The following is an 86598-nucleotide window of genomic DNA, read 5'->3' on the forward strand; positions in this document are numbered from 1 at the left end:
ACTTTTCTTCCCGATATTTTTTCAACTTATCTCGCAATGTCCTCTCCCCGATGCCAATTGTTTGCGCCGTCCTCCTTTGATGACCGTTAAAAGCGGCAAGGTTATGAAGAATCACTCTTTTTTCGATTTCTTCAAGCGGTTCGCCAACATAGACAGGGATTAAGGTGTTGCCGAAAAATGCGTGCGAACTTTTTTGGATATCGGAAGGTAAATCAGCTTTCTGTATATAAGATTCATTCGTAAGCGCAATGGCCCTTTCAATCACGTTCTGGAGTTCCCGAATATTTCCTGGGAAGTCATATTGCTGTAAAAGCTGCAGCGCTTCATGGGAAATTCCTTCTACAGGTTTTCCCATTCTATCACCGATTTTGGCAATGAAGAATTCCAATAACAATGGAATGTCTTCTTTTCGTTCACGTAAAGCAGGAAGGTGAATCGGAATCACCTTTAATCTGTAATATAAATCTTCACGAAATCGATTTTCTTTTACTTCTTTGTCCAAGTCTCTGTTTGTCGCAGCAATGATACGGACATCGATGCTGACTTCTTCCATCCCTCCAACGGGCATTACCTTTCTCTCTTGTAGAACGCGCAAAATTTTCCCTTGCAGCGCCAAATCCATCTCACCGATTTCGTCAAGAAAGATTGTTCCTCCTTCCGCCAACACAAAAAGTCCATATTTCCGCTGTGTCGCCCCTGTAAATGCTCCCTTTTCATATCCAAATAATTCTGATTCCAACAGGTGAGTCGGAATGGCGGCACAATTAATGGCCTGAAACTTTTTATTTCTGCGCTTGCTTTGATTATGGATCGTTCTGGCGACAACTTCTTTGCCGGTTCCACTTTCGCCTTCTATGAGAATGTTAGAATCGATATCCTTCACTTTTTCGATTAGGGAGAAAATTTTGCGCATTGACAAACTTTCACCGATAAGGCCGTTCACTCCTGCCACCTTATCCAATTCTTCACTCAGCCATTTCACTTTGGACTGAAGCATATACACTTCTTCAGCTTTTTGCATCAGCACTTCCAATTCATCAATATGAAGAGGCTTTGTTGCATATGAAAACGCCCCCTTACGCATTGCTTCCACGGAAGATGGAATGGTACCATAGGCCGTCATCATGATGACGACTGTCGAGGGGGAGAGGCGCTTGATTTCTTCTAACACTTCCATCCCATTGTATTCCCCGATTTTCAAATCCAGCAAAACGATGGCGATTTCCGCTCTTTCAAGAAGTGGAAGCGCTTCACGTGGGTCTGTAAACGAATAAACATGATACTGGTCTTCCAATGCAAATGTTAGTGACTGACAAATGGTTGGCTCATCATCAATAATCATGATATCGTACATCGTCTTCACCCTTTCTGTATTAATGCCGTAAACAAATGGTCACTACTGTACCCTTTCCTACTTCACTTCTTGTCTCAATAGTACCATCGTTTTCTTTGACAAGCTTATATGAAATAGAAAGACCAAGCCCGACCCCGTTCGGTTTCCTGGTGTAAAACGGTTCAAAGATCTTATCAATGTCTTCTTCCGAAATGCCGATGCCTTCATCCTCGATTTCAACGACAGTGAACATATCCCGATAATATGCCCGAAAAATAAGGGTTCCCCCTATATTGGACGCCTGAACGGCATTGAGAATGACGTTCACCAGCACTTGTTTGATCTGCTGTGTATCTGCAGTTGCCTGAATGTCCCTAGCGAACTCACGAACAATACGCAGGTTTTTTTCTTTGATTTTTGGCTTAAGCAATAGCTCAATCCCTTTCATGGTCTCATTCAGCGAAAACGTGACAGGTTCTGATTTTTTAGGGCGGGAATAATCGAGCAAATCGTTAATTAATGTATTAAGTCTGGTAATTTCACTAGTGACCTGTTCGGAAAAGAATGTACGGAAATCTGCGCTTGCAAATTTTTTCGGCAGTAATTGTGTATAGGTAAGGATCGATGTTAACGGGTTTCTTATCTCATGTGCGATACCCGCCACAAGTTGTCCCAATGAACGTAAGCGATCATCCTGAGCCACTTTTCTCTCCAGCTGTTTTTGTTCCGTAATATCGAAAAAATTCAACACCGCACCTACATTTTCTCCCCCAATAGTCTGAATTGGGTACACGCTGTAAGTAATATACCTTTTTTTGCCCGCATTCGGATACCACAGCGTTTCCTTTTGTAAGAAAACTCTCTTTCTCTCTAACGCAGCCTTAATCTCCTTTTCCGGGATGAAACTGGTAATGGGCAGATCCTGAAAAGGTTTTCTAACAACATTACCGTCCAACTCTAAATAATCCATAGCCCTGACATTGATCATTGATACAAGACCTTGCTGATTCAGTGTAATAAGCGAACTGTAGGCACTGTTTAATACTTGCTGCTGAAAATGAATGTTTTCCTCAAGTAGCAGCATCTTCTCTTCCAAGTCTTTATTCACGTGCTCAATTTGCTCGGTTCGCTTAGCTACTACTCGTTTAAGGCTGAGATTCCACCATAAGATGAGAGAAATTACAATGAAGGTAATAAAAAGACCAATTTCCAAATACAACAGCGTTTTGCGTAGTCGTTGAGTATTCGGCAGGATATATTCCCCGAACCACTTTTTCTCTATCTTTTCATACGTCCCATCTTTCTTGATTTGGGAAATTGCCTGATTGAATAGTGTCAGCAACTCTTTATTTTTTGGCATCACAGCTACAGCATAATTTGTGGTGTCAAGTGATTCACCGACAATCTTAATGAGTGATTGCTGCTCATTTTTCTGTAGAAAATATTGACCCGTAATCCGATTTCCAATGAAAGCATCCACTTTTCCGTCGATCAACGACTGAACGGCTTCTTGTTGATTGTTAGTTTCCACCAATTGCAATCGATCTACTTTACTTAATAGACCGCTTGCAACATCACCTTTTTGTACAGCCACCTTCCGGCCTTTGAGATCTTCTATTTTTCGGATATACATGTTATCTTTCAACACAAAAATCCCTTGTGAACTTGTGAAATACGGAGCTGAAAAATCATAAATCTCTTCACGTTCCTGATTGTACTTCATGCCTTGAATTGCATCCACTCTACCAGAGCGCATAGCTTGTACTGCCTCGTTCCACGGCATAGGATAGTATTCGAACCTAATTCCAGTCTCGATGGAAATGGCGTTCATTATATCTACATTAAAACCGGTATAAACGCCCGAATCGCTCAAGTATTCGAAAGGTGGAAAGTTATTATCCCCTGCAACCCGTATCACTTTTTGGGCTTCCGAATGCACCGCAAAAGGAAAGAAACAGCCAAAGAAGAAAAGGAAGACGGTTATAACGGCACAGATAATATGTAACTTTCTCATCGCCTCACCCCTTTTTCCATATATACAGTTTTGTATCATTATTGTGTATATTTACAATGTACAAAGACTCTATCATGATAACTTTTTAAAGTATATAAGAAAAGCTAAAGTGCATTTCATAACACCATACATGGCAGAAAGTCGAATTACAATATATTTTTTTGAATACAAATGGATTGTAGATAATGTTCACTTATTCGGAAAAAAGAGGGAATCCTATTAACTTTTTTGATTTCAAGAATTTTTTTCCGTTCAGAACTTGCGTAAAAGCAATTGTGTTTTCGCCGTTCGCAAACTGTTTTCTCGCTAAAACAAACGTGAAACTGACTTTTTTACAAAGAAATCGCACCGTTTGTTTAAGCGTACTTTTACGAACGGTGCGAGTATTTCCCCTATGCCCTTCGATTTAAAGGGAAATCCCCAAAATATCCATTGGGGTGTAAAGGGCATTTAAACTTCAATGAATATTCTTACTTTATTGAAGCTCTCCTGGGACGGGTAATAACACCCTTTTAGCAAACATGGCTTCGGGAAAAAACCACGCGCCCCCCCCTAAAAAGGATATTTTTAAAGTGTAACCCTTGATATTAATCCTATTTGAATTTTATTAAATTTAACATGATCTTTTATCCAAATTAAAGAGCCAATCGATAACCGATTGACTCTTTATATATTTGGAATATATTTATTGATTACCTTTTTTGACCCATTCCGCAACTGTAACTGTACGTTTAGCTTGATGTTTTACAGCATCTTTTACATCCTCAATCATCTTACCATCTTGTCCGACTGTTACACTTGTTCCATATGGATTTCCGCCTGCACCAAATAGTACCGGATCCGAATAACCAGGAGTAGCAATGATAGCACTCCAGTGCATCATAGAAGTGTATAAGGATAACAATGTAGCTTCTTGACCACCATGTGGGTTTTGTGCAGAAGTCATCGCACTTACTACTTTATTCACTGTCTTACCGCTTGCCCAAAGCCCACCTTGGATATCGAGGAATTGTTTCATTTGTGATGGCATATTCCCAAAACGTGTTGGGACACTGAAGATAATAGCATCTGCCCATTCAAGGTCAGCTGATGTTGCGACTGGAACGTCTTTTGTTGCTTCGACAGTTGCTTTCCATACTTCATTTCCTTGTATAACAGATTCAGGAGCTAATTCTTGTACTTTTAATACTTTCACTTCAGCACCTGCTTCTTTTGCTCCCTCTTCAGCCCATTTTGCTAATTGATAATTCGTTCCACCCATACTGTAAAATACCACTGCTAATTTAACGTTTGACATATTTTCCAACTCCTTTGATTTACCAAATAATTTGTTTAAAAACCCCATAAATTACACCTTCTTTTTTAATGCAGATATCTTCTATAGTATCCCTCAGCATAGGCATAAATATTATTTGCTAGATAAAATCCATTTTGATTAATCTTTTTTCAAAATGGATTCTTACCTCAAATAGTTTTCCACTTTTCTTCGTAAATATCTGTTTCGTTTAATATTTTTCCTTTTATTCTTTGATGAATTCCTTTGTACTTCTCACTGTTTCAATTGGACGAACTAATTTTTCTATTTCTGAACGTTTAGGCTCTAAGAATGGAGGTAAAGATAATTTTTCACCAAGGGTTTCATAAGGTTCATCTCCCATGAAACCAGGACCATCTGTAGCAAACTCAAATAAAATTTGCGGTGCAACTCTTGCGTATAATGACTCAAAAAAGTGACGGTTTACATAACCGGATGTATGGAACCCAAAACTATTCATCCGTTCAATCCATTCTTCTAATACAGAGCGATCCTCTACACGTAATGCCGCATGGTGAACCGTACCAAAACCTTGCCGTGCTTCAGGAAGAATGGCATTATATTCCACGATGACCGAGGCACCATTCCCGCCTTCCCCCACTTCAAATAAATGAAATGCCCCTTCTTTATCTGTCTCTTTAAATAATAGGACTTTTTCCATCATTTCTTTAAAGTAATCAAAGTCCGCAATACGGACAAAAATCTGGCCTAAACCAGTAATTGCATATTCCAGTGGAATTGGACCTTTTTGCCATGGTGTTCCAGATTCCACCCCTTTGTTGAATTCATCTGAAATCAATTGATATTGCTGATCATCAAAATCAATGAAAGAGAGGGTTTTCTTGCCAAATTGCTCTTTGATGCCAGTATGTTTGACTTCTAAACGATCAAAACGTTTTACCCAATAGTTTAATGATTCATCACTCGGTACACGGAAAGATGTCTTTGAAATCTCGTTTGTACCATGTACGCCTTTAGGAATGCCGGGGAAATCAAAGAAAGTCATGTCTGTGCCTGCGCTGCCTTTATCATCTGCAAAGAATAAATGATAGGTTTGAATATCATCTTGATTTACCGTTTTTTTAACTAAACGCATACCTAAAACAAAAGTGAAAAATTCATAGTTCTTTTCTGCACTACTTGTAATAGCTGTTACATGGTGTATTCCTTTTAGACCGTTCATTATATATTCCTCCAAGATTTTAATTTAAGATTAAAGGTCGCAATTTTTCTTCGATTTCTTTGCGATTTGGCTCCAAAAATGGTGGAAGTGATAGTTTTTCCCCCATTGTTTCCATTGGTTCATCTGTCGCAAATCCTGGTGTATCCGTTGATAATTCAAATAATATACCATTGGGTTCCCTGAAATATAATGCCTTGAAGTAATACCGTTCCACTTTCCCTGAATTCGATAGGCTGTATTCTTTCAAACGCTCTGCCCATTGATCATATTCTTCCTCATTCGGAACACGGAAGGCAACATGGTGAACACCTCCACGACCTAAGCGGACTCTTGGCAAATCTGGTCTTGTTTCAATATGAACCTCCGTACCGCTGCCGCCTTCACCCGTTGCATAAATCAATATATCTGGATAATCCCCTTCAAGTGAAGGATAAGAACCGGTAAATCGAAAACCCATAACTTCTGTTAAAACACCAATCGTTGGTTCTGCAATTGCGACTGTAAGGGTAACAGGTCCTAAACCAATAATGGCGTGTTCCATTGGAATGTCATCCTTTTTCCAAGGAATACCCGCTCTCACACCTTTTTCAGCGTTATCGGCTACCAGTATTAAGCGGGTCCCCTCGAAATCTCTGAAAGCCAATGTTTCACGATTTGCTCTTTTTTGAATATCATCATGTTCAACCCCAAATTGTTTAAAACGTTCTTTCCAAAATAACAATGAATCTGACTTTCTAACCCTTAGTGATACGGTAGAAATATCTGAAGTTCCCCTGTATGTTTGCCCAAGATGAGGAATGTCAAAGAACGTAACTTCAGTTCCTGGGGTTCCTTCCGCGTCAGCATAGAATAGGTGATAGGATTCTGTATTATCTTGGTTAACCGTTTTCTTTACCAATCTCATTCCTAAAACTTTTGTATAAAATTCATAATTTTTTTCCGCTTTTCCTGTTAATATCGATACATGATGTAGTCCTAAGAGTTCCATCTCATTTCACTCCTGTCACAATATTTGTATACCACTCAGCTGCGGTTTCAACCTCTTCAATGGTGAATTGATGTTCCCTATTCCCCCAAGGAATCTAATAAAGATTGCATTTCAACTGATTTCAATGGTGATATTATTGGATCGTTTGTTCCAGTTAACCTAGCTACCTTATTTTGCCCATTTAAAATGGCTAACACATGTCGAATATTTTATTTTAAATTTAAACAATCTTTAATTTGAGGTATTTTAGAATAAAAATGAATCCAAAGCATATTGACCCGGGCCGATCAAGGCTATACCGATAGCAACTGCAAGCAACGTTAAGTTGTATTCATATCCATTAGCTGTTGCCCATAATCCATTTGGAGCATGCACTTTTACGATAGCCATTATCATAGTTCCCGCAATCATAATCCCTGCAAGTGGCGTTAATAGACCTAAAGCAAACAAAAGTCCCCCAATAAGTTCTGCTAACCCTGCGAAAAGAGCCATGGTTACTCCTGGTTTCATGCCAATGGATTCAAACCATCCACCTGTTCCTTTCAATCCATAGCCACCGAACCAACCAAACAACTTTTGAGCACCATGCCCAATGAACAATAAACCAATTACCAAACGAATAATTAATAAACCTATATTTATCATAGTAAAATCCCCCTAATATTTTTATCTCGAATTCGAGATATTATTTTAAAAAAAACACTTTAAACTTTATTCCTTACTTTTTTCAAAAGATTCACCAATGTCTCTACTTCACCAGAATTTAATGAAACATATCATCAACTAACTCATGATATTTCGGCATGATCTCATTCATCAGTTCATTTCCATCATCAGTTAATCTTACATGTATCATACGGCGGTCATCTGGACAGGCATTTCTGCTTAATACACCTCTTTGTTCTAGCTTATCTATAACATAGGTCATCGAACCACTTGAAATCAGTATGCAATTTCCAATTTGTTGAATTGTTTGTTTCCCTTTTTGATAAAGTACCTCTAAAACAGAAAATTCCGTAATACCAAGCTTGTTTTTTGCCACTTCTTCCTTTATTCGATCATGAATTGCTTTAGATGTTTGCATTAAGATCAGAAAGGGCAAATTGTTGCATTTCCTCTCCATTTACTCCACCCCCTTTAAAAATCTCGAATTAAATTATCTTGAATATGAGATAATAATAATGCTTATATTTTTTTTTGTCAATAACCTTTTTACTTTATTGAATTAAACTTCCTGGTTCCGGGACTTCCCAAGGTAATTCCTTCAGAAAACTGTTTAAACGCGGCAACAATCCATGCCAACTAAATCGGCCAATTCCAATGGACCCATTAGATGATTTTTTCCCAAAGGAAAAAAAGGAAGGTGAAAATCCTTCCTTTTTCTATATTTATAAGAGAGTTTGGTGCGACGATATTTATGAATACGTCAACATTTCTTAGTTTAAAACTTCAACTAGACTGGCGGACATAATGATTTGCCTGCCTATGGCCAAAGCAGTGTTAGATATTATTCGCTACATACGAAACTTGAACACCATGTATTTGACCTTGATGATTTGCCGCTGAAGTTGCGGGGGCATCACCCATTCTGCATGTGCTGGATTCGTGATGTCAGCACATTTTTCTAACTTAAATGATATGTTTGACTGTGTATAGTATACTTTTTGATTTTTTCCAAGCTTGGTTCATAGCCGATTCCTGGCAATTCCGGAACTTTGATTATTCCGTTTTCCACTGTAACTTCAGGGTCAATGATATCTTCTGCCCAGTAAAGGGAGGAAGCTGCGGTATCTCCCGGAAGAGTATAGTTTGGCAGTGAAGTGATGGCAATATTATGCGCTCTTCCAATGCCTGATTCCAGCATACCCCCACACCATAGCGGAATTTCATGTTCAAGACATAAATTATGGATTTTCTTGGATTCAGTCAAACCTCCGACACGGCCAATCTTAATATTAATGATTTTACAGCTGCCCAATTTAATAGCTTTCCTTGCATCCTCTAAGGAATGAATGCTTTCGTCCAGGCAAATAGGTGTTTTTAACCTTGACTGTAAATCTGCATGGTCAATGATATCGTTATAGGCAAGCGGCTGTTCAATCATCATTAATTTATAGTCATCCAAGGCGGATAGCCGGTCTATATCTTGTAAGGTATAAGCTGAATTTGCATCCGCCATTAGCGGGATTTCCGGATATACTTTTCGGACCTTGTCTATTAATTCAACATCCCAGCCCGGTTTGATTTTTAGTTTAAAGCGTTTATAGCCTTCACCGAGACGTGCTTCAATCATATCCAGGGTCGAATCGATCGAGTCCTTTATTCCGATGCTTACCCCCACTTCAATTTTCTTTTTTGTTCCACCTAACACACGTGAGAGGGAAGCACCTTGCTTTTTCGCATACAGATCCCAAACAGCACCCTCTATAGCTGCTTTTGCCATATAATTGCCACGTATATGGGAGAAATATTTTTCAGAGAGTTCATCCGGATGCTTGATTTCATTTTTAAGGATAATTGGAATTAGATAATCCTCGAGTATATGCCAGTTTGTTTTTAGGGTTTCTTCATTATACAGAGGGTCGAGCATCGCAACCGATTCTGCCCAACCGGAAATGCCATCATCGCTTTTTGCTTCTACAAGGATGAAATCCCTATTGTATTCCGTCCCAAAGCTAGTTGTAAAAGGTTCAAGCAAGTCTAGTTTCAGATGCCTTAGAATAACTTGTTTAATTTTCACTTGGAAATTCTCCTTTTGTGATAAAACTGTTAAAAGACACAGTCTTACCAATTTTTTATTAAATAGGCTGACAGCAGCCTGAAGTTACGTTATTAAAATCCTCCTGCTTATTTCCTTGTCAGCACATAAAACTGAACGGGAATTTCCGTCATGGAATTCTTTATAAAATCTGTTACCTCCCATCCTTGCTGAAATAAATCGGTAAATGTGTCCCTAGTTTTCATCCGCCATTCAGTGGCTGCTTGACTATTTGTGACCCTTATTGTTCTGAAGTCCTTTGGAATGGCCACAAAAGCAGTATCCCCATTTTGTTCAGGCAGCGGAAGAGTGAAGGATGGAACAGGCAATCCCTTTTCATTGGTCTCCCATTGAATAAGCGAGTTTTCTATCGCAAAGTCCAGCGGAATTCCCCGTCCACTAGAATCCGTTGTCTCCTTTTTACCAATATGCCATTCGACAAGAAAGCGGTCAGATGGAATTCCGCTGTTTAAAAGATCTTCCATTTCACCATAGCAGTTTGCGATATATGTGGAACAGACCCCACCAAGCTTGGCTATATTCAAATACCCATTAATACTTTCCAAAGGATCGTATGTCCAGGTAATAAGGGAAAAGCCGAGCTTTAACGCTTCCTCACGTTGGGCTAACTTTAACTTCTCCCCTATTCCTTTGTTGCGAAATTGCTCATCTATTCCTAGAATATGTGAACAAAGATAGGCTGTTTGCCCATTGAATCCCGGAAAGCTATACTGAAATCCAATAAGCTTCTCCTCGCAATATGCTCCTAGAACCAAACCACCGTTTTTTACAGCTGTGATGGTTTGGTGTGTGGGGATTGAGTCGTTTTCTCCCCAAATGGCGGATTCTAGCTTTCTTGCGTCCTCTAGCTCTTCAATTCGATCAAGAGAGCGAATTGCAATTTCCTGTGTTTTCTTCATGTCCAACCTCCTAGGAAAAGCTCAAGCGCCTTGATCACCGCAACATAAGATGAACAAATAATTTCCACTGCCGACGGCTTGTCGTTACTAGGCACTGGAGCTATCATTTATGTTTTAACAATATATTTCTACTTTTTTGACAACAGAAATTATTCCACTTTGCTGAAATCAGCCTCTTGCATTGAAATCATTTTTGTTCGCTTTACGATTTTATAACCTAGAAAAGCCAGGAAAAATAAAGGAAGCCCGATATAAGAAATTAAAATTCCATACCAGTCGATCTCAGGGCCGAAAAAAGCAGAGTAATTTTGTCCCAGGATAGCCGTAACACATAAAAATGTCGCTAATATTGGACCGAATGGGTACCATTTTGATACATAAGGCAAATCTTTCAAATCTCTTCCTTGTGCAATGTATGCCTTCCGGAATCGATAATGTGTAATCGAAATTCCTAACCAGGATAAAAAGCCGGATAATCCTGCAGCATTCAATAACCAAGTATAAATCGAGCCTTCTCCGAAAAAAGAGGTCAGGAAAGCTGCCATCCCAACGATGGTAGAAAAGTACACAGCGTTAACTGGAATGCCGCCTGAATTCACTTTTTTTAGAAACGAAGGGGCTTTGCCTTCTTTCGCCAGCACCCAAAGGACGCGAGAAGCCCCATACATGGCGGAATTGCCTGCAGAAAGAACAGAAGTAAGAATGACCACATTCATAACCGATGCAGCAATCGCAAGTCCTGCGTTTTGAAAAACTAAAGTGAAGGGACTTACCGCAATATCTTCTATATCCGAGCTTAACAAACGCGGATCATTATAGCTGATTAAAAATCCAATCACGATTATCGCCAATACATAGAACAAGAGCAGTCTCCAGAAGATTTGCTTAATGGCCTTGGGTATATTTTTTCTCGGATTTTCACTCTCGCCGGCCGCAATTCCTACTAACTCGGTGCCTTGGAAGGCAAATCCAACCACCATAAAGACACTTATAACGGATAAAAAGCCTCCTTTAAACGGTGCCTCTCCTTTGGTGATATTTTCAAAACCTACGGCATCCCCTCCCATGATTCCTACAATCATTAATAACCCCACTACTATAAAAATGATAATCGTCAAAACCTTTATAATGGCAAACCAGAATTCGGATTCTCCATATCCTTTTACCGATAAAATATTCAGGCCAAATATGAGGGCAAGAAATAATGCGCTCCAAATGATGCCTGGAACAGAAGGCAGCCAATATTTCATGATCAGGGAGGAAGCCGCCAATTCCAACGCGACTACGATTGCGTTGTTATACCAATAGTTCCATCCGATCGCAAATCCTAAAGCTGGATCGACAAACCTTGATGTATAGGTACTAAAAGAGCCTGTTATTGGAATCAGGGCGGCCATTTCGGCTAAGCTTGTCATCAGGAAGTAAACCATGATCCCGGCAATTATATAGGCAGCTACAGCTCCTCCGGGACCCGCAGTATGTATAATGGAACCGCTTGCTAAAAATAGCCCCGTTCCAATGGTTCCGCCAATTGCAATCATGGAAAGATGCCTTGGTTTGAGTTTGCGCTCCAGTTGTTTTCCATCAGTAGCTGTTTGGTCCCCGGTTTGTGATGTTTGTGCGGTATTTTCCATAAAACACCCCTTCATTAATTTTTTTAGTAAAAAATTTTATTCTCCTGCCGCCAACATTACTGTGTTAATTAAAATTTTCGTTCCATAAATTAGTGCTTGCAAATTAAACTTCATATCCGGATGATGCAGACCAGGCGTTAAATCGCAGCCTAACCCTATCATGGTTGCTGTTATATCAGGATTTTCGACTGTATAAAAATGAAAATCCTCTCCTCCTTGAGAAATGCAGACTGGAGCGACATTTTCCCTCCCAAGGATATCTCCAATGGCGGCCTCAGCCAGCTTGATGGCTTTTTCATGCAAACTCGCAGCTGGGACGAATTCTTCCGCAGACCAGGAGATGGATGTTTCAGTTTGTTGCATTGTCTGGTCAAAAGCTTCCTCTGATAAGCGGTTTAGTTCATTCATTACATCATTTGATTGAGCTCTGGCATCAATTGCAAAGACAGCTGTTTCCGGGATAACGTTTGATGCATTGTTGTTTGTTTGAAATTGAGTCATTTTGATGGAATAAGGAGTTTCGGTAACTAGATTAATCTGCTGTAATTTTTGGATAAGCAAAGCTGCTGCCTCGATGACATTTATTCCATCTTGCGGTCGGGATGCATGGGCTTGTAAACCTTTGATTGTTCCCCTTATCGTTTCGGCAGAGCCATGGACAATGACGGGGGAAGCTTTCATATAAGGAACCTCCGTACTGGGTCTTACATGTACCCCGAATAAATATGTAACATCCTCCAATGCTCCATCATTGATCATTTGAAGAGCGCCTTCCCCTTTTTCTTCCGCAGGCTGAAATATGAATCGGAGAGTGTGTTTAGGCCGGATTCCACTGGAGGCAATGGCCAATGCTGTATATAAAACCATTGTGCTATGTGCGTCATGTCCACATGAATGATTGGCCTTCACAACTCCATCTACTTCCTGAACAAGCGCATCCATATCAGCCCTTAATGCCACAACTTTTTTTGAGATGCCTGGAATCTCGGCAATGATTCCATGATGGCTCTGAAATGTTTTTGTGGTCATTCCCGCTTTCCTAAGAGATTTTAATATATAGCAAGACGTTCTTTCCTCCTGCCAGCTTGGCTCAGCCAAAGAATGCAGCTCATGGTAGGACTTTATCAATGATTCTTGATGCTGATCAATATATTGAATCGGGTTCATAATGATGCCCCCCCTCCTTTACATGGATTTTAACTTTATCAAAGACTCATTCATTAAACACTTCATAACTTGAATATAGCCTTTCTAATTTTTGCTGATGGGTATGGATCCGTTTTTCGTCTTTTTGATGTATGCCTGCAATAACCAAGTCCAATAAGCTAATGACGGAAGCGATTGAATTGGTTCCGGTTTCTGCGTTTTCTTCAGTAGTCAATGCAATATCAGCGATGCGGCCAACGGGTGACAGAAGGCGGTCTGTAACTGAAATTAAACAAACTCCTTGTTCTTTGGCACACTCAGCAACTTTTAATGTTTCATTCGCATACCTCGGAAAGGAAAAAACGACTATCACAGACTTGTCAGTGAAGTTACAAAACTTTTCATAGAAGTCACCTGTTGGTGAACATAAACTTACATTTTCCCTTAATGAACTAAGCGTATAGGAGAACCAATAGGCGGCGGCATGGGAAATGCGATGCCCTGCAATTAATATTTGGTCAGCCTGGATCAAGACATCGACTGCTTTCCATATATCCTGAACGTTCGTATGATCTAATAGATGTCTTAAAATATGAACTTCGTTTTCTATCACTTTGGTAAATGGATCTTGCTTGTCATCAAAGCGGAGAATGGAATCCTTGTTGGAAATGTCTATATGATTTTGGTGCAGCAGCTGTTTTTGAATTCTGGCCTGCATTTTACTAAACCCTTCAAATCCTAATGAATAGGAAAACCGGATGACCGTCGTTTCACTAACTTCCGCTTCCCGACCAATTTGAAATGCCGTTTTAAAGGCGGCTTCATCCAAATTTTCAATCAGGTAAGCAGCAACTTTTTTTTGACCTGCCGATAATTGGTCAAATTTTTCCTTTACTAATAATTTAAAAGGAAGATGTTCCAAAATATTACCCCTTTCCGACGAATTAAATACTTCTTATTATTAAAATAACGAAGGCAATCCTTCTTTGATTTATACACTATCACAATTTAATTAGAAAATGAAGAATGTTTTTGATTTTTCCGATAATTAATCACTCTAAATTTCAATCAGATAATAGGCCATTGAGATAATAAGCAAAAAAACTATTAGTAGGTAGGCAAATTCGATGAAAAGCCATTTTGCCTAAAGTTTTTCTAAAAAACATTCCAGTTAATTTCAGATATCCGCTCTCTTCTTCGTATTTTTTTACTTTATTTGTAAACTTAACAACTTCATTGACATTTAACATCAAGATGTATGTTAGAATATTCTGTAGTTTCAACTTACTCAAGGGGGGGTAATTTAATGGGGAAATCACATAAAGGGCATGAACTTTTACAAGTTTTAACAGAGGGGAAACAACCTCCGAATTGTGATCTAACATTACAGATTGAAGCAAATTATGCCCAGGATGGAATTGCGAGAGGTGTATGGAAAGTAGATGAAAAGTTTATTAACGGAATTGGCGTAGCAATGGGTGGATTTGTCACTTCTGCAGCAGATATCATGATGGCTTATGCGATATCCTCTAAATTAAGTATCGGACAATCCTTCGCATCCATTGATTTACATACTACCTTTCATCGACCAGTGAGATTAGGAGACGTACAGGTTGAAGCAAAAGTAGACCGAATCGGAAAAAAAACTGCTTATGTACTCGCAGATTTATTTCAAAATGATAAAAAAGTGGCAAGCGTTGTGTCATCAGTTATGATCCTTTAAACTAGATAAAAAAGCATGTTGCACAAAAAGTCCTTCGTAACATGCTTTTTTCATTTAGACACTTCGATAAAATCAAAAACTTCCACAAGATTCACCGCTTCGCCAAATCACCTCATTGTAAATTTACCATTTTGAATTTTATTAGGATAGCCCCATCATCAAACAAACCATCGCAGCACAGGGCTTTTGAGATCCATGGTGAATAGACCGTAATCAATGACGACCATTTCATCATTCTCGTTATATCCGACATTCTCTAAACGCAAATCTATTGGTATAATACCGTGCCTCAGTAATTTTAATTCCACCTTGAACAGTTTCGTATATTCCTTGATTACAAACGGCACCTTCGTGTCCACCTTTTTCATGATAATCCAGCCCGTCCCATGCTCCTTAACCGGACATAAATACTTTTTGACTTCCTCATTACAGTTATTATATATATAAGCTTCATTTGCATTGCTCATTAATCCTACTTCTGACAATGCAATTTTTAAAATATAGCCATTATTTAAATCATAGACGACCCGGTTAAAACCATGCCCGATCATTTTATACTTGAACTTTAGCGTTTTTCTGGCGGTAGATACTATTTGTCCAGCGGTTTTATAAATTTGGAATATCCCTATTTGAGATATCCAGGACTCAATGGCTTTCATCTCTTGCTTGGACAGTATTGTACTTTTATTCGGCTGATGTATCCTTTCCTTACCATTTTTAATTGGCCACATTCCCTAAACGTCTCCTTTTTAAAAAATTTGTTACTAGGGAGATGGGTTTACTTGGATGAAAAAACAATAGAAGAATAAATGCTTGTTCTCATTTTTTCAAGATTTCCCCCTCGTTATACGATATGCCTTTACTATAAAACGGCTTGTACTGTAGCTGAGGAAACTAGAAAAACCTGCTTATTTTTGAGTCTTCTTAAATTAGGCCAAAAATCCCGGGATTGGTTTTCAAGGCCAAATCCCAGGTTTTATTCCTTTCCATATTGTTTTCGTTTTTTGACAGGCATACGTCGCCTTTTCATCTACTATGCTAATAAGTCAACATCTTTTGGTTGCTCCATATGATGATTCTTTTTAATGGACAGCGCAGCAATTATTGAAATGGCGGAACAAGCAATCAAGAACCAAAATGCCCCATTGTAAGATCCTGTAAGGGTGATGATAAAGCCCATGACAAGAGGTGATATGAAACCTGCGGCCTGTGCCCCCATATTAATTACACCCATTGCGGAACCGATAACCTTTTTAGACATGATTTTATGCGGCAAAGCAAAAGCAACTGTAAAGGCAAAGCTTTTAAAGACCATACAAAGATTCAAATAAACCATTGCAGCTACTAAGGAGGTCGATGTAAACATCAAATATAGGAATATCCCAGACATAAGCATGCCAAATGCCGCATAATATTTTTCCAAATTATTAAAAAACCTGTCAAGAAGCCATCCACTGAACAACATGGCAACTCCCGTTGAGATACCCGGTAATGCTGCATAAAAACCCATGGACAGCAGATCCATTCCTCTAGCTTCCATCAAATAAGATGGAATCCAGGAGGAAAGTCCCCAATTTACTATTCCGGCAGCAAACCACATGACAGTTATTTTCCACAATCCGGAATTCATCAGCAATTCCTTCATTGGAACACTAGTGTCTTTTAATGGAGCAGTACTTTCTTTTGGTTTAAAATATACCCAGAAAGCTATCGTTAACAATATTCCTAGCAATCCGATTACATAAAACATGTTTCTCCAGCCCATAAATAAAATCATCGGCGCAGCCACAAGCGGGGCAAGTGCCATCCCAAAGTAATTGGATGACATCAAGTAAGCAGAAGCCTTTGGCCTTTCATCCCGGGGAAAATAATCCGCTAGCCCTTTTTGGGAAGCAGAAGGATATCCTCCTTGACCGAGCCCGAAAAGAAAACGTATGACGAGTAACGAAATAAGAGACCAGGCAAAACCGGTAAATACGGTAAAAACAGACCATACAATGATGGACCATATTAAGACTTTTCTCGAACCCAGTTTATCTGTTAGCCATCCTCCTGGTATTTGCATGATGGCATAGGATAAGAAGAAGCTACTCAAGATTGCCCCGACAGCAGCAGCATCCAAATTAAATTCTTCCTTAATAGATACAACAGCCACACTCATGACCATCCGATCCAAGTAATCAACCAGATAGCCAACAAACAGCAAAAATAATATAAAGTGCTTATTTTGGGACCCTCCAATGTAACGCTTCATCTTATTCCTCCCTTTTTCTACTAATCCTTCTTTTTTCTTTCCATATGCAAATTAATGCGTATTATCTATCGATCCTGAAATGTTGCCACTTTATTTATTTTTGAACTTTGGAACCTTCTAATTACCTTCCCATATCGTGCTCCTGTGTATTCCCCATGATAAACGGTTAATTTTCCATTTATATAGACCACATGTATGCCTTCAGGCTCTAATAGCGGCTCTTCAAATGTTGCTCGATCTTTAATTTTTTTGGGATCAAATATAACAATATCTGCCTGATATCCCTCTTTAATTAACCCCCTATCCTTTAATCTCATTAGCTGCGCAGGAGCTCCTGTCATTCGACGAATCGCTTGTTCAAGCGTCAAGGCTCCTTCTTCCCTAACATATTTGCCTAATACTCTCGGAAATGTCCCGTGTAATCGTGGATGCGGCTTACCACCAAAAATCCCATCAGATCCCACCATTTGCAGCGGATGACACATACTCTGCAAAACATCTTCCTCAAAGCCCCAATGAATGACCATCGCTACATTCCCTTTTTCCTCAATAAGAATATCAAATGCGGCATCTTCAGGGGATTGCTGCCTGATTTCTGAAATTTCAATCATATCCTTACCTTCTAAGCATTTATTAGAACCCGTTTGAACGGAGGTAATCATGATATTTTTCCAGCCACAATTCAAAACCCAATTTTCATAATCTGTGTTTGTTTTAAATTCATCAGAGATTCTTTTTCTGAATTCTGGAATACTCAATCGTTTCAGCGTTTCTTCCGTTCCGCCTGCATGCATCCAAGGTGGAAGTATGGCATGAAAAACGGTTGAAGCTGCTGAATATGGGTATTGATCAAAGGTAATTTCAATACCTTCCTGTCTAGCGGCATTCATCTTGTCCAGTGCTTTCTTAAATTTATCCCTGTTTCCTTGGCCAATTATCTTAAAATGAGAAATATGTAATCTTACACCGGATTGTCTGGAAACATCTATGACTTCATCCAAAGCTGATAAAGAGTGAATGCTTTCATTCCGGATATGGACAACGAAACAGCCATCATATTTCGCGGTACCCTTGCATATTTCAATCAATTCTTCCTTATTGGAGAAAACATTTGGGGGATATACCAACCCTGAGGACAAGCCTACTGCTCCCATACGCATTCCTTCCTCGACCAGCAAACGCATTTTTTCCAATTCTTGTTTAGTGGCCACCCTATCTTCAAACCCCATGACCAAGGAACGAACCGCGCCATGGGGTACCAGGTAAGCTGCGTTGCCTATCATTTTTGACTTTTCCAGAAATGAAAAATATTCATCAATGCTATTCCATGGCCACTCCCCAATATCGCCATTCAGTCCACTTAATTGTTTTTTCCATAACGGCTTTGTTTTTTCTGATACAGGAGCAACAGAAATACCATCCTGGCCAAATAATTCTGTAGTCACACCCTGAAGTGCCTTTATTTTATGAACTTCTGGAACAGTGCAAAGTAAATCGGAATGAACATGAGGATCAATAAATCCTGGTGAAACTGCCAACCCATTGGCATCTATAGTTTGCCCAGCCTGTTCGCTGCTTAAATTCCCCATTAAAGTAATTCTTCCATCCTCGATTCCAATGTCCGTTTTCGTCCAAGGGTTCCCTGTTCCATCATAAACCCTTCCATTTTTTATAATCACGTCTAGCATTTGACCACATCCTCTATATATTATTTAGACTAATTGATGATTTAAAATAGAATCAAAAGGGTAAATCGGTCTGCTTATATTCTTGTAATCAAAGGTTGATAACTTCGCACTGCTTAACCCAGGCGAGTCAACCGTTATGATTTCTTTAGCAATAGGCATGAAGGCTGCGCGAAAATGGTGAGATGATTTCAAACCAACAATACTTGATTTCTCAACATCTATTCCATGAAGAAGGAAAATTTGTTCATCAAAGGTCTGGGAATTAACAGAGCATACAATGATATCCACACTACCAACCAATAATCTTGCGCTTCTCCCCAGGTTCACCTTGCTTCCATTCCACATCGGTGAGGACTGAATAAACTTGCCATCAGATAGGCTTTTTACATAAGCTGATATTTTTAGAGGGTTACCATGTAAACGATCTGTTTTACCGCCTAATTCGACATGAATTAGGGACCCCACACCTTCTTTATGGGCCACTTTTGCTACTTCTGGATCAAAAATAAACCCAAAGCAGCTATTTGGAATGTTTGCTTCTATCATTTCCTTCAATAAAAAGGTGCCATCACCTGGTGTACCAGCACCAGGGTTATCAGATGCTTCATTAATGATGATGGGCATTTCATTTCGGGAGAAAGCATATGAAATGGCTTTCTTTGGTGACGGTAATATTGGATAAAAATCATCTTTCTTTTCAAAAATTCTAGCAGCTATATCATTTGATATTTTTTGTGCTAGAGAGGGTTCATTATTCGTAATGGTAATTACCGAAACTCCTGCGTGAGGGATATCTGAATATGGAAAGCCATGGAATAAGGTACAATCAAGGACCTCGGGATGCTTTTCCCATTCCTCGCACCATTCATTGATTTCTTTAATTGGAGAAAAGTAGGAGGTTGTAGTAGGAATTAGTAATGGTAATTTAGATAGAGCCATTTCCGGGTTAACTTTCCCTTGAATCATGCGAGCGGTTATATCAATCGCTTCTATCCCCCTTTCATAGGAATCCGTATGAGGGTAATCTATATTGCCGAGCAGTACATCTGCTTTTTCAACCATGGTTTCCGTAATATTACCATGGAGGTCCAAAGCAGCTACTATTGGTACTTTTGAACCCAAAACGCTTCTTAATTCCGATAGGATCTCTCCTTCAATATCGTCAACTCCTTCTGCTACTCCTGCTCCATGAAGAAATAGACAAATCCCATCCAATTTTCCAGAATTCATGATACTTGATATTAATAGATTTTTTGCTTTTTGAAACGTTTCCTGTGTTATCGTTCCTGAAGGATTGGCCATGGCTGCAAAGGTTGGCACAATTTCAATCCCCAGCTCTTCTCCCCGATCGATCATCCCACCCAAATAATCCAATACACCAGTATGCCTATCGAGAAGTTCCTCTCCCTGGGTCCATTCCCATACTTTAAATAAGTCGACTGTCGTTCTTACTCGAGAAAACGTATTCGTTTCATGTGCCAACTGACCGATTGCTATTCTCATAAAAGTTCCCCTTTCTTCACTATTAATAAATAAAACCTTATCTGACTGACTCCCTGGAAAATTGGAATTCATATAGCTGTCGGGGTCTCCCTCGGTTTATGGGCTGTTCCTCACCCACGATGACAGCTAGATTCGAATTTTCAAGGGTATTCAGGATTCTCCTTGCGCTCCTTATGGTCAAACCCAGTCCGTTAGCAAGATCATTTGCTGTGATGCATCTATTGCCAAAGCACTCACAAAAGGAAAGTAATTTGTTTATGGTTGCAATACTGAGCCCAGCCGTTTTTGCTAAATTCATTAGATGTGGGTCATCACTCCGCAAGGAATATTTCAATCTCCCCTCTTTTCCGACAGGTCCAAAAACCGTTCCATCCATGTCAACCACAAAGCAACTCGGTTTATTAAGCCTCGCTTTCATAAGTGCTTTACGGGCACTAACCTCCGCTTCGTTTGCTGTATATCCAAATCCTATTCCGATGGTGGTCTCTACATCGATTTTCATGGCTATCTCATCTAATAGCGGAGCTTTTTTATATTTGTGGGTAGTCCTTTCAATGGCGCCCCGAGTAGTTATAAATCGGACTTCATCTCGTTCTGACCAGTCAAAAATAGCCTGGGCCTCTTCACAAAAATCGATAAGAAGATTTTGAAGTGCTGCTTTTTTTCGCTGTTCTCCATATTCTGATATGGACTTTTTGAAAGAAGAAAGCAAGTTATTAAAATGCAGGATTCCAATGGCAATTTGTGTATCGCTTTGAAGTAAGGCCTTCCCCTCCAAGAGAACATTATTCAAACTAGATCGAATGGCGGACATTGTAGGGAGGACCCTGAATACTAGTACCCCTAGCCCTTTTAACGATTCGTATACAGATTTAACACATGTAACGGCCACCTGAGTTTGATCATTTTTCCATAATTCATAATGAAAATGAACCAATTCATCCGCTTTGTGATCAGCTTTCAGAAACATCTTTTCTGGATATATTTCTAAATCCTCAAAACACTCTTTTACTTCTCTATTTGGCAATGTGTCTATACTAATCCTTAACGGTTCCTTGATTGGATTAAAAGAAGTTTCAGTAATGATCTTAAAAAGTGTTCGATACAAAGATGTTCCTGTTGAGGGGATAAAAACCATTGGCTTTGTAATATTTTGATTCTTTACCATTTGATAAGGAATGGTGCCTAAAAAGAATAAAACATCCGCCTCGTCGACTCTTCTCCTAATCACATCTATTGTTTCCTGTTCATGTGTATAAGGTGCAGGTAACATGGTAATGTCAGAGTACGATCGGCCGATGGTAAACACTAGTTCTACTAAATCTATAGGACCTATTACTAATACTTTTGTATTCATTTGATCCTCCACTTTCATTTTTCAAATAATACTGAATAGTAAGTTTTTATTATTGTTTATAACTTTAACTATCAAAATAATAAAAGTAAATGTCTGTTAATGGACCGAAATACGTTTTTTTAAGCGGTCAGTTATTTAATCGATTTTTCTCCACTCCTTTTGCAATAGAGAATACTATATCGTCGTGCCTGGCCCATTATTGATCTATTATCCATATCATACGTTACTGGGCGATATTGGAGAAAAAATGTCTATTTGCCGCATATCATTGTTTATCAAGACCTACATTAAAAAAATATAGATAAATTAAAGGACATAACCTATTTGTTATATCAAATAGGTTGTGTCCTTTATTCTTTAAAAATCGAGCTCGATTGTGAAGAATGTCTAAAGTAATTTATAAATTTGAATTTGTTGCCATACAATTTTATAATTGTATGAAAAAAGGATGAGGATTGTGCCTATTAATTCGTTTGAAGAATATCCAATGACATGGAAGCCGACATTAAATCGAGAAGATAGACCGATTTATCAGGCATTAGCTAAGCAGTTAGAATCTGACATTAAAGAGGGACGCTTAGTTCCAGGCACAAAACTTCCCCCGCAAAGAGAGTTAGCAGACTATTTGGATGTGAATCTAAGTACAATCTCAAAATCATTTAAATTAGCTGAGTTAAAAGGACTGATTAGTGCAATCATTGGCAGTGGAACTTATGTTTCATATGATGCGATTTCGAACGCATACTTGCTTTCAGAAGAAAAGCCAAAACATTTAATTGAAATGGGCGCAATGCTACCAGATCGTGTATCATACGGACCTTTACATGACCTACTGCAATCCATGTTACAAGAATCCGATTGTGCGAGATGGTTTGGGTACAGTCGGCCAGGTGATTCGATCTGGCAAAAAGATGCAGGCGTCAAATTATTAAAACATGCCGGTGTTGAAACGACTAGAGAGCATGTCTTACTGGCTAATGGCTGACAAAATGCCATCACCGCAACACTTGCAGGTCTTTGTCAGCATGGAGACCGGATAGGTGTCGATCACCATACATATCCAGGGTTAAAGACAGCTGCCGCGATGCTGGGCATCCAGCTTGTCCCGATTCGGTCAGAAACTGATGAAATGAGTCCGGAAGCACTTCTGTATGCATGCAAAAACGAAAACATTAAAGGCTTATATATTATTCCGGATTACCAGAATCCGATGACGTATACAATGAGCATCGGTACTCGAAAGGCGATTGCGGAGATTGCCATAAAGTATAATTTATTTATCATTGAAGATGGAATGTATCATTTAACCCAAGACAAAGTATTGCCTGCCGTAGCGACATATGCACCTGAGCATTCGATTTATATAGCGAGTTTATCGAAATCGATGGCACCTGGACTCCGCCTTGCTTATGTGGCAGTTCCTTTGAAATTCCTGGATTCTACTCGAAAAGCTCTTTATAACTTAAATATTTCCGTATCGCCACTACTTGCGGAGTTAACAGCACGAGCAATTGTATCGAGTCAACTTGAAAACATTGTTGCACTTCATAAAGAGGAAACTAAAGCTCGCACTCTACTGGTCAATCATTATTTAGATAAGGAAAATTGTTTAGGCGGAGAAACAGGGATTTTTCGCTGGTTACATCTGCCGAACCATTATACAGGGGACCAATTTGAACAATTAGCTGCAGCACAAGGTGTACAAGTTTATAGTGGAGGGCGATTTGCGGTAGGTAATGTCGCACCGGCAAATGCCGTGCGTTTGGGGATTTGTGCGCCAGAAACGAAAGAGGAACTTGAAAAAGCGCTTATTATACTTAAAAAAATAATTGAAACGTGAAAGGAATATTGTTTGCCATACAATTATAATATTGTATGGTTTTTTATGTACGTGTTATGATAATTCAAATTTAGCGGCAGGATATCATGCCTCGATACAGTAAAGAAAACGAAACAGCTAATGATTGTTAAACAATATGATTAAAAGGAGCATTTAGAAATGCAAAACAAATTTGCAAAGAGAGCTAGTTTGGTTAAATCTTCTGAAACGCGTGAAATCTTAAAGGTCACAGAACGGCCAGAAGTGATTTCTTTTGCAGGAGGTCTCCCGGCTCCGGAACTGTTTCCCATGGTGGAACTGAATGTGGCATGTGAAGCCGTTCTTAAAGAAGATGGCCCTGCTTCCCTTCAATACAGTATAACAGAAGGATATATCCCGCTTAGAAACGCGATCATTAAGCGGATGGATGCGATCGGTATTCAAGCCCATTTACAGCAAATCGTGATTACATCAGGGTCCCAGCAAGCTATTGACCTGACAGGAAAGCTCTTTCTTGACGAAGGGGATACCATCATTTGCGAAAGCCCTACATACCTGGCTGCGGTCAATGCCTTTAAAGTATACAATGCCAACTTTGTAGAAGTAGAGATGGATGAAGACGGCATGATGATGGACGCACTGGAGAAACGGCTTCAGGAGAATCCCCAGGCAAAATTCATTTATACCATTCCCGATTTTCAAAACCCGACAGGCCGAACGCTCAAGCTTGAAAGAAGAAAAAGGATGATCGAGCTCGCCAGCCAGTATGATGTTTTGATTTTGGAAGATAATCCGTACGGAGCTATCAGGTTTTCTGGAACTGCACTTCCGCCAGTAAAATATTTTGATACAGAAGGCCGGGTCATTTATCTGAGCACCTTTTCGAAAATCTTCACACCGGGACTTCGGCTTGGCTGGATTTGTGCGGATGAAGTATTTATTGAAAAATACGTGGCATTTAAGCAGATAGCAGACTTACACTCTGACAGCTTTGCACAGCGGATCACGGCTAAATATATGGAACTTTATGATATAGAGGCTCATATTGAAAATATTAAAGCCGTATACAAAGAAAGATGCATAACGATGATTTCCTGCATCGATCAATTTTTCCCTGAAAACATCTCATACAGCAAGCCGGAAGGCGGGTTATTTATTTGGGTAGAGCTTCCTGCTTCTGTTGATTCAAGTAAAATCTTTGTGGAGTGCTTGAAAAATAATGTGGCCATTGTTCCTGGTATTCCATTTTTTCCAAATGGTACACAAAAGAACACATTACGGCTAAATTACTCGAATACAACGAAAGAACAAATTAGGGAAGGTATAAAACGTATTGGTGAGGTCTTACATCATGAATTAAAGCAAGAACAACATTCTTCTTAAGCAATGACAAGGCAGCCTAGCTTCTGTCATTGCAGCTCTATATGAAGGAATGCTTAACTTGTCACTTTCAAAATCTATTAATAGAAAAAATAGGGGGAATTATGATGCCATTATCAAATACAAAATTAAACACTTGGAAGCCATTTTCAACATCACCGCCACCACCGTTTACTCCATTTGTTAAAACAGTACTGAATAAGCTTATATTAAAAAAACAGATTAAGAATCTGTGAAATATAAGCTGTTTCGCAGATTCGAAGGAGTAGACGATGAAATCTAACATTCAGTTTATATTATCAATGATAATCTTTGGTACGATCGGTTTAGTGCAAAGATACATTGATTTATCTTCGAGTGAAACAGCTTTACTAAGTAGTTCAATCGGATGTCTATTTTTGATGTTCGTATTTTTTATGATGAAAAAATCCATTTCATGGAAATCGGTGAAAACTAATGCTTCCACCCTATTTCTTTCTGGTATTGCATTAGGAGGGAATTGGATTTTTCTCTATCAATCTTACGATTATACAACAATCACTAACGCAACATTAGGGTATTACTTTGCACCTGTGTTTGTCATGATTCTCTCACCAATTATCCTTAAGGAACAATTACCTATCAAAAAGATTGTTTGTATTGGTGTTGCGATATTAGGTATGTTATTGATTGTTGGAAATGGCATAAGTGCATCTGGAAAAGGTGATCTGCTTGGGATCTTTTTTGGATTAGTTGCAGCCGCATTTTACGCTGCATTAATGTTATTAAATAAATTCATTCAAAACATGGCCAAGTTAGAGATTACCATGATCCAACTTGGAACAACTGCTTTGCTGCTATTACCATATGTGCTTATTACTGAGGGATTTAGTATCTTGGAAGTATCCAGATCATCCATTCCCTTTATAATACTATTAGGGATTGTTAACACTGGTATTGGATTTTGGTTATTTTTTTCAGGTATGCAAAAATTAAAAGGACAAAGTATTGCTATGTTAAGCTATGTAGATCCATTTGTAGCGATACTGATTTCTGCTCTTATCTTGCAAGAGCAAATGACATTTGTTCAAATGCTTGGTGGTATATTGCTTTTAGGTTCAACATTTGTTAGCGAAAATAAATCAATAAAACTTTCAAAACCAACCCGAAAACAACAGTTTTAAGCTTCTTACCTCATTTTTTTAGATTGTCAAGGTCATTTTTTCCAATTTATTTTAATGGGACTCACTTTTACAGCACTTACAGGTCTTTGGTACTTACTCTATAGCGTACTAATACGACAGCTAAGAATGGTCCTAAAAAGAGAGAGTGTTAATAGTGCCATAGAAGGTATTTCGGGTACAGTATTATTAGTATTCGGTATAAGGTTATTCTTAGAAGAATAACTTTGATGATTATTAATTTGAGAAATAATCAATCTAATATATGGTTGATTATTTCTCTTTGGCATTTATGGTATCAGCATTCTAAACTCTCCAATAAGGATAGGATTTCATTATGAATCTCTTCTTATCTTGACCTACCATCATCAAATGTCTGAATTCGATACCCTTTTACACGTCTAAGAAGTGTAGATACATTTATTTATATATAATTAGCTTTTTTTCTGGTTCATCTAACTCTCCAAAATATATGCTTCTCAATCCTTCCATAGTCAAATCAATATATATTCCTTAAATTACATTAGACTACTTAAGAAAGAGGCTTTATCTAATTCATGAGATATTTGTTGCTTTTCTTTTCCTTCTAACTGTTTATAAATTGCTTCATTATATGAAACAGACATTGAAATAACTGCAATCCTCTGGCTGCTTCAATGTTAAAGTATAAATAACTATATATTGCTTAGGATATTTTGCTAATCATATCTATATCCATTGGAAATCAGATACCAATCTAGGAACCTAATACTTCAGTTCTTACGGGAGAAATTGATGCTTTCCTTGCATAAAAAAATGCCCGATTCCATAATCTTAGGATCGGACATTTTATAAAGCCATAGTTAAAGTGAAACTGTGCTGCTCTTTTGACATCTCATACAGCGTAGACATCTTTTTCGTTCCCTTGGTTTTAAGTGAAATACTAGTAGCACGAACACAAAAACTTAATGGAATTTACCAGTTAATCTAAAACCAATTTCTGCAACTAGGGTTGATAGTAAAAATGTTCCTGTATATACAACTAGAGATATAACAACTATACGCCATCCCAATTTCTTAAATTCTTTCAAATCTTTTCCGAAAGAAAGGCCAGCATAAGCCAAAATAGGTGTTGCCAAGGCCATAAAATTAACTTGTTCTGTTATTTTAATGATTGATGCGTTTCCTGGAAAAATCGGGGTTGTAACCAATAAGGCTAACATAGAAACCCAAACAACAATTGGTAGTTTAATAGGGGAGATTTTTGCGAAAAAGAACCCTAATATCGTTACAGCAACAATGATCATCATACCTGGTAATGCGTCAATTGGTGAAACATTGTATCCAATCCAATTTCCCATAATAGCTATTATGCCGATAATTATAAAAGTCAATATTTTATCTTTCATATAAAATCTCCCCTTTATGCCCTATGCTTCAATATTTTTGATTTGATCTTTTTTTGACTTTCGCCCTAAAATAGGCTCAAATTTTTTGTATAAATAGTTTGTAAAAGGAAGAGAAAAGAATACACATATATACGTTCCTAAAATTGTTGTAATTAAGTTAGCAGCACCAGCAAAAACTGCGATATCCTTTGCGGATTCCGGGAATATAACAGCTAATGCCCCTGACATGGCAGCCATCATACTACCTGAACCTACACCCGCACCCATGGCTAGTGAAATTGGATGAAACCAACCAGTTTGAGCCAAAAAACTTGCTAACACTGACAGATATAAAGCCCCAAACAAAGTACCGCAAACATATACGCCCAGCGCTCCCCGTCCTTCTGGTGAATCCGAGCCATATTTCTCAGCGATAATGGCTAAGTTAGGTTCTCTATCGATTGAAAAAGTAGCACCGACTGCTTCTCTTTTCATTCCAAGTAATAAAGCAATCGGTAACCCTAATAGGATAGTACCTGCGAAATGTCCCACTTCTTGTAATCCTAAAGAAATCCCAGCATCAAATATCTTCGGCAATGAAGGCCCCATTAACATTCCCAATTTGGCTACAAAAAGCATGAATGAAATCCCTAAAATATTGGCCGCTACATTCATTTCCTTCATTTTTAAAATTTTGAAAGAAGGTAAACTAATAATGGCTCCGATAATTAATGCATACAACATTGGAAATAATGCAATGGCTCCAATCCCAATGTTAAACGTTTTGACGCCAATAAATTCTGTAACACAGACTAATATCAAAACAAATAAATGAATTTTCCAATTACGCAGAGAATTTTCTTGCACTATATTACACTCCTTTTCTACAAATTATGCTGATTCTATAAGGAAAACCAACACTGTTTTTACTTATCATTTTTTAATTTATTGAATTTTTTCAGTTGTATTCATAGCTAGTCCTACGATAAGGGAAATCCCTTGGATCATCGCTTTTTCATCTGGTAAAAATACGTCACTATGCAGCTTCATCGGATCCTCAGGGTTTTCTCCTACTCCCAAGAAGACAAATGTACCAGGGACTTTTTCTAAATAGAAGGCAAAATCTTCACTTGCCATACTTGGTTTAGACAGCCACTGCACTGAGTTTTCTCCAAATAAATCAGTAGCAATGGCAGCAACATGTTCATTAAATTTTGGATCATTCATTGTAACAGGATACCCCACTGTAAAGTTATAGTTTATTTCAACTTCTAATTTAAGTGCGGAAGCCACTCCTTCGATAATTCGTTGAATGCTTGCAGCCACTTCCTTACGAGTGTTCGCATTAAGTGTTCGTACAGTTCCTTTAAAACTAGCTTTTTCAGGAATAATATTATAGCCATCCCCTGCTTCAATTGTTCCGATTGTAATAACAACGGAATCTACTGGATCTGTTTCTCTGCTAACAATTGTTTGTAGAGCTGTTACAACATGAGCAGCACCCACAATAGCATCCACTCCTTGATGCGGTGCTGCCCCGTGACCTTGTTTACCTTTTAATACAACATCAAAAGAGTCCATACTTGCCATTATCGCACCATTTCTAAAACCATAAGTTCCAGTAGCTAATTCAGGCCAAACATGAAAAGCAAAAGCATGGTCGACGGGAGGGTTGCTCAATACACCTTCTTCAACCATCATTATTCCCCCGCCCTTCATCTCTTCAGCAGGCTGAAAAATGAATTTTATTGTACCCGCGATATGATGCTTATTTTGAGATAAAATATTAGCGGCAGAAAGTAACATCGCGGTATGCATATCATGTCCGCAAGCATGCATAACCCCAGGATTTTTAGATTTGTAGCTTACATCCGTTTTCTCCTGTATAGGTAAAGCATCAATATCAGCTCGCAAAGCAAGCACAGGTCCCTCTTTATCTCCACGAAGAATACCCACAACCCCTGTCTTAGCCACTCCGGTTGTCACTTCAATTCCAAGATCTTTTAAATAATTTGCAATAATTTCAGCCGTTTTATGCTCTTCAAATCCAAGTTCAGGATTTTCATGGATCATTCTTCTTAATCTCACAGCTTCTTCATATATTCCAGATGTTTGCTTTACTATTTCAGTTGACTTTATTGCATTTGACATTTTTTTGATCATCATCATTCATCCCCTAAAGAAAAATAAACACAAAATATTCTAGCTATAATATCAATATTTTAGTTTTAAAAACTTTCATTATAATAAAAAAATGATTTTTTTGAAAAAACCTTATAATTTGATAATTCTTAATAGATATTGTTATACTACCATTTCAAATTTTGACTGTAAATATTGAAAATACAAAAAATTCATTATTCTCTTTAAGAGAATGTTAAAAAAGGAGAACAATCATCACGTTTTGAAGCATACCTCCACTAAATTGAAAATGATAGCTTTTTAATAGATTCGCGGGATTTGATAGGTTGACATTTTTGCATCGTATCGATGGCAAGCTCCTTTGCTTGTTTTTTATTCAATGAGGTATGAGACCTAACCGTTTCAACAAAGTGATTGCCAATCGTATAAAAGTTAAACACTTTATTTAATTAAGCAGCCTTGAGGCATGTACCCCGAAGTCTACCGGGCTCATAATTTCTTCAGTTACCCAATCCCCCATTTGCGAAAAAAATGGTATATTATAGTTTATGACATCAATGGTTTAAGACAAGGAGTGATGAAGTATCCGCAAGAGATGGATCATTACAGGAATTGTTGGATTATTGCTTATTTGTTTAAGTGTAATTGCCTTCAATTATTTCGAGATCGATAAAACGGAAAAAGGAAAAAATGCGGAAGCCAAGGAGTCCAAAATTCCTGAGGTGCAGGAATATGGCGGGATCCTTCTAGAACAAGTCGGCGATAAGGTCCGCCAAAAAAATTGGGGAACCTTCACATTGCTTGAAACGAAGTCCATTAATGAGTCATTTGAATTGGCACCCATGGTCATCACAATCAAGGATATCCGCAGGATTCAATTGTCTTCACTCTCAGATGAAGCAAAGAAGGAGCTCAAGTCCTATACGGGTTTGAGTTTTGAAGAGGCCTATTCGATATATTATAAAGAGGATTTATCCATGGAGGAAATCGATCAAAAAGCTGCGCTGTCTAAAACGGATATTGATGAAGAGGTTTCCTATCTAGAGATAACATATTCCGTGGAAAATAAAGATTCGAAGGAACTTCAGTTCTTCAGCATGGAAAATGTGACTTTCAATGATGATCTTACATATGATGTGCCTTCTAAAACTTTCATCCATTCCGGGGATACTTTTATGGGGACAAAAAAAGTAAGCCGATCAGATTACCAACCAGGAGAAATAAGAAATGGCACAATTGGCCTTTTGGTTGCTCCCGAGGAAAACTTCGAACGGCTCGATTCATTTACATTCACTACCGATGATATAGCCGATGGTGAATCTCATGAAATATTGGTGGAGGGGACTTCATTTGATATTCCCCTAAAAGGAAAGTAGTTTTATAGTTTATAAAGATAAGATGGAAAACCCTAAATAAGGGGAACCTCAAAAAAAGGTTTCACTTATTTAGGGTTTCATATGAGCTACTTAACGATAATTGATATGCTTATCTCTCCCTGACAGTAGGGCTCTGCGTCACTTCCTCCATTAAAATTCTGCGTAATATTTTCCCTACAGCTGATTTTGGCAGTTGTTCCCTGAACTCAAAACTTCGCGGCACTTTGTATCTGGCCAATCGTTGCACGCAAAACTCCCTGATTTCCTGCTCCGGAACTGACTTTCCTTTCTTTAAGACAATGGCCGCCTTTACCGTTTCCCCACGGTATGAATCCGGAACCCCATATACACATGTCTCTTTTACGGCTGGATGCTGATAAATAATATCTTCAACTTCGATTGGATAAACATTATAACCGCTTGCAATGATCATATCTTTCTTCCTGCCTACGATATAAAAATATCCGTCTTCATCCATCGTCGCGATATCCCCAGTGTAAAGCCATCCATCCCGCAAAGCCGTTGCCGTTTCCTCTGGATTTTTCCAATATCCCTTCATTACTTGCGGACCTTTAATGATCAGTTCGCCTCTATCACCTGCCGGCAATTCAACAATGCCTGTTTTCAGGTCGACGATTTTAGCGTCGGTATTTGGGTATGGAATACCGATACTTCCTGGCTTTTTCTGCCCTATGACTGGATTTCGGTGGGTTGTGGGTGAAGTTTCCGACATTCCAAACCCTTCCAATATCGTGACCCGTAAATTTTTTTCGAACTGATGAATGATTTCTATCGGGAGCGGGGCTGAACCACAGCTGCAGTACTTAAAGCAGCTTAAATCGTCCGCCGTTAATTCCGGGTGATTCAGTAAAGCAATATACATGGTCGGTACGCCTGGAAAAATGGTTGGCCGATGTGTTCGAATCAAATCCACCACCTTGTTTATTTCAAATTTCTCTAATGTGATAAAAGTCGATCCGGCATATATGGCACTATTCAATCGGCCATTACCAAACACATGGAATAATGGGGTCAATCCAAGCATCCGTTCCCCAGGCCTTTGGAGTTGAAGGGCATTTGCCGTAAAGGCAAAATCTTGATAAACATTCGAGATCAAATTAAAATGCGTGAGCATGACCCCTTTTGATTTCCCTGTAGTCCCCCCTGTATATTGAAGTACAGCCACAGCTTCCTTCGGATCGAGATCCAGAGCAGGAAGTTCCTGATCTTTCCTTGATAAATCCGTTCCAGTTTCCATTAATTGTTCAGCAGAAATGAACGTTAACCTATCAGAAAAACTTGTTAGCAATAATTTTCCCCGTTGTTCCTCACGCCCAATGAACCAATTGGCTTCGGAATCCCGTAATATATAATCCAATTCACTCGCCTGATACAGTGGGTTCACTTGAACGACCACACCTCCCAAACGATGAATGGCATAATAGGCAATGATATATTCTAGACAATTTGGCAGCATGATAGCTATTCGATCGTCTTTTTGAAATCCACGGTTGCATAAATTAACAGCAAAACGATCTGAGGCATCCTTTAATTCCATAAATGTCATTTCCCGATCCTCATCTATTACGGCTTTGCAAGTTGGATAAAGTCGGGCTGAACGTTCAAGTAGTCCATATAATGACAATACAGGAATGTCAATTTCAGCAGGAGTTTCTTTCGGATAAAATCCATGCCAATTTCTAGTCAATTTTTTTCACACCTCATTCTTTTCAATTAAAATGGAGCATAGTCATTTGTCTGCCAACTTGATCATCCTTGCCTCATTTATCACGAATGATTTTAAAAATCCCTGTGCCCTTTGCAATTGTGTTGCCCTCAGTATCTTTTATTTCTCCTTCAGTAAAGGCAATTTTGTATCCTTTTTGAAGGACTTTTGCTTCCGCAAATAGTTCCCCGCTCGATATGCTGGCTAAATAATGTACAGTTAAGCTTGTCGTAACGACTTTGGATTTGGTAACGGAACGAGTCACCATTCCTAGAATGGTATCCAGCATGGTAGCATGAATGCCCCCGTGCAGTGTTCCATTAACATTAAGCAAATGTTCTTCTATGTTCAACTTTATCGTAACATTCCCCTCTTCAAACCGAATGATTTCAAAACCTATATGTGCAAAGAACGCACTACTTTCGAATTGATTACGAATATCTTCCACTTCAACAGGCAATCTTCCTCCCCCTCACTTTGGCGCGATTCAACTTATATACGGAAAGAAGCAGAAACGCATAGGGTTTCCACTCCTGAATCGTTGGCCTATACGGCTTCAATCATGATAGCCATTCCCTGTCCGCCGCCAACACAAAGTGTAGCAACACCATATCTTTCTTTCCTGCGAATCAGTTCATATATTAGCGTTGTCACGATCCGGGCGCCCGTCGATCCGACTGGGTGTCCAAGAGCGATCGCTCCCCCATTTACATTAACTTTGTTTTCATCTAGCGATAAATCCCTGATTACTGCCAATGCCTGTGAAGCGAACGCTTCATTTAATTCGAAAAGCCCGATTTCCTCTACCTTTTTCCCTGTGCGTTCCATAAGTTTTCCGACGGCTGGTACTGGACCAATTCCCATCACTTCAGGCGAAACTCCCGCGGTCGCCCAATCGACAATCTTTGCGAGTGGTTGTATTTGTAACCGTTTCGCTTCACTCGCTTTCATTAATACCAATGCAGCAGCCCCATCATTACGGCCACAAGCATTCCCTGCCGTGACGGTTCCGTTTTCCCTGAATGCCGGTTTTAAACTTGCAAGTTTTTCCATTGTGGTTTCCGGACGTGGATATTCATCCGTTTCAATGGTAACCGTATTCTTCCTGTCAGAGACCTGAACAGGAACAATCTCATCCTTGAACTTTCCTTCTTCTATCGCTTGCGCCGCTCTTCGTTGACTTTCCACTGAAAAGGCATCTTGTTCTTCCCTGGAAATGCTGTATCGTTCTGCGACATTTTCTGCAGTGATTCCCATCCCTAAATTTTTCCCATAAATTTCTTGTGGCTGCTGTCCAGCTTCAGTATTGGAATCCACTAGCTTGGTCCTATCTCCCCCAAAACGGGCACTTCTTAAATAAAGCGGTGCGCGGCTCATGCTTTCCGTACCGCCGGCAACGACTATATTTGCTTGACCTGAGCTTATCTGCTGTGCTGCTGAGGTGATGGCCTGCATTCCAGATGCACATAACCGGTTTACCGAAAAAGCCGGTGCAGAATCGGGAATCCCTGAGCGCAGCGCTGCCACTCTCGCGACATTCGAGGATTCGGTCGTTTGCCTAACCTCCCCGAAAATGACTTCATCCACTTGTTCTGCTACAATATTCGCACGCTTAATCGCTTCTTTAATGGCTATGCTCGCCAAATGACCGGAACTAATCTCTTTAAATGCTCCACCGTACCTTCCAATCGGTGTTCGAACAGCACTAACGATTACGATATCTTCTCCCATTTTGTTCCTCCCCCTTGAAATTCAAGATTCATAGGCAAAAGACTGCCTGCCCGAATAAACAGTAAGAAATTAACACTCTTCCAAGACATTCCTTGCTATGATTAAACGTTGGATTTCATTCGTTCCTTCATAGATTTTCGTTATGCGGGCATCCCGATAAAAGCGTTCAACTGGATATTCAGCCATATATCCCATTCCGCCATGAATTTGAACCGCTTTATCCGCGACCCGATTAAAAACGTCTGAAGCGAACAGCTTTGCCATTGATGCTTCCTTGATCACTTTTTTTCCTTCATCAATCTTTTGTGCCGCCATCATCGTCAATGCTCTTGCGGCTTCCGTTTCGGTTGCCATATCAGCAAGCATCCATTGAATCGCTTGGTTGTCCGCAATTGGTTTGCCGAATTGAATGCGCTCTTTTGCATATTTGGCTGATAATTCAATCAATTTACCACTTGATCCCACTGATCTTGCAGCCAAACCTACACGTCCTTCACCTAAAATTTTCAGGGCAGAGATATATCCCATTCCAACTTCGCCAATAACATTTTCTTCAGGTATGATACAATCCTCGAAAATGACCAGTGAGGTATATGATCCCCTTAACCCCATTTTTTTGTCCTTTTTGCCGACAATTAAACCGGGAAAATCTCTTTCTACTAAAAATGCTGTAATCCCTCCCTTTGCTCCTTTATCTTTATCCGTTAAAGCAAATACGGTATAAACATCAGCTATCGGTCCATTCGTGATGAAATGTTTCGTCCCATTCATCACCCAGTAATCACCCTTCTTTTCTGCAGTTGTTGCCAAATTGGTTGCATCTGATCCCGCTCCTGGTTCAGATAAAGCAAAGGCGCCAATTTTTGTGCCTGCTGCCATTTCAGGCAAATATTTTTTTTTCAAATGTTCGGATGCAAGCTTTACCAGACCTGTACTGCCTATCCCGGTATGGGCACTTATTAATGAAACGAATCCATTATGGGTCCTTCCTAACTGCTCTAATACGGTAGCCTTTCCAACAGCATTCAAGCCAATTCCACCGTATTGTTCTGGAATGCTTATCCCGAATAAGCCAAGGTCTTTTGCTTTTTCCACCAAATGCTCCGGGATGGCATCTTCTTCTTCAATTTGAATGGCGTAGGGCTCGACTTCCCTTTCAACAAAATTACGGATCATTTCCTTCATTTGCTGCATTTCCTTGGTTAAAGTGATTGTCATCGGTTTATTCCTCCTTAGTTCTGTTCATAAGTAGCCATTTTTAAGTTTTCTTCATAGGGCATATAAGGTTGTTATCATCTAATCATTTCATGGAATTCATTGTATTCCGGTAAATTGGAGTCCTCATTCTTACAAAATCAGGCTTCACGTTCAATTATCGTGGCAATTCCCTGCCCGCCTCCAATGCAAGCTGTAATAAGAGCAAACCTTCCAGCAGAACGCTTCAACTCATAAACCGCTTTCGTAATGAGGATGGCACCCGTCGCACCTAGTGGATGTCCATGTGCAATGGCTCCCCCGTTCACATTCACTCTTGCGGGATTCATATCAAGCTCCCTATTACAAGCAATGACTTGAGCAGCGAAGGCTTCATTAATTTCAATGATGTCCATTTCATTTAAAGAAAGACCTGATTTCTTCATTACCTTTCTTATAGCGGGAACAGGTCCTATCCCCATATAATTTGGATCTACCCCTGCAACGGCCTGTGCCCTTATCGTCGCTAAAGGCTTAATCCCCAATTCCACCGCTTTTTCCCTCGACATTATGACTAGGGCCGATGCGGCATCATTCAATCCCGAACTATTGCCTGCAGTCACGGAACCTCCTTCTAAAAAAGCAGGTGATAATTGGGCTAGCCCTTCTTTCGTTATTTGCGGACGTGGATGTTCATCCAATTTAAATTCAATATCGTCGCCTTTTCTGACAGGAATGTGAATAGGCGCAATTTGCTCATTGAAACGGCCCTCTTCCACGGCTTTGGCCATCTTTTTTTGGCTTTGTAGTGCGAATTCATCTTGTTCTTCCCTGCTGACCTCATATTTTTCAGCTAAGTTTTCAGCCGTGATTCCCATCGGGGGATCGCCAATCACTTCTGGGGACAACCGGGATTTTCTGAACTGCGGCGGCTTTGCACTATATGCTTTTTCCGGACGATCCATCAAGTATGGCGCCCTGCTCATGCTCTCGACCCCACCGGCGATATAGACAGCACCTTCGCCTGCACGGATCGCTTGTGCAGCCAAGTTGACAGCATTTATTCCCGAGCCGCATTGACGGTCGACAGTCAGTCCCGGAAGATGAAGCGAGAGGCCTGTTTCCAGCGCCGTTAACCTGGCAATGTTTCCACCCCCGCTTAACACATTCCCCATGATTACATCATTTATCATATGAGGTTCGACATTCGCTCGTTTTATGGCTTCTTTCATCACTTCTGCTCCAAATGCGTGGGCGGGCACCGATGCAAGTGCACCTCCCTGTTTACCAATGGCTGTTCGAACTGCAGAAACTATGACGGCATCTCTATTCATTTTCCCATCCGCTCCTTTTCCTTTTTTCACACCCATTTGAAGGCATTCCTTCATTTCACTAGTTTCATTGAATGTAAGCAGGTTCGACCTTGCTTATGAGGACTTAAGGTCAAAGTTATCCGAACTTTTATATTTATGTTTCCCTTTTAATTTGGCTGGTTTAACGAATATCGCAAACAGGATGCCAAAAGCCAGGACAAGGATGGCCATGAACAATATCGATAAGTTATATCCCAATAATTCATTGCCTCCTGCAAAACTTATGATATAGCCAGTTAATAGAGGTGCAATAATGCCTGCTATATTTCCTGATGATGTTAAGATGCTTGTCATCAATCCCCCACGCTCTTGCATTTCATTGATCATGATCGTTGGTCCAATCGGTAAAATTGCATATGTTAGGCCCTTTGCTAAACACATGGCGACTATTACCCAGATTGGATTTTGAAATACCATGATGGAGGAAAAGAACAATGCACCAAGAATCATGGCGCCCGCGACGACAAATACCCTCGATGACCGCCAATTCTGATTCTTCTTGAATAAATGATCAGACACCATCGAAACACCCATATAAATACATACGGAAACGACTCCGATTATCGCAACGCTGGTTCCCATTTGACCTGGAGTCATTTTTACGGCTTCCACTAAATAAATCGGGAGCCAAACAGAAAACCAAACAACTAAAATATACGTGGAAAAATATGCGAGTGTAGTAAACAAAGCAGTAGGTGATGCGAGTAGCAACAAAAAGTCTTTCAATTTAATTTTTTCTAGTTTCGCTTTCTTTTTCTTTTGTACGTTTTCATATACTTCAACTGGATTTTCCTTTGTTAAAAATTGAAAGAGGAAGAACCAAACAAGGCTTGCTCCACCAAGGGCGGCAAAGGCAGCTTTCCAGCCGAATATCGTAATTAAAGAAACGAGGATCGGTGCCACGATCATCGCACCAACGGTTCCTCCGCCAACCACTACCGAATTGGCAAAGCCTTTCAATTTCGGCGGAAACCACTTATCGGCATGAGAGTAAGCGATTGGGCTATAAGGCCCTTCGAATGCGCCCAGTAAAATCCTGTATAGAATCAATAATGGAAGAGCGGTAATGGCTAAAACGCCGAATTGCAAAACAGTCCATGTCAGCATGATGAATCCAAGCACTTTTTTAGCCCCCAGCCGATCAGCCCATGCTGCCCCAAAAATCCCTGTTACTGGGTAGAGCCAATAATAACTGCTTCCAACAAGGCCCCACTCCGCATAGGTAAGATTGAATTCCTTCATGATGGGAACAGCTGCGAGACCCACGATCGATTTATCTGCAAAATTGATGACGGCTCCAAAGAATAATAGAATGAGAACAACCCAACGCATATAATTCCCTCCTCTGCTTCATTTTTGTTCACATACTGATCTACCATCCAACTTAAGCTTCATAAATGAAACCACATCCCCCTCTTTCAATCCTTTTCCAATTCTTCTTTAACTAACAATCTTTTTAATAGTTTACCCACTGTATTCCGCGGAAGTTCTTTTCTCAATTCAAATACTTTTGGTACTTTATAAGGAGTCAATTGGGAATAACAATATCCTTCTATTTCTTCAAGATCCACGGAAGCGCTTTCTTTAGGTACGATGAATGCTTTCACAATTTCTCCTTTTTCTTTATGGGGGATGCCTACCACAGCTGCCTCTTTTATTGCCGGATGTTCATATAGAACACCTTCTACCTCCTGCGGATAAATATTGAATCCGCCGACGATGATCATTTCTTTTTTCCTGCCGACTATATAGAAATATCCTTCATCATCCATCACCGCAAGATCGCCAGTATATAGCCAGTCATTCTGTAAGGCCTTTTTGGTTTCGGCTTCGTTATTCCAATAACCCTTCATGATTTGCGGGCCTTTTATAAGCAACTCGCCGACGCAGGTGTTAGGCACTTCATTGTTTTCATCGTCAATGATCATACAGTCCGTGCCTGGAAATGGGATGCCAATGCTTCCTATTTTCCTTTTTCCGAATGGCGGATTGCGATGAGTGGAAGGAGAAGCTTCCGACAAGCCGAAACCCTCTCCGATTTTGGCACCGGTCAGCTCCTCAAATCGCTTGATTACTTCAACCGGCAGTGGTGCCGATCCACAAGAACAACTTTTTAAACAATTCAGGCCATAGTTTTCAATTCCAGGATGATTGACGAAAGCATTATACATCTTTGGAACTCCTGGAAAGAAAGTCGGACGGTACTTTTTTATTTTTGCAAGTACATCTTGAAGTTCGAATTTAGGAAATAAGAGGATGGCAGCCCCAATATAGATACCTAGATTCATCGCACTTGTCATGGCATAAACATGGTAAAGAGGCGTAGCTGCCAAAACGATTTCTTCACCAGGTTTCAGGGAATCCCCATACATTTCAAAACTCTGCACGACATTGGAGGTTAAATTATGGTGGGTAAGCATGACACCCTTCATCTTCCCAGTCGTGCCGCCAGTATATTGGATGACTGCAGTATCTTCATACGGGCTTATCATTTCGGGCTTCTTAATGGCATCTCCGGTTTGAATCATCGTTTGAAGGGAACAGGAGCCATTTTGATCATTTTCCGTATCGATGCAAACATCAAATTCATATATCTCTTTCGTTTCTTCGATTGTATTTGCGGCCGTTTGGTCAAATACAATATTCTTGGTATCCGAGTCTATTAAAATTTGCAAAAGTTCCCGCGGTTTATACAGAGGATTAATCTGTACAACTATCAGACCCAGTGCCTGTGCGGCGTAATAACTGATTATGAAATTAGGGTGGTTGGCCATCATCAGACCAATGCGTTTCCCTTTAACAAAGCCCATTTCTCTCCATTTCCCCGCAAGTTTGTCTACCTGCATTTTTAGATTCTTATAATCCATTGAATGGTCTTCATAAATGATCGCTGTATGGTGCGGAAACTTCCTTGCTGTTATATCAAGCAGTGAATAGACCGATATTTCCGGCAGCTCCATAGATTTCATTCTTTCAACATACCATTGCTCCCATGGTTTATTTATTGTTTTTCGCACCAGTTATCCCTCCGCACATAAATGAATTTCATATCGTGCATGTTAGATTTATACTTATTATTATTATTATGATTATGCAACTTGCATGCCAAGTCCCAGTTTTGTGTAAAATCGCTTTGTAGTTAAACCCGTCAATTCATAAATGAATTTTATTCAGTTATAATGCCTTTCTAGAGAGGATTCATCGAAAAACCAATAATTCATTTTTGAATTTTTTTTAAAAACTCTAATTGGTTTTCTAGCGATTTTGAAACTAGTTTTTTACCATATTATTGATTATACCTACTCACAAATCGTCATTTTGTTAAATTTGAATAGCCCATCCAGCAACGGATGGGCAAGTGTAATATTTATTGAAACTTGGCTAACGAGTCCATTAAATAAAAGGCTGTTTTCGCATACTTTGTTGCTATTTACCAAGTAAAGCGGTGTGGTTGATTTCCCCTCCAGATGCTCGCTTTCCGCGGGGCGGGCGGTGAGCCTCCTCGGCGTAAACGCCTGTGGGGTCTCACTTGTCCCGCTGCTCCCGCAGGAGTCTCGCACTTGCGCTCCAATCAACGTTAAATCGTTTCGTTTTAAAAACAACAATCTTTACGAAAAGAGCCAAATAAAAAAATCTATAGCTCAACTTCCATTCCTGGATTTTTAGCTTTTGCGCATTCATGGACTGATTGGGCCACCGCTGTATCCAAGAATCATCCATATCTGGTCCAATCGTTCAGACCATCCAGTAAAGATCATATATACAATCAGTCACTTTTTAGTCTCGTTAATAAAGTATACAAACATTCGAAAAATTCATGATCGATTTTCAATTCCCAGGGATTTTTTGATGAGCCGCATTAACAAAAATCAGGATGCCGTTTCCCCAGATCCTGTGGTGATACGGCAGCCCTCGAGCCAAAACTACGCGTTCATTTTGTTTAAAAAGTCCGTCATGGCTATGGAAGGAGATAAGATTCTATCGGTTTTCACATCGTATAGCCCAAAGGGATTCAAACGCAGCCCATGACGAAAGTCGCAAGTTAAGAATAATAAAGTATACAAAATGTCGTGAAAAGGAAAGCCTCTCGCATGGAGCACCTTTAATAATTTATCATTAAATTCAACTGCCATATCAAATGAAGGATCTGAAGTCATCATTCCCGTAAGCTGTAGTGGAATTTCAAGAATTATTTCATTGCCTTCGACTATTACGATTCCTCCTCCCAGTTCATGAACTCTTGAAGCAGCTTTTGCCATCGCCTCTGGATTTCTTCCGATGGTGAGCAAGTCTGTCGTTGTATTAAATGTCGAGGCCATCCCATCTAAATTCAACGCAAAGTTTTCTAAAATACCTTTTGTAACCCACTCCCCCTTTCTATCGATAAGAGCTGGATACATAAGTCCCTCTTTGGCCGATAGATCGACTTAAACATTCTTGGCTGGGAGGACCAAATTCTTCAGTTCGGTTATTACATTACTAACAAAATGAATAACAGGGACTGAATCATTTGAAGAGGTGTGTGGATATAGATACAAATCATGATTTTCCAGAATTCCTCTTGAAAAGGAAAATGTGTTTTCAGGTAAATACTTTTCCCAATCCAAATCTGGCATTTGGATCGTCAATTCTTCATTTTCTGCAACAATTCTCCCGTTTGAGATCACTAGGTCTGGACGAAACTGCACCAAATCAGGCAACAATAATATATCGCTTTTTTACCCGGGGCCAAAATCGTCGATTATAAAGAACTTTGATTACTTTTTTAAAGACCTTGGTTGCCATTACATTTTTTGAACCACTTTTTCAATCACCATTCTTCATGCTCCAACATATAATACCTCAAAGGAAAACCGGGGGTATCAACATGCAAGACAATCAACATGGATCGCAAATGAATGAGGTTGACAAGTTTGATGAATGGGTAAAAAGTTTTTTTCTGGATCCGGAAACTTGTGCGTTGGATCATCAACTTTTTTCAATTGATATATACGAAAGTGACGATGAATATATGGTGGAAGCGGTTTTGGAAAATCATGATGTGAAAGATATAAAAGTTTGCCTATGTGATAATGAGCTATCGATCATCGTTGACGATACTGATAAGCCAATTCTTGAAAAAAAAGAAGATACACTGCCCACACAGAGAAAGATTCCTTTCCCCTTTTCGATTTGCTCTCGAAGAATTACCGCTGAATTCTCGAATCCGATCTTGGTGATTCGCATCCATAAGTTTTCCCCCGGAAAAACGGCTGAAGATATTAACATTGAGTAGTTCATTCACAAAAATAAAAAGAATGGCCTAGGGAACCACTTCTCCCTTAGCCATTCTTTTTTCTTGATTATCCAGCAAAATAAAAGGACGTTCGACTTCCATTTTGTGTGGATATGACTTGCAGCTGTGCATCGATTCTTTCTTTCAATTCCGGCACATGGGAAATTATTCCGACCAGTCTACCCGTGCTTTGTATATCCATTAACGCTTCAATCGCATGATCAAGAGATTCAGGGTCGAGCGTACCGAAACCTTCATCGATGAACATCGTTTCAAGTGAAATACCGCCTGCATTCTGCTGGACAACATCCGCAAGACCCAAAGCAAGTGCAAGGGATGCCTTGAAGCTCTCGCCTCCCGAAAGGGTTTTGACATGTCTCTCATGTCCTGTATATTGGTCATACACAGATAACTCCAGACCGCTCTGGATGTTCCTGCGTGTAGGATCAAGCTTTCGCAACAGCTGATATCTGCCGCTTGTCATTTTCAGCAGCCTTGAATTGGCTTCTTTTAAGATATCATCTAAAAAGGCTGCCAGAACATATCGTTCAAAAGTTATTTTGAAGGAGTTTTGACCTTTGGAAATCTCAGACAGATGACCGACGATACTGTACCTTTCATCTAAACTTTTCTGATCTTCCCTGATTTGCGCCAATTTCTTTTTGATTTCTTCGTTAGTCCGAATTTCAGCCTGCATTTCATTCTGTTTTTGCCGTAACGACTCCAATTCTCCATCTATGAAATCGAAAGTCTTTTTCAATCCTTCAAGATCTGGTTTGGCCACATCTTTTAATTTCATTTCCAAATCATGAAACAGACTTAAAACACTTTGCCAATTTTGATTATACTGTTGTACTTGCTCCTCCAAATTTCCAAGAGCCGCTTCCGATTTTTTTGCTGCCGTATATTCTTTATAATTGGAAAAGCCTTGATTGGCCATATCCGTAATTAACTTTTCCCGCTCCTCTTTCAATTCTGTATTTAAGGCCTCTATATTTCCACTTAGGGATTCTTTTTTTGCAATGATGGCCGATTCTCTTTCCTTCACCAGTTGGAGGTTTTTTTGTGCATCTTCCAAGGCCGATTGTAAGCGTTTCTGCGTATTTACAGCCATTTGATAAGCTTCATTATATCCTTCCTCAGTCCGTATTCCGTCTGGCAGGGAATCGGTTAATCCTGTTAGTTTTGTAGAGTTTTCAATATACCTCGTTTTCCCTTGGTCCTCTTTTCTCTCTAAAGAGATCATATTATCCTTAAGCTGGGATGCTTTCTCTTTTAAATCCTGCAACCTTTTTTCCAAATCATTGAAAAGAGACTTTTTCCGCATCAATTCTTTTAGCTGCTCTTGCAGCACTTTTCCTTTTTGTCCAAACTGTAGCAAATGCGCATCAATATTTTCACACCTAAACTTTGGCATATCATTTTGTAGGTCACTAAGCTTCTCTTGTGAAGACTCCATTAGTGCATCATATTTGTATTTCGCTTGATAATATTCACTTTCCGCTTTGCTTTTTTGTTGCTCTGCAGTTTTTAGCTTGTTTTCTTGCTCTTTCAGTTCCAAATCCGTCGGCATATGCTCATGCAATTGCGCTGGTTTTGGATGACTTAGCGAACCGCACACAGGACAATTTTCTCCAGAGTGCAGCATGGAAGCAAGCATACCCGCTTGACCAGATCTCCAGTTTCGGTTCAAGGTTTCCAGTTTTTCCTTCTCCTGAATTTGTATTCTTTGTAACTCTTGGAACCGATTATCCTTATCATCCAGAACTCGTTTCGTATTCTGGATTTCATTAAGAACTTCTTGAAGCTTTTTAATCTTCGATAACGATTGATTATTTCTTTCTGCTTCAATTTCCTGATCACGATAAAGAACAGCCGCTTTTTCCGCTTCTGTTTTTTCTTGAGCGACTTTCTCTGCTTCCGCTTCAACGGCCAGATGCTCCGAAACAGTTTTTTCACGTAGTCGTTTACTAGTTTGCCACTCTTTTTCATCTAAAGTAACCTGTGCTTTTAAGCTTGCAAAAGTCATGACAGCCTCTTTTACCTGCTCAAGCTGATGAACAGTCCGTACTGCCTGCTCTCTTTGATTATCCTTCAACTTTTCCTTATCATAGGAATCCTGCTTCTCAATGCGCTCAATCCGTAACTTCTCGGACTGCTCACTTAATTTTTGAAGTTCGGCATTCGCCTCTTGTACTTGTTTGCCAATTCGCAAATAGTATTGTTCCTGCTTTTCAAGCGAAGCCGCTTTGTGTGCCATTTTTATTTGGACTTTCACTAATTCCATTTCTGGCAGCTTTGCTTCAAGGGCTTCCTTTTCATTTCGCAGTTTTTCTTTTTCCGAAAATCGGTTTAATAAATCGACAGCTTTTGAAAGTTCTTGATTTACTTGATCACGAGCTTTCTGCTTTTCTTGTATTTGTTTTTTTATATTCTCACTTTTTTCTGCCGCTTGCAAAATGACTTCCTGTAACAGCGGTAAGACCTGTTGTTCATTAGGCTCTTCCCCTTGTATTTGTGCCTGTAATTCTACATTATTGCCAGGCTGGATGCCTTTCATTAATTCAATTCGCCGCTGTGCACTTTTTTCACTTTCCTTTTTTAGGATGGAAGCCTCTTCTTTTAATTTTTCTTCTATTCGTTTATAAAGTTCAGTATGAAATAATTTCTGGAGAATCTGTTCTTTATCCTTGCTGTCGGATGTTAACAGTTTTCGAAATTCATTCTGAGGAATCATCAGGATTTGCCGGAATTGATTAGCGTCAAGTCCAATGAGTACTTTGATTTTTTCTTCAACTTCCCGTACATTTGCTCCCAGCAATTTTTTTCCTTCTGCCAATATCTCATATAGTTCAGCCTTTGCTCCAACCGTTGTTGTTCCTTCACCTGATTTTTTCTTGCGTTCCTGCTGCGGGGACCGGGTCACCAAATACGTTTTTCCACGCAGGGTAAATTGTAACGAGACTTCCGTCAATATATCATCTTCGGCAAACTGACTTCGTAAATCTTGCCCGCTTCGATCTTCACCACTGGCTTTTCCATATATCGCAAAACTAATACCATCAAATATCGTTGTTTTCCCTGCGCCTGTCTTTCCAGAAATGACAAACATCGTTCGTTCTCCAAGGGAATTAAAGTCAATAGTTTCCCTTCCTGCATATGGCCCGAATGCCTGCATCGTTAAAATATCGGGTCTCATTTCAAAGCCTCCTCTTTCTTAACTGCCTCAATTACCGAAACCATCAAATCCTGCTTTTGAGAATCAAAGTCCCGATCGGTCATTTCTTGGTAAAACGTTTCAAACAGGTCCAATTCTGATTTCCGTTCATCTTTTACAGAGGAGAAAGATTTTTTTCTTCTAAGATCGGTCAAATCCCATTTACGCTCTAAATGTAGTACGTTCGGATAAATCTGGCGCAAGCGGTTAATAGGATCGATGAGTGCCCCCTCATCATTTAGTGTTATTTTCAAATAGTCATCCCTTTTTTGCGATTGATAGAAAACGGGATCGAGTAACTCTTCCATAACTCCGGATATTTCCCTCATATCGAACTTGGGTGCCAAAGATCGATAGCGTATATCAAAGCTTCCATCTTCTTGCATATCGACGATGGAAAGCGACTTATTTTGCTTGGCCTCGGAAAAAGAATATTTTAATAGTGATCCAGAGTAAAACACCTTAGGATGACGTATTGCGTCTGGGCTATGTAAATGCCCAAGTGCCGTATAATCGAACGCATCGAATAAGTCGGATGAAACACAGCCGGAGCCACCTACAGACAAGACCCTTTCCGAATCGCTCGTTTTTCCGCCTAATACAAAAGCATGTCCTACAAAGACATTCGGCTCATCTTTATTGAAATTCTCGGCAATCGTTCCGGTTATCCGCTTCATCGCTTCTTGATGAGAATGGATGCTATCATCTTCAAAAAGATGGCGAACCGTCCCAGGTTCTGCATATGGAACACAATAGAAGTTCACGCCCTTGATGCGAACCGGCTCACATTTTTTTGTCAATTTCCCATGAATGTATAACTGGCTATGACGATACCATGATGAACCGAATGAGAGCCTTTCCGCAGAATCATGGTTTCCCGATATCGCAACGATCGGTGTATTCATTTTCACATTAATCGTATAAAGGATTTCATCAAGAAGCTCCACCGCTTCAGTCGGAGGAACGGAACGATCATATAGATCACCGGCAATCACGACCGCATCCGGTTTTTCCTCTTCGACAATTTCTATGAATTGCAAGAGTGCATGCCTTTGATCATCAGTCATATGTACACCGTGAACGATTTTTCCTAAATGCCAATCAGCCGTATGGATAAATTTCATAGTTTCACTCCGTCCTAATTTTTACTTACTATTATTATATCAAAAATTTAACGAATAGCATGGTTTGGGTACAAACGTTCTAATTTTTACCACACAGCAACGTTTTTTTGAAAGATTCAGAATAAAAAAAGCAAACTCCATAAGAGTCTGCTTTTTTCATCATTAGCTGAATAAGTGTTCATATGGACCCATATTCACCTTTCTTTCAGCCAATTTTTTTTGTAAAAATTTATGGTCACGTTTTGGTGTGGCAATGATATAGCCGCGTATCACTAAATCTTCCGTAATATCGCCCGCTTTTTCCTTTAACGCCAACTCTCCGATTTTCCCCGCGATTTTATGCCGTGCAACATCACGAAAAAGTTCTGGCACAGGACTCACTAAATCTTCCAGTAATTCCTTTTGCTGCTTTGACCATAAGTGCTTTGTTTGTTCCAAATAATATTCTTCCCAATCCATATCGGATTTTCCATCTTCTTTCGGAAATCTTTTCAGGAACTTCCGAAACATGAAAAAGCCACCTATGCTCATCAATATAATTAATAGGGCTACCCAAAATAGAATAAACCATAAAAACCATCCACTAAGCAAAGTACCACCTCATATGTATAGAATGATCGTCACTATTATTATAGACAGTAACCCATATCTTTACAAGACTGGCAATACAATCATTCCTGACCGTTCACTTCCAGCAAGACAAGTGAAAATTCCCCCACCGCATTTTCTTCATATAGATTCGTGACCGTAGTTGCATAGTTAAAGATTTCTGCTCGAAACTCCTCGTTTGACTGTGGAATCTTTAAATCAAATACCATTTGATAAAGCAGTGTTGTAATATCATGATATTCACTATGTGTAACCTTGAAATTGAAACTGACTTTTCTGATTTCCTTTCCTTCAGAATCCTTTACAGTTTCAGAAAGAAAGTCAGTGACATGCAGTGGAACATCGTTTAAAATGACCTTGTCTACCATTATCAACATCTCCTTAATAAATTGGTTAAAGTCATGTTATCACTTGAAACTTTCTGCTTCCAATTATTTAACCTCGAAAAGATAAAAAAACGTGCACAGGAAACCCGAACACGTTTTCTTCAAACCAGTTTATTTTCCCTTTTTCACGATTATACGCCATTTAGCGTCATCGATTTGCTCAAACTCCGTGATTTCATGGCCTTCGGTAGCAGCCCAACGCGGAATGCTCTCCGTTGCTTGTGTGCAATCGAAATTAATGATCAATTCCTCTCCTATTGCCATGTCCACTATCGCTTCTTTTGCTTCCACTAAAGGGAATGGACATACCATTCCAGTCGTTTCCAATACCTTTGCCATTTATATTCCACTCCTCAACTTATTTTTTTAAATTCGTACCTTAAGCCGCTTTGGATGCAGCAGCTGTCTGCTTTTGCTTTCGGATAATCGTGAAATATGTTGCTACCCATGTACCCAGCAGGAAAAAGACAATCGCGATCCACCCCTGCCAAGCAAATAGCGCCGAGTTCACCAGACCATTACCGATTGTACATCCCCCGGCAACACTTGCACCGAACCCCATGATCACACCGCCAATTGCATTGTTACGTAACGTTTTCATATCAGGCAAACGCCAACGGAATTCCCCGCTTCCTTTGGCAGCAATGAAAGCACCAAGGAAAATACCCAATACTAAAAACGTACCCCAATCGATTAACGCATCGTCTCCTGTTATAAGGAATGTTAGAATGTTCGCGGAAGGCGCTGTAATTCCTAGTCCGAACATCCTGCCTGTCATTGCGCTTAGCGGCCATGCCATGATTGCAATAAGGCCGACCAATAATGCCGTAACAAAGGGATGCCACCGTTTCTCGAATAAGATGTGGGCCAATCCCGTTTTTTTCGGTTTCATTTTAAAGATTGGAAGTTTCGGTTTTCTCATTTCACGAATCACCAATAGGCCAACCAAAAGTGTCACAATAATAACAAGCACCCATGGCGAAACATTTAATGTTTCATGAATATACGTATCACTAGTACGATAAGATAACAGATTATCTCCAGCAACTTTCCATACACCGTATTTCGTCATAGCTGCCCCTAGCATATATCCAAAAAGAGCAACCCAACTTCCGATCATACCCTCTCCGGCACGATACCATGTTCCAGTGGCGCAACCTCCTGCCAGAACCATACCAATGCCAAAAATAAAGCCACCCACGATTGTTCCCAACCATGGAAAACCATCATTTCCAAACTGAATGACCCCTGTATCATTCAATGCATAAACACCAATACTTTGTATTGCTATTACAATAAATGTAGCTAAGAACATCCGTCCATCTTTAGCTAAAATCAAATCACGATATGCACCAACAACACAGAAACGGCCTCTTTGAAGCACAAATCCCAGCAGTAAACCACAAATAATCCCGAAGATAATCATTTGTAACATGAACCGTTTCCTCCTTAAGTAAAATATTATAATACCAATATAATATAATCCGGATAAAATTACTAGGTTTTCAGGGGTTTTTTTTTTACCTTCATGAAAAGTTTCCAGGCAAATGAAAAACCTGAGTCATTTAACGACTCAGGTTTTTTGAATGTTCCTTTGATTGAATCCTACAGTACATGTATTACACCATGCTACTTCTGCCGAAACTGGCTGCTTTAACTTTCTTATATTGGTAAAGCATGGCAATTCTCCACGGAACGATCATCGCAAAAGCAAGTAAGAAAAACATTCCACTCAATACACCGATTTCAATCGTGCTTCCCAGCATCAGTTTTGCCACAAGTCGAACCACCATGAGACCGATCAATATGAATATGAAGGCTTTAGATCGCAGAATATAAATTTTTTCATCTCTAACTTCAAATTTAGATGTTTTTATCAATAAGATGGAAAATAACATCCCTGCAACAAGAGCCTCCAACAATTCGTATCGAGTCACCCGGAACATCGGGAAAATAAACATCAAAGCACCCGTACTCATAAAAAGCGGCGGTAAAATGATTTTCTTTTCATTAACTGGTTTTTTCGTCTCCTTCATCCGTAACATGAAAACACCTATAGCCATCACAATTGCTATACCTGTTGATATATATATCATCTCTTAACCATCCCTTTTAAACTAAAATAGGTAAGTGCCATTAAAAATTATATATGACTTCAATTTATAAACAAAGTATATATTACCTATTTCAGATAAACAAGGAGAGTGTTATTAATCAAGCACCGTTTTAATGTCATCCAATACCATGCCCTCGTCAGAATGTTGACGTTAAAATCTTGCACCCCAGCTCTCGACAACCATTTTTTGCTGACCCATGGCAGAGCACATTAGCCTGTAATTCCTTCTTAATTTCTTTAACGGCATCCATCCCCGCTCAAGATTGGCATGGGAATATCCATCATTATAAGGTCAGGATTCGATATAATTCAATGGCTTCTCGTCCATTCCCGCCTCACTGACCACTGCATGTCCTGCTTTAGGTAAAATATTTGAAAGTATCATTCTCATAAACTTTGAATCTTCAACGAATAATATTCGGGCGAAAGCCGCTCTTCCTGATCGTTTAGACAGAAAAAAAAATTAAAAAATCACATCATAAAACCTAATTAAAGACAATCCATTTTGAATTTTATTGAAAAAATAACTTATTATGGACTAAAATCCGGTAAAGCCACCGAATAGTCTAGACAGGACTGCGATTATTTTGGTCATCCAATCAAAAAACAAAACCACACCCATTACAATCATTAGATATCCGCCAATCTTCATGATGTATTGGCTGTACTTTTTGATCCATGTCAATTTTCCGACAAAGAAGGATAATATGAAAAACGGGATGGCAAATCCTAAAATATAGGCAGTCATATAGCTCATGGCCGCACTAGGATTAGTTGCACCCAGTGAAATGACAGCACCTAATAGCGGACCTGCACAAGGGGTCCATCCAGCCGCAAAGGCAAGTCCGATAAGAATGGAACCTATATATCCGCTAGGTCGGTTCTTAAATTCAAAACGACTGTCTTTCATCAAAGATTTCGGTTGAAAGATTCCTACAATGAATAAACCAAAAATGATAATCAGGATGGCCCCAATCTGACGAATTAATTCTTTATAATTCGAGAAAAAAGAACCTAGGTATGATGTGCTAAACCCTATTGCAATAAAAACCAGGGAGAACCCCAGGAGGAAGAATAAAGTATGCATCATGCTTCTTCTTTGGAGCATGGCGTTCTCGGATTTGATTTCACCAACACTCATACCAGTGATATAAGATAAAAAGGCCGGATATAGCGGTAAGCAGCATGGCGAAATAAAGCTCAGAAATCCCGCACCGAAAGCTAAAAAAATATTAATATCATCCAAATAAGCTCACTCCTATGTATGGCAACCTATAAACATTGTAACAAATAAGATAAAAAAATACATTTATGGAACTGTGAATATTTCATGACAACCAAATGCTTATAACTGGATGGGGCTCGGGATAAGTTAACTTATTTGAATTCATTAATCCAAGCCGATATAATTGTTATATTCATACATATTTTACAACGAACACATAAATTAAGGGTACCTTGAAAAAATGTTGGGGCCAGAAAGGAAAGATAATGGCTAAAAAGAATGAATTTCTCGAACAAATTGAATTAAAGAGAAATGAACTTATCAAGATTGTCGCTAAAGATGGTTTAAACTCGCATGTTGCCGTTGAATATAGCCAGCAACTTGATCAATTATTAAATAAATATAATGAACTTTTTTATAAAACAGGTACAGATTTTTAACTCAGTTCATCTCCATTGATAACCACATATATTATTATATGAATTATTTTGCTGTCAATCTCCCCTATTTTACATTCATTCTCAATTTGAATACTTAGGCATGACCTTTGCTATATAAAAAACAGGCAAGTGCTATGTGTGCTGCCTGTTTTCCTATTTTATCATTTAAAATAATGCATATGTATCATGTTCCAATATCAACATCGGATGTCGGTATAGTTTGTCACAACAAGAACAATAGGAGATCCAGCTAAGATGGAGAAGCGTCCGGAACAGTAATCACAAGATTCCCTACCCCAAAGGCACCTGGTGTGTATGTGGATATAACCTCCATTTGGCTGCCGCATACCATAAACACCTCATATGAGCTATTCTCATTACTTAATACAGGTTCTCACGAGGATTGCAAAAAGAATCGTTGCAAATATTGCCAACGAATTTATGAAGAGATCTGACATAGATAATCAGGTAATACTGGATTCTAAGGTATCCTATATGAATTTATTTTAAATGGCGTTTTACAGCCTAATGTAAATTGCACTGTTGAAAAGGGAAAGCTTAAATTGAATACCACCAATAAAGGGTACAATCAAATTGCGAATGTTCATAATTTAAATATCTTTAAGTAATAAGCAGTTTTAAACCTTTTCATATTCCGCCTATAATCAACAATTAAACAGTCAGTTATTCTTGGCCGAGCCTTAATAAATATTATCGAACTCCATATACTATGTCCTATATACTTGTACAGGAGGGCATTCGTTTGAAGAATTTAATTATGACTTTAGCCGTTTTCATCCTTTTTTTATCATTTGACACTCCAATTATTCATGCCATTACTTCAAGTCGAGAGGTATATGAAAAAACAGGTAATGTTGTTTGGGAGGGCAATACAAAAGAAAAAATCGTTGCCATAACTTTCGACGACGGACCACACCCTTCGTATACACCTCAAATCCTCGATATATTGGCTAAATATAATGCCAAAGCTACCTTTTTTGTTTCTGGTAATAAAGTGAAAAAAAACCCTGGCATTTTAATAAGAGAAATAAAAGAAGGGCATGAAATTGCTAATCACACCTATCATCATTATTATGATAAAAATATGACCGCTGAGTTATTATCTACTGAATTAGATAAAACAGATAAAGTGATTTGGGATATTGCCAAATACAAGCCTACGCTATATCGTCCTGTAGGAGGACTTTATAACGATATAATCATCAATACAGCTGTAAAAAAAGGATATAAGGTTGTACTGTGGTCCTGGCATCAAGATCCCCAAGACTGGAAAAGACCTGCTGCAAATAAAATATCCAATCATATCATTAAGTCGTTACGAGCTGGCGATATCATTCTCCTGCACGATTGGAGCGACCGTCCCCAAACGGTAAAGGCGTTAGAATCGACATTGGATTATTTATATTTAAACGGCTATGAATGCGTTACGGTGTCTGATTTATTGATTCGTTCCAATGTGAGCTCACCCGATTTTTTCAGAACCTTCCCTGTTGAATGAGCCTTAAGAGCCAAATTTATGTTTGACAAATCGCTCAAAAAGCATTATTTTTAATTAAAGATAAATTAATTCGAGATAAAATCCCTATTTTTTAATATAAATCTTGAATTAAAAATATCTAAATTAAAAATAAATTTTCTGGAGGAATCATAGATGATTGGTATAGGTTTATTAGTTATACGTGTGGTAATCGGATTATCATTTGTTGGACATGGAGCTCAAAAATTATTTGGATGGTTTGGCGGACATGGCTTGAAAGGCACTGGAGGCTGGTTTGATTCGATTGGCATGAAGCCAGGAGTTACCATGGCCCTATTTGCAGGTCTATCAGAGCTTATTGGCGGAGCCTTATTTGCTTTAGGTCTCCTTACACCCTTTGCAGGTATATTAATTGCACTTACAATGCTCGTTGCGATCGTTAAAGTCCATGGAGCAAATGGCTACTGGGCAACTCAAAATGGTTATGAATATAATCTTGCCGTTCTTGCAGTGGCGATTGGCGTTGCGTTAACCGGAGCTGGCCCATACTCACTTGACTCCTTCCTATTTTAAGGAAAGCTTCGGTTTTATACTCTCTACATTATGAAAAACACGGTGTTGGATAAAACCACTCCGTGTTTTTTCTTTTTCTTTAGAAAAAACCAGGACATATTTTCTCCAGATCCTAATCTTTGGTACGTACGAATGTATAAGGGTCAGACTTCCAACAAGTGATTTTCGTCTCTTACAGTTTTTTTGTATTCTATCCATTATTGAAATTTATCCGGATTGGAAAAATCAAGATCTACCGAATATTTTTCAACATTCCCGACATAGTGAAGCCCCTCTTAAAATGTGCCTGATGGCTAACAGTTCCTTCATTTATCGAAAAGGCTATCGCAATCGATTATAAACCTAAAAATGAAAGGATAAACTTTTCATTGTATAAAGTTATTAAATTTACCATTTGGATTAGTATATTTTTTTATTGGCTGTTTTCGCATACTTTGTTGCTATTTACCAAGTAATGCGGTGTGGTTGATTTCCCCTCCAGATGCTCGCTTTCCGCGGGGCGGGCGGTGAGCCTCCTCGGCAAAAACGCCTGTGGGGTCTCACCTGTCCCGCTGCTCCCGCAGGAGTCTCGCACTTGCGCTCCAATCAACCTTAAATCGTTTAGTTTTTAAAAACAACAATCTTTACGAAAAGAGCCTTTTTATTAGATTCCATGTAGTGTTTTCCGGATGGCAGTATACATTATTTTTTTAATATACTTCTATTTTGGTTCCCATTTTGTATTCAATCTTCCCTCTATAATACGAGAGAAAAAGACAAAAAAATAATCTAACATATAAAGACCTCGTCGTATAGATGAACTGTGCCCCAATTTACAGACAAAATAAAAACACTGCTTAAGGAGCAAATAAGTGTCCCGGTATTGTCATTTTCTTAAGACCCTTTGACTCTTCTGGGCGTGGAGGCCTTCCTAAGTTAGTCCTCTATAGCTTTGATTCTGTAGGGGGGTGTCCTCCTTCCTTTTCCTAGCGTTCCTTAAAGAAAGCCCCTTTCCCCGCCAAAATTCCCGAATGTATGTGCCGTTGAGACCTAATGGCTGGTCAATGAAAATCCGTAAGTCTTTCCCCTATTTGATTTTCCGAAACAACTTGGCTTTTCAAAGGATTGAATTTGAAAAACTTCTATAAATGCTCATCCATAAACATAAAAACCCCGGACTGAGGAACACTTTTATATGTGCGTCCGTTGTCAGGGGTTATTTTTCCAAGTATATTCATTCCATGGTTTTGAAAATCCATTATGCATTTTTTATTTCAGTAATATATGTGCGTCTATTTATTCAATCCCTGGAAACCATCCTGGAGAGTGGATGATCGCTTGCCATAATGGGTCTGGAATATCAAGTTGCTGCTGATTATCCTTGTTTATTTTTGTCACGATCTCTGCTTCCCTACCTTGTTCCACTTTTTGTACCCATTCAGGATCGATAATAATTTCACGGCCTAATGCGATTAACGGAACCCCCGATTGCAGTCCTTTGATCGCATCATCCGCTGTATAGATGGAACCAACACCAATGATCGGTACTTGATCTCCTATACGTTCCTTTATAATTTCTATCCGAGGTCTGTCAACCTCGGCTCCCCTTCTTGCTTTCGACCAGAAATCCATTAATGAAACATGAAGATAATCAAGATCTTTTGTTACAAGTCCATCAATTAATGCAAGTGTATCATCCATGGTGATTCCTGGTGTTTCCGGCTCCTCCGGTGAAAAACGATATCCTACGATGAATGGATCCTTGGCATGTTCAGCAACAGCCTTTTTCACTTCATCCACTACCGCTAATGGAAAAGTCAGACGCTTTTCAAGGGAACCGCCCCACTTGTCTTCACGCCGGTTCGAATGAGGTGAAAAGAATTGCTGTAGCAAGTAACCATTTGCACCGTGAATCTCGACACCATCAAATCCCGCTTCAATTGCACGTCGGGTAGTTTCACCAAAGTCGAGAATGATCGATTCTATTTCCTTTGCAGATAGTGGACGCGGAACTGCTTTCCCTTCGCCTTCCGAAGGGATATTGCTTGCACTGACAACATCGCCATTTACTAATTCCGGTGGCACCTCGCGTCCGCCATGAAAAATCTGAAGAATTGCCTTTGCACCTTTCGCTTTAATCGCTGATGCCAAACGACTTAGACTAGGTATCAATTCATCCTGATCTCCGCCAAATTCCCCATGAAAACCTTTGCCATTAGCAGTCACGTAAGTACATGCCGTTATAACCATGCCGACCCCGCTTGATCTACGTTCATAATAGTTTACTTCGGCGTCGGTTACAGTCCCGTCAGGATTAGAAGAGAAATTTGTCATAGGCGCCATCACCAATCGATTTTTCACTTCTAATTTCTTTCCTAAATTGAACGATTCAAATAATGGTGTATATTTAGAATTCATATAGTCATCCTCCATTTAGTTACCCACCATGTTGGCAGGTATAAATCCTTAATTCACAATACACATCCGCATATCATGATAATTATTAGGGTCATGCATGTTTTGTAATTAATGCCGAAATGGCTTCTTTTGGTTGGAAGCCAATAGCTTGATCTACCTTTTCTCCATCTTTGAATAGAATTAGAGCTGGAATTCCCATCACTCCATATTCGCTTGTCGTATCTGGATTTTCATCCACATTAAGTTTTACGATCTTAACCCGATCACCCATTTCCACATCAATTTCATTAAGCACTGGGGCAATCATTTTACACGGACCGCACCACGGTGCCCAAAAATCAACCAATACTAAACCTTCCTTGATTTCACTAGCAAAATTACCATCTGCTACATGTTCTATTGTCATGATCATTTCCTCCTTGTATTATCCGAAATATTTATAGTCTTTACTCTTCATCTATTTAAATCAAGTTTAGCGGTTCTATTTCCCGGGATAAGAAACTCTGAATTCCCGGCATTTATTTTAGGATGGATTTTGATGGATTCCAATTTACCGGATAACTCCATAAACCATGTTTCATCTTTAGAAAGTAACGCTAAATCAATTAAGGCCAAAAGATGATTTTCGTTACTGATTTCTAGATCTGGCAGTTTTTCAGTCCATTTACTCGGAATCCAAATCGATTTCCCAACCGCTTTTTCATTGTCACTTTCCACCACATTCACTTTAACGATTTCTCGATTATCACTTACCGTTTCAATGAAACCATGGATAAGTTCCCCATCTCTTGATTTTCCCTGTACCCAATCCCCATTTTTGAACTGATCGTTTTCAACCATTTCCTTAACACCCCTTTTATGTTCACTTGATATTTAAACTATAGTTATTAACTGTAATAATAAAATATACATTTAGTACAAAGAAAAAACTAAATCAATATCACGGACATTGTTTAATTTTTTCCAAAAAAGTGCTGAGAGTTATATCTTCTAAATATTTTTCAAAATATAATTCAGCTTCATCGAATATTTGATTCATGACTATCTGGGTATTGGAAGATATGACACATTTTTTCTCCGGATCACCTGTACACCACTTTGGTTTCAAAGTCCCATGTGAAACAGTTATATAAATATCCGCCAAACTCACCTCTTCAGGGTTACAGTCTAGAATATAGCCTCCGCCAACACCTTCTTTAGTTTTTACAAATCCTTTTTTTCTTAAGCAGCTCATCATCTTTCGAATCCTTGCCGGGTTTGTACAAACGTTTTCTGCGATGGACTCGCTGCTAGCCATATGATCTGGTAGATAAGCTAAATAGACCAAACTATGCACAGCTATTGTAAAATCACTATTCACTTTCGCATCCTCCTCAAGAAGATTACTGTAATAATAATATTTACAGTTGATAAAGTCAAGTCAAAAAACTCAACCGCTTCCACAACTATTTTGATTAATGAAATCCCCCCTAACAAAGTATAGAGGTGATTTTTAGCGAGATATCTCATTGTTGAGAAAGATTCAATGCTATATATGCCGATATTAGATTAACCTGGATCGCTCACTTTTATCCCGAGGATATAACCATATAATCACCCATTAACCCAAAAGAAATTGAATGCCCCTATACCAAGCCCCTCAGATGATATTATCGTAAATGTTACAATTTCAGCCATTTGCGGTTAGGATTTGAGCTTGATTCAACAAAAGATTCCAAATAAACCAATGGAGGCTGTGGAGGAAGTTGGTCTTGGTGTATATATTCCTATATAAAAAATAAGCACTCGACCAATTCAGGTTAATTGCTTTTCTTTTTATAAGGTTCATTCAACTCAAAAACACCCGATTACTTGGATGCTAACCATTAATCTATATATTAACTGACTCTCTATTGGCTAAGTGCCTAAATAAAAAGATTAATAGGAAAAAATTTTCTTTTTTATGTTTACATTTAGATTCCTATTTGTTGACTTTACATTCACTTTTGGATTCAAATGCATGTTCACATAAAGGAAACCATACCTTACAAGTATCCTCGAAGCATTTTTTGACAAAATCATTTATCATATTAACAACCCCCTTGATACTGTATATACATCTTTAGATGGAAGGTGTGGACAAGTATTGTTTTTAGGTTAGGTTTTTACCTTCAAAATAAAAAAGCCCTCACATAACGAGGAGGACTTTCCTTTCAATTCCAAAACAAAAACCACCTTTACTGAATCATTCATTCAGAAAAAGTGGCTTAAGAAACATAAATGAAAGATAAAACAAAATCTTAAATAAAGTCGGTGGAAAAATTCAGTCTAAATGGATCAACCATTCGATATTATATAAAATTATGCATCCAATCTTCCAAGAACATTGATATATCAAGGTTTCATGCTATCTTATTTTGTTTGTTGTTTATTCATGGCGCTCATCATTTGATTAATTTTCTTTTGGGATGGTTTCATACCCATTTGCATCATCATCATTTTCAACATCTGTTCGTTAATTGGCGGATTTTTCTTTAAGTAATCCATCATGTATTTACGAGCGATGAAAAATCCCAGCACTACTCCAGCAATCAATGCCAGTACGCCAACTAGAATGTAAACCCACATACTATTTCCTCCTTCATGTTGTCTAACATCAGTGTACTAGACCAAAGGTTATTATACAATACCCGCTACCGAAAAGTCCCCCATTTAGACAAATTTTCTTTCTTTTATCGGTTTTAACCAACCGTATTTTTCATGTTCAAAATCAATTGCCAGAAAACTCGCTTCATATTTTCGAATACTTTCAAAGAAAGCGGTCTCCGCTTCATAATCTCCTTCAGCCTTAAGAGTAATGGACTCATTTTGAATGATTAAAACGGCTTTACTTGTTCCATTTGTTTTTTCTAAATAGTATTTTCCATTTTGAGTCCAATAATTCATCTTTTTTTGCAAACGTTGTTCAATAGCTACCTGCAACTGGTATATCGGGACTGTTTTGGTGACATATTCGATTTGTTTTTGCAAAATACTCTTCAGTCTGCCCCTTGCTTGAATATACTCCAAAAACAAATTGAAAAATAGCTTTTCTCTTCCATAATAATGATGGGCAAATTCATCTTCGATTAAATAAATTTGATAGGTTCTCATCAGCCAATGCCTCCTAGCTCTCCTATTTTGATCACGAAAACAACTAACCACCAGGACCCTCTCCACTATTTTCCACTATTGATGACTTTCCCCTTTAACTGACACAATTAAACGAAATTTATTTATTCTCATTATATATTGACAAACTAAAAAGATATGTTGTTTACTGGAGAAATTTTCTTCTTTTTTTGTCGAATGGAAGATTCCCTTTCGAATAGGAACACATTCAATATAAAATAGGATTGTTTTTTATAAAAAAACTGACACCAATCCATTTGGTGTCAGTTCCCATTACTATTATTTAAGCATTTCCTTAACTCGAGCAACTACATTTTCTACAGTGAAACCGAATTCCTTCATGATTTTACCGCCAGGTGCAGAAGCTCCAAAATGATTGATGGCCAATATTTCACCCTCATCACCTGCATAACGATCCCAGCCAAATGGTGAAGCCACTTCGATAGCTAGACGTTTTTTCACTGCCGGATTTATTACGCTTTGTTTATATTCTTTAGATTGAGTTTCAAATCGATCCCATGATGGCATACTGATTACCGAAACATCAATTCCTTCGTTCGCTAAAGCTTTCTGTGCTTCCACAGCCAAGTTCACTTCGGAACCAGTCGCAAGAAGTAATGCATCAGCTACTTCTTTCTTAGAAGCAGAGATGATGTAAGCACCTTTTGAAACACCTTCATACGCAGTTTCGGAAGTGTCTTTTATTGTTGGCAATCCTTGACGAGTCAGTACAAGAGCAGTTGGTTTATTTGTAGACTCCATTGCCACTTTCCAGGCTGCTGCCGTTTCATTGCCATCAGCTGGACGTATTACCCCTAGGTTAGGCATTGCACGCAATGATGCTAATTGTTCGATTGGCTCATGAGTCGGTCCGTCTTCCCCTACAGCAATGCTGTCATGAGTGAACACATAGTTTACCGGCAGTCCCATTAGTGCTGCCATTCTTATGGCTGGACGCAGATAATCAGAGAATACAAAGAATGTTCCTCCGTATACTTTTAAACCACCATGAAGTGCCATTCCATTTAAAGCCGCACCCATAGCGAATTCACGTACACCGAACCATATATTACGGCCACTGTAATTACCAGGTAATAAATCTGTCTCACCTTTGATGGCAGTATTATTCGATCCAGCTAAATCAGCAGAACCCCCAATGAAGCTAGGTACCTTTTTGGCAATTGCATTTAGTACTTCCCCACTTGAAGCACGGGAAGCCAATGTCTTACCTTCTTCATAGACCGGAATTTCCTGATCCCATTCAGCAGGCAGTTCACCTTTGATGGCAAGCTCCAATTGCTCTGCTAACTCAGGATGCGCTTCTTTGTAATTTTTAAACAATTCATTCCAAGCTTCTTCTTTTTGAGCGCCTGCATCAACAACAGCTTCATTGAAGTGTGAATACACTTCCTCCGGAACATGGAAGTCCTCTTCGAATGTCCATTTATATGCTTCTTTTGTCAATTTCAGCTCATCTGCACCAAGCGGAGCTCCGTGAACAGCAGATTTACCTGAACGGTTTGGTGAACCGTAACCAATAACCGTTTTCACTTCGATTAATGTTGGGCGTGCATCGTCAGTTTTCGCTTCTTCAATCGCTTTAGCGATTTCCTGAAGATCGTTCCCATCCTCAACGCGGATATATTGCCATCCATAAGATTTGAACCGGTCTGCTACGCTTTCACTAAATGATTGACTTAAGTCTCCGTCAAGTGAAATATCATTAGAATCATATAAAACAACAAGTCTTCCGAGTTGTAGATGTCCAGCTAATGAAGCCGCTTCTGCAGAAACACCTTCCATTAAATCCCCATCTCCACAAATGCTATATGTATAATGATCGACCACATTATAAGAATCGCGGTTATAGCTTTCTGCCAAGTGACGTTCTGCCATTGCCATTCCGACTGCCATTGCGATACCTTGTCCAAGCGGCCCAGTAGTTGCATCTACACCAGCCGTATGTCCGTATTCAGGATGTCCTGGAGTTTTACTGCCCCATTGGCGGAAGCTTTTCAAATCATCGATAGATAAGCCATAGCCCGATAGATGAAGAAGGCTGTACAACAGCATAGACCCATGACCAGCAGAAAGAACAAAGCGGTCTCTATTAAACCATTCTGGATTTTTCGGGTTATGGTTCATATATTCGGTCCATAGTTTATACGCCATCGGCGCTGCACCCATTGGCATACCTGGATGACCAGAATTAGCCTTTTCAATTGCATCAATCGATAATGTACGAATCGTATTAATAGAAAGTGCATCTAATTTATCTAACATATCGTAAAAACATCCCTTCCTGTAATGTACCTCTTTATATTATAGTGACAAGCTTAATATCACAACTAAAATCACTATTTACTGCCTCAATATTACAATTTTCTAGAAATAAGAGAAGCCCCCTATTTAGATTAAACTAAATAGGAGAATACATACATGAATGCACTCTCTTTTTACTCCTAAATGCTAATAGAATCTTCAAATGGAATGTTCCATCAGAAGAATCCACGCATTATTAATGTAAGTTTCTTTTTTCTTTTATATTTTTTATCTTTTGAGGAGTGACGTCATTACCTTCTGGATCGACGACTTTCACATGCTCCAACGTATTGGTCATGGACTTTCTGAATGTTTCCAAATACTCACTTCTCAATTGGGTTTGCTCTTTCGCCTCAACTTCCGTCAAACCTTCAGCCTTTGCCTTTTTAGAAAGTTCATTAATACGGGCTAATTTTTCTTTTGATAACATAATTTCGCTCCTTCATAATCTGCGGATATTGTCATGGTATTAAAAAAATAGCGAAATTACAAGTTCTATGATTGACTTTCCTGTGTATTCAATTGATGTTCGAGAAAACGCCTATTCACTGTAGCCTTAGATACATTGTATCCAAAGCCCCTCAAAGTTGCTGCGATTTCTGCAAATGTCAATCCATTGGCCCGAAGTTTAATAATTTCTTCTATAGGAATCTCCTTACGGTCCCTTCCGGTTGAATTCCTTTGATTCTGAAGATTTTTTTGAGGACGATACCCTTTTTCAACGGCCCTTATCATCCCGCGCTTTATTTTTAGATTATGTAGTTTCCTTTGATATTCTTCTACAATTCCGACAATCTGGATGACCATCGCATCCGAATCCGATAGCTCAAGTTCGCCATCGTGTGAGAGCGTATAAATTTTCACATCTTCTTTAAGGATGACATGGAAAAGGGCTATTTTGGCATTCCCTCTTCCCAGCCTCGTTTCGTCCTGGATTAATAGTACTTCAGCTTCTTTGGTTTTAAATAGTTCGAGCATGTCAAAAATGCCATCCCTATTCAACTCATAGCCACTAGCCTGTTCTTTTATTATGGAAATGACTTCAACATCCATCTTTTCTGCCAATTTGACTAATTCATCTTCCTGCCTTGCCAATGATGTTTCCTGTGACTCTTTTTCTGTGCTGACCCTACAATAGATTACCGCTTTCATAATACCCTACCTTCACTGCTTACTGCTCACTGGCCAAATTCTGGACAAGTTCTTCCCCTTTAACCGGTATGACGATGACTTGACCAGGTTTAATCGAATCCGCCCTTACTCCATTATGCTCTTCTATCCAACCAATGAATTCTTTTTTTGTCAAATTTGCTTCTTCATATTCTTCGGCAATTCCCCATAGGGTGTCACCTTCACTTACTTCTATAGAAAGGAAATCATTTTTTTGATCATTGTTCAATGTGCAAGAGAATAAAATTGAAAAGATAAATACTGATCCCGCTAATAGAATCGTATAAATATAATTTTTGTATAATTTTTTCATAAATATCCCTCCAAAGCGAATGTTCGTTCGTATGTTATGACCAAATTATAATACGAACGTTTGTTTCAGTCAACAACAAAATTCGAACTTATGTTTGTATAGAGTTGGGGGCCATGCTATAATATAGCAAAGAACATTGGGGAAGAGGTGCACTAATGACTAAACTATCAAAACGGCAGCAAGATATTCTTGATTTCATTAAAGAAGAGGTTCGCCAAAAAGGGTATCCACCTTCCGTACGGGAGATTGGCGAAGCAGTGGGACTTGCTTCAAGTTCAACAGTACACGGACATTTATCCCGCCTGGAAAGTAAAGGTCTGATTAGACGTGACCCAACCAAGCCAAGGGCCATTGAAATAATGAATTCGGAGGAAGCGAACAATATTCCAAAAGCCAATGTCGTGAACGTTCCGTTACTTGGAAAAGTTACAGCGGGCATGCCTATAACGGCCATCGAGAACATAGAAGAATACTTTCCGCTTCCCGAAAGCATGGTACCGCATGATGACCATGTATTCATGCTGGAAATCATGGGTGAAAGTATGATTGAAGCTGGAATTCATGATGGAGACTATGTCATCGTGAAACAACAAAGCAATGCCAATAATGGAGATATCGTCGTGGCCATGACGGAAGATGATGAAGCCACTGTAAAACGATTCTTTAAGGAACCGGATTACATAAGGCTTCAGCCCGAGAATTCAAATATGGAACCAATTATTTTACGAGATGTTTCGATACTTGGAAAAGTAATAGGCTTATATAGACAAATACACTAAAAGCGCTAACCGCGCTTTTTTTGTTTGTTTAATTTATGTCCCGAATTCTCTCAATATGCATATGGAAGAGTAGGTTTTGATATATTTTTTAATAGAATCTATTTTCATGTGAATATTACATCTTTTATTTCGGATGTACGGATCACTATCCCTCTTGTTATAAATACTTTGGAAAGAAGCTCATTCAAAAAAAAGGAGAGCGTTGAAATACCGTTCCCAGTTAAAATTTCATTCTTAATATTTGGTTCACTTTAATAAGGTTAAGTTCGACCAAGCCATTCCACTATTGAATCTTCACTTGTGTAGAACCATATGCTTTTGCAAGCGCAGAGACGGAATCCCCTTTTTTGACAATATGATAAACTTCCTCGTTACTTGCTTCATATTTAGTTAAATCGCTTATTTCTATAAGGTTCACCAGTTTATCTGTATATTTCGGATCCGAGGCCAAGATGGGTATTTCCTGAATTTGTTCCATACTTGAACGGGACACGGTAAGGTATTCGATTGTTTATGTTGGCAATTTCCGAGTTGTTTTAAACCATTCCCGCGGCCAACCAGAAAAAGCCGTCAATCCATATAATTATATGGATTGACGGCTTTAAAATTGAACTCTGAAAATCTTCAAAACCTGGTTACATAACCTTTTATATATTAGTTTTAAATATGAATTTTTTTATTATAGTATAAAGCCTTGATAAAAAGTAAAAATTAATTTTGAAAACTTCTATTTAAGGTGGTGAAATTATGGACTTCCCAACCATCCATACAAACTTTTGGGATGCAGTAATAGCCATTCCTATCATCATGATTCTTACTCAACTAATTAAGGTCATGTTTCATATTCGCCCAAAATTCATCCCTACCATCGCTTTGGGTCTTGGCTTGTTCATTTCCATTTTCATCAGTCATCGTCATCACTTGGTTGCAGGGATTTTCATGGGCTGGTTTTATGGCTATGCAAGCATTGGCAATTATGCTGCACTTAAAACAGGTATTTTGTCTTATAGAGAATCTTATCAAAAGACAGATTGAACCCGTTGTCTTGCTGCAATTCATGAATCTCTTGTATTGCCACGAGCCCGACTTGCTTCTATCCCCATCGAGCATCCGTTAAATTAATCTCTAAGTTAACAATTACGACTTTAATTTTCCTTTGGCTGAATAACCAACTCTTATGTTAACCAGACCATTATACATTACCCACAAAATACCTTTTCAATTAAGAAAAGGTATTAATCGATAAAAAAGAGGTTCGAAATGCACTTATCCCGAACCATGATTTTAAAAGAAAAACTGAATGTTCTTTTAGAAAAAAACCGTACTCAAACTGACTTTACTTCGAATTTGATACCTTCTCAATAAGAAGGCATTTCACTATTTCTCTATATAGACCGAACGAACCAGCGTCCGGGTTCTTTCAGTGCCATCCACATTTTTTTCCTTGACGTCAATGGTTACATTATAAACACCTGACTTAGGCACTTCTGGAAGGGTACCAGTAAAATTTTCGGTCTCCAGTACCTTAATTGAGCTTTTCCCACTAATTTCATTACCGGTTTCATCTACTAAGCGAACCAAAAAAGTTGTGCTATTTGGCGTTTTTTTATCATTCATTGGATTCTTTATTAAAAATTTTGCATCTTTTTGCTTAACTTTTCCGGCCATACTGAATGTAATGGGATTCTTTTCGTTAAATTGAGCTGTGAACAGGTAGGCGTCTTTTGGCGATTTAGTCTTCATTCGCACCTTCCAGTTACCGATTTCGAGGTTGTTTCTATTGAATATCTGGATGGTTGCCCCATTAAAAAAGGAAGTTTCATTTTGGGCTGAATCAACCTTTAAGGAAGGTGAATATTTTTTATTTGATGGAGAAATCAATTCAACCTCGACATCATCTGAGGCTGTATATATGGTTATATTTCCCGGGGCTGATTCATTTACATGGAAACTTTGTTCAATCCAAACATTTCGTTTCAGAGCATCACCCATAACGGTTTGAGCAAGTGCGGTTGTAATGACATCATCTTCAACTCGTTCTTTATAATTGACATTAAATCCAGGAATCCCAGCGGTGGTAGCACTCCTTAAATAGGGTTCAATTCTTGAAAATACAGCTGAACCGACTCGGATATTGTCGTGATCAAAGTTTGGATCCGTAAATAAATGTGTTGCGTAAGGTATTTTTGTACTCCATACATTTACTAGACCATCATTTTCCCCATATGAAGATAAATATTGTCCACCCATTGATAAGGCTGAAAGAACCGGGCCTCTGTTCATACCTGCCACAGTGAAATACATGTTTTTACGAGAGTTAACATGGTTATCCGTGACAGAACGAAATTCCGCCATTTTACCAACTTGTAAAGAATAAGTTCCATCATCTTTTTGACCTAATAGGGAACCAAGCCAGCCCGCATACCAGCTATAAGCCAAATCAGCAAGGTAAGAACCATGATGAGGGGAAGCTAAAGTGATCACCCTTCCAACATATTGGTGTGCTCCATAGTGTACTAGAGCCGCTTGGGTGTCTGTCCCCCCTTTGCTGTGAGCTATAATATTTACTTTTTCGCCCCCGAAATGGTTACTGATTTCTGAAAGCATTTGAGCTAAAAGCCTTCCGTTATCATATTGGCTCGCTGATCCATTTCCAGCCGAATCATGAAGCTGAACAAAAACCGTTTGGTAGCCTGCTTCATACGCCTTGGTATACATATCATTGATCCCATGATATTCCGTTTCACCGTACCAGCTGGTTGAACTGCTGTTTCTCCCTTGTACAAACACGATCGGTGGTTTCTCTTTGTCAAGATTGGGAGGAATGCTTCCAAGAAACCAATCCCCTGGACTGAAGGTTTCGGAGGGCGGCTTCAATTTCCCTGCTGAGGAAATGCCTGGCTTAGCCATAATTAATATGGTTAGAATGAGGACAAGAAAAACGACATAATTGAATACATTCCTTTTCAATTGTTATCTCCTCCAAATAGTATTTTTTCGAACTCATCCTATTATCAATGACCCCCTTCCCAGGACTTCCATAGCCTTCATTATTATATAATTGTACTTTTGCATACCATTACCTGCCATCCTCATAAAGATGGGAGAAAAAAACTAGAAGAAGTTCATTAAAAATGGAGATAAAGTATGAAGGTTCGCTTTCAATTCATTTAGGTTTGCAGTCTTTTTCATTTTATGAAGACGAACTTACGGAGGAAATTGGAATGCCCCATGTTCACAAAAATGAAAACAAGCCTTTATCCTGCAAAGGATAAAGGCTTGTTCATCCATATTAACTTTTCCTTCGAATTTGCCATTGTCCAATTGCTCCTATTCATGGTGTTTTGAAAAAATCCGTCCTATACATTAAGTAAATAAAAGTGTTTCACAGCAATTGGCTGCCATTCAGTGGGATCTCAATTCAATCGTCTATTTTATAATTCAGCATACAGCCTTTTTATTAAGGAACATCAAGAAGTTTGGATTTTTACTCCTTAAAGTACTTCCTCCTTTTCCTCCTACATACGCGTATTTCATCCTGAGAACAGGATCGATAATTTCAATGATTATCCAATTGACAACACCGTCGTGTACGATAATCCTCAATATCCTCTCCACGAAATTCCTTCCAATCTTATATGTGCTAACGGAACAGCTCCTACTGCAACTTCCCTTTCCACTTTGTTCACCTTCTTTCCATCACTCCTTGAATCTTATACCACGGAAGTTAGGATTGTATTGATTGGACTTTACATTGCGAATGGCCAGTCTGTTGTAGAAACGCTGGTACACTTGAACTATCAACTACATTTGAAGTGTAGGTGAGGGTCAAAAAAAATGATCTCGTCGATTGAGAATCCTACACATTCAGCAAATAAATAAGCCTTATCGATTCGCAAAGGAATCTTATATTGCTCATAGTCAATGTAAGTCCTCTTGGCCATCTTCAGCACTTTAGCCATTTCATCTTGAGTCATTCCTTTATACTTCCTCGCTTGTTTAAGTGTGAATTTAATGCTTGTCATATCTTGTCACCACCTGTCTAAAAAAATAATACCACACTTGAAGTATAGTTTCCAACAACTTTTCGCAAAATTCACGCTATTTAAGTTTACTCATTTTCACTCATAGTGTATATTCAAGTAAGAGGTGAAGAAATATGCACATTGGTGAACGGATTAAAATGTTAAGAAAAGAAAGAAAAATGACACAAGAAGATTTGGCAAATATATTAAAAGTGGCCCCGACAGCAGTATCGGCCTGGGAATCCGGAAGAAATAAACCTTTAATGGATAAATTGAGCATGATGTCCACATGCTTTGAAATACCGCTATCCCACCTCATTGAAGGAGCACCTGTCGTTAGAAATAATCCTGGAATGGAATTCCTAAATGAAAAGAATGTAAGATTAATTGGTGTTTACGGAAATATCCCTGCTGGAGATCCTCATTTTACCAATGAATATATTGAAGCCTATATGCCGACATTAAATTCGATGCTAAAATCGAATAAAGAATATTTTTTCCTTAGAGTGAATGGCAATAGCATGAACGAAGAATTCAGTGACGGATCACTGATTCTCGTTGAAAAAACAACCTTCGTTGAAAACGGAAAAATTGGTGTGGTTTTAGTAAATGGTCACGATGCTACAGTCAAAAAAGTGAATATCCATGAAGAAAACATCACACTCACGCCCTGCAGCACGGATCCTTTTTATGAAGACAAAACCTATAACATCAAAAATGATAGAGTCCGTATTTTAGGAAAAGTGGTTCAAGCCATTAAAATATACGATTAATATCCATCTCGAGGGTTCCTTTACATAAAGGAAAATAAAGGGTTAATGAGCAACATTACATAGATTCTATTCAGTTATTTTCTGATACATTAGGTACAAGCCATCATGGTTTGTGCTTTTTAGTTTATGTGCTTTTTATATGCCATTACAAAGAATCCATTTAAATTTGTGTAGTATCCAAGTGATGGACAAATCAGGACAGTAGAATGTACATGATGATTTCATTACATAGATATTCTTGAACCTGGAAAAGCCCCTCTCTTTTTGAGAAGGGCTTCCTGCGTGGAGTGCTTCTGGAAGTTATAAAAATTTAACCAGTCAATTATTAATTATTCATTTAACCCGCAACTTCTGGTTTACCGTAATGTTGTACTGACTGTCAAGACCGTTCCAATCTTTAATTTGCTGAACCGTACTGCCATAAGCAATGCTTAAGGAGTATACGGTATCCCCACTAACGACAGTGTGGTATACAGCTATACTTTTCTTTGTAAGATTGAAGCATTTAACTAAACCGTTTACATGTCCGCGAGCGAGTGATTCGATAAAGGAAGCCGTTTTCAATTTGGCTGCGTCATTGACATTATCGATAAATCCATTTTCAGACAGGAGTGCAGGCATGTCCGTTTCACGAAGTACATGTAAATCTCCTGTTTTTTGTCCTCTGTCTTGGATGTTGATAAGCTTCATGACCTCTGAATGAATATGATCTTGATACGTTTTCGTGATCTGGTTAGTGGACGTATAGATGTAATCCTCGTACCCGGTTCCGCCGCCGGCATTTATGTGGATGGAGAGATAAAAGTCAGCTCCCCACGCGTTCGCTGCATTCGTACGATCGTTTAAGGAGGGGTACGTATCTTGGGTCCTGCTCATTTTCACATAAACGTTATTATATTCTATTAATAAGATATCTTTAATTCGAGTTGCAATGGATAAAGTTAAATCCTTTTCTCTTAATCCATTCCCCGCCGAGCCTGGATCCGTACCTCCATGGCCGGGGTCGATAAATACTTTCACCATTTCTATCACCTCTATTAATCTTATGTTAAGCATGAACAAATGCTTGTACATTTAACTATCGGATTAATGAAGTTTTAAAAGATATAGTATTCTTCATCTCGCCTGCCTTTCCAAATATATACACCAATAACTACGGGGGCTTAAATATTAACAATATTTATCCCGTCTTGGTTTTCCTTCGGTTTATCGCTGCCAGCAACATCAAAACAATAATAGGAAAATACTGATTCAGATTCCGAAATTGCCGGGAGGATTTTCATCCAACCCTCTATCGGTCCAGCACCACTGTTAAAAAACTTTATTTGGCTTTCCGTTTTCAGTAATATGATATTGTAACGTCCCTTTTGGTGTATCCACTTTATATTTTTCAATTTTCATTTTCAGCACACCTCACTTGTTTAAATCATTAACAAGCTATTGGTTTCATTTATTGAATTTGCAGCAATGAGGCCTTTGAAATTTTTCGCGAAAGCTATTGGAAAATGTGAACTTAAATTCCTTAACAATGAACGGGATTAGGAGATGACATATGATGAACGAATATGAAAAGTTTGAACGATTGGTTCAAAAGTTTGATCAAGGAAACAAGCTAATTCGCGCATGGGAATTAAAAGGCGGTATTTCTGCACAGGTGACAGGACTTGAACTATTACAATCGTCAGGGCGGATAGTAAAAATGATCGTTCGTCAGCATGGTGATAATGACTTGAAACGGAATCCGAATATTGCAGCAGATGAACACCAGCTCTTAGGGATATTGAAAGCTGCTGGTTTGCCTGTACCGATGCCATATTACCTTGAGCAATCCTGCGAGATATTTTCCAAGCCATGCATACTTCTCGAGTTTATTGAGGGTAAGTCAGAATTCGCCCCCTCAAATCTTAATGATCATATCTTACAATTGGCAATCAATCTAGCAAAAATCCATCGTGTTGATTGTGCAGATCTATCTTTATCATTCCTGCCTAAAGTAGAAAATACATATGTTGAGTTGTTAAATAATAAAGAAAGGGTACTCTTGGACGAAACATTAAATCTAAGCATGGTTAGAGATTTGTTAAAATCTTTCATGCCATTACCCTCCATGAATAAAAAAGTGATCCTTCATGGTGATTATTGGCCAGGAAATATATTATGGAAAGAGGATAAACTAGTTTCCATAATTGATTGGGAAGACTCAGGCCTAGGGGACCCTTTGGCTGACCTTGCCAATAGTCAGCTCGAAATTTCATATCATTTTGGAATGCAAGCGATGGATGACTTCACCCATCAATATAAATCCATGATGCCGGAGTTGAATTTTACAAACTTACCCTTCTGGCAATTATTTGCCGCGTTACGGTTATCTACATTTCCTGAATGGGGCTTGGAAAAAAACAAGGAAAATAGCTGGAGGAAAAGACACAAGTCATTTGTTCGCCAAGCAATTAACCAAATTCGTTTAAATTAATGTTTATTCATTTTTTTAATTGATCGAAAATTATAATATGTATATGAACTTTTGATAAAGGCATCTATACCAGTCCCTTTATCAATTTTTTTCATAAACTAACAATGACTCTCAAAAAAATCCAGGAGGTGTTTAAATGTATAATAAGCCCTGGGGGCATCCGAAAGGCGGTCAATGTCCACCACAATACTTCCCGCCTCACGGAATGCCTACTCAGTATAATCCACCTCAAATCTCCCCGACAAAGCAAAATGTTAAAACTAATGTCATTAACAACGTGATTCCAGTTTTTCATCCAACACATACAACTACCGTGAATAAACATTTCACAACATATATACCGCATACCCGAAGTATCGTGAAAGAGTGTTATAGCCAAAGCTTTGTTTGTGGAGTTCCTCACCCCCCCAGTCTTTCGAGGAGAATGTTAAGATATTAATTAAAAACCCCGATTCGGGGTTTTTATTCATTCCATCAACTTTTGAAATTGACATTCAAAGGATTTACAACTGTCTAAATGCAAATTCCCTATACATTTTAAAGCTTTGTTTCTTATAAAACTCTTTTGCAGCTATGTTTTCACACCAATAATCCAGTTCAATTAAATCTATATCGTTCTTTTTGGCCATTTCATAGACCTCATTCATTAGTTTTTTACCGTAACCTTTTTGGGTTTGAGCTTCAGCGATACTAAGCTGATGCACATATACTGATTTATACTCATTTTTAAAAGCACTTTCTGGATAGTTTTTAATTTCAATCCATGCGTAACCGATTGGTTCTTCATGATCTTTTAAAACTAAAAAAACAAAATTGTTATTTTTTACCAACTTTTTGAAAGTTTCTTTCATTGCACAATGATTATATTCCTTAAAATACCTCGGATATAGTTTTGCATGCAATTGTGAACATTTTGATTTAATTTTGCAATTACTTCATGATCCCAGGTTTGACTAACAATCATAATTATCCCCCTTCTATAACCTGTTAATTTTTATATTACAAACCAAGCAACGTCCACATTCCAAAAGTACAATCCTAGGCGTATGGATGAAATGGAATTACGCATGGCTTCATTTCACATCAATAAACTCAGTAAGGATAAATCCGGCTTATTGGCGGTCTTACGTCATTTCATTAATCCGCTGTTACCGGTTGGCGATTCACCCCTGTTATTCGTTTCCTACAGTCTTTGCGCTTTAGTATGTTCTCACTGGTGAAATTAGATGAAGATAGGAGGAATTATCGCTTGGCTCGATTAAGATAGGTTTCATTGGACCACCAAAACTTAGCTTTACCTCTTTTTCTTTTATCACTTTTAAGGCATCCAACAAAAAACTTCCATCCAGTGATATACTTAACCCCGCATCACCTCTGATTGCCTTTATGCTTTGCGTTTCTTCTATCTTCCCTAATTCCGATGAGTTAGAAGATATCCTTAGCTTACTATTATCCAAGATTTCTAAATGAACATTGTTATTACTCCCTTCACTTGCAAAAAGGCAGGCCCTATCAATACCCTTTAATAGTGCATTGGTATCCATGATGATGATCGTTTTCAAATCTTGGTGCAGCAATCCTGATACATTCGGATAATTACCTTCAATCAGCCTTGAATACAGTGAAATAGTGTTTGCTTTAAAGACGATATAACTTTTTGTGATAAAAATATGTATGATACCTGCTTCATTATTGATTAACTTGGTTAATTCATTAAGGCATTTACTTGGAACGATGAATGACCCATTCACCTTCGATTCTAACGGAAGTTCTCTTAACGCTAAACGATGGGAATTTGTTGCAACACAAGAAAGCTTGTTATCCTTGATTGACAAATTGACTCCTGTCAAAGCAGGTCTTACATCGCTTTTAGAAACGGCAAACACTGTTTGTTTTATGATTTCCAATAATTCAACACTTGGGATATTAAAATAACCAGCTCCCTCCACTTGAGGAAGATTTGGATATTCCCCGGAATGTAATCCATTTAGGTTTGTTACTATTTCATTTGATTGGATAGTAACTGATTGATTTTCGTTCAGCTTTACATGAATGACATCAGGTGATTTTTTAACGATTTCACTTAAATATTTTGCCGATAATATAACCGTGCCCTTTTTAAAAACCTCCAATTTCATTACACCGTCAATCGTTAAAGGAATGTTTTTTTCAATGACAATATCGGAATTACCGCCAAGAAGGGTTAAGCAATCGCTATTAGCCACTATCTTTATTCCTGATAAAATGGGAATAGGTGTTTTTATGGAAACGGCATGGCTGACATCTTTAATCGCCTTATTGAAGCATTCTTTGTTTATTATAAATTCCATGAAATAAGTTCACCCCAATATAATCGTTAAAGGAATAATTCGACAAAATTCCTGAAAATTCCTGTTCGCCCTACTTAAATGTTGCTATCAGGTCCGAAGAAGCGGCTTATTCCATCACCTTCAGCCTAATATTGAGCGTGTACTGCAATGACAGTAATTATGAAACTGACTATAGGAAGTATTAGTTTTATATGAGTCCTTTAGATGATAAGATTCTTGGGGAAGTGATTGAAAAAATAGATCAATATTTAGGAGGAGTCCATCTTGAATCCTTATGCATTTTTGGCAATAGCCATCCTAAGTGAAGTGTTTGGCAGTTCGATGTTAAAAATATCAAACGGGTTTAAAAGGTTATTCCCTTCCATAGGTGTGGTAATTGGAATGGGTTTGGCTTTTTATTGCCTATCGTTATCATTAATAACCATACCGCTTGGAACGGCTTATGCCATTTGGTCGGGAATAGGCACAGCTTTAACTGCTTTAGTCGGAGTTATCGTTTATAAAGAAAGCTTTAACGTGAAAAAATTTTTAGGTTTAGTCCTGATCATTGGTGGAGTGGTGGTTTTGAAGCTCTCAAGTGGAGGCAATTAACAATTTAGTAATCGGAGGTAATAGTATGAAAGGATACATGGCTTTAGGAATATCCATCTTAAGCGAAGTCTTTGGTACGACCATGCTTAAGTTGTCTGAAGGATTCACGCATTTATTCGCTTCACTTGGGGTTATAATAGGATTTGGAATTGCATTTTATAGCTTATCAATATGTCTTAAAACAATTCCGTTGAGCTTGGCTTATGCCATTTGGTCAGGAATAGGCACAGCTTTAACTGCATTAATTGGCGTACTATTATGGAGTGAGCCATTTAGTACCACTACATTAGGTGGCTTAGTATTAATCATTGGTGGAGTGGTGTTACTAAATGCTTCCCATACTCACCAACAAGCAGAAGGATCGTCAAACTAATGGTTTGATGATCCTCCACTTCCCCGTTCGTTTAGAAAAATAAATTGTATAATATTGGAAAAAACTGAAAGGTCTGTTAATATCTAATTAGGAGGTGTTTAGATGAAATTAAAGAGCTTCATAGTTACCTTTGGTTCATTTGTATTGACGACAGGAATGCTTTATCTGGTTGGTCATATGTTTACTATTCCTTGGTTAATGTTCCATCACGAATATACCGAGAACGGAAACGGCTTCTTCATTTCAGCTGGTTCGTTTGTTCCACTAATTATCGGTCTGATTGTATGCTTTTTTGCAGAAAAGATATATATTTACAAGTTCCGATAAAAACTTGGAAACGATTGTAAAATACACCCGTTGACAGGAAGTGAGAAGCCAATCTTTTAGGCGTTCTTGAAAAGGCACTTTTTTATTCAACTAAGAAATTGGTGCCAGAAAAGGTAATTATCAATGTACTTAGCGGCCCCTACTTGAAAACGGTCCATCTGCTTTTTTAAACGGTTGTGGTAGCCATTTACGTGCTGGATATGATAATACCTTTTTTACATAGACCTTATTATTTACGTTAATAGGTTCATGCTGAAGACCCTTCATTATCGCGATTTTCTTAAGGTAAGTGGCTGTATCAGTGCAAAGCAAAGCAGAGGTGTCGGCGGTATGGCTTCCTAACACCTTGTCCAACTCGACAGCAGTATCTCGTCCTTTTCCTGCTCAGGGAAATAATCTTCTTTAATAGCATTAAAGAGCTTTAAATGTTCTTTTGGAGTAAGGACTGAAAAATCCTGATAAATAACTAACCACATTGTTGAATGCCCTCCTGTGTAATCAATTATTCGAATATATAGTTTGATTCCAATAACAACAATCTAATACGAAAACAGCCAAATAGAAAGAGTCCAATTCGATGTCTATAAGAATAACACGATACATTAACAGCATTAAAAAAGGCCGCCACGGCGACCTTCTCCTTTTGACTAGAGCTGACCTTTCATGAATCATTCCATCTCTTCCATATAATTCCACAGCGTTTTCCTTGGCAATCTAATTGTTTTTTTCATTTCATCCTTAGCCTGCCATTCATCAAATACCTTTAGCAATCACCAAGTCCTTCGTGCAAAGTCCGTGAACTTGAATTTATCGGGTCTATGCCTGGATTCACTATACTGAAACAAACTTCCATCGATTAAATGAACCGTACTTTTCACCACTGCCACCATATCGAAGCCTTCAATGTCCAATAATTGTCTATCTTCTTCACTGCATGGCTCCACGGTAATTTCCTTATTTGAAAAACCGATCTGGAGTCCGAGTTCCTTTTCGATATATCCATAAATCGAATCCTCGCAAATTTCCTTCGTCAGGTTTGTTACGAACTCGCTATTGAAATAGTCTTTATCCAGTATGATTTTCTTGCCGTTGATTTGCCGTACCCGAGACACTTTCCACACTTTACCGCCATCCGTTAAGTCCAGAAGCTTGGCCATGTTAGCGTCAGGGCTCTCAAGCTCCAACTTATGGATGATCGTTTTGGAATGCAAATTCAACTTTTCCACCATTTCTTTATAGGAAATCAATCCTGCTACAGGAAAATTAAATTTGCTGAAATCCAAGACAAATGAACCCTTGCCTTTGATTTTATGGATATATCCATTTTGTTCAAGCAACTGTAATGACTTTCTCACAGTATCCCTGGATAAGCCATACTCTTCCATGAAGCTGCTTTCGGAAGGAAGCTTTGAATTTGTCGGAAAGGTTCCTTCTTCAATTTTTGAAACGATATCACTATATAGCGATAGATATTTGCTGTTCATTTCATCACCACAATATATTTTCTTAGTCTGCTACTTGTCCTTTTTCAACAAATAGACAACCGATTCATAAGGACGAAGGATAAAATCATCCTCAAGTTCTTTCGAATCGATATAGTTTGAGAGCAAGAGCTCCGAGTTGTATCCGAATAGGTCCATATCTTTTGGGATCTCGAAGGACGCTTCCTTTGCATAAAAGTTATTGATGACCAAAAGTTTCTCGTCTTCATAACTGCGAACAAAAGCGAACAATTGGTCATGGCCGCCAAGAATTTCCTGGTAGTCCCCATATGCAATGATATCATGTTTCTTGCGTAAGAATATAAGTTTTTGGTAATGATGAAAAATGGAATCCTGATCCTTTAGTGCGTGTTCTGCGTTGATTACCTTAGCATTATCAGGCACTGAAATCCATGGCGTCACTTTTGTAAAGCCTGCGTGCTCCGTATCTTCCCACTGCATGGGAGTTCGAGAATTATCACGGGATTTAGCCTGAAGAATTTCGATTATATCCTGTTCATCCTTGCCTGCCTCTTTTAAAATATTATAATAATTAATCGATTCCACATCCCGATATTGACCAATATCATTGAATTTCGGGTTGGTCATTCCTATTTCCTCCCCTTGATAAATATAAGGGGTTCCCCTAAGCATATGAATGGCTGTTGCCAGCATCTTGGCAGATTCCTTATGATACTCTTGATCATTCCCAAACCTGGATACGATCCTCGGCTGGTCATGGTTGCACCAGAACAGGGCATTCCATCCATTTCCTTCTTGCATCCCATATTGCCAGCTGCTAAGGATTTCCTTTAACTGCCTGAAGTCAAAATCTGCCAGTGACCACTTTTCCCCATCTTTATAATCCACCTTTAGATGATGGAAACTGAATACCATGGACAGCTCCTTTTCAACTGGAGATGAATATTTGATGCAATGGTCAATGGTCGTCGATGACATTTCCCCTACAGTCATCACCTCTACATCCTTCCCAAATGTTTCTTCATGCATCTCTTTAAGGTATTGATGAATTTTGGGACCATCTGTATAAAAGCAGCGTCCATCTCCATCATTGTCATTTTCATAGAAGTCGGGTTTCGAAATAAGATTGATCACATCCAAACGGAAGCCTTTGACACCTTTATCCATCCAGAAGTTAACTACATTGAAGATTTCCTGCCTTACTCTGGGATTTTCCCAGTTAAGATCAGCTTGGGTCCGATCGAACAAGTGAAGGTAGTATTCATCATGTTCCGCTACATATTCCCATGCAGGGCCTCCGAATTTCGAAATCCAATTGGTAGGGGGCTCTCCATCTTTCGATTTCTTGAAAATATAATAGTCCTTATATTCTTTATCTCCAGACAATGCTTTTTGGAACCATTCATGCTCTGTTGATGTATGGTTGAATACCATATCCAACATGATTTGGATATCGCGCGAATTAGCTTCCTTCACCAATCTTTCGAAATCATCCATCGTCCCGAAAACAGGATCAATGGATGTATAATCCGCTACATCATATCCATTATCATTCTGAGGGGAACGATAAAAAGGGGTCAGCCAAATATAATCCACTCCCAGTTCATTCAGATAATCAAGTTTTTCAATAACACCATTTATGTCCCCGATGCCGTCACCGTTCGAATCCTTAAATGACTTCGGATAAATTTGATAGATGGTACTTTTTTTAAAATCCTTCATTATGATTCCTCCTCTGCTATCCCTGATGTCTCTTTTGCCAGTATGGTAAAAAAGAGGGAGAATGCTCCCCCTCCGCGTTATTAAGCATTTAATTTCGTTGTTTTCGTTCTTGTTTTCAAATTCATTTTAGGACGTTTGGAGAATGCAATAGTCAAAATGAATGGCACAACGAAAGCAACTAACATCGCGAGTGCAAACATTCCCATGTGCTGTGGCTGGATGGATAGAATACCCGGGATCCCCCCAACACCGATGGAATTTGCCATTACTCCAGATCCGACTGAAACGATGCCTGCGAAAAGTGAACCGATCATACCGGCTAAGAACGGAAAGCCGTATTTCAGGTTAATCCCGAACATGGCTGGCTCGGTTACACCTAGATAACATGAAATCGTAGCGGGGATGGAAACTTGTCTTTCCTCCTGGTCCTTTCTGTTGATGTAAATCATCGCAAGCACTGCCGTTCCTTGTGCAATATTGGATAATGCGATCATCGGCCATAGGTTCGTACCGCCAAGTTCACTCATGAGCTGAAGATCGATTGCATTTGTCATGTGATGCAGTCCCGTGATGACAAGCGGTGCATAAGCAAAGCCGAAAACTGCAGCAAATAGCCAGCCAACTGATGAATTCAATCCGGAATATACAACCGTAGAAATCACAGAACCGATTTTCCAGCCTAAAGGCCCCAAAATGGTGTGGGCAATGATAACAGTTGGAAGTAAAGCGAAAAATGGAACAACGATCATGGAAATGGAATTATGCACTTTATCTCTCAAGAACCGTTCTAAATATGCCAAGACGAACCCTGCAAGTATCGCTGGGATGACTTGAGCCTGATAGCCGATCATGTCGACCTGGGCAAAACCGAAATCCCAAAAAGGTATGTCACTTGCCTTTGTATTTGCCACTGCATATGCATTAAGAAGTTGTGGGGAAACCAGGGTCAAACCAAGGACGATGCCGAGAATTTGAGTCGTGCCCATTTTCTTCGAGATCGACCATGTAATCCCAACAGGAAGAAAATGAAAAATAGCTTCACCTATCAGCCAAAGGAAGGCATGGACCCCTGCCCAAAATTGGGAAATATCCACAAGGGTCTTTGTGCTATCATCGAACATTTTAATATCGCCGATGATATTGCGGAATCCAAGAATGAGTCCGCCAACGACAATGGCAGGAATCAGCGGGGTGAAAATATCCGCAAGATGGGCAATCATACGCTGCAGCCAGCTCATATTCTGTTTTGCTGCATTTTTCACATCTTCTTTTGACGCTTCCTGAAGTCCAGCTATGGAAACGAATTCATTATAAAACGATGATACTTCGTTCCCGATTATGACCTGGAACTGGCCAGCTTGTGTAAACGTTCCTTTCACAAGCTTAATCGATTCGATATTCGTTACATCCGCCTTGGAGGGATCTTTCAAAGCAAAACGCATTCTTGTCGCACAATGCGTAACCGTAGCAATATTCTCTTTCCCTCCGACATGTTGAAGCAAATCCGTTGCTGGTTCTGTGTATTTACCCATTTCACTACTTCCTTTCCCTAGAAAGCAAAATATAGTTGTTTTTATAACCTGTACGTATAGGTTCTGTATACGCTTTCATATTATCCTGTACGTACAGGTTGTGTCAAGAGATTTTTCCCTCACTTTAATAGGATTGATTATCATGTGATTTCATTTACGATACTGTTATTGCTAATATGGGTGTTCGATAACATCAACAATCTCTCATGTAAGATGATTGGCTATGGGGTTCTTAACATGAATAACTAGCTGAAAAATCCCGAAATAGGGTATAATGTTGACATAACCTCTAAATCAATATTTTAAAGGTTAGCATTAAACAGAGAAATGAGTGATGGACATATGTCTGAAACGAATAAATTTCCACTTATATCAGGTAATCTTTCTCTGGACTTAGTGAACACGGAACTAGTCAGTCGAGGTCAACGGCAAGACTTATTACTTTCAGAACGGGATGTGTTGGACTGGCTTGCTGTAATAAAAGGGAAAAACTCATATTGGGATAATCAGCTATTCTTGAAAATTAAAGAGAGAATTCAGCAGGTATTTATAGGCATTTTAGAAATGCGTACTATTTTAAGAAAACAATTTGAGTTAATTGCAGATGGAAATATGATTCCTGATAAGTTTATCGCTTTTTTAGAAAGTAAAATCGAAAAATCACCTTTCACTTATAAATTAATGGATCAAAGACTTGTTCCAATACCTGTTGGAGAAGCGGAAGATATCCTGCTATCTTATATTGCTTTTGACACATTAACATTAATCGAAGAAAATAAGCTGTCATCACTAAAGCGATGCTCAAATGATGATTGCGTCCTGTTATTTATCGATGAAAGCGGAAGACGCAAATGGTGTTCAATGAAAATATGCGGGAATAGAAAAAAGGTTGCCCGTTTTCAACACCGAAAATCTGATGATGAATGAAGTACCAACTTATTATATAAGTTGGCTTTTTTTATGAAATTTCAAACTAACCATTAAAAATGGATTTGTCAGGTTAGTTCGATTCGTGTAAAATCTAATTATATAAAAAAGGAGTGGTTTTATTGGGCCGTATAGCAGTAGCAAGGAATAAAGAAAAACGTTTTTTTCACCTACGTTATTTAACGAAGATGAAGGGAAAAGGAAGAAGCCCTTTACAGATAAATGTAAAGGACGCAATGACGGGACTGATTGGGGGGTTTTCAACTATATTCGCTTTAATTCTTTTAACAAAAATAACTTCAGCAGTGTGGTTAATGGCTCCATTTGGTGCCAGCTGTGTACTGGCGTTCGGTCTGTGGAACGCGCCGTTATCACAGCCACGAAATATTATTGGCGGCCATTTCGTTTCAACATCCGTAGGTTTAGCCTCCTATCATTTTTTGGGCGATGAGCCTTGGGCAATCGGCTTGGCTGTGGGATTAGCAATTGCCGTCATGATGCTGACAAAAACGACGCACCCGCCAGCAGGGGCAGACCCACTTGTTGTTATGCTAGGTCATTATAGCTGGAGCTATTTATTTACGCCTGTGTTAATTGGTTCCGTGATAATCGTTTTACTGGCATTGTTCATTAATAATTTGCGCAGCAATCGGAGCTATCCAACTTTTTGGATTTGATTGATTTTTAGTGTGTTATTTGCAATGTTTCACTTTCATGAAAGAATTAAAAACGAGGAACTCTCGACTCCTCGTTTTTGTTAGTTATAAGTGCTGGTACTCCTGTAACTAATCAAGGACTCCCATACTTTTTAAGTTCTGTTATCCTTCAGCGTTTAGTTTGATATGCGTTTCTGCAACCTCGACTCCGTTCACAAGGAGTGTTATTCGATGGATTCCCATGTAATGTCGACGGGTCGAGAGGTCTTTCCAATTGTGAATCCTCACTCTTTCAACTCTTTCACCATCCGAGAAATCCCTATCTGCCAAAAGGAAAATTTTCCGGGACGTTTTCTGATTGGCTTTTACGAAATCGATGGCATACTCAATCCGAAGTTTCGCTGTCTTCTCCGCATGCACTTGAAACCCGAAATGAAGTTCACTGGTTTCCCCAATATAAATCGAGTCAGCTTCATTTCTTATAAATGCGTTTGTAATGATATTCGGATCATTCAATACATCCGTGTATCCAAATAATGAAAGGACTTCTGGATCTCCTTGACGAACTAGAGTCCTGCATCCCCGTCGGACAATCCAAATCGTATTGGGCTCTCCGCTTTCATGCCAGCGCTTGGCGGTTTCTATTACGGTTTTGGGATGATCTTTGGCAATATCATTCAAGTTATTGGCCACACTTTTGCGGACATATAGGGACGGGTCGTTTTTCAGGTTCTCTAGTACTTCCAAGACCGGTGCCGGATCGGATTTGAACATCGGTAAGGCTTGCCCCCATGGTAACCTTGGCCGGCATCCTTCACTTGCCAGCCTGCGGACATGCTCATCACCATGATTGGTCCATTCCTTCATCCTCTCGATCATTAAAACGGGATCACGCAAGATAAAAGCACGGATGGCAAATTCGGAGGATGACCTTGCAGTAAAACGCTCCAACGCATCTAGCGATAATGGCCAATCTTTCTTATTCAATCCATGTACCTCGACAAAGTCCGGGAAAAATAAATATCTAAACCCTTCACAATCCTTATCCATTCGATATAAAATTTCCAAAGCCTCTTGATAATCACTTGGAAGATGCTTTCCAAGGGTAATCGAAATATGTCTAATTCGTTCTTTTAACTTCCTCTCGTCCCAATCCTCGTCAATCACTTCTTCTACAAACGATTCAATAGTGAAGGACGGATGTACCCGCTTTACTTTTTCACCGAATTCACGAATGAACGTTTCATTATATAGATCCTTTAAGGGCTCAGCCATTTAATTCACTTCTTTTCTTCAGGTTTGGATACTTGCACTACCTATCAGCTATCATTTCAAATTATGTTAGGGACCTTCATCCATAGAGCGATGCACTGCCAAGCGAACAAAAGCCGCAGCTTACACAAGTCACGACTCTTTCAATTCTATAAAACGATTGGCTAACTAGGAAAATCTACTATACACTATACATCGAAAAATGTACACGAGCATTGACTGGCATCGATTCTCTTATGATATTGTCTCATAGTTCGTTGTTTACAATTCTTGTTCCAAGTTCTCCTTTTAGTGCCGCGTCGACATCGGTTAGGATCATAAATACATCTGTATCGACTTCCTGTGCGCGCTTAAATCCGCTTCGGTCCTTGTCAATTACGGCTTCAATCCCAACCGTCTGCCCATCATCATGTTTCACTACCGGAATGCCTCCGCCTCCAGTAGCAATGACAATTTTTCCTGCCTCTATTACCGGTTTTAATCACTTCAGTCCCAATGATTGATTTCGGCATTGGCGATGGAACGATCCGTCGCCAGCCTCTTCCGGTCTCTTCCTTAACAACCCATAATACCATTCCAAATTCAACAAAAGTACCTAGCATTATAGAAAATGCATCAGTCTTTGATTTTGATTTAACCAAAGAAGAAATCAAACGCATTGATGAAATGAATCAAAACCACCGTGAAGAGCCAACCACTGACAATTTTGATTTTTAAATAGGGTGGAAGGAGATAGACGCATTCAATTTGTCTATCTCCTTTCTGTATAATAACAGGCGATTTATCCAAACTAGTAACAAGATGTGTTTACTATCTTTTTAACCCACAGTTTTGATTTTATATAAATAGGAGGAAATTAGTTGAAATTGAGTTTAAAAGGAAAAACAGCCCTTGTCACGGGATCGACAGCTGGTATTGGCAAGGCTCTAGCGCTTACATTAGTAGCAGAGGGAGCCACTGTTCTTATTAACGGACGAAGGGAAGAAAAGGTACATCAAGCAATTAAAGAAATTCAAACACAATATCCTCAAGCCACTCTTCAACCTGCTATTCATGATTTAGGAACGGAACAAGGATGTCAACAGATGATTGAACAATATCCAGAAGTAGATATTCTGATTAATAATCTTGGCATTTTTGAGCCCATTGAATACTTTGATATACCAGATGAAGATTGGTTTCGATTATTTGAAGTGAACATCATGAGTGGAGTTCGATTAACCCGCTCTTACCTCAAGAAAATGATTCAAAAAAAAGAGGGCAGAATCATCTTTATTGCGAGTGAAGCAGCTATAATGCCTTCTCAGGAAATGGCTCATTACAGTGCAACAAAAACCATGCAATTGTCACTTTCCCGTAGTTTAGCTGAGTTATGTAAAGGCACAAATGTCACTGTTAATACAGTTATGCCTGGCTCAACTCTAACAGAAGGTGTAGAGACGATGCTAAAAAGTCTTTATCCAAATGAACAATTAAGCATAGAAGAAGCTGAAAAACGATTTATGAAAGAAAATCGCTCAACGTCTATTATTGAAAGATTTATTCGTCCCGAAGAAATTGCACACTTTGTTACTTTCTTAAGCAGTCCACTTTCTTCAGCTATTAATGGATCAGCATTACGAATAGACGGTGGATTAGTACGTAGCGTATTTTAAACAATAAGCCTACATAACTTTGTAATCGTTATGTAGGCTCTATATTTCTATTACAAGATTTCTGCGCTAAAACGTTTTTATACGTATATTTTGCTTTCTAATAAATAGGAACAAAATAGTTCTATAAATACTTTTTTCTATGAAGGTTCAAAACCATATTCCACTCCCCTTTTACTATTTGTCTCCCAGTATTATGTGGAAAATTAACTACAAACAAAAAGAGCCACTTTCTGTTAGAGAGTGGCTTTGCATGAGTACGATTACTACTTGTGGGCTAGTATGTAAATAATTACTTAATGCAAATTGCCTTATCTACTGGAAGGAGAAAGCCCGTTCGATTATTTTCCAATTAGTCTTGTTAAAGCCATCCCAAGAAATCCAATCCCCATTCCTAACATCCATCCGATTTGGGAACTCCCTAACAAAGCTCCCACTCCTCCACCAAGAAACATGCAGCCAACGAATACTAATGCTCCAACGCCCCATTTCCGCCGGTCCATAATTCAATCACATCCTTTCAATAAAACATATGCTATTAACTAACTAACCTTTCTTGAAAATGGTTTTTTATTTATTTTGCTAGAGGTGGTATAGTTGTTTGGCCTAGGATTAGCAATGGTCAGGGAATTCAAAAGATGAAAATTGACGGCTTTGAAGGGATTGTAGGAGGTGAATTTAAACTTTTAGTGTCATAACTTGAGAGTTGCGGAACAAACCTTCTTCAACTAAAGCCAGCTAATAGAAGATGGTTGTTGTTCCTTTAAAGGGCGCGATTGTTTTTTTACTTTTTTATTGGTTTTTCCGACGAAACTTAGCCATGTTGTTCTCAGTTACACCAAAATACCCCCCTTGAGAGTCAAGGGGGGTATCGTCTTTCACTTTTATGGTTTATGTATGATTTTATTCAGCTAAAAAAGGATATTTCCTCTAAGTCCTCTTCCGATATCGGCCCCGCCTACGCTAGATATTTTGACAGCGATACAAGCCACCCATCCCATTGTTACAACAATAGCAGGCGTTTACATTCTCAAAGATCACTACACCTAGAATAGGTCTATTCGTGTCTGAAACAGGTGTTTGATACCAACATCGATTGCTGATTTTTTCCAAAGTTTGCATAGACTTTCCCCCTAAAGATACTATCCTTCAGTAATTCCATAAGTATCTTAATATACCCTTTGTCGCATTTTTAAAGTATATGCTTATAACAAACGTACCAAACGCTTTTATGAAGGATGGGGACTACATCTGGAGAGCGGCCCATTATTCACTATTATGAATAAAATGATTTCCCCGATTCGAAAAAATGCTACAGTACAACTTATTACGATTTTCAACTATTGCGCCATTTTTACCGTACAGTGGACTACTTGTTTTGGCAACCCTTTGAGGACGGTGGCTTCATAACCGAGCTGAAGTTTTCTAGACCTAATTATAAAAAACCTTAATAAATAAAGGAGAGTACATAATAGCCATGTATACTATGTACTCTCCTTTTTCTTTTAGTGAAGTGGATACCTTCACAAATATTGGGTTTAATTTTTAGTAAGGTATTGTTTTACCTTATTCGCATCTTCAGAAGGGTATTGATATTCGAGAATACTAGCTACTTCAATAGCTACTTGCTCAAACAAGTCAATTGTTTCAAACAACGAATTCCAAACTTGTTCGTAATCTCCATTAGGATATGTTTTCATCAATCTTTCCCAAATGTCGTTATCAAGGTAGCACTTTAAGTACTTACTGTTTTTTCCTACACTCAATGAAAAATTGGTTTCTATACCAACTTTCCACCCAAGTATGGTTAGTAACATTTCTCTTACACTATTTAAGTGGTCATAAGCGTAAAGTATTTCTTGTCTCCATAGCCCTTTTGCTACATAAGTTGAAACCCACCAAAATTCATTACAACAATCAGCAAAAAATTCAGCAGAAGGCTTTTTTACCCAGTAATCTTTATCTGTTGGTTCAGAAAGCTTAGGCATATCCCCATCTTTATCTAATAAAATAACTGTTAATCCATCTTCAGAGCAATAAATATCTTTTTCCTCAATCGGAATCAGCATTAAATCAATTCTATTACCATCCTCAAATAACATTAGATAGGTGAATCTCCCACCCAACTCAGGTGGAAACATTGCCATATCTTCTGGTGTTTGCATTATCATTCTTTTCCCAAAAACATTTACCCAATCAGGATTGATTAGAAACGATTGAAAGTCAGATACAAGATAAACAATATCATAATCTCTGAAAGTATCTTTAGGTACATTAAAATTCGTTCGAGAACCATTCATTGCAACAGCTCGTACTCTCTCATCTTTCTCGGCAACTCGTAATATCAATTCCATCATTTCTTTTTCTGAACGCATTTTTTCTCCTCCTAAATATTTAATTTCTTAATACATATTTCTATCAGGAGGTCCTCTAATTAGTAATAAACTACGTTATATAAAATGATCTATTATTGACATCCTAAGTCCTCCAATTATTTTATGATTAAAACTCAAATGTATAAAAGTTGTTTTTAATTATATCACTATCCTACAACTATAGTTGCATAAGAAACTTCTATGGCGGCGCTCCTCGCCGCCACCATCTACTACGAAAATCTAAACTCAAAAATAGAGTCTAACCCATTAACCCCTTGACGATAATGGATGATAACAATACGACCAGGCTGAACTTTTTTTGGTGGATCTTAAGGAAGATACCCTGTATAAGAAACTGGTTGTGACAGTATGGAAGAACCATTTAGTGTACTGCTAGTACGTATACAAAAATTTTTGTAACAAATCTCC

General features: G+C 38.8%; 78 protein-coding genes and 6 pseudogenes. 22 read left to right on the forward strand and 62 right to left on the reverse strand.

Annotation, left to right across the window (positions count from 1 at the left end; all coding sequences use genetic code 11):
- The 13 genes and pseudogenes from N0M92_RS19815 to N0M92_RS19875 form a co-directional block, all read right to left on the reverse strand.
- On the reverse strand, positions 1-1354 hold a 1354-nt coding region (locus N0M92_RS19815), incomplete at its 3' end, for a sigma-54-dependent transcriptional regulator (RefSeq protein WP_260287454.1).
- A gap of 19 nt (positions 1355-1373) precedes the next feature.
- Positions 1374-3347: a transporter substrate-binding domain-containing protein gene (locus N0M92_RS19820; protein WP_260287455.1), complete on the reverse strand. Its 1974-nt coding sequence runs from the start codon at positions 3345-3347 to the stop codon at positions 1374-1376.
- A gap of 685 nt (positions 3348-4032) precedes the next feature.
- Entirely contained in the window at positions 4033-4644 is a 612-nt protein-coding gene (gene wrbA, locus N0M92_RS19825) for an NAD(P)H:quinone oxidoreductase (RefSeq protein ID WP_260287456.1), read from the reverse strand.
- A 223-nt stretch (positions 4645-4867) separates the two neighbouring features.
- Complete coding sequence (locus tag N0M92_RS19830; protein WP_260287457.1) at positions 4868-5845, reverse strand: ring-cleaving dioxygenase; 978 nt, start codon at positions 5843-5845, stop codon at positions 4868-4870.
- A gap of 19 nt (positions 5846-5864) precedes the next feature.
- Positions 5865-6833, reverse strand: coding sequence for a ring-cleaving dioxygenase (locus N0M92_RS19835; RefSeq protein WP_260287458.1), 969 nt, complete (start codon positions 6831-6833; stop codon positions 5865-5867).
- Positions 6834-7079: 246 nt separating this feature from the next.
- Positions 7080-7478 carry a DoxX family protein gene (locus N0M92_RS19840; protein ID WP_260287459.1) on the reverse strand — a complete coding sequence of 133 codons (399 nt, stop codon included), beginning with the start codon at positions 7476-7478 and terminating at the stop codon, positions 7080-7082.
- A 118-nt stretch (positions 7479-7596) separates the two neighbouring features.
- A complete protein-coding gene (locus N0M92_RS19845; RefSeq protein ID WP_311202581.1) occupies positions 7597-7956 on the reverse strand; it encodes a MarR family winged helix-turn-helix transcriptional regulator in 360 nt (119 codons plus the stop codon).
- A gap of 377 nt (positions 7957-8333) precedes the next feature.
- Positions 8334-8432 (reverse strand): annotated as a pseudogene (locus tag N0M92_RS19850) (hypothetical protein); the annotation flags it as partial.
- Positions 8433-8457: 25 nt separating this feature from the next.
- Positions 8458-9573, reverse strand: coding sequence for an o-succinylbenzoate synthase (gene menC / locus N0M92_RS19855; RefSeq protein WP_260287460.1), 1116 nt, complete (start codon positions 9571-9573; stop codon positions 8458-8460).
- A gap of 107 nt (positions 9574-9680) precedes the next feature.
- Positions 9681-10511, reverse strand: a complete 831-nt coding sequence (locus tag N0M92_RS19860) for a GNAT family N-acetyltransferase (protein WP_260287461.1) — start codon at positions 10509-10511, stop codon at positions 9681-9683.
- A gap of 149 nt (positions 10512-10660) precedes the next feature.
- Positions 10661-12145, reverse strand: coding sequence for an amino acid permease (locus N0M92_RS19865; RefSeq protein WP_260287462.1), 1485 nt, complete (start codon positions 12143-12145; stop codon positions 10661-10663).
- A 36-nt stretch (positions 12146-12181) separates the two neighbouring features.
- Entirely contained in the window at positions 12182-13312 is a 1131-nt protein-coding gene (locus tag N0M92_RS19870) for an amidohydrolase (protein WP_260287463.1), read from the reverse strand.
- Positions 13313-13358: 46 nt separating this feature from the next.
- Positions 13359-14213 (reverse strand): MurR/RpiR family transcriptional regulator, encoded by an 855-nt coding sequence (locus N0M92_RS19875; RefSeq protein WP_260287464.1) that lies wholly within the window; start codon positions 14211-14213, stop codon positions 13359-13361.
- Positions 14214-14597: 384 nt separating this feature from the next.
- Between N0M92_RS19875 and N0M92_RS19880 the strand changes: the two genes are divergently transcribed.
- Positions 14598-15014, forward strand: a complete 417-nt coding sequence (locus N0M92_RS19880) for a PaaI family thioesterase (RefSeq protein WP_260287465.1) — start codon at positions 14598-14600, stop codon at positions 15012-15014.
- Positions 15015-15172: 158 nt separating this feature from the next.
- Here the strand turns inward: N0M92_RS19880 and N0M92_RS19885 are convergent, their stop codons facing one another.
- From N0M92_RS19885 to N0M92_RS19905, 5 genes are all read right to left on the reverse strand, one after another.
- On the reverse strand, positions 15173-15745 hold the full coding sequence (locus N0M92_RS19885; protein WP_260287466.1) for a hypothetical protein: 573 nt from the start codon (positions 15743-15745) through the stop codon (positions 15173-15175).
- A gap of 302 nt (positions 15746-16047) precedes the next feature.
- Positions 16048-17268: an MFS transporter gene (locus N0M92_RS19890; RefSeq protein WP_260287467.1), complete on the reverse strand. Its 1221-nt coding sequence runs from the start codon at positions 17266-17268 to the stop codon at positions 16048-16050.
- Between the two features lie 65 nt (positions 17269-17333).
- Positions 17334-18956 carry an N-acyl-D-amino-acid deacylase family protein gene (locus N0M92_RS19895; RefSeq protein ID WP_260287468.1) on the reverse strand — a complete coding sequence of 541 codons (1623 nt, stop codon included), beginning with the start codon at positions 18954-18956 and terminating at the stop codon, positions 17334-17336.
- Positions 18957-18980: 24 nt separating this feature from the next.
- A complete protein-coding gene (locus N0M92_RS19900) occupies positions 18981-20459 on the reverse strand; it encodes a M81 family metallopeptidase (RefSeq protein WP_260287469.1) in 1479 nt (492 codons plus the stop codon).
- Positions 20460-20496: 37 nt separating this feature from the next.
- Positions 20497-21816, reverse strand: coding sequence for a helix-turn-helix domain-containing protein (locus N0M92_RS19905; RefSeq protein WP_260287470.1), 1320 nt, complete (start codon positions 21814-21816; stop codon positions 20497-20499).
- A gap of 457 nt (positions 21817-22273) precedes the next feature.
- Between N0M92_RS19905 and N0M92_RS19910 the strand changes: the two are divergent.
- The 4 genes and pseudogenes from N0M92_RS19910 to N0M92_RS19925 all read left to right on the forward strand — a co-directional run.
- Positions 22274-23656, forward strand: a pseudogene (locus N0M92_RS19910) (aminotransferase-like domain-containing protein).
- A 159-nt stretch (positions 23657-23815) separates the two neighbouring features.
- On the forward strand, positions 23816-25018 hold the full coding sequence (locus tag N0M92_RS19915; RefSeq protein WP_260287471.1) for an aminotransferase-like domain-containing protein: 1203 nt from the start codon (positions 23816-23818) through the stop codon (positions 25016-25018).
- 269 nt (positions 25019-25287) lie between these two features.
- On the forward strand, positions 25288-26178 hold the full coding sequence (locus N0M92_RS19920; protein ID WP_260287472.1) for a DMT family transporter: 891 nt from the start codon (positions 25288-25290) through the stop codon (positions 26176-26178).
- Positions 26157-26400, forward strand: a pseudogene (locus tag N0M92_RS19925) (LysE family translocator); the annotation flags it as partial. The gene N0M92_RS19920 and the pseudogene N0M92_RS19925, both read left to right, overlap by 22 nt.
- Before the next feature lie 719 nt (positions 26401-27119).
- Here N0M92_RS19925 and N0M92_RS19930 read toward each other — a convergent pair.
- The 3 genes from N0M92_RS19930 to N0M92_RS19940 all read right to left on the reverse strand — a co-directional run bounded on the left by N0M92_RS19930 (position 27120) and on the right by N0M92_RS19940 (position 29708).
- Positions 27120-27563, reverse strand: a complete 444-nt coding sequence (locus N0M92_RS19930; protein ID WP_076368886.1) for a hypothetical protein — start codon at positions 27561-27563, stop codon at positions 27120-27122.
- A 21-nt stretch (positions 27564-27584) separates the two neighbouring features.
- A complete protein-coding gene (locus tag N0M92_RS19935; protein ID WP_192204383.1) occupies positions 27585-28409 on the reverse strand; it encodes a DUF3100 domain-containing protein in 825 nt (274 codons plus the stop codon).
- Between the two features lie 78 nt (positions 28410-28487).
- Positions 28488-29708, reverse strand: a complete 1221-nt coding sequence (locus N0M92_RS19940) for a M20 metallopeptidase family protein (RefSeq protein ID WP_260287473.1) — start codon at positions 29706-29708, stop codon at positions 28488-28490.
- A 599-nt stretch (positions 29709-30307) separates the two neighbouring features.
- On the opposite strand from N0M92_RS19940, the gene N0M92_RS19950 reads away from it, so the two are divergent.
- Positions 30308-31060, forward strand: coding sequence for a hypothetical protein (locus N0M92_RS19950; RefSeq protein WP_260287474.1), 753 nt, complete (start codon positions 30308-30310; stop codon positions 31058-31060).
- Positions 31061-31169: 109 nt separating this feature from the next.
- On the opposite strand, the gene N0M92_RS19955 is transcribed toward N0M92_RS19950, so the two are convergent.
- The 8 genes and pseudogenes from N0M92_RS19955 to N0M92_RS19990 form a co-directional block, all read right to left on the reverse strand.
- Positions 31170-32768 carry a long-chain-fatty-acid--CoA ligase gene (locus N0M92_RS19955; protein WP_260287475.1) on the reverse strand — a complete coding sequence of 533 codons (1599 nt, stop codon included), beginning with the start codon at positions 32766-32768 and terminating at the stop codon, positions 31170-31172.
- A 73-nt stretch (positions 32769-32841) separates the two neighbouring features.
- On the reverse strand, positions 32842-33246 hold the full coding sequence (locus N0M92_RS19960; protein WP_192204372.1) for a PaaI family thioesterase: 405 nt from the start codon (positions 33244-33246) through the stop codon (positions 32842-32844).
- Between the two features lie 86 nt (positions 33247-33332).
- A complete protein-coding gene (locus N0M92_RS19965; protein WP_260287476.1) occupies positions 33333-34517 on the reverse strand; it encodes a thiolase family protein in 1185 nt (394 codons plus the stop codon).
- 69 nt (positions 34518-34586) lie between these two features.
- A complete protein-coding gene (locus tag N0M92_RS19970; protein WP_260287477.1) occupies positions 34587-35735 on the reverse strand; it encodes an acyl-CoA dehydrogenase family protein in 1149 nt (382 codons plus the stop codon).
- 137 nt (positions 35736-35872) lie between these two features.
- Positions 35873-37045, reverse strand: coding sequence for a thiolase family protein (locus N0M92_RS19975; RefSeq protein WP_260287521.1), 1173 nt, complete (start codon positions 37043-37045; stop codon positions 35873-35875).
- A 93-nt stretch (positions 37046-37138) separates the two neighbouring features.
- Positions 37139-38416, reverse strand: coding sequence for an MFS transporter (locus N0M92_RS19980; protein WP_260287479.1), 1278 nt, complete (start codon positions 38414-38416; stop codon positions 37139-37141).
- Between the two features lie 86 nt (positions 38417-38502).
- Entirely contained in the window at positions 38503-40101 is a 1599-nt protein-coding gene (locus tag N0M92_RS19985) for a long-chain-fatty-acid--CoA ligase (RefSeq protein WP_260287480.1), read from the reverse strand.
- Between the two features lie 906 nt (positions 40102-41007).
- Positions 41008-41487 (reverse strand): annotated as a pseudogene (locus N0M92_RS19990) (adenine deaminase C-terminal domain-containing protein); the annotation flags it as partial.
- 464 nt (positions 41488-41951) lie between these two features.
- Between N0M92_RS19990 and N0M92_RS19995 the strand changes: the two are divergent.
- Entirely contained in the window at positions 41952-42359 is a 408-nt protein-coding gene (locus tag N0M92_RS19995; RefSeq protein WP_260287482.1) for an Hsp20/alpha crystallin family protein, read from the forward strand.
- A gap of 67 nt (positions 42360-42426) precedes the next feature.
- On the opposite strand, the gene N0M92_RS20000 is transcribed toward N0M92_RS19995, so the two are convergent.
- From N0M92_RS20000 to N0M92_RS20035, 8 genes are all read right to left on the reverse strand, one after another.
- Entirely contained in the window at positions 42427-45558 is a 3132-nt protein-coding gene (locus N0M92_RS20000) for an SbcC/MukB-like Walker B domain-containing protein (protein ID WP_260287483.1), read from the reverse strand.
- On the reverse strand, positions 45555-46700 hold the full coding sequence (locus tag N0M92_RS20005; protein WP_192204359.1) for an exonuclease SbcCD subunit D: 1146 nt from the start codon (positions 46698-46700) through the stop codon (positions 45555-45557). The genes N0M92_RS20000 and N0M92_RS20005 overlap by 4 nt, the downstream gene beginning before the upstream one ends.
- A 162-nt stretch (positions 46701-46862) precedes the next feature.
- Entirely contained in the window at positions 46863-47291 is a 429-nt protein-coding gene (locus N0M92_RS20010) for a DUF2621 domain-containing protein (protein ID WP_137018029.1), read from the reverse strand.
- Between the two features lie 80 nt (positions 47292-47371).
- Positions 47372-47677 (reverse strand): YkvR family protein, encoded by a 306-nt coding sequence (locus tag N0M92_RS20015; RefSeq protein ID WP_260287484.1) that lies wholly within the window; start codon positions 47675-47677, stop codon positions 47372-47374.
- A gap of 129 nt (positions 47678-47806) precedes the next feature.
- A complete protein-coding gene (locus tag N0M92_RS20020; RefSeq protein WP_260287485.1) occupies positions 47807-48034 on the reverse strand; it encodes a sulfurtransferase TusA family protein in 228 nt (75 codons plus the stop codon).
- A 40-nt stretch (positions 48035-48074) separates the two neighbouring features.
- Positions 48075-49130 carry a YeeE/YedE family protein gene (locus N0M92_RS20025; protein ID WP_260287486.1) on the reverse strand — a complete coding sequence of 352 codons (1056 nt, stop codon included), beginning with the start codon at positions 49128-49130 and terminating at the stop codon, positions 48075-48077.
- A gap of 184 nt (positions 49131-49314) precedes the next feature.
- Positions 49315-49791: a CcdC family protein gene (locus N0M92_RS20030; protein ID WP_192204355.1), complete on the reverse strand. Its 477-nt coding sequence runs from the start codon at positions 49789-49791 to the stop codon at positions 49315-49317.
- A gap of 558 nt (positions 49792-50349) precedes the next feature.
- A complete protein-coding gene (locus N0M92_RS20035; RefSeq protein WP_260287487.1) occupies positions 50350-51057 on the reverse strand; it encodes a cytochrome c biogenesis CcdA family protein in 708 nt (235 codons plus the stop codon).
- Positions 51058-51302: 245 nt separating this feature from the next.
- Between N0M92_RS20035 and N0M92_RS20040 the strand changes: the two genes are divergently transcribed.
- The 3 genes from N0M92_RS20040 to N0M92_RS20050 all read left to right on the forward strand — a co-directional run bounded on the left by N0M92_RS20040 (position 51303) and on the right by N0M92_RS20050 (position 53547).
- Positions 51303-51476, forward strand: coding sequence for an aspartyl-phosphate phosphatase Spo0E family protein (locus N0M92_RS20040; RefSeq protein WP_192204353.1), 174 nt, complete (start codon positions 51303-51305; stop codon positions 51474-51476).
- A 778-nt stretch (positions 51477-52254) separates the two neighbouring features.
- Positions 52255-52995 (forward strand): polysaccharide deacetylase family protein, encoded by a 741-nt coding sequence (locus N0M92_RS20045; RefSeq protein ID WP_260287522.1) that lies wholly within the window; start codon positions 52255-52257, stop codon positions 52993-52995.
- A gap of 153 nt (positions 52996-53148) precedes the next feature.
- Entirely contained in the window at positions 53149-53547 is a 399-nt protein-coding gene (locus N0M92_RS20050) for a DoxX family protein (RefSeq protein WP_260287488.1), read from the forward strand.
- A 1275-nt stretch (positions 53548-54822) separates the two neighbouring features.
- Here the strand turns inward: N0M92_RS20050 and N0M92_RS20055 are convergent.
- The 10 genes from N0M92_RS20055 to yneA all read right to left on the reverse strand — a co-directional run bounded on the left by N0M92_RS20055 (position 54823) and on the right by yneA (position 62899).
- Positions 54823-55944 carry an NADH-dependent flavin oxidoreductase gene (locus tag N0M92_RS20055; RefSeq protein ID WP_260287489.1) on the reverse strand — a complete coding sequence of 374 codons (1122 nt, stop codon included), beginning with the start codon at positions 55942-55944 and terminating at the stop codon, positions 54823-54825.
- 91 nt (positions 55945-56035) lie between these two features.
- Positions 56036-56350, reverse strand: coding sequence for a thioredoxin (gene trxA, locus N0M92_RS20060; protein ID WP_260287490.1), 315 nt, complete (start codon positions 56348-56350; stop codon positions 56036-56038).
- 47 nt (positions 56351-56397) lie between these two features.
- Entirely contained in the window at positions 56398-56784 is a 387-nt protein-coding gene (locus N0M92_RS20065; protein WP_260287491.1) for an IDEAL domain-containing protein, read from the reverse strand.
- Positions 56785-56884: 100 nt separating this feature from the next.
- Positions 56885-57304 (reverse strand): RrF2 family transcriptional regulator, encoded by a 420-nt coding sequence (locus N0M92_RS20070; protein WP_098372923.1) that lies wholly within the window; start codon positions 57302-57304, stop codon positions 56885-56887.
- Positions 57305-58335: 1031 nt separating this feature from the next.
- The gene (locus N0M92_RS20075; protein ID WP_034312934.1) at positions 58336-58551 is read right to left on the reverse strand and encodes a YneF family protein; all 216 of its coding nucleotides are present in this window, start codon (positions 58549-58551) and stop codon (positions 58336-58338) included.
- Between the two features lie 84 nt (positions 58552-58635).
- Entirely contained in the window at positions 58636-59076 is a 441-nt protein-coding gene (gene sirA / locus N0M92_RS20080) for a sporulation inhibitor of replication protein SirA (protein WP_192204348.1), read from the reverse strand.
- A 297-nt stretch (positions 59077-59373) separates the two neighbouring features.
- Entirely contained in the window at positions 59374-61377 is a 2004-nt protein-coding gene (gene tkt / locus N0M92_RS20085) for a transketolase (protein ID WP_260287493.1), read from the reverse strand.
- A gap of 235 nt (positions 61378-61612) precedes the next feature.
- The gene (locus N0M92_RS20090; RefSeq protein WP_076368840.1) at positions 61613-61846 is read right to left on the reverse strand and encodes a DUF896 domain-containing protein; all 234 of its coding nucleotides are present in this window, start codon (positions 61844-61846) and stop codon (positions 61613-61615) included.
- A 65-nt stretch (positions 61847-61911) separates the two neighbouring features.
- A complete protein-coding gene (locus N0M92_RS20095) occupies positions 61912-62568 on the reverse strand; it encodes a YneB family resolvase-like protein (RefSeq protein ID WP_260287494.1) in 657 nt (218 codons plus the stop codon).
- 19 nt (positions 62569-62587) lie between these two features.
- Positions 62588-62899, reverse strand: coding sequence for a cell division suppressor protein YneA (yneA, locus tag N0M92_RS20100; RefSeq protein WP_076368838.1), 312 nt, complete (start codon positions 62897-62899; stop codon positions 62588-62590).
- A 155-nt stretch (positions 62900-63054) separates the two neighbouring features.
- Between yneA and lexA the strand changes: the two genes are divergently transcribed.
- Positions 63055-63678: a transcriptional repressor LexA gene (gene lexA / locus N0M92_RS20105; RefSeq protein ID WP_098372919.1), complete on the forward strand. Its 624-nt coding sequence runs from the start codon at positions 63055-63057 to the stop codon at positions 63676-63678.
- A 283-nt stretch (positions 63679-63961) separates the two neighbouring features.
- Here the strand turns inward: lexA and N0M92_RS20110 are convergent, their stop codons facing one another.
- A complete protein-coding gene (locus N0M92_RS20110; RefSeq protein ID WP_260287496.1) occupies positions 63962-64129 on the reverse strand; it encodes a LysM peptidoglycan-binding domain-containing protein in 168 nt (55 codons plus the stop codon).
- Positions 64130-64425: 296 nt separating this feature from the next.
- Between N0M92_RS20110 and N0M92_RS20115 the strand changes: the two genes are divergently transcribed.
- Complete coding sequence (locus N0M92_RS20115) at positions 64426-64713, forward strand: hypothetical protein (RefSeq protein WP_192204344.1); 288 nt, start codon at positions 64426-64428, stop codon at positions 64711-64713.
- A 342-nt stretch (positions 64714-65055) separates the two neighbouring features.
- Here N0M92_RS20115 and N0M92_RS20120 read toward each other — a convergent pair whose 3' ends face one another.
- On the reverse strand, positions 65056-66588 hold the full coding sequence (locus tag N0M92_RS20120; protein WP_397443888.1) for an esterase/lipase family protein: 1533 nt from the start codon (positions 66586-66588) through the stop codon (positions 65056-65058).
- A gap of 890 nt (positions 66589-67478) precedes the next feature.
- Positions 67479-67703, reverse strand: coding sequence for a helix-turn-helix transcriptional regulator (locus N0M92_RS20125; RefSeq protein WP_260287498.1), 225 nt, complete (start codon positions 67701-67703; stop codon positions 67479-67481).
- A 134-nt stretch (positions 67704-67837) separates the two neighbouring features.
- On the opposite strand from N0M92_RS20125, the gene N0M92_RS20130 reads away from it, so the two are divergent.
- Positions 67838-68476 carry a LexA family protein gene (locus tag N0M92_RS20130; protein WP_260287499.1) on the forward strand — a complete coding sequence of 213 codons (639 nt, stop codon included), beginning with the start codon at positions 67838-67840 and terminating at the stop codon, positions 68474-68476.
- A gap of 333 nt (positions 68477-68809) precedes the next feature.
- On the opposite strand, the gene N0M92_RS20135 is transcribed toward N0M92_RS20130, so the two are convergent.
- Complete coding sequence (locus tag N0M92_RS20135) at positions 68810-69499, reverse strand: N-acetylmuramoyl-L-alanine amidase family protein (protein ID WP_260287501.1); 690 nt, start codon at positions 69497-69499, stop codon at positions 68810-68812.
- Between the two features lie 529 nt (positions 69500-70028).
- On the opposite strand from N0M92_RS20135, the gene N0M92_RS20140 reads away from it, so the two are divergent.
- Complete coding sequence (locus N0M92_RS20140) at positions 70029-70949, forward strand: phosphotransferase family protein (protein WP_260287502.1); 921 nt, start codon at positions 70029-70031, stop codon at positions 70947-70949.
- Positions 70950-71154: 205 nt separating this feature from the next.
- Positions 71155-71388: a spore coat protein gene (locus N0M92_RS20145; protein WP_260287523.1), complete on the forward strand. Its 234-nt coding sequence runs from the start codon at positions 71155-71157 to the stop codon at positions 71386-71388.
- A 64-nt stretch (positions 71389-71452) separates the two neighbouring features.
- Here the strand turns inward: N0M92_RS20145 and N0M92_RS20150 are convergent, their stop codons facing one another.
- Together N0M92_RS20150 and dnaN are read right to left on the reverse strand one after the other, a co-directional pair.
- The gene (locus N0M92_RS20150) at positions 71453-71800 is read right to left on the reverse strand and encodes a GNAT family N-acetyltransferase (RefSeq protein WP_260287503.1); all 348 of its coding nucleotides are present in this window, start codon (positions 71798-71800) and stop codon (positions 71453-71455) included.
- A gap of 348 nt (positions 71801-72148) precedes the next feature.
- Positions 72149-73279, reverse strand: a complete 1131-nt coding sequence (dnaN, locus tag N0M92_RS20155; RefSeq protein WP_260287504.1) for a DNA polymerase III subunit beta — start codon at positions 73277-73279, stop codon at positions 72149-72151.
- Between the two features lie 264 nt (positions 73280-73543).
- Between dnaN and N0M92_RS20160 the strand changes: the two genes are divergently transcribed.
- The 3 genes from N0M92_RS20160 (at position 73544) to N0M92_RS20170 (ending at position 74570) form a co-directional block, all read left to right on the forward strand.
- Positions 73544-73870 (forward strand): DMT family transporter, encoded by a 327-nt coding sequence (locus N0M92_RS20160; RefSeq protein ID WP_286182152.1) that lies wholly within the window; start codon positions 73544-73546, stop codon positions 73868-73870.
- 25 nt (positions 73871-73895) lie between these two features.
- Complete coding sequence (locus tag N0M92_RS20165; protein WP_260287505.1) at positions 73896-74243, forward strand: DMT family transporter; 348 nt, start codon at positions 73896-73898, stop codon at positions 74241-74243.
- A gap of 102 nt (positions 74244-74345) precedes the next feature.
- Positions 74346-74570 (forward strand): hypothetical protein, encoded by a 225-nt coding sequence (locus tag N0M92_RS20170; protein WP_260287506.1) that lies wholly within the window; start codon positions 74346-74348, stop codon positions 74568-74570.
- On the opposite strand, the pseudogene N0M92_RS20175 reads toward N0M92_RS20170, so the two are convergent.
- The 5 genes and pseudogenes from N0M92_RS20175 to treP form a co-directional block, all read right to left on the reverse strand.
- Positions 74508-74954: pseudogene (locus N0M92_RS20175) on the reverse strand (hypothetical protein); the annotation flags it as partial. The gene N0M92_RS20170 and the pseudogene N0M92_RS20175 sit on opposite strands and share 63 nt — an antisense overlap.
- Positions 74909-75046, reverse strand: a complete 138-nt coding sequence (locus tag N0M92_RS20180) for a hypothetical protein (RefSeq protein ID WP_260287507.1) — start codon at positions 75044-75046, stop codon at positions 74909-74911. The gene N0M92_RS20180 and the pseudogene N0M92_RS20175, both read right to left, overlap by 46 nt.
- A gap of 294 nt (positions 75047-75340) precedes the next feature.
- Complete coding sequence (gene treR / locus N0M92_RS20185; RefSeq protein ID WP_260287508.1) at positions 75341-76054, reverse strand: trehalose operon repressor; 714 nt, start codon at positions 76052-76054, stop codon at positions 75341-75343.
- A gap of 30 nt (positions 76055-76084) precedes the next feature.
- Positions 76085-77755: an alpha,alpha-phosphotrehalase gene (gene treC / locus N0M92_RS20190; protein WP_311202582.1), complete on the reverse strand. Its 1671-nt coding sequence runs from the start codon at positions 77753-77755 to the stop codon at positions 76085-76087.
- Between the two features lie 80 nt (positions 77756-77835).
- A complete protein-coding gene (gene treP / locus N0M92_RS20195) occupies positions 77836-79287 on the reverse strand; it encodes a PTS system trehalose-specific EIIBC component (protein WP_260287509.1) in 1452 nt (483 codons plus the stop codon).
- 342 nt (positions 79288-79629) lie between these two features.
- Between treP and N0M92_RS20200 the strand changes: the two genes are divergently transcribed.
- Positions 79630-80214 carry a CGNR zinc finger domain-containing protein gene (locus N0M92_RS20200; RefSeq protein ID WP_260287511.1) on the forward strand — a complete coding sequence of 195 codons (585 nt, stop codon included), beginning with the start codon at positions 79630-79632 and terminating at the stop codon, positions 80212-80214.
- A 122-nt stretch (positions 80215-80336) separates the two neighbouring features.
- Complete coding sequence (locus tag N0M92_RS20205) at positions 80337-80891, forward strand: HPP family protein (protein WP_260287512.1); 555 nt, start codon at positions 80337-80339, stop codon at positions 80889-80891.
- A gap of 141 nt (positions 80892-81032) precedes the next feature.
- Here N0M92_RS20205 and N0M92_RS20210 read toward each other — a convergent pair whose 3' ends face one another.
- On the reverse strand, positions 81033-82145 hold the full coding sequence (locus N0M92_RS20210) for a DNA alkylation repair protein (protein WP_260287513.1): 1113 nt from the start codon (positions 82143-82145) through the stop codon (positions 81033-81035).
- Positions 82146-82389: 244 nt separating this feature from the next.
- Positions 82390-82560 (reverse strand): hypothetical protein, encoded by a 171-nt coding sequence (locus N0M92_RS20215; RefSeq protein WP_260287514.1) that lies wholly within the window; start codon positions 82558-82560, stop codon positions 82390-82392.
- Positions 82561-82712: 152 nt separating this feature from the next.
- Here N0M92_RS20215 and N0M92_RS20220 point away from each other — a divergent pair.
- Both N0M92_RS20220 and N0M92_RS20225 read left to right on the forward strand, forming a co-directional pair.
- Positions 82713-82859, forward strand: a pseudogene (locus N0M92_RS20220) (aldo/keto reductase); the annotation flags it as partial.
- Positions 82860-83002: 143 nt separating this feature from the next.
- Complete coding sequence (locus N0M92_RS20225) at positions 83003-83797, forward strand: SDR family NAD(P)-dependent oxidoreductase (RefSeq protein ID WP_260287515.1); 795 nt, start codon at positions 83003-83005, stop codon at positions 83795-83797.
- A gap of 338 nt (positions 83798-84135) precedes the next feature.
- Here the strand turns inward: N0M92_RS20225 and N0M92_RS20230 are convergent, their stop codons facing one another.
- Both N0M92_RS20230 and N0M92_RS20235 read right to left on the reverse strand, forming a co-directional pair.
- Positions 84136-84297, reverse strand: coding sequence for a hypothetical protein (locus N0M92_RS20230; RefSeq protein WP_260287517.1), 162 nt, complete (start codon positions 84295-84297; stop codon positions 84136-84138).
- 1035 nt (positions 84298-85332) lie between these two features.
- The gene (locus N0M92_RS20235) at positions 85333-86169 is read right to left on the reverse strand and encodes an aminoglycoside 6-adenylyltransferase (protein WP_260287519.1); all 837 of its coding nucleotides are present in this window, start codon (positions 86167-86169) and stop codon (positions 85333-85335) included.
- Positions 86170-86598: the final 429 nt, after the last annotated feature.

This window comes from Peribacillus aracenensis, from assembly GCF_025175645.1.
GTDB lineage: Bacteria > Bacillota > Bacilli > Bacillales > DSM-1321 > Peribacillus > Peribacillus aracenensis.

Bases quoted from the DNA above. Each gene is read 5' to 3' on its own strand.
- N0M92_RS19820 (WP_260287455.1), bottom strand. From the start codon at position 3,347: ATGAGAAAGTTACATATTATCTGTGCCGTTATAACCGTCTTCCTTTTC.
- wrbA (WP_260287456.1), bottom strand. From the start codon at position 4,644: ATGTCAAACGTTAAATTAGCAGTGGTATTTTACAGTATGGGTGGAACG.
- N0M92_RS19830 (WP_260287457.1), bottom strand. From the start codon at position 5,845: ATGAACGGTCTAAAAGGAATACACCATGTAACAGCTATTACAAGTAGT.
- N0M92_RS19835 (WP_260287458.1), bottom strand. From the start codon at position 6,833: ATGGAACTCTTAGGACTACATCATGTATCGATATTAACAGGAAAAGCG.
- N0M92_RS19840 (WP_260287459.1), bottom strand. From the start codon at position 7,478: ATGATAAATATAGGTTTATTAATTATTCGTTTGGTAATTGGTTTATTG.
- N0M92_RS19845 (WP_311202581.1), bottom strand. From the start codon at position 7,956: ATGGAGAGGAAATGCAACAATTTGCCCTTTCTGATCTTAATGCAAACA.
- N0M92_RS19860 (WP_260287461.1), bottom strand. From the start codon at position 10,511: ATGAAGAAAACACAGGAAATTGCAATTCGCTCTCTTGATCGAATTGAA.
- N0M92_RS19865 (WP_260287462.1), bottom strand. From the start codon at position 12,145: ATGGAAAATACCGCACAAACATCACAAACCGGGGACCAAACAGCTACT.
- N0M92_RS19870 (WP_260287463.1), bottom strand. From the start codon at position 13,312: ATGAACCCGATTCAATATATTGATCAGCATCAAGAATCATTGATAAAG.
- N0M92_RS19880 (WP_260287465.1), top strand. From the start codon at position 14,598: ATGGGGAAATCACATAAAGGGCATGAACTTTTACAAGTTTTAACAGAG.
- N0M92_RS19885 (WP_260287466.1), bottom strand. From the start codon at position 15,745: ATGTGGCCAATTAAAAATGGTAAGGAAAGGATACATCAGCCGAATAAA.
- N0M92_RS19890 (WP_260287467.1), bottom strand. From the start codon at position 17,268: ATGAAGCGTTACATTGGAGGGTCCCAAAATAAGCACTTTATATTATTT.
- N0M92_RS19895 (WP_260287468.1), bottom strand. From the start codon at position 18,956: ATGCTAGACGTGATTATAAAAAATGGAAGGGTTTATGATGGAACAGGG.
- N0M92_RS19900 (WP_260287469.1), bottom strand. From the start codon at position 20,459: ATGAGAATAGCAATCGGTCAGTTGGCACATGAAACGAATACGTTTTCT.
- N0M92_RS19905 (WP_260287470.1), bottom strand. From the start codon at position 21,816: ATGAATACAAAAGTATTAGTAATAGGTCCTATAGATTTAGTAGAACTA.
- N0M92_RS19915 (WP_260287471.1), top strand. From the start codon at position 23,816: ATGCAAAACAAATTTGCAAAGAGAGCTAGTTTGGTTAAATCTTCTGAA.
- N0M92_RS19920 (WP_260287472.1), top strand. From the start codon at position 25,288: ATGAAATCTAACATTCAGTTTATATTATCAATGATAATCTTTGGTACG.
- N0M92_RS19930 (WP_076368886.1), bottom strand. From the start codon at position 27,563: ATGAAAGATAAAATATTGACTTTTATAATTATCGGCATAATAGCTATT.
- N0M92_RS19940 (WP_260287473.1), bottom strand. From the start codon at position 29,708: ATGATGATCAAAAAAATGTCAAATGCAATAAAGTCAACTGAAATAGTA.
- N0M92_RS19965 (WP_260287476.1), bottom strand. From the start codon at position 34,517: ATGGGAGAAGATATCGTAATCGTTAGTGCTGTTCGAACACCGATTGGA.
- N0M92_RS19970 (WP_260287477.1), bottom strand. From the start codon at position 35,735: ATGACAATCACTTTAACCAAGGAAATGCAGCAAATGAAGGAAATGATC.
- N0M92_RS19975 (WP_260287521.1), bottom strand. From the start codon at position 37,045: ATGAATAGAGATGCCGTCATAGTTTCTGCAGTTCGAACAGCCATTGGT.
- N0M92_RS19980 (WP_260287479.1), bottom strand. From the start codon at position 38,416: ATGCGTTGGGTTGTTCTCATTCTATTATTCTTTGGAGCCGTCATCAAT.
- N0M92_RS19995 (WP_260287482.1), top strand. From the start codon at position 41,952: ATGCAAGACAATCAACATGGATCGCAAATGAATGAGGTTGACAAGTTT.
- N0M92_RS20000 (WP_260287483.1), bottom strand. From the start codon at position 45,558: ATGAGACCCGATATTTTAACGATGCAGGCATTCGGGCCATATGCAGGA.
- N0M92_RS20005 (WP_192204359.1), bottom strand. From the start codon at position 46,700: ATGAAATTTATCCATACGGCTGATTGGCATTTAGGAAAAATCGTTCAC.
- N0M92_RS20015 (WP_260287484.1), bottom strand. From the start codon at position 47,677: ATGGTAGACAAGGTCATTTTAAACGATGTTCCACTGCATGTCACTGAC.
- N0M92_RS20020 (WP_260287485.1), bottom strand. From the start codon at position 48,034: ATGGCAAAGGTATTGGAAACGACTGGAATGGTATGTCCATTCCCTTTA.
- N0M92_RS20025 (WP_260287486.1), bottom strand. From the start codon at position 49,130: ATGTTACAAATGATTATCTTCGGGATTATTTGTGGTTTACTGCTGGGA.
- N0M92_RS20030 (WP_192204355.1), bottom strand. From the start codon at position 49,791: ATGATATATATATCAACAGGTATAGCAATTGTGATGGCTATAGGTGTT.
- N0M92_RS20040 (WP_192204353.1), top strand. From the start codon at position 51,303: ATGGCTAAAAAGAATGAATTTCTCGAACAAATTGAATTAAAGAGAAAT.
- N0M92_RS20045 (WP_260287522.1), top strand. From the start codon at position 52,255: ATGACTTTAGCCGTTTTCATCCTTTTTTTATCATTTGACACTCCAATT.
- N0M92_RS20050 (WP_260287488.1), top strand. From the start codon at position 53,149: ATGATTGGTATAGGTTTATTAGTTATACGTGTGGTAATCGGATTATCA.
- N0M92_RS20055 (WP_260287489.1), bottom strand. From the start codon at position 55,944: ATGAATTCTAAATATACACCATTATTTGAATCGTTCAATTTAGGAAAG.
- trxA (WP_260287490.1), bottom strand. From the start codon at position 56,350: ATGACAATAGAACATGTAGCAGATGGTAATTTTGCTAGTGAAATCAAG.
- N0M92_RS20065 (WP_260287491.1), bottom strand. From the start codon at position 56,784: ATGGTTGAAAACGATCAGTTCAAAAATGGGGATTGGGTACAGGGAAAA.
- N0M92_RS20075 (WP_034312934.1), bottom strand. From the start codon at position 58,551: ATGTGGGTTTACATTCTAGTTGGCGTACTGGCATTGATTGCTGGAGTA.
- sirA (WP_192204348.1), bottom strand. From the start codon at position 59,076: ATGAGAACCTATCAAATTTATTTAATCGAAGATGAATTTGCCCATCAT.
- tkt (WP_260287493.1), bottom strand. From the start codon at position 61,377: ATGTTAGATAAATTAGATGCACTTTCTATTAATACGATTCGTACATTA.
- N0M92_RS20090 (WP_076368840.1), bottom strand. From the start codon at position 61,846: ATGTTATCAAAAGAAAAATTAGCCCGTATTAATGAACTTTCTAAAAAG.
- N0M92_RS20095 (WP_260287494.1), bottom strand. From the start codon at position 62,568: ATGAAAGCGGTAATCTATTGTAGGGTCAGCACAGAAAAAGAGTCACAG.
- yneA (WP_076368838.1), bottom strand. From the start codon at position 62,899: ATGAAAAAATTATACAAAAATTATATTTATACGATTCTATTAGCGGGA.
- lexA (WP_098372919.1), top strand. From the start codon at position 63,055: ATGACTAAACTATCAAAACGGCAGCAAGATATTCTTGATTTCATTAAA.
- N0M92_RS20115 (WP_192204344.1), top strand. From the start codon at position 64,426: ATGGACTTCCCAACCATCCATACAAACTTTTGGGATGCAGTAATAGCC.
- N0M92_RS20120 (WP_397443888.1), bottom strand. From the start codon at position 66,588: ATGGCTAAGCCAGGCATTTCCTCAGCAGGGAAATTGAAGCCGCCCTCC.
- N0M92_RS20125 (WP_260287498.1), bottom strand. From the start codon at position 67,703: ATGACAAGCATTAAATTCACACTTAAACAAGCGAGGAAGTATAAAGGA.
- N0M92_RS20130 (WP_260287499.1), top strand. From the start codon at position 67,838: ATGCACATTGGTGAACGGATTAAAATGTTAAGAAAAGAAAGAAAAATG.
- N0M92_RS20135 (WP_260287501.1), bottom strand. From the start codon at position 69,499: ATGGTGAAAGTATTTATCGACCCCGGCCATGGAGGTACGGATCCAGGC.
- N0M92_RS20140 (WP_260287502.1), top strand. From the start codon at position 70,029: ATGATGAACGAATATGAAAAGTTTGAACGATTGGTTCAAAAGTTTGAT.
- N0M92_RS20145 (WP_260287523.1), top strand. From the start codon at position 71,155: ATGCCTACTCAGTATAATCCACCTCAAATCTCCCCGACAAAGCAAAAT.
- N0M92_RS20150 (WP_260287503.1), bottom strand. From the start codon at position 71,800: ATGAAAGAAACTTTCAAAAAGTTGGTAAAAAATAACAATTTTGTTTTT.
- dnaN (WP_260287504.1), bottom strand. From the start codon at position 73,279: ATGGAATTTATAATAAACAAAGAATGCTTCAATAAGGCGATTAAAGAT.
- N0M92_RS20165 (WP_260287505.1), top strand. From the start codon at position 73,896: ATGAAAGGATACATGGCTTTAGGAATATCCATCTTAAGCGAAGTCTTT.
- N0M92_RS20170 (WP_260287506.1), top strand. From the start codon at position 74,346: ATGAAATTAAAGAGCTTCATAGTTACCTTTGGTTCATTTGTATTGACG.
- N0M92_RS20180 (WP_260287507.1), bottom strand. From the start codon at position 75,046: ATGTGGTTAGTTATTTATCAGGATTTTTCAGTCCTTACTCCAAAAGAA.
- treR (WP_260287508.1), bottom strand. From the start codon at position 76,054: ATGAACAGCAAATATCTATCGCTATATAGTGATATCGTTTCAAAAATT.
- treC (WP_311202582.1), bottom strand. From the start codon at position 77,755: ATGAAGGATTTTAAAAAAAGTACCATCTATCAAATTTATCCGAAGTCA.
- treP (WP_260287509.1), bottom strand. From the start codon at position 79,287: ATGGGTAAATACACAGAACCAGCAACGGATTTGCTTCAACATGTCGGA.
- N0M92_RS20200 (WP_260287511.1), top strand. From the start codon at position 79,630: ATGTCTGAAACGAATAAATTTCCACTTATATCAGGTAATCTTTCTCTG.
- N0M92_RS20210 (WP_260287513.1), bottom strand. From the start codon at position 82,145: ATGGCTGAGCCCTTAAAGGATCTATATAATGAAACGTTCATTCGTGAA.
- N0M92_RS20230 (WP_260287517.1), bottom strand. From the start codon at position 84,297: ATGGACCGGCGGAAATGGGGCGTTGGAGCATTAGTATTCGTTGGCTGC.
- N0M92_RS20235 (WP_260287519.1), bottom strand. From the start codon at position 86,169: ATGCGTTCAGAAAAAGAAATGATGGAATTGATATTACGAGTTGCCGAG.